This window comes from Clostridium homopropionicum DSM 5847 (genome assembly GCF_001263795.1).
GTDB lineage: Bacteria > Bacillota > Clostridia > Clostridiales > Clostridiaceae > Clostridium_H > Clostridium_H homopropionicum.
In genome coordinates, this window is sequence record NZ_LHUR01000022.1 from 1 (window position 1) to 115,343 (window position 115,343).

Genomic DNA, 115,343 nt, shown 5'->3' on the forward strand with positions numbered 1-115,343 from the left:
CTTTCTTGACGTGCTGTGTTCCCTTATATTTGGTTTCCCTCAAAGGTCAGTCAAGTAACCATATAGACAACTCTCCAGTCTATAACCCCTGTGGGGCGATATTTTTATGTCCTTACGGACGCACACAGTCCAAAGTGTTCCTTGCAAATCGGCTGATGGACTTTGTAATGATCATATCTATATTTCCTGCCATACACTCTTCAATCATACGATTAAATTCTTCACGTTTTTTTGTATTGGTTCCTGTGATACCGTCATCTGCAAAGATACCTGCAAATTCCCACTCCGAATTCTTTTTTATAAAATCTGTGTAATGAGCAATCTGCACCTCATAACTTGAAGCCTGCTCATCACTATCCGTTGAAACACGGCAGTAAGCAGCTACTCGTGTTTTGGGTTTGCTTTCACTATTATTAATGTATCCGACTCGCCTAATTGCCGGAATTACCGTAACATTTTTACTTACCGCCACATGTTACACCTCACTTTCTATCAGACTGTAAGCATATTCTGCTTGCTTGTATGGGTTATCGTATTTCTGCTCCATGGGTTTTACTTTGAACTTTACTTTATAATCCACCACTGGCTTATCCCTTGTCTCCCATACCCTTCCGAGCTTTTTAGCTCGTTTTTGTTTTTCAATCATGGCCTTTTCGAAGGTTTCCTCATCAATAATCGGAGGGTAGAATTCATCGCCAAGGTAGTGCTTGTCTTGTAGCATTCTTCCTGCAGTGGCGTGATAACAGTTTATCTCAGCTTCTTTAGCAGCCTCCTTCAAAGAAAGACCCTCCAAGTATCCTGCATATAACTTTCTTACTTGCTCTGCTGTCATTTCATCCACTATAGCCTTTCCGTTTTCAATTCTATATCCGTAGGGTGTATGCCCCATCTAATTCACCAACCTTTCCCTCAGTGTAATTCCACACTTTAATTCAAATCCAATCTCCTCTCGTGAATAAACAATAATCTTCTCCACATAATTTTCAAACAACTCATCCTTATAAGCTGTGAGCATTTTTGATTTAGCAACAAACTTAAGCAGACGGTTGACTTCCTCTACTTTTGCAAGATTGTCGTTTGTCGAATGAGTGAGCTGCTCCTTTTCGGCTAGAAGCCTTGCACCTTCTGCCGCTAGTGAATTCTTTTCTTTATTGAATAGAGCAGGTTCTAAGTATCCTTTGGTCATTAACCCCGTCAACATCTGACTCTGCTCCGAGTTACTTTCAATCTTAGCTTCCAATTCTTCAATCCTCCGAAAGCTCTCTGGACTGTTTTGTTTACGCAATCCATCCAACAGCGGTCTTATTATGAACTTTTGACCGAAAACCAGTTTATTCATCATCGTAACAAAAGCTGTTTTTATATCATCATCTCGAATAAACTGCATGGAACATTCCGTTATCTGCCTTATGTGCTTACTGCAACACCAAGCGATATATTTTCTTGCTCCGGATGAATGAATCCGCCTTTTAAAGGTACTACCACATTCGGAGCAGATGATTTTGCCTGAAAAAGGATATCGATTTAAATATTTACTTGTACGCTTTACGATACCTTTTTCTTTTGCTCTCTGATTGATAACTGCATCTACTGCTTCAAAATCTTCATGGGTGATAATTGCCTCATGGTGGTTTTCTACCAAATACATGTTTTTCTCACCATAATTGGTGCGCCTGTTAAAACGGCTATCGGTATAGGTCTTTTGCAAAATAACATCACCAGTATATTTTTCGTTGGCAAGAATGCCCCGAATTGTTGTAGCCGTCCAACGACCGCCTTTTTTTGATGGGATACCTTTATGATTAAGGTCATCTGCAATTTTCTGTGTGCCCTTGCCCGATAATGCCTCTTCAAAAATATACTTCACAATTTCTGCCTGCTTGGGGTTTACAATCATCTGTCCGTCAATGTTTTCATAACCGAATGGTGGATATGAAATCTTGAAAGTTCCGTTCTGGAATCGTCTTTGAATTGCCCACTTGTTATTTTCCGAAATGGAAATTGACTCACTTTCCGCAAGTCCACTCAGAATGGAGAGCATCAACTCACTTTCCATTGATTGGGTATTTATGTTTTCCTTCTCGAAGTAAATGAAAACACCAATGTCTACCAGTTTGCGAACCATCTCCAGACAGTCTGTTGTATTTCTCGCAAATCTACTGATGGACTTTGTAATGATTAAGTCTATTTTCTTATTTTCACAATCCGATATCATCCTAAGCAGTTCAGAGCGTTTTTCCTTTTTAGTGCCGCTGATGCCTTCATCATAATACAACCCTACATATTCCCATTCCGGGTTTGCCTTTATGTAGGTCTCATAATGGGTCTTTTGTGCTTGCAAGCTGACAAGCTGTTCATCGCTGTCTGTAGAAACACGGCAGTAAGCAGCTACTCGTAACTTTGGCTTAATAAAGGAATTGGTCTTGTTGCTCTCTATTTTCGTTATCTTTTTCATCCTCTCACCTCCTTCTTGGTAGGTCACATATTACCTCTAAAGTCCTTATATATCAACGTTTTTAGGGCATTAACTCTGCCAAGAGTGGTGAGAAAGTTTGCCGATTTAATGCGGTTATTTTGTTGAATTCAGCCTCCGAAATCAAGCCTTTTTCAAGCATCTTATTCAGTAATTTTTCTGCCTGGATATAATCAAACTCACGCTGTAGCTGCTCAAGTGACACACTTTTAGATTCGATTCTTTTTTCTGTGATTTCTTCCGTAATCTTTGTAACTTTTCTATACTCGTTCTGATTCATAAAGCCACCTCCTACCTAATAGCCGCGGGAACAGGTCGAAGTTGAGGATTTGTAAAAATTAATTTGAATCAGAGCATAAAAAAAGAGCCTGCAGGAGCAAACCCCCACAGGCAATTTATATTTATTATTCATATTTAATAAAAGCATCCTTAAATCCAGAAGCTTTTGCCTTTGCAAGCTGTGCTTCAGCATTGGCTTTTACAGAGAAAGCACCGATTTGCACACGATATAGCTTAGTTTGTGGTGTTACAGGATTTTGGCTCTTTTCTGCCTCCAATTGTTTCTTTACATCAGTTCTAAAGGTATCCATCGACTTACCGTGCTTGGGAAACCAGTGCATAACATCCGCATGGTTACTTGCGATGCCTAGTTTGTGACCTTCGCTATGGCAGATGATGTCTTGCTGACTAAAGCCATAGAGTTTACAAAGATATACACAAAGCTCTATAGCTTCCTTATAAACAGCAGAAAAATACGAGGCATCGGTCAAACCGTCCTCGCAGATTTCAAATCCTATATGCGTATTGTTTGCATCTCCTCCGGCATGCCAACCTCGGTGATTCCAGGGTAATGTTTGATAGGTGGCAATGGAGCCATCTGCTAGTTTACCAATAAAGGCATGAACACAAACTTGTCGACCTCCGGGTCTTTCCTGATTCCAATGGTTGTTGTATTGGTTCATCCCCAGTAAACCATCGTCTGGACCAACATACCTTTTGAGATTAGGGTTATTGGCGCCAGTAGAATGCACCATGATGCCCTTCGGTGTTATAGTTTTACCTGCTTTGAAGCAGGCATTGTTTATTAATATAAGTTTTTGCAGGTTCATATCGATCACCTCATAGATTATAAGATTTGGTTTGTAGCTAGAGTGGCTGGATATAGATGATAGGTAAACTTCAGGTCACAGTATGCATTCGTCGATGTGCCGTCACTTCCCATACAGATATACAGTCCATAACCAGCGGGTACTCTGCCCTGACGCATTTGAATATGAATATGTTGAGCTGCGTTAGTACTATCCGCCCCAACAGGTGTACTCCGTGCTATCCTGGTGAAAGTCTCTTCGTCATTGGATATATATAAGTCAAGTTCTTTCTCACTTGTATCTGATTGACGACAAAGGGTTAACAAATGACAGTCATAAGTCGCGGGATAAAGCAATCCACCCTGTCCTCCAATAACCACACTATTTATGGGTAAAACCGTGTGAAAATGACCACGTACACTATTGACACCGGTTGGACCTGAAACGTTGCCCGACATGATATATCTCAGGTAGCTTATCCTTGTGAATGGATTGATAGTTGCAGTTGCAGTAGAAGTAAAAGGTATTGGAGCTGTCTCATTTTCCGCTCTTTCCAATACAAATAAGCTCTCACCTGCAGCTACAGAAACTTCTCCAATAGAAAATCTTTGACTCGTCCAGTAGGCCGTACAAGTCGGATTAGGATCTGTACCTGTGCCATAGGCAATGTTCGCATCGTCTTGAATACCTCTTATGGCTTCAGCAAATTTCTTTACTGTATTTCGGAGAGTGTCTTGAATCAATATCTGAACATTATTTGCAGTCGGACTTCCTAAAGCTGTAACGAAAGTATATGTCACTGTACCGATTACTACGTTGTTGCCATTCGCTATACCGGTAAAAGTTATGGATGCTCTTCGACTTATCATATCCGGTGCTGTAGCTGTTTCTATCGGATGCATATGATTAAGGAGAACCCCAATCCGCGTGTATAAATGGTCACGCGTTTCCTCTACCAAATTGTGTGTAGTATTTAGCAGATCATAGTTATTATTTAATAGGTTATAAGTGAGATTTAGCAGATTATTTGTTTCATGAATATCTAGTTCAGCTAAGGCAGAAAGTACTTGATTGAGCCATTCCTGAGCGGGTGGTTCAGGTGGTTCAACAATTCCGTCAACAAGTGCATCCTCAACGATGGTTAATATTTGAACGCTTTTTCCAACCACTTCTCCATAAGTAACCCTTATTTCCAGACGACCGACACCAACAACAGATGTGTCCGTTGCACTGGGTGACCAAATAAGGACTCCATCTGCGTAGTTCGTGACAACCGGATAGGCAATTCCATCAGGTCTTAGGTAAACTGCATTTAAGGAGGCACTTGGATATTTATCTTCCAGTAAGCTGGATACATCAAATTCAATATTCCTATAGTAGTGTTCACCTCTTCGGCCGATGAATACCGTTACTGTTTTCGTTAAGTCAATCATAGTCCGTCACCTGGCTTACGGGGTTCTTCATCGCGCCCATGTAGCTGCTCTAGAACCGCCTTTAATTTTTCTGGTATAGGAAGTCCAATATGCCCGGCATTCTCCAAAATGGATACACCCTCATTACTTAGGTAGAAGAAAATTACTGCTGTGCGCAAGGCACCACCACTATCTCCGCTACTGCCCAGAATTTGTGTATCAAGAATATGAGCAATACCTACCATCACAAAGATAAGTACCTTTTTGAAGATACCTTTTGCCCCGATTTCGCTACACAGCTTTTTATCTGCAATTGCACAGAGCACTCCTGTCAGATAATCTATAGCAACAAAAGCTACCAGTGCATATAGAAACCCGTCATAGCCACCAAGGAACCAGCCAAGAAATCCGCCTATAGCCACAAAGGTCAACTGTATCCAATTCCATATCTCTTTCATTAAAAACACCTCCGTTACATTAAATTTGTATATAGAAAAGCGCCCCTGCAAGTCACAAGAGCGCTGAATTGTAGTATCAAACTTATAACACCAGAATGAGGTCTTGAATCTGTTCCATCACATCCGCCTTTGGCCTTCCTGATCCGATGGGTAGCCATGTAAAAGCTGGTATGTCAAATGTGGCAGAAGAATCAAAACCATTAACTACCCCTATAATAGTGTCAATAGCTTTACGGATTTCAGTGATGTGGAACGGCCAATTCTTAATAGTGGTTTTTCCTGCAATGATCTCCTCTCTCCAAGTCACAGGAGATAGGTTGTAGTATTTACGAGCCATGTTTACAGCGTTTCGAATCGTCTGAATATGTGTTGCTTTTACATGCGTCACATTTGCAGTAATTGTTTCAAAAGGTAGTTGTAGTATCGTAAAGGAACGGACAACCTCCGTGCTTGCCGACTCAATATCGCTGTCAAGGCACCGAAAGGTAATAGTATGATTTCCTACAGTAAGTGATTCTGCTTGATAAACTGTCTTAACACCATTACCAAGATGTCCGCTTGTAGAAAACCTCTCAGGATTGTCTACACTATTATGCCATACCCCTGAATCAATCTTCACCTCCACTATCTGTGTCTGACCGTCTGGCTCTACACCTGTTGTGATCATGAAACGTGGTGTGGTGTTATAAGCAGAGTTACCAGTCATTGGGTAGGCAATTATTGGAGCAGCAGGCGGACTGTTTTTCTTTACCGTATTACTAACTACATAGCTTGAAACTGCATCAAGTGCATCTGTTACACTGATTCGATAACGGGTATACATTCCGGGTATCTGTGAGGCATACACTTCATGGGTGCCTGAAGTAGCACTTGAAATAATAGTAGTCAGTGCTTCATATGCCGACCAGTTTATACCGTCAATCGAGGTAGCCTGTTGGATGACATACTGCTTAATGGCACTGGTTCCGGGTGTCGTTCCGCTCCACGTAAGGGTTATTGTGTTGACTTCATATATTGGAGGAGCCGCTGTAAAGGAAGTCGGTGGTATCGGCAGTGTATTTTTACGGACTGTGTTACTAGATATGGTCCAGTCTGAGTAATAGCTCTCTCCAGCCGTACCTCGCGTTCTCACTCTGAACCGACGATAATAACCGCGCGTACTCGGTGGACTCACAGTTACGCTTCCACTTGTCGCAGAAGTAAATGCTACAGTCAGTGCTGTCCACGCTCCCCATGCACTGTTATCTGCCGAGTCACTATATTGTATCTCATAGGATGTGATGGCATTACCCGCACCACCAGAAGCACCACTCCATGAAAGAGTGACGTTTCCTTCAGCTAAAGCTGCACTTACTGAGCAAGCAGTTGGAGGTCCGCAAGCCGTAATGTCACAATAGATACTATTACTGATTTTCTCGGAAGAGTAGACATCCAGAGTGTCTATCGTCCAGATACCAAACTGAGTATAAGTTCCTGGAACTCTTGATACATTTGGATTGTAGCTACCACTACTGGCCGACAAATTCAATGTTGTCAGTACATTCCACGGACTCCATGTATTATTATCTGTAGATGTCCGACTGGCAATCTGATATCCCTTAATTGCACTCGTGCCTCCAGAGGCTCCACTCCAATTCAACGTGATTGTTTCATCGCTATAATTTACAGGAGTAGCCATTGCAGTGGTTGGCGGACTTGGGACCGTGTTTCGTCTAACAGAGTTTGAGGATATCTTCCAGCCTGAGTAATAGCTTGCTCCTGCTGTTCCTCTTGTCCTTACCTGAAATCTGCGATAATTACCCCGCGTTGAGGATGGTGCTACTGACAAACTGCCACTGGTAGCCGTGGTAGTCACTGTGGTCAGTGCTATCCATGCGCCCCATGTAACGTTATCTGCTGATTCGCTATACTGAATTTCATAAGATGAAATAGTGTTATTTATACCACCTGATGCACCGCTCCATGACAATGTGACGTTGCCTTCCGAGAGTGTTGCACTCACCGAACAGGATGTCGGTGGACTGCAGGCAGTTGTTCGGCTTGCCCAATTGATAGTTAGAACAATCTGGCTTAGATCATCCCTAGCACCAAAGCCCATGTAGTTCAAAGTGCTTGAACCCGCATCCATGAATAGACAATTGCTCGCACCGCTCCCGATGGAATCTATAAGTACAGTGGAAATGGCTATATCCTTTGCACCTTGCCCAGCGGAAACAGTGTAGCTATATCCAGAGGTAACCTTCGTCGGTCTGCTCCCAGATACACTCGTGCTTGAACTTGGCGCTGGCATACCATATGCATTTCCAGCGTATAACGTCATGGTTCTTGCAGAACCCCAGTCACCCGCTGCTATTCTTACAAGATGAATACTGGCAGAGGTTGGGTAATAGTTCGCATAGGTATTCCGAATGCTAGTGAGGTCAAACAACATAGCCCCCACATTCTCATAATTGTTGGCTGCAGTATAAACCCCTTGTCTTACATAATCGGTAACACCTGCAATCCAGCTCCCATTACGCCATGTACATGCATTTATAGCCTGATATGTTGCCATAGAAACTCACCTCACTCATAAACCGCTGAAACCAACGAATTTACCAACCCACATAGACTGGTATTCAATCGGGTATCCGTAATGTTATTTGTTGATATCGATGTTGCTGCCGCCGGTACTAGAACATCAGCAATGCCCAGTTCATAGATATCACTTGTTCTTGTCAATTCTGGCGCTACCGGTGTTGCTGTGGGAGTCCCGGTAACAACTGCAAGCTGAATGCTCCTGGTGATCTGGCTTAAACGAATGACAACTCGGTCAATCCGAGGATTGCTTCCATTTGCCGTAGTAAGAGGTATGTTTAATTCATCTGTATTTTCATACCTATATCCATTAATCCATGCACTGCCCGCGGCAATGCTCACCGCCAATCCAATCCCAGGTGACACTTGAAGATTAGTTGATGTAGCGTAAAATACACCATTCGAGACAAGGCTTCCGAAATATGCTGCAAAGTCCGTTGCTCCATAGACTCTATCTCCATCGGATGAGTTAAAAAATCCGCTTTTCTCCATAGACCAATTCCTCCTTTTAGACGGTTTTCGTGTATTCCATAATTACGTAGCCAGTAAATGCTGTCCTGTCATTACCTGGTTCAACAACGATATTGGTTTTATCTGCGTAGAGACCTATTTGTGATGCAAAGTTGTTGTACCTTGCAAGTGGTAATGGCAGAAAAACAGTCCCATTCGTTGCAAAGCCAGTTAAGCTGACAACAGTATTGAGGTTTGCTATACCGTGGGCTACGCTTCCCGGGGTCGCGTTCGGGAGGGAACCAAGATTTATTTGTTTCCGATAAATGGTCTTCCCATCTACCCATAGCCGCCCTGTGTTTTGCTCTGTTGTTGAGTAATCGGTAAATGAGGACGCCATTTTGACAGCTGTAATCGTACGGTCTGCAATCTTCGTACCAGTGACTGCTCCATTTGCAAGTCTTGCTGTAGTTATAGGTTCATTATTGATATTCAGCCAGTTCGCTTGACCAGATGGATTGTTGAATACGAAAACAGAAATCACATAAAACGTCATGGTGTTGCGTGAAATAAAAAATCCCATCGCTCGCTGATATCCACTTCCCGTGTTGTCCCCACTGTGCTTTATCAGAAACACATGACCATCGTCACTTGGTTGATCACTAAACTTGTTCCCACTCCATGAGGTAAAGTAAAAAGCCTCTCCCGGCATCATATTGTGTAAGGCATATTGACCGATAGATATAGTACCCGCTCCAACATTTATTTCAAGCGCGGGAAGTTTTCCAAACAGATTATTTATGGTATCGGTTACGCTATCTCCTTGAATTTTAGGGTCTACCTCATTTAAGTCACCAAGAGCTTCTGTCACATTTCCTAGCGCCTCCGTCACCTCAGAAATACCGGTCGGAGCATAAATTGCCGTTTTAACCTCACTCATATCGGAGCGAATTTTCTGTGCTATTGTTAACTCAGCTTTTCCAAACACTACACTGATACTCTGACCGTCTGCATCATAGGTTTCTTCGACTTCAGTGATGCGTGTTGTCATGGATATACCCCATTCCTTGGAAATGACTTTAACGGTCTGACCAAGGTCGAAGTCTGTCTTGTATGTTAAATTGCCGTGGGGATTAACTGATGTATCGAAGGAATAACGTATTGCCTGCTCGCTTAGCTTACTTTGACCCCGAAAAATCAGTGTGTCGATGTAGTCTGCTCCGAAATCGTCCTCACGCAGGTCTTTGGCATCCACAAAGATTTCGTGCCGTGTCTCTCCAGAACCACTTGTAATGGCAACAAATGTCCGATCTGCACCTTCGCCTTCGCCGCCGACGAGCGCGGTATTGGCATAGTCAGCAGCGCTTATTGTATAAATTTGTTCAATTAAATTCTCATACCCCTTGGAGAATACCGCTTGTGACTCAGTGCCCATATACAACGTTACCGTAAAAACCCCTGACGCAGGAGTAAACATGGTCTTGATACCAACATCTGAAACCCCGCATAGGTCCGTCACCACATCCATCAAGTTCCGGTATGATACCTGTGTACTGATGGGCACACTCAGGTTTGGAGATGAAAAGGATATATCAGTGATCTTTCTTGCTGTATCAGAGGGATTGATGAGATTATTATTTATGAGCTGCTCTACACAGGCAGACAGGTCGCCTGACAGTATCTCCGTTTGCCATACAATACGCCTTGCAAGAAGGGACGTGACAAAGCGGCCACTTGCAGTGATAAATTCCTGCTCGGTTTGGGATAGTTCCAGGTGCTCAATGATACCGGCTTCCTCATCGTCGTTCTTCCAAATGATATTACCCTCTTTAAGGAGATCCGCATTCTCTTGTGTGGCTATGGCTTTTATCTCAAAGGAGCCGCACTGTGAGTATCGCCTCGTCCATCGCAGATACTCAAAAGATTCCACGATGCCCTCAAGCTCTCTATTTGAATTGTAGATATACAGTTCCATGGTTACACCCCCAGAAATTGTGGACGAAAGTAAATGCTAACCTCCAGCAGATCCATATTGACTGAAGCATCGTAGCGAAGTGTGTTAATACCTGCTGCAAGCTGAAAGAACACAGAATTGGTGTCTAACAGTGAAAAAGCGTTAGTTTGGGTCATTCCATCAACTCTGACTACACGTTTGCCAGCGAAATGGGTATATACTCGAAGCTCATCCCCTGCATTCATCGTCGTGAGAAGCCGGATGAATTCACCGGTGTCTATGTTTAAGAGTTCCGGGTTCGTTACTGTACCTAGCGCTCGAAATACAATTTCACATCCACAGGATACATCACCGATATTTTCCACGGTAATGATCTGGCTTGGCTGACGCATTCCAAATTCCATACCACTCGTTGGTATCTCCAGTTCAAACTCTAACAGTGGTATCCATGACGCCAGTTCCTCTCTCACCTCCTCCAAGGTCTCAAAGAAAGGTGATGGGCAGAGTAGGCTGACAAAGAAATTGGGTACCCGTTGCCGATTGGAAACGGCAAACCCTGCCTCCTCAACCACACAGGAAATCTGTCGCCCTCGATACTGAAGCGTCCCAAGTAGCTTTGGACTAAATATCTGAAGGAAGCGCTGTCTCCGCACATAGGCCTCGTCAGGAGTACCAGCAACAACCGTACCTTCTAGCGTGATGTTTCGCATATCTAGTGTAGATGAGATATAAAAAGCGCCGTCTTGGTCAGGCGCCTTAAAAGTGTTAACGGTTTGTCGTATGTTCCCAGTCCCGTCTATCTTAGTAAGAAAGTACGGACGGCTTTGTCTGAGAGTAATACTCTCTCCATCTGCATTAATATAGGTTAGTTCCATGGCCGTACCTCCTTTATAATTCAAGTGCTAGTTTACGGGACAGATTTTTAAACTCCCGTGCTATTTCTTTTTCTGATAAAGCCTTAGGTGACACCACCGAGATATTCTGAGTAATACTTGTACCGGTGGCTCCGCCTTGCCCGGATAAACCTCTGTAATTCCAATCAAAACTTGTTGGTACTGCATTTTGCATATCCCTAGTAACTGTTGACATTGCGTCCTCAAAACCAACACCGATGCCTTCGCCCATATTCTGGCCAATTCCTGCAAATAGAGTTGAAGGGGAACGGATACCGAAGAAGTCCTTAATCTTCGATACAACATTTCCGAAAAATCCAGAGATTTTACTCCATAGCCATGCGCCTGCGTCCGAAATACCCTTCCACAATCCTCTAATCAGATTACCGCCCACTTGAGACATTTGGCTTATATACCCGGTAAAAGCTCTAACCAGTCCTGAGATGATTTGTGGAACTGCCTTAACAATCTCCACGATTATCCTTGGAAGGTTTGCAATCAATGCCACAAACAGCTGAACACCTGCCAAAATAATCTTATCGATATTTCCTACAATAGCGTTTACCACTGAGGTAATAATCTTTGGAATCGCACCTACAACAGTAGTAATAATCTGTGGAAGTGCTTGTATCAGCGATATCAAAAGCCGGATTCCTGCATCAATAATCATGGGAATCGACCCAATGACTGCACTAATGATACTGTCGATAATTTGCGGAATTGCCTCAACAACTGCTGTAATAATAGTTGGCAACGCTGTAACCAATGAAGTCAATAATTGAATGCCCGCATCAATGATCTGTGGAATAGATTCTATTAAAAAATCCACCACTGCTTCGATGATGGCAGGCAATGCAGAAACAAGCTGAGGTATTGCTTCCACTAATCCTTCCGCCAATCCAATAATCAACTGTAAAGCTGCATCCAGAATCAAAGGTAGGTTATCAATCAACCCTTTGACAATCTGAGTGACTGCAGAAACTGCTGCAGGTATGAGCTGGGGTAAAGCTATTCCAATACCCTCCACAAGTGCGGTTACCAGTTCTATTGCCGCATTTATGAGCAACGGAAGATTATCAATCAATGCTCCAACAATCGTCATTACAGCATCCACTGCCGCTGGAATTAGTTCAGGTAATAGGTTTAGGAGTGTCTCCAACACCTGGGTGAACAGGCCCGTGACAGTTTCCAGCAACAGGGGAAGCAGGTCGCCCACTGCAGTTAATATAGCATCGAACGCAGGTGGGAGTGCGGTTACGATGTTTTCCAAAACAGGAACAATGTTTTCAACGACTGAACGAAAAGCATCCACAAGATTTTCCGTCAGATTGGTCATGTCAGCATTGGCATTGCCGAGTCCAGCTGTAAAAGAACCAAGTGCAGCCTGTAACAATCCAATAGAACCGGAAATTGTCTGAGTTGACTCTCTTGCAAAATTTCCCGCGTACTGCTCCGTGTTCTCAAAAAACATCTGCATTGCAACTTCGGCTTTTTCCGCTTGTGTTGCAGTATTCCAAGTGAAATCCAGCCCCTTTGCGAGAGCGTAAGCTTCGATGTTTGTGGCGTTCATCGCAACACCCAAGTTATCCATCATCGTGAAATTACCTTTTGCCGCACCTGTGACAGCCTCCAATGCAGAGGACATATCTATTCCCATAACGGAGGCCATGTCTGCAGCACGTTGCATCGCTTTTTCGGTCAATTCAAGACTTTTACGCTGTTCGATACCCGAGCCTTGGAACAATGCACCCATTTTGTTGGCGGTCGCAAGATACTCACTTTGGGATACCCCCAGATTTTTATAGGCTTCCTCACCGGTTTTCTGAATGGATGCAGCATATGCACCGAAAACCGCTTCAGAGCCACCCAGATTTTGTTCCAACTCTCCGAACTGCGTAACTACCTCTTTACCTAGCTTTATAGCAGCGGCTCCAGCTGCAACTACAACCGCCCCCATTGCTACACCGATGCCCTTAAGTACACCGCCAAGCTTTTCAAACTTACCGCCAGTATCTTCTGCACTTTTGCCGGAATCATCTAATTCTTCACCGAGATTATCCGCTTCAATTGTGGACTCCTCAAGCTCTTGTTCCATACCATTGAGTTCTGCCTGAGCTCTATTTAGCTGAATCTGCCAATTCTGAGTACGTCGGTCATTTTCACCGAAAGAGGAGGCGGCATTATCAAGAGCAGCCCTAAGGGTGGCAATCTTGTCTTTTTGTGCGTCAATTTCTTTATTCAGAACCGCATTACGGGCAGTAACCGACTGGATGGATTTATCGTTTCTATCAAACTGACTGGTCACAAGGGCCATTTCACTACCAAGTACCTTAAATGTTTGATTGATTTCGGAAAGAGCCTTCTTAAACTCACGCTCGCCCTCAACGCCAATTTTTAACCCAAAATTATCTGCCATACCTTCACCTCCTCCTAAATACCCGGTGGGATAATATCATCAATCGTTCGAATCTTCTTTGGCTTTTCAATGCCATGCCACTGCTTGTGGCAGGCCCATAAATCAAAAAACAGTCCGATTGGCATAAGCCAGAATTCCTCTGCATTCATGCCCATCTGAACTGTTCCATAGTAAAGAAGCCGGGTAAAGACTTCAGCGTCCGTTACCCGACTTCCACGTTTTTTGGATTTTCTTCCTCACTTTCCACGTTGCGATTCGTACCTTTGAACATTGCATCAGTAATTGCACTTTTATACGCCGCCAAGTCAAGCGGTGAGGTAAGAAGCTCCACTTCTTCCTCGGTAAGCAGCTCCTCAGGTGTGTTCTTATTTTTCAGGTTACGAATCAAGATGGACTGGTTTGCAAGCAGTGTTATCAACCATACAATTTCGTCCAGTGCCATCTCGAAGTTTTCTGATTTCATCAATTTTTCTCCGAGATTTTCAAGTCCCCCGTACCGATTTGCAATCGCTTTAGTGGCTCTTGTAGTGAGTATCAGTTCAAAATCTTTACCGCCGATGTTAATAGTGGCACTTCTCTCATTATCCATCTTTTCCCCTCCTATGGTTCCGGTGTATAGACCGGTTCGTAAACTTGGGTAAACCAACCGGTGATGGTGGTCGATGAAACACCTGGATCACCTTCTGTGACCTCCGCTTTCCACGGGTGCTTGCCCAAGCCATCCAGCTTATTCCTGCGCATAACCGTTCCCTCAATAGTAGGTGTGGAAAAGGTAATAGAATCCGCCTTAGTCTGCAGGTTGGTTTCAGGCAGACCGAACTTTACGCGGTATAGCCAGAAATATCTGTATGTTCCGTTTGCCTTCTGTGCACGAAATCCCACTGCAACAGGTGTACTCACATTCTCACTTGCGGAAATCAATACCCCGTTATCATCAGTAGAGGCACCAGTTAAATCCGCTGCCACTGTAGGGCCAATGTCGTCCATACCGAGGGTAAGTGTACCGCTATTAAAGTCTTTCACTACCTCGGCGGCACCATCATCAGCATACAGAATCGCTTCTACTAGCTCTACCGAGAGTTCGGCAGTGATGGCTTTTGCAAGTACCGCAGGTACAGCGTAGGTTTCCTCGCCGTTAGCGTCCTCGGTTATTTTTGAATAGTACAGTCTATCAAGACCGATAGTTGCCATATGTTATTCCTCCAATCCATAATTTTTCGCCACATCAATGGCATAATGGTGATATCCAGTATCATCCTCGTGTCCGATATATCGACGTTCAGTCACTGTGAAATCAGCATTTAATAAAGCTGTTGTGATCTGTCTTTTCCTTTCTAAGTAGTTATTCTTTGAAAACAGCGATAGCCGTGCTTCTTGTACATCAAAGCCGGGACGGTTATCCGCATGGACTTCAAAGATGTCTGAAAGCGGGATTATCACAACATACTCATCCGGCGCTAAACCAGAAAAAACCCCGGTTTCCACGGGGATCGGTATAGCAGTTATGAGAGTATTTAGTTCCTCCAAAATATTCATATCTTGTCGATCTCCTCCTCCAACTTGGCGACCATCGCGTTGATGCAAGGCTTTCTGGAGGCAGTTCTCGCAGGTTTCAGAAAAGGTTTTGCAGGCTGACCATGCTTGCCATATTCAATGATAGTAGCAATTTTAGCATTGCTCTCACCATCAGAACGTGGTTCTGAGAAACCTACTTTCACATTAAAGTTACCGTCTCTATCCTGTTTTGCATCCGAAAGACCCAGTGAAGATAATAGCTCGCCTGTACTTCTGGAGGGATATTTCGTATTCTTACCGACCACATCACTCAGATTCCCTTTGACTTTATCCAACACCACTGACCCACCAACTTCCAATACCTTAGGGAGAATAACATCAGTCTGATCAGCTAACCGGGATACCTTCAATAGGAATTCCTCTGGCATCTTCATATTGGCTTTTGCCATATCCATCACCTCACAGTTGGCTCCAGCTTTTCCGTTAAAACCTCAACATACATTCCACGACCTCTTACATCCTCTACACTTAAAATCTGATACCTGCCATCTTCGCAAACTATGATCATTTCCGTTGTGACATTAAGTCCAGAGATTTTCCTAAACCTAAACAGTGAAGATGCAGAAGAAAATGACGCCATATTGGTCCATCGCTCACTGCCATGCCGGTCTTCTTTATAGGCACGTACACTAGCAAGTATGTTATCTCCCTTTGTCGCGAAACCTTCCTCATCCTTGATTGGAATTGTGCTGATGATATCAATAAAGGTATTCATCTTACCGAAGCTCATATCAAACACCCCACTCTCGGTCAAGACGAAGTAGTAAGTTCACAGTATTCCAAACTTGCTGACCTGCCTGTACGCTATCAGCGAAGAAACCTGCTGTCGAGCCATCCCTACTTTCATAGAAATGACTCGACAACATGATCACTGCTTGTTCTGTTGTAGGAGGCATGGCATGGGTTTCATAATGATCTTCAGGAACATGCTGATAACTCTGTGCATATGAAACTGCAGCGTTGATGAATCCGATAAGGAGAACATCGTCCTGGTCATGCGTTAAGATTAAGTTCGCCTTGACTTTCGGCAAGAGATTATCTGCTACTGCCATACTGTGAGCCTCCTTTTATATTCCACCTTAATCAGCCTCCATAAGTCCCGCCGCTTTTAATTTGGAAAGCAGGGCATTAAAGTCTGCGACCAGACCGGCGATATCTGTAGCAGTACTGTCCGCCTGGTTTTCAGCAACCGGGAGCCCTGTTACTGAAGCTCCCGATAAGATTTCCATCGTTCCACCTATTACCAACTTCTCGCCGCCCTGTTCCATGTAGTTCTTCGTGTTATAACTCATATCGCACCTCCATTAAGCTTTTTGCTGGAGCACTTTAACAGCCTCTGGCAGAATAAGCTTTCCGTCCACACGTTGGGTAGCAATGAAACCTACCTGTCCAGTAGCGGCAAAGAGTTCATTTAAACGCTTGAATACTCTTCCCTGACGGTCAGCCACCCAGTAATAGCTAAAGTCACCGAACACCATGGTCTTTGCCCCTGCTGCAATGGTGGGTACATATGACGAGGTGTACAGCGGGCGGTTGAGTATAGTATCAGGTGTGCCTGCCTGGATGGATGGCTGCCAGAGATACTGCCCATTGCCGTCTTTCAACTTACGGATAGCCTTAATAGTGGCATCGTTCATTACAAATGCCGCCTTATTACGATAAGGTGCTTTCAGACTGTAAAACAAATCTAAAACCTCATCCAGTGTTATGGCAGTGGCGCTTGCTGTAGTAATGCCGACTTGACCACCGCCAGTAGCATTTAGGATTCCTGTAGGCTTACCTGTACCATCACCCACAAAGAATGCTTCCTCCTCCTTGTTGCCGATACGACGTGAGAATTCCCTTGTAATATAGCTTTCAAGATTAAACACAGAATCGTTTAGCAGTTCCTCGGAGACTTTAATCATCGTTGCTAGTTTATAGGCACCAATAGATACTTGCCCGAAGCTATCGTCACTCTCAGGAATGACTCCTTCTTCATCTACCCAGCTTGCAGTTCCTTTGCTTGCAACAACGGGGATTTTACGATCACCGGAAGAGGTTGTGATAACATTAGCAAGTCTACGAAAGATGTTCTCTTCCTCTAATGCTTCCACCAGGGTACGCTCAAATTCATCCGGTACAAGATATCCGCCCTCAGAGTCGGTACCGATTTGCAGAGCATTTCTGACTTCATAGCCACCCTTGTCACGCATAGCATTCCAGAAGGCTTTTCTATATTCAGCACTTGCACGACCGGTCTTTTCCTCTCCCTTTCTTGTAGGTTCATTAGTAATTGGGTTACTGGTTGCTTTCGACAGTTCCAGGTCAATAGATGCTTGACGTTCCAGACGCTCAATTTCCTTACCAAGAGCCACAACATCGGCTTCCATCTTTTCATAGGTTGTAGTGTCCTCAGCGGATAACAGTCCATCACCGCCACGTTTAGAATCAAGAAATGCCTTTGCCGCATCCCATGCCTTAGCGCGTTTCTCGCGCAACTCAAGAATTTTACTCATTGTTATTTCCTCCTTTAAATTTAGTGAGAAATTAAAGAAAGCCGCTTATCAAGCGACTCTATTGGTGTACCAGTTTTCAGTTGTTGTTTTGGCAGTTTGCTTATAAGTGAGTTGGTAACTGCCATCCTGCTAAAAATAAGACTATCTGACAAATCAGGCGGCTCGCTCTCCATGAACATGATCTTATCTGCAAAACCAAGTTCAATGGCTTTATTCGCATTCATCCATGTCTCTGCATCCATCAGATGTGAGAGCTTAGTTCGAGAAAGACCCGACTTCAACTCATAGGCATTAATGATACTTTCCTTGACCTCATCTAGCAGAGCCTTTGCTCGCAGCATTTCCTCACTGTCGCCTATAGCAATCGTTGACGGGTTATGAATCATCAGCATGGAAACCGGGGACATATATACATCTCCACCTGCCATTGCAATAACGGATGCTGCACTTGCCGCAAGTCCATCGATTTTTACAGTGACTTTTCCGGTATACTCCATTAGCATGTTGTAAATCTGAGCTGCTGCAAACACATCACCACCAGGAGAATTAATCCACACTGTGATATTGCCGGTGCCTGCCACCAGTTCATCTTTGAACATCTTAGGTGTAACCTCATCTCCCCACCATGTTTCGTCTGATATTACTCCGTTAAGATAAAGGGTGCGCTCTTCATTAGAATCTCGCACCCAGTTCCAGAATTTCTTCATTTACTGACCTCCTTCGGTTTTGGCAAACGCACCTGCGTCAGCCAGTTTTGTCATATTTCCGTTAACCAAATATAAATCACCGCCATCCTCAGCTGGAATACGGTTCATGTCCTCCAGTTCACGGATATCGTTGGCTGACATCCAGCCATTCTGCCGACCTGTAGCGTAGCCATTCATACGGCTTTGGTAATCGCCACGTAGCAGACCGTCTAAATTGAACTTGATAAACAGTGCTGTTTTCTCGGAAGGTAAAATAAGTGATTGCTGAAGACTTTGTTCCCAGCGCACCACCCAAGGGTCGAGGGTGTATTTTACAAACTCCAAAGACTGCTGCTCAATATTTGAGAAACTGGATTTCTCAAGATCACCCACCATATGTGGCGGCACTCGGAAAATCCTTGCAATCTCATTGATTTGAAACTTCCGTGTTTCCAGAAACTGCGCCTGTTCCGGCGGGATACCGATGGCTTGAAACTTCATGCCCTCTTCTAGCACGGCAATTTTGTGAGCATTGCCAGTACCTTGGTAAGCACTATTCCAACTATCCTTCACCCTCTGAATATCTTTGATTACTCCCGGGTGTTCTAGCACTCCTCCGGGATTAGCACCATTGGCAAAGAATGCCGCTCCATATTCCTCAGTAGCAAGCGACATACCGATAGCGTTTTTTGCCATAGCGATAGGACTATAGCCGATGAGTCCATCAAAACCTAATCCAGGTATGTGCAGAACTTCATCCTTACGGAGTGTGACATAGCCACCTTTGGGGTTTAGACCACTTTCATCAGTATCACGATAGTAGGTATAAACCAGCTCGCCATTTGATGCTCGACTAACTTCCATCTTGTTGGGGAGCAGAGGATAAAGGGCAACTGCCTGCCCTCGTCCGTTTCGAACCACTTGTGCATAGGCATTACCCCAAAGCAAAAGATGACTCATCAGTGTTTCTCTGAACACGAATGAAGTCATCTCTGGATTTGGTTCATCATGAAGAAGGTAATACAACGGGTGGAAAGGTACCCTTTCTTTTCCTCCATCAGAACGATATCTATATACATGAAGTGGCAGCCCTGCTATTGCTTCAGCCAGTATCCTTACACAGGCATACACTGCCGTTGCCTGCATGGCAGTACGCTCATTTACCGCTTTACCTGATGACGTTCCGCCAAATAAGAATGAAAATGCACTACCCACACGGTTTTGCGGTTTGTCTCTTGAGCGAAACATTCCTTTTAATAAATTCATAGGCGTCACCTCCGAACATAAAAAATAACAACATTTTTATTACAATCATTGAGGTTAAAGGATAAGCAAACCTCTCTCGTCATACACCGAATCTCCGCCATTACCAGAGCCACACCGGATTGCACGATCAAGTGCCATAATAGTTGCCACCGCACCATCTATTTTTTCTGTACTTTTTTCCTTATCCGGCTTCACGTTGCCCGCCGGGTCAGTTTTTATATAAATGTTATCCATCATCCACCGAAGCACTGGATGACCCCCATGCGCAATTCTCTCTTCTAACGTCAGTTTCATCAGTTCCTTGGTAGGTGGTGACATATCTTTAAAGCCTTGACCGAAGGGAACTACAGTAAAGCCTAATCCTTCAAGGTTCTGCACCATTTGAACAGCACCCCAGCGGTCAAAAGCGATCTCTCGAATGTTATACTTTTCTCCCAGTTCTTCAATAAACCGCTCAATATAGCCGTAATGTACTACGTTTCCTTCTGTGGTTAGAAGATGCCCTTGCTTCTCCCAAAGATCATATTGTACATGGTCTCGTCTGACTCGCAGGTCGATGTTGTCCTCCGGCATCCAAAAATATGGGAGGACGATGTATTTATCCGTTTCATCCTCTGGTGGGAACACCAACACAAAGGCCGTAATGTCTGTAGTGGAGGATAAATCAAGTCCACCGTAACATACACGACCTTCAAGACTTTCTGGTATAACAGGAAATGCGCAGGCATCCCACCTTGCCATCGGCATCCAACGGACAGACTGCTTTACCCACTGATTCAGACGCAATTGACGAAAGCTGTTCTCTTCAGCTGGGTTCTGTTTTGCACTTTCGCAAGCGGCTTTTACCTTGTCGATGCCCACTGTGATTCCCAAGCTTGGATTTGCCTTCTTCCACACCTTCGGGTCTGTCCAGTCATCCTCTTCCTTTGCACCGTAGATTACAGGATAAAAGGTAGGATCATACTTTCTACCCTCAATGATATCAAGCGCTTTTTGGTGTGTTTCGTAGCAGATGCTCTGGGTATCTGTCCCTGCCGTGGTGATAAGAAAATATAATGGCTGCATCCTCGCGTCACCAGATCCCTTCGTCATGACATCAAATAGTTTCCGGTTTGGCTGAGTATGGAGTTCGTCGAAAACAACACCATGTATGTTGAAGCCGTGCTTAGAGTAGGCTTCCGCCGACAATACCTGATAGAAGCTGTTGGTTGGTAGGTACACTAGTCGCTTAGTTGACGCCAGTAGCTTGACACGTTTATTGAGCGCCGGGCACATTCGCACCATATCGGCTGCTACTTCAAATACAATGGATGCCTGCTGACGATCGGCAGCACAACCATATACCTCTGCTCGCTCTTCACCATCACCGCAAGTGAGGAGAAGTGCGATAGCCGCCGCAAGCTCACTTTTTCCCATCTTTTTAGGTATTTCTACGTATGCCGTGTTGAACTGTCGGTATCCATTAGGTTTTAAAGTACCAAACAAGTCACGGACTATTTGCTCCTGCCAGTCGATGAGTTCAAAAGGCTTTCCTGCCCATGAACCTTTCGTATGGGAGAGTGCTTCAATAAAAGACACGGCATAATCAGCAGCATCCTTATCGTAATATGATCCATCAGCTATAAAGGCGGTCGGCTTATATTTCTTCAGTTTTCGCATAAACACCGCCCCTTTTATGAAAATAGATAAGGAAAAGAGCCTAAACATTTGAAGAGACTCTTTTCCTTTATCCTGCTTATATTTAATTATTTCGTTTCATCTACTTCTCCGGTCAGTATGAAGTGAGTGTGTTTTGCTTTATGGTCAATTAAATAGACTACCAATTCATAGAACCCTCGTTCATTTGCTTCATACTGTACTCTGTTCACATCAAACATGTTTGTGACTCCGCTTTCTCGAATGGATAGGATTTGTTCCTTAATTACTTCATTCATAGGCTACCTCCTCCGATTCGGTGGAATCAGTTGTAGCTTTGCGCAGGATATCCACATCGAAGCCCGCACTTTTATAGCCTTCTAAAATTGTACTGTAATAATAACAGCTTGGCTGACCAATAGGTCTCCCATCGTTCATAATGTAGACCATCGCCTTTACGGTTTTGCCGCTTAATTTCACTTTTACAGTTTCCTTGCGATAAAGGAACGGCCATCCTTCGTAGCGGTCAAGAGCCGCCTCATCAGCCGGTGTGATTTCCCACACCAATACTGGTACACTTTGACCCTTTAATGGCTCAATGGTCGCAACAGCGCCCGCGTGTGCCCCTCTAAATAACAAGCGATAATCATTTATTTTACTTGTGCCTACCACCTTGGCTGTGGGGCACCTGTTGGCCATTTGCTCCAGATTAAGATTGGAGCCATAGGCAAGATATAATTTACTATTCATTATAATCCTCCTTCTAAGCTTTAGGGGTTAGGGGCAGCTCAGGCCGCCCGAAACCGCCATGCAGCTGAACCCGAAAGTGCTGCGGTCAAATGTTCTCTGCAGTTTGTAAACTCATCACCTATGAAACCAATCCGGTTTAAATAAGTTCTCATGGCAAATTTCTCGTTCTCCACCTGTGGTTTCTTTGCCGATGCACACTTTTGTGTTAAGGCTTGGTGGTTGATGGCGAGTGCTAGAACAATATAACTTCTTATTTTTCCAGCATGAAGCTCGCTGTTAAATCCTCTAAGCTCAACTGTATGGTTTCCAGTAAAAAAGCTGTGAAGATTGAGGAAATGGTAGCGGCTGTTGTGATAATGAGTACCTCTGCTCTCGCTGTAACCCTCGTACCAAATGTCCTCGATTTGTCTCATTGTCTTAGGCTTTTTGCGGTTCATCTTCTCAACTAAAATGCTGTCCATATTCTTACAATACCGCATTCGCTCTGGTGCAATCTGAAGTGCTTTATAAAAAAGGTCATTCTTGCTTGCGATGATATTTACGAAGTTTCGAATACTTCTCGGTGTATGATCCGCACCGTCTAGGTGAATGTGAATGCCGCAAGATGTATTTGCAAAGGCACCGGCCTTGCGAAGCTTTCTCACTAGCTCCTGTAATGTTTCAATGTCCTCTCGGTAGGTAAGGATGGGACTGACAAGCTCGACGCTGTACTCTCTGCCTGCGGCTACTTTTCTTCCGCCTTCTTTTCTTTGGCAGTTGATACTCCCGTCACTCATAAACTTCCAAACCCTCCCATCTGGTGCTGTTACCTTTTTAGTATCGTAGTAGGTTCCACCTTCAGCATAAGTGCCTTGCAAAAATTCTGTTGCAACCTTTGCTGCTTTTTCTCTTGTGATCCCTGTGAACTCAATTTCAATCCCAAATTTTGTGCTTAGCATATTTCTTGCTCCTTCTAAAGTGTATTTGTCCTTACGACATGTACATATATCACTCTAAAAGGCTTATATAGCAAGTGAATTATCCGATATAAACACACAATTCTATTGCCATCTTTGGCTTAGAATGTGTGTGATTTATTCATCGATTTTCTTACATAAATCTTCGCCAAAAGCCACTCCAAGAGAACTACCGGAATCCCAACTTACGTGGATGGTTCCCATGTCATCAACACCAGTAACCGTACCTTTAGCTCCAGGCTGAAGCTTGGTATAAGGGTCATTCATCTTCAAGAGCATAACCCTTGTTCCTGGAGTATAATAGCTTTTTAGCTGCTTTAGCATTTCTGGGTGAATTATATTCATTATTCACTCACCTCCTCATGCTTGGCTGTTCCACTTTTGAAAGCAGAACTGCCCGACAGTTTTGAGAGGAGAATCTTTCGCTCCATCTTATATTCCGAGCCAATAAATCCAAGCCTTAGAAGGAAACAACGGAAAGCGTACTTTTCATTCTCCACAGGTTTTTCGGTGGAGTTGACGCGGGTCTGTTTTTTTGCCATTTCGCAAAGTGCCGTGACGAAATGGGTGTAAGTCTTAACTTCTTCTGCAGAGCATTCACCTTGAAACCAAGGGAAGGTAATTAATTCGTCGCTTACATTGATTGGAATGGAATCCGCCCCTAGCGCCTTCTTTATAAGGACTGCTTTACTTTCTACCAATCCTTTTAAGTTCTCAAGTGCCGTATCGGTAAAATCTGTCCTTGGCATTTGAATAATCAGTCCGATAGTATCCTCTAATTCTGCTTGGGGAAGTGGTGTATCGTATTCTTCCTCAATTGCCTTTAAGTCGTGCAACCCCAATAGGTCCTCAACCAGTTCATAATTATCTGGTCCATTGAGCACCCCATTTTTATCAATACAGTAGTCTGCCACCTCATATGCGAATGTAGGGGCTCCGAGGTACTTTGCCGAAGCATTCAGTGCCTGGCTTATTGCACTGACCAGTTCTTTTCTTTTTGAACCAGTAACATTATAGTTAATCTGCATTTTCCATACCGCCTTTCTATTTTCGGTACATACATATATCACTCTAAAAGCTGTTAATATCAAGTCATTTAGAGCGTCTTTCTGTATAAAATACTGTTCTATTAATCAGCGGTATCTTGTGTAGATAACACAATGCCGGTCAGCACAAAACAAACGCATGGCAGTGCAACACCGTTCCCCCACATTTTGTATTCGGCAGCATCGGAATGCGGATTCTTAAGCCACTTTAAAATCTGCTTTCTTGTTTTCGGTTTACTACTTTTGCCTATGATTTTTCGATGTGTTTCCCAAACCTCCGTCCAGAATGTAATTTCATTTTCTGTTGGATTTTCTGTGCTAAGTTCAGCACACCAATAGTCTGGGAAGCCTTGAAGCCTTGCACATTCCGTTGGCGTTAGTCTACGGACGATATAATCCGGCTCATCGCTTTTCTTGACTGGAATAAGCATATCGTTTAATGCATCCTGTCCATTAAATCCACTTGGATGGGCGCCTGCTGAAATCGTACCACTGATATCTTGATAGGGTTGTGCCACAGCTGACGGACCTTGAGCATTTAATGTTGATGCAACACTGTCTTCCGCTATCCCTAAATTTCTAGCGAAATTCTGTCCACAGTTGAAGGTTTCACGATCAATTGCATACACAACACCATGCCGATCCACTGTATTAAGGGTAAAACTGATATCATCATTTATGCCGTCACCTTGGGGATCGTTTTTATCCTCTCTTCCAATCATCGAGCCTTGTAAAGCAACTACTGCAATACCCCCTTGATTGCATCCTGGATTTCCACCATTAGCATCAATGGTACGGGAAGTATCCGCTTCATATATACCGCTGTGTGGATTACTTGACTGCATGGAGTTGCTCTTATCCGAACAGATACCAAATGCCGTAGGTACAAAAACGGTTTGATCATTATTGCAACCAAGGGTGGCTGACTTATCATCCTGTATCAATGCACCCTTACCGCCACCTTCACAACCTGAGCGGATTTTCAGTGTTTTAGGAGTTGGCTCAAATACACACTGCGTTCCTTTATAATCTGTTCCTGTTAATGTATTTGCTACATCTTCACCTACTGTGAGAGCATACTGTCTCTCGTTCATGACAAGCGGCACATTTCCACCGCCCGTTCCCATACGAGAGGTCAATGTCTGTACTTTATTATCTTCGGATAGTTTCACACGGCTGTCAGTTGGATGATTTTCTATTACAACGGCCGTTTGATTGTCTCCCATGTTTGCACGAAGTGATCCACTTAAGTCTTCATCTGTATGACCGCCAATGCGTGAAACGGCACCCGGTTCAAAGGACATGACTGTACCGCTTGACTGCATTACACAAGGTTGATGTCCGTGTTCTTCCGCTCGGAGTGTTGCGGAAACATCCTCCGAAACAGATATCACTTTTCCGCCTTGGTCATTTAAGCAAGTTATGCCACTGCCTGTTTTTCCAATGCCGTTTTTAGCATTTTCGGCAGTTCTTTGCCACGTGCTGCCGCTCGGCGTAAAATTCCTTGACACGCCTTCGGACTCAAATAATATTTCTCCAGCACATCCGCCTGCAAAATCTGCGACAAGGTAGATTCTACGACGGCGTTGGGGGACTCCGAAATATTGCGCATCGATAGTTCGGTACGCCACACTCCATCCATCTCCCATATAGATGTCTGCATAGGGCCATCGTCCTTTTTGAGGTAAAGGCACTGAGGTGTTCGGTTCTTTGACACCGATGACCGTTTCGAGCACTGCCTTGAAGTCTTCTCCTTTATTTGATGAGAATGCACCGGGGACATTTTCCCAGACTGCATACCTTGGATATCGTCCATCAGTTTTACACCTCATTTCCTTGATGATTCGTATTGCCTCATAAAAAAGGACGGATTGTTCTCCGTCTAGTCCAGCTCTTTTACCTGCCACACTCATATCTGTGCAGGGAGAGCCAAATGTTATTATATTTACTGGCGGAAGCTCCGCACCATTTAGTTTGTTTATATCCCCATAATGCTTCATCTGCGGGATGCGTTTTGTCGTAACCCTTATTGGAAAAGGCTCAATTTCAGAAGCCCATAACGGTTCGATGCCACAGAGCAGACCTCCCAGCGGGAAACCACCGCTACCATCAAAGATGGAGCCTAGTGTCAGTTTACTCATCTGCACTCACCTCCGACAAGTCACGGTACCTATACTCGCCACCATCTCTCAAAAGAAATACACCATCCGTGTTTCCAACTTGCTCAATATACCTTTTCACGATGACATCACAGTACTTTTCATCCAGCTCAATGGTGTAGCAGATTCTATCTGTCTGTTCACAGGCAATAAGTGTACTTCCTGAACCACCAAAGGGATCGAGAACAATACAATTGGTAAGGCTTGAATTCATAATAGGGTATGCAACTAAAGCCACTGGTTTCATGGTTGGGTGGTCGCCATTTTTCTTCGGTTTCTCAAACTCCCAGATGGTGGTCTGCTTTCGGTCTGAATACCAAAGATGCTTCCCATTCTTTTTCCAACCAAAGAGTACCGGTTCATGCTGCCACTGATAAGGAGAGCGGCCGAGAACAAGGGACTGCTTCTTCCAAATACAAGTGCCTGAAAGATAAAATCCCGCATCCGAGAATGCTCTTCTAAAATTGAGGCCTTCTGTATCGGCGTGAAACACATAAATAGAAGCATCCTTCGCCATCGCCGTTTCGGAGTTTTGAAATGCCGCAAGCAGAAATTCGTAGAACGCTTCGTTTTCCATATTATCATTTTTAATTTTTCCGGCTGTACCTTCATAGTTAACGTTATATGGAGGGTCCGTAACTACCAAATTAGCAGCTTTCCCATCCATCAAGACATCAAAGGTGTCTTTCTTCGTACTGTCTCCGCAAACTAATCGATGCTGTCCAAGTATCCAAACATCCCCTAAATGAGAAACAGCGGGCTTTTTCAGCTCGCTGTCCACATCAAAATCATCTTCTTTTATTTTGTCTTTAAGGGAATCCTTGAAAAGATCATCCAACTCTCCCGGATCAAAACCAGTCAAAGACACATCAAAGTCCGAAGCGTTTAGGTCTGTGATGAGAAGGGCCAGTTTATCTCTATCCCAGTCACCGCTTATTTTATTAAGTGCTATGTTCAGAGCCTTTTCCTTTTGCTCATCCATTTCAACAACCACGCATTCTATCTCATCCATACCCATACTCAGCAGGACTTTCAAACGCTGATGACCTCCGATGACTTTGCCTGTAGTCTTATTCCATATAACGGGTTCAACATATCCAAACTCCTCAAGAGATCGTTTTAACTTTTCATATTCTACATCACCCGGCTTCAAATCCTTCCTCGGATTATATTCGGCGGGGATGAGTTGTTTCGTTTTAATCTTCTCTATCAACATACTTTTCCACCGCCTTTCTAAACTCACTGTATTTATTTACATCCTCCCAAGGAAAGAGACAACTGTTAAAGTGTCCATAAGTCGCTGTGTCAGAGTAAATCACATTTCTAAGACGCAGTTTTTCAATGATTGCTGCAGGTCTTAAGTTGAATACCTCTTGTGCAGCAAGAGTTAGTACTTCGTCAGAAACAGTGCCAGTGCCAAGGGTATTTATTGTGAAGGATACCGGATTTGCCTTACCAATAGCATAAGAAATACTAACTTCACATTTCTTGGCATAACCACACCAAACGATATGCTTAGCGATATACCGAGCCATATATGCACCGCTTCGGTCAACTTTGGTTGGGTCTTTGCCACAAAGAGCACCACCACCGTGGGATGCAAGTCCTCCATAGGTATCAACCATAATTTTTCTGCCAGTCAATCCTGTATCTGCAGCAGGACCACCTTCAACAAATCTACCAGAGGGATTGATGAGAAGTTCTGTTTCTTCATCAAAAGGGAAGTCCTCAAAACACTGCCATAAAACATTGTTAAGGATATCTGCCTTAAGTTCTTCCTGGGATTTATTCTTCTCATGCTGTACCGATACCACGATGGTCTTTACTCGCTTTGGAATATCATCTTCATATTCTACTGTAACCTGTGCTTTACCATCCGGTAGGATATCTTTTATAAGTTTCCCTTTTCGGCAATCATCAAGCCTCTTTACTATTCTGTGGGATAGCACAAGGGGTAGTGGAAGCATTTCTCTAGTTTCTTTTGTAGCATAGCCATACACAGTCCCCTGATCACCTGCACCTACTGAACCGTACTGTTCATTGACACCATTTCGTGCTTCCAACGCAGTATTAACACCAGCCGCAATATCTACACTTTGATTATGTACATATACATAAATCAAAAATTTCAGAGGGTTGTATCCGACTTCTTTCAGCACATTTCTAACAATGTAACGAATGTCAACTTTCTCGCTGCAGGAGATCTCGCCCGCCACGATAATTCTTCTCTTGGTCGCCATAACCTCACAAGCCACACGTGATGCCTTATCTTTTCGCAGGCATGCTTGTAAAATACTATCTGCAATAATGTCGCATAATTTATCTGGATGCCCGGCACATACACTTTCTGCTGTTAAATATCTTTTACTCATTTCACATCTCCTCATCTTTATTTTCCTCTACGGGCAGATAGCAATCTCTCCATCACATCGTCCTGTGGGTTTAACCCAGAATACTCTGTAGCACAATTTTCACGAACGATCTGATATATTTCCATCCATAGTCTATTTGTCTGACTCATAAAGTTTTGACTCATAGCCACATAAGGGCTTTGAATTGCATTTCCAGTGGTTGGGTGCTTGGCAAGAAAGCCAAACTCAGTCACTGCTTCCTCACACTGTATCCATCTTGCAGCGCTCATAGCATAGCGTTCTAAAAGCTGTGGAAGCACCAGATGGGCACATCCTCGTTCCTCTAGCCATTTCCATGTAATCTCATAGATCTCACTGGCCAACAAGGTTTTCCCGTCCTTTTGCACCGCTGAGAGCATACCCCTTGGTTGCGGCATTTCCTGCCCCTTAAGGTCAGCAGTATTTTTAAAGTCAACGACTTCAAGCTTTCTTTTACCGGGATTTCCCTCTGCTATTTTGTCAGCAAGTGGCTTCTTCTTTTGACCAGAACCGATACGGGCACCTCCACGATTTGTTCCGTCTTTGGCCATTTACTCACCTCTTTTCGTTGTCGGGTCCTATTACCCTGTTTGAAACCGCGTTTTTTCGTGCGTTACCCCACGCCCGTTGCACAATCAAAAAGCTGTAGAGATTTAATCCCCCCCCTTACCGGGTTTGCCATCTGTCTCCATCTCTTGCTGTGATTTCAGAGTGGCATGGAGTACAAAGCGCCATCAGATTACTTTTATCGTGTGTTCCTCCTCGTGCCAATGGAAGAATGTGATGGACTTCAGTTGCTGGAGTCAGCTTTCCATTCTTCTTACACTCTTCACAAAGAGGATGAGCGGCTATATAACGGTCACGAATTCTTTTCCATGCACGACCATAACGCTTACGGGTTGCTGGGTCACGGTCATATTTCTCATACCGTGAAGCTTCTTTCTTAGCATGCTCTTCACAGAAGCGACCGTCAGTCAGCTCAGGGCAACCAGGGTAAGAACATGGTCGCTTGGGTTTCTTTGGCATATTGCACCTCCTTTTTGCCCATAGAAAAAGCCCTCGCAGGAGTGGTGCTCCCGTGAAGGCTGTTTGCGAATATTCCATACTACCATTATATAGCTTTCACTACGGACAAACAGTGTCATCGTATGCCAAACTGTGCCAAAGTGTGCCAACTTTTTATTTTGGAACCTTTAAGTGTTGCAAAGCTAAGGAATGAAGTCTGTGAACAGTACGCATTGACACATTAAGGTTAACGCAGATTTCTTCCCAGTTAAGGAAGTTGATGTATCGGTAGCGGAGCAACAGCTTTTCATCTACATTCTCCATCTTGTTAATAGCCTCTCGGATATCAGTCTTTAGCTTTACCAAGTGTTCAACCTCTTGTTGTATCTGTTTCTCCAAATCTACTATCTTTATCACATACTTTTCAAAAGGTGGGTCTGTACTCTTTGTTCTACTAACTTTCTCCTCAAGCACAGGGGATGAAACACTTCTTGATAAATCCCTTAAGTTCTGTAGTTCCTCAAGATCGGAGTTTATCAATTCATTTAGACGGTAAGCCTGCTTTAAGAATTCCTTTGCCGTCATCGCCTAACCACCTCCTCATGTAGCTTTTGAATTAACATTTCTGGTTCAAGGGAGGTTATGTTAGAGAAAAGTCTGGAACGGAAGAATCGCTCAACCTCACGTTTCGTATATAAAGCAGAATCATTACGAGGATATTTCACCAATCTTTGTAGTGCAAAGCGGTAATCCTTAACTGCTTGTAGAATAATGGCATTCGCCAATTTTTCAAATGCGTCCATCATACCGCCTCCCTCGCTTTCCCAAGATTTGCTTTGACCGCATTGATTAGGTCGTTCTGTGTCTTTTCCTTTCGTTTCAAGGCGTTCATAACATCTTCATCAATAGTGCCTTTGGTAATGATGTGATGGATTACAACCGTTTCATTTTGGCCTTGCCTCCAAAGTCTCGCATTGGTTTGCTGATACAGTTCCAGACTCCATGTAAGTCCAAACCATATCAGAGTTGAACCACCACTTTGTAAGTTCAGACCATGTCCTGCTGATGCAGGATGAATAACTGCTACAGAAATATCGCCATTATTCCAATCCTTAATATCCTTGGAAGTCTTAATTTCACGGACTTTGAATTTCGCCTTGATACGCTCTAAATCGTGATTATACCAATAGGCAATAAGCACAGGTTTGCCATTTGCACCTTCAATTAAATCTTCAAGGGCATCCAGCTTTCGATCATGAATGAAATGGGCACTTTTATCTTCATCATAGATAGCACCGTTTGCCATCTGTAGGAGTTTGCCTGAAAGGACTGCTGCATTCATGGCATCAATCTCTTCACTAGCAAGTGCAAGAACCATCTCTTCACGAAAGTTGTTATACACCGACTGCTCTTTTTCACTCAAATATACAGGCACTTCATTGATCACGCATTCTGGCATTTTCAGAAAATCCACTGACTTCATGGAAATGGTGATATCCGAAATGAGCCGATATATTGCGTCCTCTGCCCCGTGTAACGGTTTATATGAAAACACAATCTGCTGATTACGTTTATCCGGAGTAAAGAAGGAATTGCGGTAGTGAGTTATGTACCTGCCGAGTCTTTTACCCATGTCGAGAATACGAAACTCTGCCCACAAATCCATTAAACCGTTACTTGATGGTGTACCCGTAAGACCCACAATACGTTTTGCCCTTGGTCTGACTTTTAGTAAGCTTTTGAACCTTTTTGCACCGTAGGACTTAAAGGATGACAGCTCATCAATGACCACCATATCGAAAGTAAAGGGAACATCGCTTTTGTTTACCAACCAATCTACATTTTCTCTATTTATAAGATAGACACTTGCAGGTTTCCTAAGTGCTGAAAGACGCTCTTGCTCTGTACCGATTACCACTGAAAACTTCAGTCCTTTTAGATGCTCCCACTTATTTATCTCAGCTGGCCAAGTATCCCTTGCTACCCGGAGTGGGGCAATGACCAGAACCTTTCCGACTTCAAAACTATCAAGGCACAAGTCAAATACAGCAGTAAGTGTAATCACGCTTTTCCCAAGACCCATCTCCAAGAATATTGCAGCTATGGGATGCTCTAAAATGAAGTTGGTCGCGTAGGTCTGATATTTATGAGGATTGTATTTCATCGAGTATCCCTCCAATCTGATCATCATTGTCAATTACATAGCAGGCAAATCCTAACTGTTGTAATTGCTTTATTCTTCTAAGCTGTAGCGGACGGGGTTTCTTACCGGGAGCCTTTAATTCCACAAATGCCATCTTCCCATTTGGCAAAAGTACCAGGCGGTCTGGCATTCCATCTAAACCAGGACTAACAAACTTCGCCGCAATACCTCCCATCTTTTTTATCGCCGCCACCAGTTTCTTTTCGATAACTTTTTCAAGCATAAATTCCTCCTATATAAAGGCTCGGAACAAGAAAACAACTTTGACCGATTTTTCCTATACGCGCGTGTATATACGTATGCAAAGGCTTACACTCTTCTTTTTATCATCTTTTATATATAAAGGTAATTTCTTGTTCCACTTGTTCCAAACCGTCATTCTTTATTGCTTTATCTATATTTGCGAGTGAACAAGTCTGGGAACAAAGTATGGTACAACTTTAGCTTTGTTCCTCATTTCGGGAATAAGCTCGCTGCTTTCCGTAGACAGGAAACGTCACTACACCATTCTTGTTCCCGGTGTACTTGTTCCACTCACTGATTTTTCTCATAATGGCACCGATGGCATAGGAGTCTGAAGGCTTTAGCATTGATGCCTCTTTACCGAAACACTCACACCAAATCTCCATATTACAAACAAGGGTTCTTTTTACTGTTCCAACACGGGTGCCGCCACCAAACTCGCTACCGCCAAGGAAATTTCTACGCTCGTACAAAGACATGGCATCCCAATCATCTGGCAAAAGGGTATCCAGATAGGTACGAACCAGTCCTTCTCGTTCGTCGGTTTCCATTGCATCAGCCTGTTCACTGGTTGCTAAATGTAGATCATCACCTTCAAGGTAGAGTTTTTCACCATTCTCATAAAGCACCAGTGTCTCTGCCCAGATCTGCTGAACTTCCTCTTTTGTCATCTGCCAAGCTTTCTTTTTACTGTTACCACTAATGCGGACTGGCCAGAATCTGCGGTTGCCCGTAATATCCCGAAGAAATCCGCTTTCTGCATTTGTAGAACCCACAATCACACATTGACGGGGATGGCTTTCTACATTGACTCCATAACTTGCACGGTACTTATCATCAGTCCTAGAGATAAAAGACTTAACAACCTCCACATCGGTCTTACGCATTCCGGCAAGCTCACCCAGTTCCAACATCCAATATCCCTGCAATTTTTCAGGACCTGCTTTATCCTTCATATCCGTAATGGTCAAACTGTCCGAAAACCAATCTCCAGCAAGTTTGGCAAAAAAGGTAGACTTACCGATGCCCTGGGGTCCGTTTAAGATAAGCACACTGTCAAATTTTGTACCTGGTCTATAAATACGGGCTACCGCTGCAACCATAGTTTTACGAATGACTGCTTTTGTATAGGAATTATCCGTTGCACCGAAATAATCAATAAGCAGGTTTTCCACCCGATTAATACCATCCCATTTTGGCAGGGAGTTCAGATACTCCTTAATAGGATGGTAGGCTCTCTCCGTAGCTACAGCTACCACTGCATCCTTGGTCTTAGTAGGAGAATAAACTCCATACATACTGCTTAAGTACACTTTAAGTAATGCGTTATCTGAATCATTCCAGCCAGCCTTAATCTGTTCCCAAGGCAAACCACCTTTGGCATCAATACCATCACGGTGGCAGTTAAAAGCTATATGTTGTAAATTCCCATCATGCCGAATAATTAGGACAATGTTGTCTAGTGTGTCTTTTATTCGCCCTTGCTTATCCAGTTCCAATCCCGTCTGCCAATCTTCATCGCTAAACTCCTCTTCAGCTTTAGCCTGTCTTTCCTTGGCAAACTCTGCTTTCACTGCATCGTCTTTTATGGCAAACTCACACATTGCTACAAAAGACGGCATCCTGCCGGGAGCCGTAGTAGTGGAGACCTTATCATCTAAAGAACCGAATTTATGAATGCGAACAAGGTCAAAAGCATTTAAGAGTAGACCGCTTGCCGGATCGGTGGCATGGTGACTGTATGCGAACTTATCATCATAGATAATCACACCTGCACTACTGTCAGCCGGGATATAGTCATAGCGGCCTTCCATAGCAGATGGGGTATATACTGCACCTAAGAATTTCTCAATTGCTTCACAAACGGAATAGGTACGACAGAATGTTCCTACCACACCCTCCTTTAAAAGCGGGTCTGCCTGCTCCTTAAGACTGCGATTAATAACTTCAGACTGTCTGCTTGATACCGGCCAAGTTGATGTATCATGCCAGTTTTCATATTTTGAAAGATAAATAATATCAGGATCAAGTAATGCTCCATCCTGTTCTTCATAGACAAATTCACCATTTGAGGATGTGGATGGCCAATACATAAGGCGATGCGCTTCATATGTCGTGTCATCGAAAAGGTCAATACCGATTTCTTTTGCCACCATACGTCCAACGGCTGCATATTCTTCTTCGCTGATTTCACGAGCAAGTGGAATAATAAGCCTAAGTCTTGGATTTTCTGGTGTGTGTTTATGGGTGGAGTAGACGCAGCATTTAAAATCGAAAAGCATTGATATTTGCTCCCAGATATCCGGCTTACCGTAGTCCATATCAAGGGTAAGCAAAGAGCGGCATAGAACATTACCCTTCTTTCGCCTTCCTTCTTTTAGATGCCCTCCGACAAAGCCGCCTACATCCTTGATGTCATCCTGTTGGCCTTTTTTAAGTTTCCGATATTCCTCTACCGTTTCTGTGGTACGTTGTGTCGTTTTTACACGGGAGCAAAAATCCTCCCATGAAACATCACTGTTTTTCCACTTTTTATCCATCCGGCTGTTGCCCACTGCGATTTTCATAGCCTTTCGACCTCCTTATACTCCGGATTAAAATATCTGACCGTCTGTCTGCGTTTTTTAGCTACTTCAATCTCCCTTGTCATACCGCTTGAGATGATGTTCCCAAGCACCCATACCTCAGAGCACTTTCCCATGAGCACGATATCCATGAAAATTGCAAGTTCCCGTTCATTTAGGTTTTCATCATCCATAAACTGCGGAAACATAAGGTGCGGAGCAATTGGTATACAATTTTGCTCCAAGGCAAATCTACAAAAGCTACGAGCCTTTTCAACGTTCCCTTCTATATCACCGGAATAGGGAGAACAAATATATACAAGCGGCTTAAAGGCAGATTTTTTATCTGCCTTTTCCTTTCTCATTATGTTGGTCAGTGCTTCATGAGGAGTTGGATCATGGTAACCCTCAGGATTGAATTTGTTGATTCCCATTACGCACCCTCCATTTCTATCTGTGGTAAGATACCGTCTGCCTTCATAAGTTCATAAATGAAGAGTCTGCCTTTTTGTGTCCAGTAAGTATGAACCTTTGTATGTTGTTCTCCTTTACTGCCAAGGTAGCTATGTGTTTTGGTACTGGTGTAGCCTTTCTCCGCATACTTCTGATATAAAAGCCAGATGTCACCCTGCTTGAACTGGATGCCTTTATCATGAAGATAACGGTTCATCCATATAGCAGACTTGCCATAATCCTTAGCAATTGCCGATGTGGAAATAAGGTCTTTACAATTTAGAACCACATCATAATAGGACACCTTCGGTTTCATTTCTGTAATCTGTTGATTCTGAACAGCAATCGTACCTTCAAGCAGTTTATTTTGATGTCTTATTTGAGTTAGCTGTTGATTGGCTAACTGTAGTGCCCTTGCCATGATTGCCTCTGGTGAATTCCACTTCCTCTCAATATCAAGGAAGTATTGGCGGCACTGCTTTCCTTTTGGAGTACGCTGTATCATGCATAGCTCTTTTGCCATGTCGATGGTAAGCTGATGATCTACGCTTGGTCTGCCTCCAGTACTTTCGCTCAAAAATGAGCTAAAGTCTGACCCTTCCTCAAATCCATACTCACACATTCTTGGAAACCAGTCCTTATACGCTGTCTTGACTTCCAAGGCTTCATGTAAATCACGACCGAGTACGGTTGGTCGATGATTTTCATAGTTGATTCTTACTAATTCGTCCATACGAATTACCTCCTGTAATTTAGTCAGAGGAAAGTTCCTCTACCTAATAGCCACAGGAGGTAATGAATGTTGAGGATTTTGAAAAATTAATTTAATCTTTTTGATAAAACTGACACTCATAGCCATCAGCACTAAGTAACAGACCTTTTGCCCAGCTTGGTGTTCGTCCCATCTGTTCACAAACGGTAGGAAGTGACATTCTCATATCTGCTTCGATAATAATTTCATCATGTACATGAGCCACAATAGAACAATTCTTTAATGTCTGCATGGCGTAGCACAAAATGTCACGGCTGATTGCCTGAACAATATTCTCTACAAATTTGGGTCCGTAGCTTTCGATTCTTTCCCATTTTTTCGTTCCGCCGACACCTTCATAAGTAACCGACTCACCGCCAAAAACATTCTCTCCCATACGAGGTTTTACATAGGCAAGCCGTCTACCGGAAGGAAGAACAATAAAGAGCATTCCACTTTGATATATAAATTGAATGCCGTGTGTCTCTGTGGGAGTTTTCTGCTTAACACAGGTTTTTACCGCACGGTCAACATCCCACCAAAGTTTTGTGATATTGGGGTTGGACTGTCTCCAAGCATTTACAAGAGGCTGAAGTTCTTCTTCTTCAATTCCCATCTCTAAAGCACCCATCGATTTTAATGCTCCAACAGACCCACCATAGCCGAGTGCAAGTTCGGCTATTTTGCCTTTTTGACGAAGATGTCCGTTCACACCGTGTTTTTCAACAGGTACATTAAACATCTGAGAGGCACTGGCACAGTAGATGTCACCACCCTTTTGGAATACCTCTGTTCTCCATTTCTCACCTGCAAGCCAGGCAATGACACGAGCCTCAATCGCTGAGAAGTCTGCAACGATAAACTTCATTCCATCACGGGGTATAAAAGCAGTACGGATAAGTTCCGATAAGACCTCAGGTACGGAATCATAGAGCAGAGTGAGGGCATCAAAGTTTCCACTACGAACTAAAGCACGGGCCTGTTCCAAATCAGGCATATGGTTTTGAGGGAGGTTCTGCAATTGAATCAGCCGCCCAGAAAACCTGCCCGTTCTGTTGGCTCCGTAAAATTGAAACATCCCTCTAGCACGACCGTCATGGCATACCGCATTTTCCATTGCTGTGTATTTCTTCACAGATGATTTAGCAAGCTGCTGACGAAGCTCCAAAACAGTGCCTAGTGGTTCAGGTGCTGTCTTTAACATCTCTGAAACTGCTTTTTTACCAAGGGTATCTGTTTCTAACCCATTCTCTGAAAGCCAACCTTTCATTTGTTGCACCGAGTTTGGATTCTCTAGATTAGTCATGTCCTGCATAAGAGCAGTTAGCTTTTCACGGGTATGTTCATCTATTGCGACAGCCTGTTTGACAAAGGTCATATCAATGGCAATGCCACGATCATTGATTTCCTGGTCAAGATGATATTCCGCCCATATATTCTCTGGCATCTGAATCTTGGATAATCTCTGCTTTATAGACATCTCGGCTTCCACGTCACGAAGGTTATAGGCTTTAAAACGCTCCCATTTATCCAAATCATGTTCCGGCAGATTTCGTACTCGACCTCCATTTGATTTTGTAGGAGTGCAAGGTGTACAAAAGTATCTGATTAAGTCTTTACCCTCAGTTAGCTTTTGTTTTTCCAATCCTAAAACAGCACCGACACCTTCTAGAGAAAGAGGAAGTCCCATATATGCCGACCATATCATGGAGCACTTCCATGATACAGGGTCAAGATATTCTGAAAGATTAAGCCATTTCGATATACAAACACGCTCGAACATTGCATTAAAAGCCCACTTGGTTACGGAATTATCCATGAGGGCATTGATAATCTCCTCCGGGATTTCCTCTCCACAGGCAAGATCAATAACCTGTACTTCGCCATTGTCAATGGAATAGCCAAACAGCAGAATTTCAAAATCATCACTCTCGACATAACGGTAAACTCCGCATTTTTGAAGATTGACACTCGAAAACGTCTCTATGTCAACAGAAATAGAATTCATATATTACCGTCCTTTCGAATACAAACAAAGTGGCAGAAGAACTTCCTCCGCCACCTCGTCTGTCTAATTATTTATCTGTTATGCCAGGAAATCATCATCTTCAACAGTGGTGAAATCATCCGCAGCATTAGTTCTGCCACCTAAAGGCTCTCCGTCCCTTACCTTCTGGATATTGCCAAGTCCACAGGCTACGCCCTTATTTCCATTTGAGTTGAAAGCATAGAAATTAAGGGATACTCTCGCATAGCAACCGCTGTACACCTCATTACGATCTAGAATAGGTCTGACCGCTTTGTCTACAATCTGAGGTGGAGTATTGCTGTTGGCATTTACGAAATAATGACCTTTGTAAGCCTCGTCGTCACGCTCCACGTCCCCATCCCTAAGCGGCAACTTGATGGCAGCCTTATTCGGTTTCTTACCTCCAAACTTTGCAATGCCCTCTTCAATAGCTGCATCTACTGCTGCATTAATTGCATTGATGGTTTCCTTATCTGTCTTGGGAATCAGTACTGAAACGCTGTACTTTTCCGCTCCGCCATTGATGGATACCGGTTCCCAGCCATGAAAATAGCTTAGCCTTGTATTTACACTTGTAACAACCTTAGTTCTGTTTTGATTATTCATATTCCAATACCTCCGTTATTTCGTTAAATTCATTTTTTACGTTTGATACATTCATAACCGGACGCTTATCTGAAAGTGGGACTAGCGTCGGTTTGCCCGGTGGTTTATGTATGAGGCCACCGAGAATTTCCTCAAATTTTGCCTTACCCATTAACTTCTGCATTTCTGTTAATGTAATGAGACTCTGACGGTAGATATCCTTATAGCCATTTGCCTTGACTGCTTCAGCCACAGCATCTTCATCTTTATATTTACGGACAGACCTACCCTCAACTATCTTAAACCCATGCCACTCTTTACCGTGATTGACTGCAGCATCCGTGGCATAAGAAATGATTTCGTTTGCCCACTTCGTAAGGTCTGTCAATTTAGCAAGGACTTCCTCAATTTCAGCGTCCGTAAGTAGAGGTGGTAATTTAAACTCCGACTGTGCCAGTTTCAGCTTTTCTTCTGCTCTTGCACGGCATTTAACAGCAGCTCGGCAGAAAGTACACCACTCACCTGGAAGATATTCACCTTCACCGTCATAGGCCATCAATGCCTTTGGTTTTAGTTCATTTTCTGCCCAGTCTTTTAATTCCTTTACGGATATAGTCCATGTGCTGACATTCTCCCTACGTGGTTGGAAGATGGTCATGGAAACCTCCTCAATGTCATATAGTCTATCGTAGATTTCCAAAGCTCCAAGTGCATACAGTTTCATCTGCGGGTTATCCACCACATCTACGAGCACCCCCATGCCATATTTAAAATCGATAATATGAAGCCCTTTATCGGCAATGATGATGCAGTCACCCGTTCCGAATCCCTCCGGCACATAGCAAGAAAAATCAAGACGTTGTTCAATAAGTACCAGCGGGTCCGTACAGCTTTGCTTCGCTATTTCAAGCTGCTCCATTACAAATTCCACATAAGCATCACTGTGTTCTTCCATCTCATCGGTGTTATAATCCGAGATAGGACGCTTACTTCTCATATGAAGTGCTTTTTTAAGTTTATGTTCACAAAGAGCATGGGCGGCGGTACCTTCGGCTGCTGCATTGGATTCGTTATTTACAAACTCCAGTTCCAATCTTGCAGACGGAAGACAGTGAAGCCACCTATGCGACCCAGATGCGGAAAGTACTGCGTGATCACTCATTGCCAAGTACCTCCACGTCCTTCAGCATATTTGCATAATGTTTTGAATCAACTTCACTTAATTTAGAGCCGCCATATTTTTTTATAATCTCCCTCACTTCAGCAGTAAGACCGGCTTGACTCTTTTCAGCGAGTTTCGCTCTGACTTCCTCCAATGTGATTTCTTTTTTCTTTGGTTTAGGCTCTTTTACAGTTGTAGTCGGTTCTTTTGTTTCGACAGGTTCATTGCCCGCCATTACTTCTGCAACCGCCTGTATGCTGTCTGCCAAAGAACGCATATCAGAAACCACATCAAGGATTAACTTGATTTTGCTCATGACTTATTCCTCCCTCCTTAATCTCACAGATAGCGAGTTCCTGTACGGTATCACCTGGAACAAGGATAGTCAGTTTCTGCTTATCACCAAGTAAGAAACGAAGGAAACGCTCCCTAATGGTGACATTACGACAGGAAACAATCCCGCCAGACTGTGGATGTTTTGAAACACTGATTTTCAAATTGTGTTTCATGTTCTTCACCTCTTTCCGAGAGCGTTTATGTACTGCCCTCTACCTTTTAGCCTTGAGAAGAGGGGAAAGTTGAGGATTTAGGAAAAACTTTTTTGAAATTTTTCATTGCAGTTTCCATGCGATGTGAAATGGCACCTACTGTAACCCCTTCACGCCTTGCATATTCTGTTACAGAAATGCCATCCATGACGATAGCTATGAGAAGTTCTGCCTGTTTTTCTTTGAGATTCTTGCGAATAATTTCACAGATATATTCATACTCTGCCTGCTTCTCCCGAGCCTCTTCATCTGAGTTATCAGGAAAATAGTCCATATGATCGATTTCATCTTCAGCCTCGTCATCCTTGCGAAATGGCTTCTTGGGCATGCCCCTGTGTCTATCAAATTTATGCCAGTTGTTATATTCCGGCTTATTGAACCGCTCATCTATAATTTCTTGGACAGATCGTCGAGTTACAGTTTCTTTATCTTCAGCAGAAGATAGCCTGTCTTCATAATCCGCATCAATCATTACAGTGCAGTCCTCGTCTGGCACCTCCAGATAGGTAGGTTTGTTGTCATACAGAATTCTAATTTTCATTTTGCATCCTTTCCGCCGGATTGCACTGGCGGCAAAGGATACAAAAATAGGCCTGTACTAGAAGTACACAGACCCTTATATCCTGAAAATGATCGCAACAAGGTAAGGTACTTCTATTGCAACGCATAACAATCCTAAACGGACTGAAACGTTGCAATATGTATCCTTTGCCCTTATTGCAAATCAGGCATTTGATATATTTTTTTGTAGCTGGTAAGCGGTCAAGTTTTTCTATTTGCTAAAGTAAGCTTGTCTTACCATCTATTTAAATTCTAATAATTTGGGCGTCTTAAATCCTCAGCTGGCACTCTGCTGACACTCCGCTGATACTCCGCAAATTCTTTTTTTACATCACGACAAAAAAACTAAGCATTTGTAAAGAAATACTTAGTATTTTTAGATTATTGATTGAAATTCGCTTAGTAAATTGCTATAATTAGTAAATACGCATCAATAAAAACCATCCAATAGTGCTTGGAGGGCGTTAAAAATGGCATTTAGTTATAATAAACTATGGAAGCTTTTAATTGATAAAAAGATGTTGAAAAAGGATTTAATGGAAAGAACAAATTTAACTTCAACAACGTTAGCAAAAATGGGTAAAGATTTACCGGTAAGCATGGATGTGTTAGGAAGAATCTGTAAAGCTCTTGAAGTTAACATAGGCGATATCGTTGACTACATCGATGATGATACTCCGAAGAAATAAAATTATTGAAGGGGGCGCAATGTATGAAAAAGTTATGCTTTGGTACTTTTGCAACAATTTTAAAGAAATGCATGGCTAAAAGAGTTACACAAAAACGATTGTGTGGTACCATGCTTCTTTCTATTGCGCCCACTTATGATATTAGTGGTGAAGATGGTACCGTTTCAGATTTAATACTAGGCAAAAAAAATTTATCCCCAATAGTAACTGAAACAGCTCCTGATGTAGATCCTCACGATATTTCAGATTACTTTAAGCAAAACATTCTCCAGATGTTGAATAGTAATAAGAGAAGCCTAATCGTTTTAGCCCTAAAAGACATTATTGCATCTGATAACTCTATCGAGCCTGATACAATTGTTGAAATAGTAAACCGCATGACAAAGGAAGATATCATAAAGCGTAATTCCTTTGTATTGGAGGACTTCCTTGCAGGAATCCTACTTTATACAGTGCTTTACGTCGAAAATCGAAATTGCGAAGGCAGTGTTAGTGAGATAACAGATGAGTACATACATTCCTTTGAAGATAAAAAATTAGACATAAGCTTCATTACGGCATATAGTAATTTGATTCCAGAGACTGCTTACGAAATTGCGATTGACGCCCACTCTCTCGTGTTGCTTGCAGAAACAGGGGGCAAATGCCAAAAGTGCGGAAGAGTTTTAGGTATTAAAAAAGAAGGCAATGACATTAACTACGCTAAAGTCGTTCGCCTTTCAGAAACGGATGAAGTGCTTCTGTGTGTTGAGTGTGAACGCGAAATCCAGAGTGCCTCCGAAGAAGAGAAATTGGCTTTGCTTTCGGACAAGCGTGACCTGGAAAATCTTATGATAGCAAGGGATGCTACTTCGCGATATACACTAGAAAAACAAATTGAACAAGTACTTCGGGAAGTAGATTTAATGGATGTTACCGATGATACACAGCTAAAAATCAAGCCTGTTAAGGTTGAGAATAAAATTACCGAAAAGCGGTTGAAGGATCGGGTGCTGTTTGATGTCAGGCAGTTATATGAGGGGGTAAACGATTCATTATATCGGCTAGCTGGTGAAAACAGATTAAACGTTGATAGGTTTGCTAAAAGCATTAGACGGATGTATGAAGATGCAAGTGAATCACATATATCACAAAGCGAAATTTACTATCTGCTTGTTGAAACATTGTTTGAAAAGACAGGCCGCAAATATAGAGGAGCGTGTGAGATTATAATCTCCTACTTCGTACAAAGGTGTGAGGTGTTCGATGAGGTTACCAAATAAAGTAATTCCCTATACTAATAGCGTTATTGCTCTTTTTCCGGATATCTTAGAGGCATTAACGCAACAGGACATGTCCCCTAAAGAGTTGTTTGAAATAACAGCTTCTCGTAAAAAGGACTTAGCTGATTTTCTAAGTGCTTTAAACTGTTTGTTTGCATTAGGTAAAATTGAATTAATTGAGGAAGGGAGGGTGCTTCGCTATGTTAAAGGAAATTCAGTGTGATAAATTTGCACCGGATCATCGAGTTATCCGGTTTAACTCTGGTCTAAATACAGTTTTAGGTAGTGCAGGTGGTAGTAATGCAATCGGAAAATCAACATTTCTATGGATTATAGATTATGTATTCGGCGGTGAAAGCTACTACTCCCTAACTGATGATATAAAAAAGGAAATAGGTTCGCATATCATCTATTTCACTTTCGAGTTTGATGAACAACCATACTATTTCTATAGAAGTACGGATGATCCTAAAAATGTATATCGGAGTGATGAAGAGGGCCATTTCATTACAAAATTATCGCTAGAAGATTTTCGGAAATTTCTGTTTCAGGAATATAAAATTGGGATTCCTTCCCTTGCATTTTCAGAAATAACCGAGCGTTTTTTCCGTATCTATGGCCGTGAAAATACACTTGAAAAGTATCCGTTGCTTGTAAAACCTCGTGAACAGGATGAAAAGGCTGTAGATTTTCTATTAAAGCTATTCGGGCACTATAGAATTCTTGCTTCTATAAGAAGTATGGAGGAAGAACTCGGAATTAAGTCTTCACAACTTAAATCTCGCCAGCGCCAAAAGGTTGACATAGAGAAAATTGAGAGTAACCAAAAAACAATAGAGTCGTTGAGGAATAGACTTCAAAAGCTAATGAAAAATAGTGAAGAAGCTCAATTAGCCTTGTTTGGATTTGACACTCAGGCGTTTGAGAGAATAACAGCAATTCAAAAAGAATTAAATAGCTTTGTTCGCAAGCGTAATCGCCTCCAATCACAACTTAGTGCTATAAAGAGCAATATTGCTGATAACAAAGTAGACACCGCAAGTGAATTTGATTCCTTGGTACATTTTTTCCCAAACACTAATATAAAAACTTTTGAAGAGATTGAATATTTTCATAAGAAAATTAGGGAAATCCTTGGCGAAGAAATGAATCAGGAAATCGAACGATTACAACCGTTAATCAATCAGTATGATCAAGAGATTATGCGACTTAATCGAAAAATTGAAGAGTCTGGTCTTGCAAAAGAGATGTCTGAGAGAGTACTATCTCAGTGTGTTAATGTGTCTAAAAGTATTGATAAGCTTGAGGAAGAAACAGCGGAATTGATTCATCAAAAAGAGCTTCAGGATGCACGAGCTGATGCAGAACAAATACTTGAAAAACTGTTGCAGCAACAAACTGAAAAATTGGATGAAATACAAGATGACATAAATCTGCGCATGAATAAAATTAACGGTGTAGTAACTGAGGAACAGGAAACTGCCCCTCTTTTGTATATCACTCCTCAAAAGGAGATCGTCTTTGAAACACCTAGCAATACAAGTGAGGGAACAGCATACAAGAGCCTTGTTGTGTACGATTTAAGCATACTTGAATTACGTCCAATCCCTGCACTTATCCATGATTCAAATATTTTAAAGCGTATCGAGGATGTTCATCTGGAACTCATATTGGAACGTTATCAGACCAGTAGACGTCAGGTTTTTATTGCATTTGATAAAGCTGACTCTACAACTACAAAGGCTCATAAAATCTTAGAAGAGACAGCAATCTTACGCTTATCGGACGGAAATGAATTATTTGGTCGTTCGTGGAGTAAATACGAATCGAATGATTATTAACATAGGAGGATCAAAAGAAATGGCTGCAATTGATGATTTATTGCGCCAAATTCCGGACACTTCCTTGCGTAGCCGCTTGGAACAGGAATTTGCCCGCATTTCAAAAAATAAAAAATTTGGACTCGTATTTGAGGAGCATATCCCAGAATGTACTCCTCTTTACAACGTTCCTATCAAACGCGGTTCGACAGTTGCGTTAAAAACTGGCCACATTAATGATGTATATACAGTAATAAAAATAGATGGTGATTCTGCTATTTGCCGTAATAAAACAACAGGGGATATAATGAACTCCCCACTTATGAAGTTAGTTTCAGTTGCTCAGTTTGGGGAACCGATATTTCCTACTCTTCAGCCAATTGATTCTGTAGAAAATGCGCCTGATAGTAATTTATGGCATTCAATCATTGAAGCAGATAATTACCATGCACTTCAGTTACTAGAATATCTCTACCCCAAGAAGGTTGATTGTATTTATATTGATCCACCATACAACACAGGTGCGCGGGATTGGAAATACAATAATGATTACGTAGATTCTAGTGATAACTGGCGCCATAGCAAATGGCTTTCAATGATGCAAAAAAGATTAAAAATTGCTAGAAGGATATTGAACCCTGATACGGGTATATTGATTGTTACAATCGATGAGCACGAAGTTCATCATCTTCGCACTTTACTTGCGGAGCTTTTCCCTGAGGCTCATATTCAGATGGTAACTGACGTAATTAATTATAAAGGCGTATCACAGGGACATTTTGCTCGAGTTGAGGAGTATATTATTTATGTTTTTATGCCGATGGCGAATATTTCAAGTTGGTACGATAGAATGCTTGGCGAAAACGATACTTTTTCTAAAAAGGTAACATGGGCATCTTTACTTAGACGAGGCAGTGATTCATATAGGCAAGATTCACCTAATTTATACTATCCAATATTAATTGATGAAGAAAATAGCCGGGTTGTCAAGGCTGGGGATGTTTTACCATTAGGAGAACACCCTGATTACGATGCTACTATAGATGGATATAAAGCAGCATGGCCCGTTCGAACTGATTTATCAGAAGGCCGATGGTCAATGAGCAATGAAACTTTAAATAAGATGATAGAGCTTGGATATGTTTCTGTTGGAAAATTCGATCCTAAGCGAAAGACATGGCCTATTAAATATTTGTTTAAGAAACAACGCGAACAGATTGAACGTGGAGAGATAATCATAACTGGGCGTAACAATGTTACTGGAGCCGTTGAGGTGGAATATGCTGGAGAGACAAATCAGCTCGTCCGAACTGTTTGGTACCGAAACTCTCACAATGCAGGAACATATGGAACTGACATGATTACAAGTATACTCAATAAACCCAATACATTTTCTTTCCCTAAATCACTTTATGCGGTACATGATGCGCTTGGTGTGGTAATTAAAGATAACCCAAATGCTCTCATTGTTGATTTCTTCGCTGGGAGTGGTACGACTCTCCACGCCGTGAATCTATTGAACGCTGAGGACAGCGGTCACAGGCGATGCATACTAGTTACCAACAATGAAGTTTCTGTTGACGAGGCACGGAATTTACAAAGGAGCGGCTATCAGCCGGGTGACCCTGAATGGGAAAAACAGGGAATTTGCCGAGCAGTAACTTGGCCGAGGACAAAATATAGCACCCTTGGCAATCGTGACGACGGTACGGTCTTGACAGGCGATTACTTTACAACCCTGACTGAAACAAAAGAAGTTGAACGCTCATTCTATCAACTTGGCTTTGCTGAAGACTTCGAAGTTCTAAAGAGCAGTGCCAAGAAGCAGCTTGTCTCTTTGCTTCGTAGCAAGGAAGGAAAAACGCAACTTCCACAAACGTTGGTAAAAGCGGATAGTAAATTCATCGTTTCGGATAAACATACGGCATCGATTCTTTTTGATGTAAATGCTGTTGATGAATGGTTGGATGAGCTGGAAGGTCAAGACCACATCATAGACTTTTACATTGTTGTTAAGGAAGCAGCGGTATTCAAGAGAATTAAAGCGAAGGTTTCCGACTTGCTCGGCCTTATAAATGTAACATCACAAGTTAAGCGTCCAATGAGCGAAGGCTTTCCAACCAACGTAGAATACTACAAGCTGGATTTCTTGGATAAAACCAGCGTGTCACTGGGGCAACAGTTCCGTGAAATATTACCCTTACTTTGGCTTAAATCTGGTGCAATCGGTAAGCGGCCTGAAGTAAGTAGCAATGAGGAACCGGAAATGTTAATTCTACCGCAGAACGGCTTCGCTATTCTAATTGATGAAACAAAGTATGCTGAGTTTGCTGAAAAACTTTCGGAGGAAGATAATATTAGAGTTATCTATTTCGTCACCAACTCCGAGGAAGCCTTCCGCGAAATGACTTCGGGAGTTAAAGCAAATAACACATACCAACTATATCGTGATTACATCGATAACTTTGTATTAGGGAGCAGGAGGGATTCATAAATGAGAGATATACTATTTCCTTTTCAGGAAACAGCCCTTGGTGAACTGCATTCTGCAATTAAAGATGCTCATGCAGTGTGGCGTGAAAATAAGCCTCAGATAATCTCGTTTTCCGCACCTACTGGTTCGGGAAAAACTATTATTATGACGACTCTTTTTGAGGAAATACTCTATGGTAACGAGGACAACATCGGAGATCCAGATTCAGTTTTTGTTTGGCTTTCCGATTCACCAGAGCTCAATGAGCAAACACGGCTAAAAATTGAAAGCAAGTCGGATAAAATCCGTGTTAGAGACTTAGTGACTATAGATTCAAATTTTAGTGCTGAGTATCTCGAAGGTGGTTGCGTTTATTTTCTAAATACACAAAAACTAGGTTCTGATAAGCTACTGACTTCAACATCTGATAAGCGTCAGTATTCTATATGGGAAACCCTTACTAATACTGCAAAACAGATTCCTAAAAAGTTTTATGTGGTGATAGATGAAGCACATAGAGGAACTTATACCTCTGTGCAAGCAGAAAATAAGGCTCAATCTATCATGCAAAAATTCATTAAGGGTAGTGAAGATGACGGTCTTTGCGTCATGCCTTTAGTTATAGGTGTAACTGCAACCCCTCAGAGATTTGATAACTTAATTGCCGGAACGACTTCAACGGTTCAAAAAGTCATCGTTCCACCTGAGCTTGTTCGTGAGTCAGGTCTTTTGAAAGATAGAATTATTATTCACTATCCAGATATTCAATTCAATGCTGATATGACCATGTTTAAAGGGGCAGTTGATAATTGGCGCAAAAAATGCACTCATTGGAAGACTTACTGTGAGCGCGAAGATGAAAAAGTGATAAACCCTATTCTTGTTATTCAAGTTGAAGATGGAAATGATCGTATAGCAACCCAAACCGATTTGGGGGCTTGCATCGATTTACTAGAAGAAACGCTGGGACGCAAATTACAGCCTGGAGAAGCGGTACATACTTTCAATGACCATGGAACTCTTAAAATACGTGACGTTGAAATTCAGCAAATTGAAGCCTCTCGAATTCAGGAGGATGAAAGTGTATTAATCGTATTCTTCAAAATGAATCTTTCCACAGGTTGGGATTGCCCACGAGCTGAAACGATGATGTCATTCCGCAGTGCACAAGATTATACTTATATCGCTCAGTTGCTGGGACGTATGATACGTACGCCTTTGGCAAGACGGATTTCTTCCGACGCAGAGCTTAATAGTGTCAGCCTATTTCTTCCATACTTTGATGAAGAAACAGTGAAAAATGTAGTCAATGCTTTGCGTGACAGCGAGGCTGCTATGCCCACTGAAACAGGTACCAGTAAAGAGCTTGTTACACTTGGACGAAACCTTGCCTATTCCGATGTATTTGAGGCAATGGATAACCTCATAACTTATCGGATAGATTCATCTCGAAAGCAGGCACCACTTAAATTATTAATACAGCTTTCCCGTGCGCTGACAATGGATGGTATCGACTTAGGGGCGCAGAAAGCTGTTAAAAATGCAGTTTTATCAAAAATGGATGATGAGATATCACGGATAAAAGAAAGCGGAGACTTTGACACTCGAGGGGCTTCAATTACTGGTTTTGCTCTCGGTACACTGATATTTGAATACGGAGACAATGCCTATTCCTTTGATGAAGAAACACAGACAATGACCATGTCCGATTTTGATATTTCCCGACATTTTGAGCAAGCCGGAAAGTTGTTGGGAGAGGGTTTACACAAGGAATATTGGATTCGTCATAGTACCCGAGACCATATTGATGTAAAAAAAGAAATCATCATTCTTACACATGATACTGATGCAATGGAAAGGATTAATGACTATGCTGAGGAAGAATTCATAACACTGTACGAAAACAACAAGCGATCCATTGCTAGACTTAGCGAGGCACGAAAGAATGTCTATGAAAGATTAACTAATGCTTCTGTACAACCGATATCTGTACCATGGATACTACCAGATTCAATCGATTTTTCTATACCAGATAATAGCATAAAATTTGAGCAGCATCTTTATTGTTCTGAGGATGGCACATTTGAAACATCACTGAATCCATGGGAAAGCGGAGTTGTTACAGAAGAGCTTAACAATGGTGCTGTATGCTGGTTACGTAATCTTGACCGCAAAAAGTGGTCACTAGAAATCCCTTACGAAGTCAGCGGTGTCACCACTCCTATGTTCCCGGATTTAGTTATTGTTAGATCTGATGCACAAGGTTATGTTTTTGATATTTTAGAACCACACGATCCTAGCCGAAAAGACAATTATCCTAAGGCAGTGGGTTTAGCAAAATTCGCAGAGAAGCATTGGGATATATTTGGCAGGATTCAGCTCATTCGACTTAAAAAAGGTGTAGATGGTCGTGAACATTTCTATCGACTAGATATGGGAAAAACAACGATTAGGAATAAAGTTCGTGGCATAACATCAAACGAGGAACTGGATAGGATTTTCGATACAGATGCTGTACGAGAAGATTAAATAATGCATCTATCCTGTCTCCTCAACCTCAATAAAAAATCTAATCTGTCAACTCGACCCTATCGCTTTCAGGGCAGTTGATATGTTTTCTCAAAGAATAAAAATAAGGGTCTCCCGACATTAACATCTACGGCAAAGTAGCCGTGAGAAAAGTTCAATGTCAGGAAGCCCTTTATTTATCCGTGTTTTGAATAACCCTATTTCTCCACCCTTGACATCAAGACAACACACTCAACATGCCCCGTCATAGGAAACATATCTACTGGCTGCACTTCTCTAACCTTATATCCTCTTTCCTCTAAAATTCCTAAATCTCTAGCAAGAGTACCTGTGTCGCAGGAAACATATACTATCTTGGAAGGTTTCATTTCTCCAATGGCATCAAGTAGGCTTTTCTCACAGCCCTTTCTCGGTGGGTCTACTACAACTACATCTGCCTTTATGCCTTTATTTATAAGCTCTGGAATAACCTCTTCTGATTTTCCAACAATGAATTCTACATTGTCAATCTTATTCTCTTTTGCATTTAACTTAGCATTATCAATTGCTTGTTCTATAATTTCTACTCCATATACCTTTTTAGCCTTTTGAGATAGGAATAGTGATATGGTTCCTGTTCCACAATAAGCATCAAATACTATTTCATTTCCTGTTAGTCCGGCATACTCTAAGGCTTTATTGTAAAGCACTTCTGTTTGAATAGGGTTCACTTGGAAGAATGATAATGGAGAAATATTAAACTTAAACTCACCTATGTAATCACTAATATTATCTTTTCCATATAAAGTTATATTTTTTTCTCCTAAGATTACATTAGTCTTTTTAACATTAATATTCTGAACAATACTAGTTATTCCTTCAATATTATCTCTGATTAAATTTACAAATTCTTCTTTATTGGACAATTCCTTTTGCTTTGTAACTAGAACTACCATAACTTCTCCAGTTCTAAAGCCTTTTCTCACCATTATATGTCTTATGCTTCCAGTGTCCTTAATTTCATCATAAGCTTTTATATTGAACTTTTTCATCCATGTCTTTGTTAGCGCTGCTACCTTGTCAGCTACTTCGTCTTGAATATTACAAGTATCCATTCCTATAATCTCATGACTTCTTGCAGCATAAAACCCTACCTTTAGTTCTCCATTACTTTCTCCTACAGGCAGCTGTACTTTATTTCTATACCTATACGGCTCCTTCATGCCAATAGTGTCATGCAAAATAATCCCTTCTTCTTTATTAGGAACTGGCAGCTGGTCACTGGTTACTGGCAACTGGTTACTAACCTTAAGTTTACCTATCCTCTCAAGAGAATTCTTAACTCTATTTTTTTTAAATTCTAATTGACCTTCATAGCTCAAATGCTGGAGGCTGCATCCACCACATCTTTTGTAAATACTGCAAACAGGTTCTCTTCTTTCCTTAGAGGCTTCTATTACCTCTAAAAGTTTTCCAAAGGCAAAATTTTTCTTTACCTTAACTATTTTTATTTTTACTTTTTCTCCTATTAAGGCACCTTCTATAAATACTGCATAATCATTTATTCTAGCTACCCCTTCACCCTCATGTCCAAGACCAGTAATTTCTACAAGGTACTCTCCATTTTTCTCTATGGGTATAATCTTATCCATTCATTTCTACCTTTCATTAAGAAATTTTTACTAATTTATAATTGTTATAATAAATTGATATATTATAGGAAGAAAAATTGCTGGTAATAAATTTGCTACTTTAATTTTTGTTGCATTTAACATATTTAAAGCTAGAGCAATAATTAAAAATCCTCCTATGGCAGTCATGTTATTAATTACGTCTGCAATTAATACTCCTTTTAAAGAGCTTGCGCATAATGTTATTAAGCCCTGATACACAAAAACTGATGCAGCTGAAAGTAATACTCCTATCCCTAGTGAAGAAGCAAATATTATAGAAGTAATTCCATCTAAGACTGATTTTGCAAAAAGAGTCTTATGATTTCCTACTAATCCACTTTCAAGAGATCCTATAATTGCCATGGCTCCTATGCAAAACAAAAGACTAGCTGTAACAAATCCTTTAGATACTTGTCCGCCCTTATTGTTTAATTTTTTTTCTATATTATTGCCCAAGTTTTCTATTTTTTTATCAATATCTATCTTCTCACCTACAACAGCTCCAATTACAGTTGAAATTATTATTACTAAAAAACTAGTAGAATCTAGCTTATCTGTTACTCCAATTATATTTGAAGCTCCAATGAAAAGCACACATAGTGCAAGACCATCCATTACATTTTTAGCAACCTTTTCACTTAAACCACCTTTTAAGAAAATTCCTAATGTTCCTCCAGCTAATATGGCTAGAGCGTTTACAATTGTGCCAAGCATTATCTTGCTCCCCCCTATTTGAATCTTGTTATTCCTTTGTAAGTATAAAATTTCTAATATTAAGTAACATATCTATTATAAACTCATATGTGATAAATATAAACTTTAATTTAAGATATAAGAATTTTATGAAGTAAAATTCTTAGTGACCAGTAACCAATTCCCAGTAACCAGTTTTATTAATTCTACTGGCAACTGGTCACCGGTTACTGGTTACTAAAGAAAAATGCGCCGTATTTTTCTTATATTTTCCAACAAAAAAAGGCATCCCAAATAAGGATGCAAAGAATGGAATCAGTTGCTTACAATATATTAAATTATTATAACCATTTCTATACAGTTTATACTAAAATTCTAAAAATAGCTATAATATTTTTATATTATACCATATCTAATTAAATTTTATAATACTTCTATTAGGTTTACATATCATTGTAACATATATTTAACATATTATCTATAGTTTATTAATTATTTATGTATTTTCTAAACTATGTTTGCTCTTCCGCTGTAAACCACGCCTCTTACAACATCCATTGTAATAAAGGTACCTGTTTTGATGCTTTCAGTTGCTCCCCCAGCATTACAGATTATTGGAATTCCTCTTGAAAGGCATTCTATTGCCATATGAGATGTTAGTCCACCGCCTTCTGATACAATACCAGCCACTCTATCTAAAACTTCCATGTAGCCTTTATCTAAATTCTTTATTATTAATATGTCATCATTTTGAACTAAATCTGAAGCTTCTTCTGGACTTCTAAGTACTTTCGCTGTTCCAAAGCCTGGATAAGAACCAGCTCCCTTTCCTTGTACAAGAACGTCACCAACAATGTGAACCTTCATCATATTAGTAGTACCAGAATAATGTACAGGGATTCCAGCTGCCACTACAACTAAATCTCCATTTTTAACGTATCCTTCTTCCTTTGATCTATTAACGGATTCAAGAATCATCTCATCAGTTGATTCAAATTTTCTTGCATCAATAGGGAATACTCCCCAATTAAGTGCTAATTTTCTTGCAACCTTTTCATTTGGTGTTACTGCAATAACAGGGCATTCTGGTCTGTATTTAGAAACCATTTTAGCTGTATTTCCTGTTTGAGTTGCAGTAATTATTGCAGATGCATTAAGCTCCATAGCAGTTGTACAAGTAGCAAGGCTTATAGCATTAGCAACATTTGAAAGAGCATTTTCCATTCTCTTGTTTAGTGCAGCTACATAATCAATTTTTTCTTCTGCTGTCTTTGCTATTTTTGACATAGTTTTAGCAGCTTCAATTGGATATTTTCCATTTGCAGACTCACCGCTTAACATTACTGCATCAGTGCCATCAAATATAGCATTTGCAACGTCTGATGCTTCTGCTCTTGTAGGTCTTGGATTTCTCATCATAGAATCAAGCATTTGAGTTGCTGTAATTACTGGTTTTCCCGCTTTATTACATTTTTCTATTATCATCTTTTGAGCTATAGGCACTTGTTCTATAGGAATCTCAACTCCCATATCTCCTCTAGCTACCATAATACCATCAGAGAATTTAATGATTTCATCTATATTGTCTACGCCCTCTTGATTTTCAATCTTAGAGAAAATCAGAATGTCTCCACCACCGTTTTGCTCTAGAATCTTTCTTATAGCTAATACATCTGTTGCCTTTCTTATAAAAGATGCTGCAACTAAATCTACCTCTTGCTGACATCCAAATACTAAATCTGACTCATCCTTTTCAGTTAATGCTGGTAAATTAATTTTAACATTAGGAACATTAATTCCTTTTTTGCTTGATACTACTCCGCTATTTGCTACTCTGCAATGAATCTTGTTTCCTTCTATTTCTTCAACAGTAAGACCAACTAAACCATCGTCTATTAAGATAGCATTTCCTATTTTAACGTCCTCATATAACTTATCATAAGTTATTGAACACTTAGTTTCATCTCCAATTACATCTTCACCGCAGATAATAGTAAATCTATTGCCTTCTTTTAATTCTACCTTATCAGCAAAATCTTTAGTTCTTATCTCTGGCCCTTTTGTATCCAACATTATAGCAATTGGCTTATTTAGCTCTGCTCTTAGCTTTTTAACCAATTTAATTCGCTCACCATGTTCTTCGTGACTTCCATGAGAAAAATTTAATCTTGCAGCATTCATTCCTGCTTTAATAAGTTCTGATAACACTTTTTCGTTATCACTTGTAGGTCCAATCGTAAATACCATTTTTGTTTTTTGCATAAATTTGTCTCCTTTTATATTTAAAGATTAATAAGAAAGTATATTAGCTATGTTATATAATTCTTCATTGAATTTACTTTCCATAGCCAATGCTTCTTCTATTTCAAAATCAACTACTTCATTTCCTCTTACTCCTACTACTCTAGAGGATTTCCCTTGTTCTAATAGTTCTACTGCTCTCGCACCAAGCCTTGAAGCTAGTATTCTGTCTGCAGCAGTAGGACTTCCTCCTCTTTGAATATGTCCAAGAACAGTAGCCCTGGTTTCAATACCAGTTACCTCTTGGATTTTTTTCTTCAAAGCCTGGGCTCCACCTACTCCTTCTGATAAAATTATGAGATTATGGAGCTTACCTCTGTTTTTCCCTTCTAAGACCTTTCTGCATAATAGGTTCACATCGAACTCCTTCTCAGGAATTATAACACTTTCAGCTCCACCTGCTATTCCTGCAAAAAGAGCTATATCTCCACAATTTCTTCCCATAACTTCAACTATACTAACTCTTTCATGAGAAGATGAAGTATCTCTTAATTTATTTATGGCATCTAATACTGTATTTAGTGCAGTATCAAAGCCTATTGTGTAGTCGGTATAGGCTAAATCATTATCTATGGTTCCCGGTAGACCGATGGTATTTATTCCCATTTTCGAAAGCTCTCGAGCTCCTTTAAAGGAACCATCTCCTCCAATAACTACGAGTCCGTCTATTCCAAAAGCTTTCAAGATGTTTACGGCTTTTATTCTTCCAGCCTCAGTTTTGAATTCTTCACTTCTAGCGGTTCTTAATATAGTTCCACCTCTTTGAATAATATCTGCAACACTATAGCGTCCCATTTCAAAAATCTCTCCATTTATGAGACCACTATATCCTCTTTGAACTCCCATTACCTTAAAACCTTTTTCTAAGCCGGTTCTAACTACCGCTCTAATAGCAGCATTCATTCCTGGAGCATCTCCACCACTTGTTAAAACTGCAATAGTTTTCATAATCTATTACCTCCTACAATTAAGGGACTTTTTTTATCCCATCAAAACCTCATAGTTACTAGTTTTACATCGTAGTCTACTTTACGGATAGTATATCATTTTATATATAATTTTTCATATATTTTTTGAATTAAATATAAAAAATTTGATAATTATCACTATCTTCTTTATAGATATTTTGTTTACCTGCAAGATAAATATACTATAAATATTTTACTGTGCTCTATTACAATAATAAAAAAAGCCATGCCCATAAGAGAATTCTTAAAAATCCCCTATAGACATAAGCTTTACAATAACTTTATGTTACTTTCTCCATATTTTTCTTTTAAATAAGCTAATAATTTTTCCTCATCACTTATCCAATAATCTCTTGATAAGAGAAATTTCTCTCTTTCTTGTTTAGTACATATATATACAGGTATATTTCCAGAATTCGAAAGAAAAATAGATTTTAATTTTCTTATATTTGGTTTTACATCTTTATTACTTTCTACTAAAATATACAGCTTTTTACTTTTAAAATTTACAAGCTTCTCCATTCCATCACAGATAATTTTTGCCTGCTCATCTTCCCTCTTTGTTACTCTTCCTCTTATTAATACAATTTCATCTTCAACTATAAGCTCTCTAAAAGAATCTAGTATTTTAGGAAATATAATAACCTCTATAGTGCTGTACAAATCTTCTAACTTTATAAAAGCCATCATGCTATTATTTTTAGTTATTTTTCTAGTTGCCTCAGTTATTATTCCTCCTAAGATAACTCTATCTCCATCCTTTATTTTAGAATTTTCCTCTTCTATATGCCTAGTTACTTCGTCAATAATGTCTTCTTCTAGAGATCCGTCACCAATAATATCAATGGTTTTTGCTGAGGTTTGTCTTTTTAAAGCTTCTTCATATTCCTCAAGAGGGTGTCCAGTTAAGTACAAGCCAGTCATTTCTTTTTCCATAGCTAGCTTATACTTTTTATCAAATTCCTTTATATCTGGGAATTTAATTTCTATTTCTTTAAATTCCTCTGTTAAAGTAGAAAATAAGCTTACTTGCCCATCTATATTTTTCTTTCTTTGATTTGTTACCGAGTCTAATACTTTTTCATAAACTGCAAGCAACTTTGACCTATATACTCCAAAACAATCAAAGGCTCCAGCTTTTATAAGACTCTCCACCATTCTCTTGTTTATACTAACCGTATCAATCTTATTACAGAAGTCTACAAAAGAATTGAACTCACCTTTTTCTTCTCTAGCCTTAACTATACCATTTATGATGTTTTCTCCAACATTTTTTATAGCTGAAAGTCCAAAGCGAATTTTTCCCTTTTGCACTGTAAACTTGCCATAACTTTTATTTATGTCTGGAGGCAGAGTATCTATTTCCATATCTTTAGCTGCTCTTACATATACAGCTACTTTGTCACTGTTTCCTCTTACGCTGTTTAGCATAGCTGCCATGAATTCAGTTGGATAATAGTATACTAGGTATGCTGTGTAGTAAGCTACAACAGCATAGGCAGCCGCATGGGATTTGTTAAAAGCATATGAAGCAAAGTCCATCATCTGATCATAGATTTTATTTGCACTTTTTTCATCAATCCCATTTCTTAGGCATCCTGGTACTATTACATCTCCATTTTCATCTTCAATACCATAAATAAAGTTTGCTCTTTCTTTCTCCATTTCCTTATGTTTCTTTTTGGACATGGCACGTCTTACTAAATCACTTCTACCCATAGAATATCCTGCTAATGCCCTAACAATTTCCATAACCTGTTCTTGGTAAACCATTACTCCATAGGTAACATTTAGTATTTCTTCCAATTGAGGAGCATCATATTCTACTTCATCAGGATTATTCTTGTTTCTAATGTACTTAGGAATTTCCGCCATAGGACCTGGTCTGTATAAACTTATGCCAGCTATTATATCTTCAAGACTCTCTGGCTTTAGTTCCTTCATAAAGCTAGTCATTCCCGGAGATTCTAGCTGAAACACTCCTACTGTCTTGCCTTTTCCAAGCATCCTATAAACTTCTTTATCCTCGAAATTAATTTTATCCAGATTAATTTCTGTACCAGTATCTTCTTTAATAAGCTCTATGGCATCTCTTATTACAGTTAAGGTTCTAAGTCCAAGAAAATCCATTTTTAGCAAACCAAGTTCTTCCAGTGTCGTCATAGTAAACTGAGTTACCACAGCCTCTTCATTTTTTGCAAGTGGAACATAATTCACTAAAGGTTGTGATGCTATAACTACACCAGCCGCATGGGTGGAGGTGTGTCTTGGAAGTCCCTCCAATGCTCTAGCTACATCAATTAAATCTCTAATTCTTTCATCTGTTTCATAAACCTCGTTTAGCTCTGGATTCATTTCCAATGCCTTGTCAAGGGTTATGCCAAGTACTGTTGGAACCATTTTAGCTATTCTGTCTACTTCAGCATAGGAGTAGTTCATAGCTCTACCTACGTCTCTTATACAAGCCCTTGGTGCCATGGTTCCAAAGGTAATTATTTGAGATACATTATCCTTGCCGTATTTTTCTACTACATAGTCAATAACTTCTTGACGCCTTTCGTAGCAAAAGTCAGAATCAATCTATTATACCCTCTCTTTCAAGATACTTTAACACTAATTTATATAGTGGGTATAGACTATATCTTCACCTACCGTCCTTATCGGTTTAGGCTGCCCCGCTTCGAAGTAATTAAAAATATTACCCCTACGTGCCTTTGCACTAGTCGTTGAACCTTCCTCTCTTCAAGGCTTGGCTGCATGGTTTCCCAGTAGAGTCTGACTCACCTCAAATCCCTATGATTTTTACGGTCATGCCACCTTCACGCCTAGATTTCTCAATCTTACGTTGTGGTTCATAGGGCTCTCAGGGTATTCCAGCAATTCAGGGCTCTTTAAATACAGTATTTCTACTGTATACGACTAAGTTCTATTGTTATATAGTTGTATCATATAATTCAATAATATTATCCTTGTATTCATCTAGTTGGTATCTTTTCATCTTATTATCCTTTTCGTTAAAGTTTAATAAAATAAGTCACTATATAACAAAACATCTTAATCTGGCATAGAAATTCTTTCAGGATTTAAGAACATTTGTTATTATCCACAGGCTTTTTATCCTATGCTCTGGAGGTTTCCCTCATTTTCATCAGTTAGTCAATTCTAACTCAGATTGGACTATATCATTTTAATAAGAATTATATTTATATTATGCGATAAAAAGCAAATAATATACGAACATATATTCTTATTAAATTGGGCACTCGTGGAGTGGATTATTACGTAGCTACTCACCACTCTAGTCTCTGAACCTTCCTGGTACTTTTATGCTATTCCCAGACTTGGCTGCTGATTGGCATGCTGCGTATGCAGTTTAGCTTTCCAGCAATTCACCCAATTTAAAGAGCGCATCTTTTCACGCTCAAATATCAAGCTATACTTAATAGGGTCTACCTTAGTAATACCCAAAGTGTACGCTACAAGAGAACCTGCAGCAGAACCCCTGCCTGGACCTGTCATTATTCCTTTTTCCATGGAAAACCTGAAAAAGTCCCAAACTATAAGGAAATAATCTACATAGCCCATTTGATCAATAATCTCTAATTCATATTCAAGTCTTTCTTTTAATTCTTCTGTTATGTCTTCATATCTTACAGAAAGCCCCTTGTAACATAGGTCTCTTAAATACTCAAAATGATCAATCCCCTCTTCAAGTGGGAACATTGGCAGCTTAGATTCATGAAATACATAATCAAAATTACATTGTTCAGCAATTTTAACTGTGTTCTCTAGTGCTTCTGGTACGTAAGAAAAAATCTCATTCATTTCTTCTGGAGATCTTAAGTAAAATTGCTCTGGTTCATATCTCATTCTGTTTTCTTCATCAACAGTTTTCCCTGTTTGAATACAAAGAAGTATATCATGAGATCTAGAATCTTCTTTATTAATATAGTGAACATCGTTAGTTGCAACTAGTGGTATGTCTAGTTCCTTTGAAAGCTCTAAAAGCATTTCATTTACCTGAAGCTGCTCTTCTATTCCATGATACTGAAGCTCCAGATAAAAACCATCTTTAAAGGTTTCTTTATAAAACAAGGCAGCTTCTTTAGCTTTCTTATGGTTTCCAGCTCTTAAATTGTAAGAGACCTCTCCAGCAAGACATGCACTTAAAGCTATTAATCCTTCGCTGTGTTCTATTAAATACTCATGGTCAACCCTTGGCTTATAGTAAAATCCATCTATTGCAGCTTTTGAAACTATCTTCATGAGATTTTCATAACCCTTTTGGTTTTTTACTAATAGCACTAAATGATGATTTCTGTTTTCCATGTCATTTTTTTTAATATCCATGGACTTTGATGCAACATATATTTCTGACCCAATGATAGGCTTAATGCCCAATTCCTTTGCCTTTTTATAAAAATCTACACATCCATACATAGCTCCATGATCAGTTATGGCAAGGCTTTGCATCCCTAATTCCTTTGCTCTTGAAATTAACTTGCCTATTTTACCAGAACCATCTAATAGACTGAACTCAGTATGCACATGGAGATGGACAAAGTTTATATTCTCCAACTAATCTCCTCCTTTCCTCAATATTTATAGTTAAAAAGCATATTAACTTTAAATTCTTCAATATTTCTATAATACCACAATATAATGATTAGTAGAATTCTAATCTAATTTTAATCTTTCACTAATAAAGCTCTAATCTAGCTGCTTTATTATAAAAACATAAAGTAAATTAAAAATAAATGGAGGAATTAAAATGTCAATAAATTTGGAAGATGTTGATTTAATCAGAAAAAGAACTGGTGTAAGCTATAATGATGCAAAGGAAGCATTAGAACAATGTAATAATGATTTGGTGGAAGCTCTTGCTTATATTGAAAAGAAAAATAATTTAAAGACACATAAAGTTTGCTGCGGTGAAAATTTAATATCTAAATCAAAGGACTTAATAAAAAAAGGAAATAAAACTCGCTTTATTCTTAAGAAAAAGGATGATGTAGTATTGAATTTACCTGTTACCATAGCAGGAATAGTTACTGTCGTTGCTTTCCCTCTAGCAGCTACTGGATTAGTGCTAGCTCTTGCCACTAATCACAAAGTAAAGATTGAAAAGCAAAATGGAGAAGAGGTTAAAACCACAGAGGTTTTCGATAAGATGTCTTCCGTGGTAAATAACGTTACTAATCAATTTTCTAAATAAATCAAATGTACATTTAAATAACCTACATAAAATAATGTAGGTTATTTAATTCACTTTTAAGTTAAAAGTAAGATATAATTATTATAAAATGTTTATACATATCACAGGGGGAAATAAAAGTGAATGGTAAAAAAATTCTTCTTATTGAAGATGAAGTGAATATATCTAGATTTGTGGAATTGGAGCTTAAATATGAAGGATATATTGTGGATAAAGCTTTCGATGGAAGATCCGGTTTAGAAAAGGCCTTAAAGGAAAACTTTGATTTAATTATTTTAGATGTTATGCTGCCTTCTCTTAATGGAATGGAGGTTTTAAGAAGACTTAGACAATCTTCTGAAACCCCTGTTATAATGCTGACTGCTAAAGATCAAATTACTGATAAAGTAATGGGACTTGATATAGGTGCTGATGATTATATGACAAAACCCTTTGCCATTGAAGAGCTTTTAGCTAGAATAAGAGTAGCTTTAAAGCGAAATATTAATAATTCAAAAAAGTTAAACATACTTCAAGTTGGTGATTTAAAATTAGATTTAGAAAAATACACAGTTTCCTATAAGGATGAAGGTATTGAGCTTACAAAACGTGAATTTGACCTGCTTAAATACCTTATTGAAAATAAAGATATAGTTTTAACAAGAGATAAGATACTGGATCAAGTCTGGGGTTATGACTATGTTGGAGATACTAATGTAGTAGATGTGTATATAAGATACCTAAGAACCAAAATAGATGAAAGATTTAATGAAAAATTCATTCATACCATACGAGGGGTGGGATACCTTTTAAAATATGAATAGTATAAAATTTATTTTCAAAATGCTATTAAAGCTTCTGCTGTTGTATCTACTTAGCATAAGATATTTACTTAAGGCAGCACTAAGCATAATAAAAAATATTTATAATAATCTAGGTAAAAGACTTCGATTTTCTATAGCTTTTAAAATGACAGTAATATATACATTCATATTTTCTATGATTCTTTTTTTATTCACCAATGGAATTTTATTTGGTTTTAGGCACTTTTTAATTTCTCAAGCTATTAGTGAAGAAAAAATAATTATTTATTTAAGAACCCTGTTTATTATTTTAGCCTTTGCTGATCTTATTTTTCTATTCGCATTAATTATTTTAAGCTCAAAAACTAGTACAAAAATGCTAGCTCCTGTTGAAGAGATGACTAGAACGGTAAAAAAAATTTCTGTTGATAATTTTGATACTAGATTAAATGTCAGTGGTTCAAAGGATGAGTTAAAAGATTTAGCTGAAACCTTTAATGATATGATAGACAGAATACAAAAATCCTATGAGTTACAAAATCAATTTGTCTCAGATGCTTCACATGAGCTTAGAACCCCTATAGCAGTAATCCAAGGGTACGCAAATCTATTAGATCGTTGGGGTAAAGATGACAAAAGTGTTTTAGATGAATCAATTACAGCAATCAAGAATGAATCTGAGAATATGAAAAACTTAGTAGAAAATCTTTTATTTCTTGCAAGAGGAGATAAAAATACTCAAAAAGTTGAAATAGAAGAGTTTTTACTTAATGAGTTAATAGATGAAATAATAAAGGAAACTAAACTAATAGATAATACCCATATTATAATATGTAAATATAATCTTGAAGTAGGAATAAATGCTGATAGAAAGCTTTTAAAAGAAGCAATTAGAATTTTTATTCATAACAGTGTTAAATTTACTCCTGCTGATGGAACTATAGAGCTCAAAACAGAGATTAAAAAGAAAAATATTCATATAGTAGTTGAAGATACTGGAGTTGGTATATCAAAAGAAGATCTTCCTCATATTTTTAACAGATTCTATACAGCAGATAAGTCAAGAACAAAAAATGCTGGTGGAAATGGATTAGGACTTTCAATTGCAAAATGGATTATAGAAAAACATAAAGGAATAATAGACGTTGAAAGTACCCTAGGAAAAGGCACTAAAATAACCGTGTCTCTTCCTTTAAAAGCATAAAAATCAGCCCTATATACGTTTTAGGATATAAGGCTGATTTTCTATAAACAAAATTCTCAGTTTTTAGAGAGGGTCCCTTAAATTTATATCTGACTTAAAGCATTTTCAAGATCATTTATTAAATCTAATTCCCCTTCTATGCCCACTGAAATTCTTATTAATTCAGGAGTTACTCCAGCTTTTAATTGACTCTCAGCATCCAATTGTTGATGTGTTGTAGAAGCAGGGTGAATTACTAAAGACTTAGCATCACCAATATTAGCTAGTTGAGAAAATAGTTTTAGAGAATCAATAAATTTCACTGCACTTTCATAGCCACCCTTTACTCCAAAAGTGAATACTGCCCCTGGTCCCTTTGGAAGATATTTTGTAGCTAGTTCATTATACTTATTGTCCTTAAGGTTTGGATAATTAACCCATTCAACCTTAGGATGATTTTTTAAAAACTCAGTGATTTTCTTTGTATTTTCTATATGTCTTTCAATTCTAAGAGATAGAGTTTCAAGACCTATTAAAAGTAAGAATGTGTTAAATGGAGATATACATGCTCCTAAATCTCTCAATAAAGCTGTTCTTGCTCTAATAATGTATGCTGCTTCCTTGAAAGTTTCATAGTAAGAAAGTCCATGATAGCTCTTATCTGGTTCAACTAGCTTTTTAAACTTGCCATTGTTCCAGTCAAACTTTCCTGAATCCACAATTACTCCTCCTATAGAAGTTCCGTGTCCTCCTATATATTTTGTTGCAGAGTGTACAACAATATCTGCTCCAAAATCAAAAGGTCTGCAAAGGTAAGGTGTAGCAATTGTGTTATCTACAATTAGTGGAATTCCATTTTCGTGAGCTATATCTGCAACTGCCTGTATATCAATAATATTTATTCCAGGATTTCCAATAGTCTCTATATATATTGCCTTTGTTTTTTCATTAATAGCTTTTCTGAAATTTTCAGGTTCATCTGGATCAACAAATACAGTCTTTATTCCAAAATTATTTAGAGTGCTATCAAAAAGAGTATAAGTACCTCCATAAAGAGTAGAAGCTGAAACTATTTCATCTCCGCTGCCTGCAATATTTAGTATTGCATAAGTTATTGCTGCCATTCCTGAAGAAGTAGCAACAGCTCCAACCCCTCCTTCAAGTAAAGCTATTCTTTTTTCAAAAATGTCTGTTGTAGGATTAGTTAATCTTGTATAAATATTCCCAAATTTCTTTAATCCAAATAAATCCGCAGCATCTTGAGTATCATCGAACACATAAGATGTAGTTTGATAAATAGGTACTGCTCTAGACTTTGTAGCACTATCTGGCTCTTGACCTCCATGTAATTGAATTGTTTCAAATGATAATTGGTTTGACATAATAAATTCCTCCCTCGTAAATTAAAAGTTTTGGGAACTTCTTCTCAATCTCCTGTTACAAAACTAAAAAAATCTTCCTGTAGATAAGCTACAGGAAGATTTTTCTTCTTGTTTCTTATCTTTCAGATATATATAATACCTGCTGGAATTAGCACCATCGAACATTTCTGTTCAGGTTGCCGGACGTCATAGGGCCAGTCCCTCAGTCACTCTTGATAAGAAGTTCCGTATTAAATTATATTTATAATATCAAACATAACCCACATTGTCAATAGGTTTTATAATAAATTTATTCCGTTATTTTCGCATTCTTTAATTATCTCTTCTGACCATATGGAAGATTGCACTTCTCCAATATGAGCTTTTCTTAGGAAAAACATGCATATTCTAGATTGTCCTATTCCTCCACCGATTGTAAATGGAAGTTTTTCTTCAATTAGCATTCTATGAAATTCTAAATTTGCCCTCTCCATGCACCCTTCTTTTTCTAACTGATATAAAAGAGCATCTTTATCTACTCTAATTCCCATAGAAGATAATTCTAAAGCACAATTTAAAACTGGATACCAGAATATAATGTCACCATTTAAACTCCAATCGTCATAGTCAGGAGCTCTTCCATCATGCTTTTCTCCAGAAGCTAAAGTATCTCCTATTTTCATTAGAAATACTGCACCCTTTTCTTTAGTGATAGCGTTCTCTCTTTCCTTTTGAGTTAATTCAGGATACATATCTTCAAGTTCCTGTGTAGTTATAAAAGTAATTTTTTTCGGAAGAATTTTATCTATTTCTGGATATTTAGAATTTACAAATTCCTCTGTTCCTTTAAAAACCTCATATATATCTTCTACAACTGACTTTATTGTTTCAATATTTCTATCTTCTTTTCTTATTACTTTTTCCCAATCCCATTGGTCAACATACATAGAATGTAAATTATCAAGAGTTTCATCTCTTCTAATGGCATTCATATCTGTGTATAGACCTTCACCGGGATTAAATCCGTATCTATACAAGGCCATTCTCTTCCATTTAGCTAAAGAGTGTACAACCTGAATTTCATCTCCTCTAACATCTAAAGCATCAAAGGCTACTGGTCTTTCTACCCCATTTAAATTATCATTTAGCCCAGTTGATCTCTTTACAAATAAAGGTGCAGAGACTCTTGTTAAATTTAATTTATAAGCTAGCTCCCTTTCAAAATAATCCTTAAGTTTTTTTATTGCTATTTCTGTCCTTCTTAAATCCAAACTAGAACAATATCCAGCAGGAATTAGAACCTTTTTTGTACTTTCCACAATTATGCCCCCTCATTCTTTTATTAAACAACCCAATTAATTCAATAAGAATTATAATACTACTATTTTTAAAAATCAATGAATTTAATTTTAAGAAAACTTACCTTAAAATTTTTGCTGAAAGCATAGTCTTTGCTATTAAATCTTTTTTCTTATACATATTTACTTCAACCTTACAGAAGCTTCTGCCAATATCTATAATCTCAGCATGAATCTCAATTATACTATCCATTTGTACTGGTTTCATAAAATAGGTAATTATACTATCTACAGAAATATTAATATTATTTCTATACCTTAGACCCAATATTCCTGCGGTTGACAATAACATATTCATGGAACTCCAAGAGGCAGTACCTAATTGATCAAGCATTTCAGGTATTATTTTCCCTGAAAACTTCATAATATTTTCATGAACTTCATATTGGAAATTCTTTAAAATTAAGTCCTCTACAGTCTCACCTACTTGAGGTTGCCTAGTTATATATTGAAGAGCTTTTATTACTTCTTCTCTTCCTACTATTCCTATAAGCTTCTTCCCATCTACTACTGGGCAAATTTCTATTCCCTCCCAGCCCATTACATGAGCTGCGTAGGCGACTGTAGTTTTTTTAGTTACTGTTATTGGTTCCTTACTCATTATTTTATTTATTGTTACGTTCTCTTTATTATCTTGAGGAATATCCTTAATGGTTACTATACCTACTACATTATCTTCCTCATCTAAAACTGGATACCTTTCATGTCCAGTCTTCTCTATTTTCTTTCTTAAATCCAAAACGTTATCTACAGCTCTTAAATATTCTGGATTTTGATTCATAATATCTTCCACTAATATTATATCTTTTTTTATTAAGCTTTCTGATATTGCTTTACTTATCATTGTAGCAACAGTAAAAGTATCGTAGGTTGAAGAAATTATAGGAAGCTTTTTAGCATCTGCAAGCTTTTTTATTTTATCACCACAGGATAGCCCACCGGTAATAAGTACAGCACATTGATTTTCTAAGGAAAGTTCCTGAATATCTTCCCTATTACCTACAATAGTTAAACATCCTGGTGACATGTATTTTTGAGCTTCTTTTTCCTGCATTGCTCCAATAATAAATTTATTAAGTCTTTTATGAATTCCAGCTTTTCCAGCAAGCAAAGTTCCTTCAACAATATTTACTACTTCAGCGTAGCTTAGTGATTCTATACTTTTCTTTGCTACCTTTTCAATTCTCACAGTTCCAACTCTAGGTATAGTAGATACTATGTTTAAAACTTCAGCGTCCTTTATCGCTCTATAAGCAGTACCCTCACTAACGCCTAAATCACTAGCTATACCCCTGACAGAAATTTTAGTTCCAACCTGTAGGGAAGATATATATTTAATTATATCTTGATGCTTTGACATTATTATACCTACTTTCCTTCTTTCCTAAGCTCTTCTGCTATTTTTTCAATTTTTCTTAATCTGTGATTAACTCCTGATTTACCAACAGGTGGATCTATCATTTCACCAAGCTCTTTTAAGGATTCATTTGGATAAATTAACCTGAGTTCTGCTACATCCCTTAGATTTTTAGGAAGACGCTTTAACCCTATTTCTTTTTCAATTAACTTAATACTTTCAATTTGCCTAACTGCTGCATTTACTGTTTTGCTTAAATTTGCTGTTTCGCAATTTACTAGTCTATTTACATTGTTTCTCATTTCCTTCATTATTCGAACATTTTCAAGTTCAAGGAGAGATTCATGAGCTCCTATTACATTTAATAAATCAACTATTTGTTCTCCTTCTTTCAAGTAAATTACATAGCTGCCCTTTCTTTGAATTACCTTAGAATTCAGCCCATAGCTGTTTATTACATGACACAGCTCCTCAGCATATTGTTCATGATGTGTCACAAATTCAAGATGATAAGTTTTTTCTGGATTACTTATACTTCCCCCCCCTAGAAAAACTCCTCTAATAAATACTCTTTTACATTCGTCATCTTTAATTATCTTTTCTGGAATGCTGTAGTCTAATGCTATCATTCCTTCTTCCTCAGTGAGCACGCCAACTTCCTTAAGTAATTCTCTAACACCCATTTCATTATCAATAATTACCGAGTAAATATTATTCTTTTTAAGAGAATTGCTTTTCTTAACAAATATTTTTGTATGAATATTAAAATGTTCTTTTAAAAGCCTAAAGGTAAGCCTAGCTATTGCAGGATTTTCTGTAGAAATTCTAAAATTCATCTTCATATCTCCACTAAATCCTAAGGTACCACTTACCTTCATTATTCCAGATAACATAGCAAGAGCTTGCTCTCGAGATAAATTTACTTGCCTGCATACTTCATTTTTCACCTTTGAAGAAAATGACATTACTCCCTACTCCTTACCTTCTTATTTTCCTTAAGTCTTCTAGATAAATAAAAATATTCTATTATTTTTTTTCTATCGAATAATAGTTTTTTATCCATAATAATTTCCATCAAGAATCTAGCCAATTTATCTGGATCATGTCTCACTAGTCCATTTTTTACAGTAACAAAATCTCCTTCTACTACCTTTACATCCAAATCAATAATATTTTTTTCATTTATTAAAACTGGCTTTGCGTTTTTTTCTAAATATCTATCTTTAATAGCTTTATTTATTTCTTGCGTATTGGTAGCTACATAATCAACTACTCCACTGCCAGCATGTTTAAAAATTGCCTTAATATGATCTGCAACTTCAAAATCCTCTGTTTCCCCCTCTTGGGTCATTATATTACATACGTAAATTTTTATGGCTTTACTCTCCTTAAGAGTTTTACTAATTTCCTTAACTAATAAGTTGGGAATAACGCTAGTATATAGGCTTCCTGGTCCTAGTATTACTGCATCAGCTTCTTTTATAGCTTCAACAGCTTCCTTTAAAGCAGCTGCCTCTTCAGGTTCAATAAAAATACTTTTTATTTTACTCTTTTGCTTTATTGCTTCTATAGGAATATTGGATTCTCCTTCAATAATATTTCCATTTTCCAGTTCTGCTTTTAGGATCATGTCATCAGTGGTAACAGGGAGTACTCTGCCTACAACTGCTAATACTGAACTCATCTTCTTCACTGCCTCTTCAAAATTTTCAGATACTCCATTCATGGCAGCTAAAAATAAATTCCCAAAGCTTTGATTTTTTAGATTTCCTTCTTTAAATCTGTATTGTAAAAGTTCCTCCATTAGTGGTTCTGTATCTGCTAAAGCTAATATGCAGTTTCTAATATCCCCTGGCGGAAGCATCCCCAGCTCCTCTCTTAAGGTTCCTGAACCACCGCCATCATCTCCAACCGTAACAATTGCTGTTATATTTGAAGTATAATATTTAATTCCTCGGAGCATAGTAGAAAGTCCCGTCCCTCCACCAATTGCTACTACTTTAGGTCCCTTTACAAGTAATCTTTTTTCATATATAAGATTTTCTAGCTTAGATGAATCAATAGACATATTTAAGTATCCTTTATTCATTAAAGCTATTGTTGATTTTAATCCTTGTGTTATGGAAATGTATAAGGTGAAAATTCCTGCAACAATTAAAAATAAATAAAAAAACATATAAAATTTATTTATATTATTTTTATTAAAAAATTCTACTGCTGCAAACACTATAAATAAAATTCCCATGGAACCCAATGCAACCCATCTCTTTAGCTTAATTCCTGGTTTCAGCCACTGGAGGATTTTCATAGCTTAACGCCGCCTTTTTTTATATCTTCACTTACATCTCTATGCTCTATATTTACTTTGTGACCATTTCCATTAAGTCTCTCATATATATCATTGGCAATAGTAACTGAACGGTGTCTTCCTCCAGTACATCCAATTGCAACAATAAGCTGCCTTTTCCCTTCCTTAACATAGTTAGGAATTAAAAATTCAAGCATATCTAATAGCTTATTTAAAAATTCCTTTGTCTCTTTAAAGCTCAACACATAGTCCTTTATTGCCTTGTCGTTACCTGAAAACTCTTTAAGCTCAGGTATATAAAAAGGATTTGGCAAAAATCTAACGTCAAATACTAAGTCTGCATCTACAGGAATTCCATACTTAAATCCAAAGGACAAGATATTTATAATGAGCTTATTTTCTAAATGACTATCCTCCCCGTAGATTTGGCTTATTTTCTCTCGAAGCTGCATTGGTGTTAGTTCAGAAGTATCAATAATGTTTGTCGCACTATATTTTACTTCATCTAGTATTTTTCTTTCCAATTCTATCCCCTGCAAGATTCTTCCTTCAGGAGCAAGTGGGTGCTTCCTTCTAGACTCTTTATATCTTTTAACTAATACATTATCGTTAGCATCTAAAAACAATATTTCATATTTATAATTATGATCACTTAAATATTTCAAATTTTCAAATAAAGCATCAAAAAACTCCCCGCCTCTTATATCTATAACTAAAGCTATTTTATCTATCTTACCATCAGTTTGGTAGCAAGCTTCAGCAAATTTCCCCATTAAGGTTGGTGGTAAATTATCTACGCAAAAATATCCTAAATCCTCTAAACTTCTAATTGCCTGACTTTTACCAGCTCCAGATAACCCTGTAACAATAACAAATCTCATAATTATCCCTCCTATCATTGGTACAGTCTTATTTTTTTATTATAACACGTTTTCTATATAAAATCTCTTGAAACTTAACTCTATATTTTCTTAATCTAATATATTAAATAAAAGGACTAATTTAGTTTTACCTAATATTAGTCCCTTTTACTCATATACAAAAACTATTTTATTAATTTGCTTTATTATAATCATCTTCTCCAACAATTCTTACTTCAGTGCTTAATTCTACTTGGTATTTTTCTTTTACGACCTGCTGAACAAAAGCAATTAAATCCAGTATTTCCTTTGCTGTAGCATTTTTTTTGTTAATAATAAAGCCTGAATGTTTTTCAGATACCTCTGCTCCTCCAATTTTTGTTCCCTTGAGTCCACTATCTTCAATTAATTTAGCAGCAAATAAACCTTCTGGTCTTTTAAAGGTGCTTCCTGCTGAAGGATATTCCAAAGGCTGTTTTTCCCTTCTTCTCCTCATTAGATCATCCATTCTATTTTTTATGGTATCATAGTCTCCCTTTTCAAGCTTAAAGGTTGCTTCTAAAACTACATACCCATATTTTAAAATGGCACTCATCCTGTAGCTTAGCTCTAAAGCTTCTTTATCTATTCTAACAATCTTACCCTTGTCATCTATGACTAATGCACTTTCTATTACTTGAGATATTTCACCATTATAAGCACCTGCATTCATTGTAATGGCTCCACCTACACTTCCAGGTATACCATGAGCAAACTCCATTCCCTTTAAGCTTCCTTCAAGAGCTGCTACTGCTGCTGCTGACAATAGTGCCCCACTTTGAGCAATTACTCTATCCTCTTCCACAGACACTTTATTTAACTTATTCATGTTTATTACTACGCCTCTAATTCCACCATCTTTAACAATGAGATTAGAACCATTGCCAAAAATAAAGTAAGGAACATTATTTTCTTTTGAAATTCTTATAATTTCTCTAACTTCTTCATAACTTCTTGGCGTAACAAAAATATCTGCAGGACCACCTACCTTAAAGGAAGTATGCTCCTTCATAGACACATTTACCTCTAAATTTTGTTCCCCTAAAACTTCTTTAAATTTGTTATTTAATTCAACATACTGAGCCATTTGCTTCTCCTTGATAATTATTAAATATGTACTTATAAAGACCTTAATATGCTCTAAATAGACTCTAAATCCTTTAATTTGCCCTTACCCTTTAAATATTCTATTATCTTATTTTCATTCGTATTCATTATTAATTCTTCTGGCATTCCTATATTCTCTACTATTGAGGCTGCTTTATCAAAATTGCCGATAGTAAAACATACATGTGAATCAGTTCCTAATATTACTTTAGTTCCATACTTCATGCACAAACCTGCTATTCTTATACAATTAGGTTCGCTTCCTTTTCTTGAAGTCTTAAAAGAACTATTGTTAATTTCAATCAATACATTCTTTTCTTTAGCTTTTCTTACTACTACTTCTTCATGTATTGGATATAGAGGATTACCTATATGTCCTAAAATATGCACATTGGAATTATCCATTACTTTTAATAAAGCCTGTGTATTTTCATCTATTGTTCCTGGTTCAATACATGGTTCATGAAGACTAGCTATCATTATATCAAGCTTTTCTGCAATCATATTAGGTATATCAATATTTCCATTATAATCTACTATGTTTGCTTCGCACCCATGAAGCATTGTAACACCATATATTTTTCTTGGCAATACTGAATAATTTCCAAAATGCCATACGTGAGGTGCATCAGGCATTTTAGGCCCATGTTCAGTAGTACCTAGAACCTTTATTCCTATCTCTGATGCATATTTTGCATTTTCTAATAAGGTTGTATATGCATGGCCGCTTACAATAGTGTGAGTATGAACATCAATAACATATTTCACATAAACCACCCTTTCTATTTCTCTTTATGAAAGAAGTCAATAATACTCTTTGCTGCCTTTTCATTTATAGATTCAGTTGCTATAAGTTCTTCATAAGATGCTTTTCTTATATTTTCTATGCTTCCAAACTTTTTTAGAAGCTCTTTTCTTCTCTTAATACCTACGTCAGGTATATCCTCTAATACTGAATGAAGAATTCTCTTATCCCTTAGACTTCTATGATAAGTTATAGCAAATCTGTGAACTTCATCCTGAATTCTAGTAATTAAGTTCATTATTCTACTATTAGTTTTTATTTCTATCTCTTTATTATTATACACTAAAGCCCTTGTTTTGTGTTTATCATCTTTCACCATTCCACAAACAGGTATGTTTATATTCAAGTTTTGTAGTACCTCTAACGCTACATTTACCTGTCCCTTTCCTCCGTCCATTAAGATTAAGTCAGGAAATACACTAAACTTTGCTCCTGTCAATAAAAGTTCTCTACTCTGTATTTCTTTTATCTCTTGTAATCCATGTTCAAATCTTCTAGTTAGAATTTCTCTCATGCTATCATAATCATTTGCACCCTTAACAGACTTAATTTTGAATCTCCTGTAATCACTATTTTTAGGTTTGCCTTTTTCAAAAACTATCATTGTACCTACAGAGTCTACCCCCTGTATATTTGAAATATCGTACGCTTCTATTCTATAAGGCTGTTCCTGAAGTTGTAATAAATTGGCTAATTCATTTAAAATATTTTCTTGCAGTTCTTTATCGGTTTTTATCTTAAGCTTGAACTGTTCAAGTGTATTCTTTGCATTACTTTCTACCAGCTCTAATAGCCTTTTCTTTTCACCCTTTTGTGGAACTTTAATAGAAACTCTTGCTCCCTTTTTTGAAGTAAGCCATTCCTCTAGAAGTTCAATGTCAGAGGCTTCAGCTACATATATGTTCTTTGGAATAAATGCAGTTCCCCCGTAAAAGTCTTTAATAAAGTTAGAAATTACTTCTGCTTTGTCTGTGAAAATGTTGTTGTCTAAAATAAAGTGCTCTCTCCCTATAACCTTACCACTTCGTACAAAGAATATTTGCGCGCACCAATCCTCTTCATCACTATACACATTTATAAAATCCTCATTTTCAAAGTTACTGGAAATTATCTTTTGCCTTTCTCTAATCTTATCAATAGCAATTAATTTATCTCTGAAAGTTGCAGCCTTCTCAAATTCTAAGTTTTCAGCTGCGTCATTCATTTTTTCCTTTAGCTCACTAATTATTTCACTTTCTTTCCCTGAAAGCAAATCAATTACCTGTTTAATGGTTTCTCCATATTTTTCTTTACTTATATATCCTGCACAAGGAGCAGCACATAAATTTATATGATAATTTAAACACGCCTTTAAAGGTTCCCCATTTTCCTTAATAGATAATCTGCAAGTTCTAATTGGGAAAACCTTCTTTATAAGCTCAATAGTTTCATAAACCGGTGATACCTCTGGATAAGGTCCAAAATACTTTGATCCATCCTTAGCCCTTATTCTAGTTACAAAAACTCTCGGGAAGTCTTCATTAATTGTAATCTTAATAAATGGGTAATGTTTATCATCCTTTAATAAAATATTATACCTAGGTCTATATTTTTTAATCAAATTACATTCTAAAATAAGAGCTTCCATTTCTGAATCTGTAATTATATATTCAAATTCTTCTATATTCTTAACCATGGCTTTAACCTTACTTCCATGATTTTTTGAATTCTGAAAATATTGTTTAACTCTATTCTTAAGAATTTTTGCTTTTCCCACATAAATAATCTCCCCAAGGGAGTTTTTCATCAAATAAACCCCTGGCTTTTCAGGGAGCATTTTTAGCTGATACTCTAAATCAAACATGCTACACTAGCACCTCTTTAATAGTATTTTAAAATATAAGAAAAATGCGATGCATTTTTCTTAAGTAACCAGTGACCAGTGGCTAGTTTCCAGTAGAGTTAATAAAAACTGGTTACTGGGAATTGGCTACTGGTTACTAAGAATTTTACGTCGTAAAATTCTTAAAAGATTCCCGGAAATCTATATATTATATAAATAATTCCTAATATAATAAGCAAATCTTCAAAAGCACTTCCCCATTTAGAGTTAGCATTATATGTCCATGGAAGTCTGTATTTCTTATTTATTAACGGATAAAATAGTGGAACTCCCCTTCTTGTTATCATATCACATAACAAATGTGTCCCATAGCCAATCATAAAATAATACTCAATACCAGGGATATTATATTTTTTATCTAAGTAACCGCAAACAAGAGTAAATAATCCAAGTCCAGCTAAACTGTGAGTTAATCCATTTCTATGTGAAGAAATAGCAATACATATTAGACATAAACCTAAAGCCTTCAGGGCCGGCTCGTTTGTATAAAAGTAATCAAAGTATAAAACAACAACAGCAATACATATATATACAGCAACTTTAGCAAATTTATTTTTAAATGGTAGTATGTATCTATTAATAATACTTTTGGGGTGATCTATATCAGGTAGCAATGAACCAATAATGACTACAATTAATCCGATATAACTAAAACCACCTGGAATTTTATCGTATATAGACATAAACGTTACTGTCCCGATACCAACGTGAGTTTTTCCTTTCATAATTTCTCCTTTAATAATAATAATATAAAAAAGCCAAGATTCAAGCATTTCTTGACTTTATTATAGCATTATTACATTAAAAGAAACATATGTTCTAGTAATATTATGCGGATTTTTGTCTATATTTATTTCTTCAAAGCTTCTCTTATTACTTCTCTTGATATTTCTGCTGCTGTTCCTCCTCCTACCCCTCCGTTTTCAACAATAACTGCAATGGCTATTTGAGGATTTTCCTTTGGGGCAAAACCAACAAACCAAGAATGAGGAGCTTCACTAGCCCTTCCTGTATCCGCAGTTCCAGTCTTTCCACAAACAGAAACAGAATCTAAAGCTGCATTTCCACCTGTACCTTCGCTTACTGTTAAAGCCATGTATTCTTTTATTAATTTTGCATTTTCGGAGGATGTAACTTGGCTAAGTTCTTGTGTTTTAATCTTTTTTATACTATCTCCCTTTTCATTTAACACATCTTTTACTAAATAAGGCTTCATCATATGACCATCATTTGCAATAGCTGCAGCTACCATAGCCATTTCTAAAGGTGAAGCTAAAACCTCTCCTTGACCTATACCGCACTGAGCCATATTACCTTTTTCATTTTTATTCAAAGTAGGAAATCTGCTAACTTTTGAAGTAAAATCAGTACTTTCTAACTCTTTGTTAAAGTAAAATTTTTCAGCTGTTCCCTTTAAAGCTTCATTTCCAAGTTCCATTCCTAAGGTCCCAAAAACCACATTACTAGATTTATAAAAAGCCTTTTTAAGATCAATATTTCCATAAACTGTGCCATTGAAATTTTTAAGAGCTTCCTTTTGATTAAATACAAGCACTCCTTCATCATCAAAGATTCGTGTAGTAACCCCTTTAATATTTTCTAAGGCACTTACAGCAGTTACTATTTTAAAAGTAGAACCTGGTGGATACAGCCCTAGAATTGCTCTATTATATAGAGGAATATCTTTGTCATTGTTAATGTTCTTCCAATTTTTCTCTAAATTATTAGGATCAAAGGAAGGCTTTGAGACCATTGCCAATATCTCACCACTTTGTGGATTTAGTACAACTACTGATCCTTTATTATTGCCTAATATTTCAAAAGCTTTCATTTGAATATTATAATCCAATGAAGTTCTTAAGTTATAACCAACCTTCTCTTCTTTTTCTGTTATAGAATTCAGGAACTTACCTATATCCATTGTATCTGATCCTATCAATATAGAATCATACTGCTTCTCTATTCCTGTCATACCGTACTTTGGATTTATGTATCCTAAGGCATGGGCAAATACTTCTCCAGCTACGTAACTTCTTTCTTGATTGAGGGTGCTTATTTTTTTACTTTTAGTCAATGCTTTCATATTTCTGTCATAAATTGTTCCTCTAAGTATTGCATTTCTTTTTGCTTGAAGTCTTTTATTATATGGACTTTCAACTATTTTATCTGCCTTCAAAACTTGAAAATAAGCTATATAGGACATAACACCCATAAAGCAAATCAAAAAAACCACTAATACTTTTTTAATATTCTGAGATATATCATTCACGTCTAATTACCTCCTCAGAAATTTTTTGTAATACTCCTAAGGCAAAGAAGGTAGTAACCATAGAACTTCCCCCATAGCTAATTAGAGGTAGTGTAATTCCTGTTAATGGTATTAAATTTATAACTCCTCCAACAATAACTAGCACTTGAGTTGCAATCATTGAACTATAACCAACTGCAATAAGAGCTGAAAATCTATCTTCTGCATAAACTGCCGCTCTCATACACCTGTAAAATAATAAAAAGTACATTATAATTATTGCAAATCCCATAAGTCCACCCATTTCTTCACTTATGGAAGCAAAGATAAAATCTGTAGAATTAACTGGTACTAATTCCGGATGTCCTTGCCCAAGACCAGTGCCAAAAAGCCCTCCTGAAGCAATGGCTATCATAGATTGAACAACTTGATAACCTTCATTATTGGCATAAGCCCAAACATCCTTCCATATAGCAACTCTCACTCTCAAGTGGTTGAATAATTGAAAACTGACAAAAGAACCTGCTGCAAACAATCCAAAGCAGGTTATTACATATTTTAGTTTTGAAGTTGCTATATAAAGCATAGTTACTGAAATTCCAAAAAAAATAAGAGCTGAGCCTAAGTCCTTTTGAAGTACCATAAACCCTAGAGATACCATTACAACTATGGCTGGCTCAATTAAATCCTTATAATGCTCATACTTTTTTAAAGCGGAAGCTAAATATGCAACTAAAAACAGCTTTCCAAATTCAGAAGGCTGAAATCCAAAGCCCCCAATGTAAATCCAATTTTTAGATCCATGTTTTTCCTGACCTAATAAAGTACCTAAAGCCATTAGAATAATAGTACATATTAAGTAAAAATACTTATATCTAGAAAACCTTTTAAGATCAGGCAATATCACTACTATTAATATAAAGCTTACAATTCCTATAGTAAACCAAATTACTTGCTTAAGTGCACTTGTAGAATTTATCCTGTACAGCATTACTATACCTATTACAGTTAGAATACATGCAAATATTTGAATGTATTTATCTCCGTCTGGAAAGAATTTTCTAATAATGAAATGCCCATAAGCTATCAAGCCGCATACTATTAATCCCATTATTGCCGCAGTAGTATCTATTGATCCCTTTGGCCAAGCCAAAAGGCTCAAATTACCAAAGCACACAATACAAAATATATAGGTATAAATCAATAGTTTTTTTTCGTAATCTTTACTATTCATAATTTTATTTCCCCACTTTTTTACCCTATTATCTTGAAAACATATTCCCCGATGGCAATCTCGTCATCAATATTTAAATAACTCTGCTTTTCTAGCTTAGCATTGTTTAGCAAAGTACCATTTGTACTCTTTAAATCCTCTATTACATAATCATTATTTTTAAGAAAAATCACAGCATGATGTCCAGAAACATAAGGATCCTTAAGAACCAATTGGTTATCATCGTTTCTACCTATAGTAAGCTTTGAATGAATAGGTATAACCGAACCTAGCTTCAATATAGAATTATCTTCTCCAAGCTTCATTATTTCTAATCCTAATCTCTTTCCATGCTTCTTCTTTTTATTTCCACCCTTTATATCTCTATACATTATCTTTAGTGACCAAAAAATAATAAAATATATTATTACTATTATTAAAATTTTAAAGGCCAACCTTACTAGAGGCATATTCCTCACCTACTTAACAAATAATTTAAGATATTAAAGACTAGCAATATTATATATGCTAGTCTTATATTTTGTTTTTATTATAACATGTTTTTTAAATAATATCCTGTATATGAATTTTTATTTTTGCATATTTTCTCAGGTGTCCCTGTATCTATAATTGTTCCTCCTTTATCTCCCCCCTCTGGACCTAGATCAATTATGTAATCAGAACATTTTATTACATCTAAATTATGCTCAATTACTACAACTGTATTTCCGTTATCCACTAATCGTTGAAGAATTTCTATTAACCTTTTAACATCATCTGTATGAAGCCCTGTTGTAGGTTCATCTAAAATATATAAGGTCTTTCCTGTACTTCTTTTAGAAAGCTCAAATGCCAACTTAATTCTTTGTGCTTCTCCACCTGATAATTGAGTTGATGGTTGACCCAACCTTACATATCCAAGTCCTACATCCATTAGAGTTTCTAGCTTACTTTTTGCCCTTGGAACATTTTCAAAGAAACTCAATGCCTCTTCTACTGTCATTGCTAAGACTTCGTCAATATTTTTTCCCTTATATTTTACCTCTAAGGTTTCTCTATTGTATCTCTTGCCTTTACATACTTCACAAGGAACATATACATCAGATAAAAACTGCATTTCTATCTTTATTATTCCATCTCCATGACAAGCTTCACATCTTCCACCTTTTACATTAAAGCTAAATCTTCCTGGCTTGTATCCTCTCATTTTAGCCTCAGGAGTATTTGAAAATATATCTCTTATTATATCAAATAAACCTGAGTAGGTAGCAGGATTGGATCTTGGAGTTCTTCCTATAGGGCTTTGATCAATATTTATTAACTTGTCTAAGTTTTCATGGCCTAATATATCCTTATGCAAGCCTCCATTAATTTTAGACCTATTAATTTTTTTATTTAACCCTTTATAAAGTATTTCATTTACTAAGGTACTTTTACCAGAACCTGAAACTCCAGTAACAGAAGTCAAAACTCCTAAAAGGAATTCCACATCTATATTTTTCAAGTTATTTTCTTTTGCTCCAAGAATTTTTATTTTATTCCCATTTCCTTTTCTTCTTTCTTTAGGTACAGATATTAACTTTTCGCCCCTTAGATATTGACCTGTTATGGATTCTTTGCAGTTTCTTATTTTTTCAATATCTCCTGCAACAATAATCTCTCCACCATGTTCCCCTGCTCCCGGTCCAATATCCACAATATAGTCTGCTGCTTTAACAGTATCCTCATCATGCTCAACTACCACAAGGGTGTTTCCTAAGTCTCTTAAATGCTTAAGAGTTCCTATTAGTCTATCATTATCCCTTTGGTGAAGTCCTATACTTGGTTCATCAAGTATATATAAAACTCCAACTAAACCTGAACCTATTTGACTGGCAAGTCTTATTCTTTGTGATTCTCCCCCTGAAAGGGTTCCAGCTTTTCTGTTTAAATTTAAATAATCTAACCCTACATCCACTAAGAAGTTTAATCTGCTATTTATCTCCTTTAGTATTTGAGAAGCAATTATTGAATTTTTCTCTGATAACTCTAATTCTTTTAAAAAAGTCAGCTCATCTTTTATTGACATTTGGGAGAACTCATAAATATTCTTGCCCCCAACGGTTACCGCTAAAACTTCTGGCTTTAATCTTGCTCCATTACATTTTGGACAAGGAGTATCACTCATATATTGTTCTATTTGTCTTTTAATATAATCAGAATTTGTCTCAACATATCTTCTTTTAAGATTATTTATTACTCCCTCGTATTTATGATTATATATCCCCTGCTTGTCTTCCTTTATATACTCTACAGTTATTTTATTCCCATTTAAGCCATATAAAATATAGTCTAAGATTTCTCTAGGTAATTCCTCTATTGGAGTATTTAAATCAAAATTTAACTCTTTAGCCAAAGCCTTAAATATACTAAATGTCCATGAATCTTCCTTTAAGGAACCATCTCCTTGAGAAATGATTGCTCCTTCCATTATGCTTTTGCTCTTATCAGGTATTATTAAATCCTCATCAATCTCCATAAGACTGCCTATTCCATCACATTTATCGCATCTTCCAAAAGGTGCATTAAAAGAGAAAAGTCTTGGAGTCAATTCATCAATGCTAATTCCACAGTCAGGACATGCAAAATTTTCACTAAATAAAATTTCTTCTCCATCAATTATGTCAATAATAACCATACCTTCTGCAAGCTTTAAGGCTGTTTCAATAGAGTCTGTAAGTCTGCTGCTTATTCCATCCTTAACTACCAATCTGTCCACTACAGCTTCAATATTATGCTTCTTATTTTTTTCAAGATTTATTTCCTCTTCCTGAAGATCAAAAATTTCTCCGTCTATCCTAGCTCTTACAAAACCATTTTTCTTTATATTATCTAAAATCTTTGTATGTTGTCCTTTTCTTCCTTTAATAATTGGAGCTAAAATTTGAATTTTAGTCTTCTCAGGAAGCTCTAAAACCTTATCTACCATCATATCTATAGTCTGTTGAGATATTTCTTTTCCACATTGAGGACAATGTGGAGTACCAATTCTCGCATATAATAATCTTAAATAATCATATATTTCAGTAACAGTCCCTACAGTTGAACGAGGGTTTCTGCTTGTAGTCTTTTGGTCTATTGAAATAGCTGGCGACAACCCCTCTATGTATTCTACATCCGGCTTATCCATTTGTCCTAAAAATTGTCTTGCATAAGATGATAGTGATTCTACATATCTTCTTTGTCCTTCTGCATATAGTGTATCGAAAGCCAAAGAAGACTTACCTGAACCTGAAAGTCCAGTAAAAACTACTAACTTATCTCTAGGAATTTCTAGATCTACATTTTTTAAATTGTGAACCTTAGCTCCTTTTATAAATATTTTATCCTTCAAAATTTCTACTCCTTCTCTTTTAATTTACTTATTTCATCTCTTAGTTCTGCAGCTCTTTCAAATTGAAGTGCCTTTGCTGCCTCTTTCATTTCTTTTTCATATTTTGCTATAAGTTTTTCTATATCATTTTTAGAAAGTTCTTGAATACTATCCTTTGAGTTATATTCTTCTATCTCTTCAGCTACCTTTGTTTGAAGTACATCCCTTATTCCTTTATACACAGTCTTTGGTACTAATCCATGCACTTTGTTGTATTCATCTTGTATTTTTCTTCTCCTATTGGTTTCATCAATAGCAACCTTCATTGCCTTAGTTATTTTGTCTCCATACATTATAACTTTACTTTCAGAATTTCTAGCAGCTCTTCCTATAGTCTGTATCAGTGAAGTCTCTGACCTTAAGAATCCTTCCTTATCTGCATCCAATATAGCTACTAGTGCAACCTCAGGTATATCTAAACCTTCTCTAAGGAGATTAATTCCAACAAGTACATCAAATTCTCCTTTTCTAAGATCCCTTATGAGCTCCATTCTTTTCATAGTATCAATACTAGAATGGAGGTACTCAGTTTTTATTCCCATTTCTTTAAAATATTCTGTTAAATCCTCAGACATTTTTTTAGTTAAGGTTGTTACTAATACTCTAAAGCCCTTATTAATTGTATCCATTATATTAGCATATAAATCATCTATCTGCCCCTTCACAGGCTTTACAATAATTTCAGGATCAAGTAGTCCTGTAGGTCTTATAATTTGTTCAGCTACATTAGTTGAATGGTCTAACTCATAATTAGCTGGGGTTGCGCTTACAAAAACTGTTTGGTTTAACTTACCTTCAAATTCTTCAAACTTCAGTGGTCTATTGTCATAAGCACAGGGAAGTCTAAACCCATATTCCACTAAATTGTCTTTTCTTGATTTATCTCCTCCATACATAGCCCTTACTTGTGGTAAAGTTACATGACTTTCGTCGATAAACAGCAAAAAATCTCCCGGGAAATAATCTATAAGAGTTTGCGGCGGACTTCCTGCGGCTCTTCCATCTAAAACTCTAGAATAGTTTTCTATTCCGCTGCAATAGCCGACTTCACGCATCATTTCTATATCAAAATTTGTCCTTTGTTTTAGCCGCTGAGCTTCAAGAAGTTTATCATTTTCTACAAGAAATCCAACTCTCTCTTCTAACTCTTCTTCGATTTTCTTTATAGCTATTTCTAATTTATCCTTAGAAGTAGCAAAGTGAGAGGCTGGAAATATAGATACATGATTTCTTGTGAATAATATATTTCCTGTAAGTGAATCGAATTCTCTTATTTTATCTATTTCATCTCCAAAAAACTCAACTCTTATAGCAACACTGCTGGAGGATGCTGGGAATATATCTAAAGTATCCCCTTTTGCTCTAAAAGTGCCTCTGACAAAGTTAATTTCATTTCTTTCGTACTGAATATCTACTAACTGCCTCATTACTTCATCTCTATCTTTTTCCATGCCTTCTCTTAAAGAGACAGTAAGTTTTTTATATTCATCAGGATTTCCAAGACCATATATGCAGGAAACTGATGCCACTACAACCACATCTCTTCTTTCCAATAAAGCTGAAGTTGCAGAATGCCTTAATTTATCTATTTCATCATTTATAGAAGCGTCCTTTTCAATAAAGGTATCTGTCTGTGGAACATATGCTTCTGGTTGATAATAATCATAGTAAGATACAAAATACTCAACAGCATTTTCTGGAAAAAACTCTTTAAATTCTGATGTTAATTGAGCGGCAAGAGTCTTATTGTGTGCTAAAATAAGTGTTGGTTTTCGAACTCTTTCAATTATATTAGCCATAGTAAAGGTCTTACCAGAACCTGTTACTCCTAAAAGTGTCTGAAACTTTTCATTTCGATTAATTCCATTTACTATACTATCTATTGCTTGCGGCTGATCTCCAGTTGGTTTAAACTTGGAATGTATTTTAAACTCACCCATTTACTCATCTCCTATGAACATTAGTTCGTCATTATAAATTTTATCCTTTTAGATATTTAATGTCAATATATTTTGTAAATTGCATTTATATATAGAAAAAAACGCCTTTTATCAGCGTTTTAATCCTTTTTATTTTTTAATTTTTCTAATATATCACTAAATTTACTTTGATCTACATTAATTACCATATTATCCTCAGGTACATTAGTTGGAACAAATACTATACCTAATCTTTTAGAATTACTCTTATTGCTATATCTAATTTCTTCTAGATTACCTGCCGCCCTTTTTATTTTGAACCAAGCTATATTAGAGGCTTCTCTAATAGTTTTTAATATATCATCCTCTTTAAAAATCTTCCTATGGTTTACTTCTAAAATCATATCCCCGCTTTTTATTCCCATTTGAGAAGCAGGTGAATTAGGAGCTACTTCTAAAATCATAATTCCGTCTTCATTGCTCACATACTTTGGTTCCTTATTTACTTCCATATATCTTTGTATATATAAGAAGCCTTCATGAGCGAGTGGCGCAAATAACACTACAAATAACTTAAAGAAAATATTTAATACAGCTAGTCTTGCAAAAACAAATAATAGAATACTATAACCTATTATCATAGCTCCAGAAGAAAAGGATTTTTCCTTTTTAGTCTTTGTAAAAGTAACTGCACTATATCCAATAACTCCATAAAAGGGCATTAATAATATTGCAGCATTTTTTATAGAACTATAAGAGGTAGTTGGATTTAAAAAAGTATTCCAGTTAACTATAGATATCACACTATCAATATTGTAAAAGTTAGAATTTACTATTAAAGCTACAGCTACAGGAATTGCCCAATATCTTTTAAGTGCAAATCCTCCTATAATTTTATTATTCTTCTTAGTAAATACAGGTATAGAACCTTTGCTTCCATCTAGTATTACTAAAATCCCCTCAATAAAATGCAGTACAGCTACAAGAGTCATAAGCGCAACTATGTCAATTCGAAGAAACTCTAATTGAGTAATCTCTACATTATACATACCTTTCATTATTTCCAACAAGATACTGATGAAGCCCAAAATAGCACCTGAATAAGAAAAACATATAAATCTTGGGCTTATTAGCATTAGAAATATAGACAGTATAAAAATTAATTCAATAGAAGTATTTTCGCTAAAGGATACACCTAAATATCCTAAGATAATACTTCCTATTAATCCCGCAATTAGTCCAAATATAATTTCAGATATGGTTAATTCAAAAGGAGAGTTTAATCTTTCTCCTATTATCATCTTTTGAACCATAACTACTTTTTTATTCTGCCTATAGAAGCTTATAGCAAAAATTATCAGTATAAATACATATGGTGATGTTACTATAGCATATGCAGTGCTTCTCAGTGCATTAAATGCAATATTCATCTAAGATTATTTCCCCTCTCGCTTCTCTTATTTTAATTGATTCTTTAACACTTCTATGGCCTTGTTTAATTGAGGATCATTCTTTTTATCATATGGCTTTTCTTGCAATTCCTTAGGATATTTTACCTCTATATTGGGGGCAATGCCTTTATGATGAATGTTTTCTCCATTAGGAGTATAGTATTTTGAAGTAGTTACTTTTAAGGCAGTGCCGTCTCCAAAACCATATTTTTTTTCAGTAAGAACGCTTTGTACTATACCTTTACCAAAGCTCTTTTCCCCAATTAAAGTACCAACCTTATAATCTCTTATGGCACCTGCAAATATCTCTGAAGCGCTAGCAGATCCTCCATCTATTAAGACTGCTAGTGGAAGTCCAATTAGATCTCCACCCTTTGATTTATATTCTTCTTTGTTATTATATTTATCTACAGTTGAAACTATAACTTTATCCTTTGGCACAAATTGTGAAGTTATGTTGATAGCCTTTGTCAACCATCCACCCGGATTTTGTCTTAAATCTAGCACAAGAGCCTTCATACCTTTAGCCTTTAAATCACTTGCGATCTTTTTAAATTGCTCATCAGTGTTCTCATCAAAGACCGTTAATGTAATTAATCCTATCTTATCATCTAACATTTCACCAGTAACTGTAGTTAAAGTAATTACAGCTCTTTTAAGTTTAACATCAAAGGTGCCTTTTCCTTCTCTAGTAATTGTTAAGGTTACACCAGCACCTTTTTCGCCTCTCATCATAGAAACAGCCTTTTCATATTCTTTAGAGGTTATTTTAGTTCCATCTACCTTCTCAATAATATCTCCGCTTATTATACCAGCTTTTTTAGCTGGTGAATCCTCAAAAGCAGAAATAACTACCACCTTATCATCTTTAGTTCCTACCTGCAATCCTACTCCTACATAATTACCTTCTGTTTGTGTACTGAACTCTTTATATTCTTTCTCGTTCATATATACAGTATATGGATCATTTAAAGTTTCTGTCATACCTTTTACAGCACCATCAATCAGAGCATTCTCATCAATTTTTCCATCATAGAGGTTTTCTAGATTGTCTTTAACTATAAATAACTTCTTAAATTGAGTCAAATTATTATAGTTTTCTTCACTTATTCTTACAGTGCCCTTTAAAGGCAGCCTTGACCCTAGTATGTAACTAGTAAAATTCGTTAAAATTAAAAATAATACAATAATTAGTCCCCAAATTACTTTATTATCTTTAAAACGCTTTTTATCTTTTGTTTGATTATCTTCATTATAATCCAATTAATATCACCTCTTGTATTATGTTACTTATATTTTTACGTTAATGCCTATATAATTATACCTTAATATTGGAGTAAATATTAAGGCTGGCTAAAATGCCAACCTTAATAATGTAGACTAAACTTTTAAGAACTTTCTGATAGACAGTATACTTCCAAGACCCCCAATTAATATTCCTGAAAGAACGAACATCCATAATACATTCATTAAGAAATAACCTGGGGTAATTAAATTAAGCATAATTATATTAGAAGTGAGTTTACTATATACAACTCCATAAGCATAATATAGAAGTAATCCAGATACTAATGAACCTAATAGACCTATTATTACTCCTTCAATTATAAATGGCCATCTTATAAACCAATCTGTAGCTCCTACGAACTTCATTATGTTGACTTCTCTTCTTCTAGAATAAACCGCTAGCTTTATAGTATTTCCTATAAGCAGTAAACAAACTGGAATAAGAATTACCAGTGAAGCTATACCTGTCCATTTTACTCCTCTAGTTATAGAAGATATTCTATTAACTAGGTCCTCATTTGCAACAACTCTCTCAATACCTGGCAAATTCTGAGTTTTACTTACAACAGTAGCTATTATATCTGAATTCTTTACTTTAACTGCATAGGATTCTGGAAGTGGATTTTTTTCATCAAAGCCTCTAACTAAGTCCTGATTATCTTTACCCAATTGTTCCTTCCATTTTTCTAAAGCTTCTGCTTTAGTTATGTATTTTATTTCAACAATTCCGTCAATTCCTTGTAATTCTTGCTGAATCTTAGCCTTCTCTTCTGTTTTTATGTCATCCTTTAAGAAAACTGAAACTTCTAATTTTGACTCTACACTTTTAATTACTTCATTAGCATTTAACATTGTAAGTAGAAAAATACCAAACATTAAGAGAGTCAAAGAAACAGTAATAATAGATGCCAAACTTAAGGTTTTATTTCTTCTTATACTTTTTAAAGCATCAATTAATGAATATTTTATTGAACTAATCTTCATAGCCATATCTACCTCTCTGCTCGTCTCTAACTATAACACCCTTCTCAATTGCTATAACTCTCTTTTTCATATGATCAACTATGCTCTTATCATGAGTAGCCATAATTATAGTAGTTCCAGCATGATTAATATCATTTAATATTTTCATTATTTCAAGCGATGTTTCTGGATCAAGATTACCTGTTGGCTCGTCTGCTATAATTAGTGAAGGGTTATTTACAATTGCTCTTGCTATTGCAATTCTTTGTTGTTGACCGCCAGATAATTCACTTGGAAAACACTTGAATTTATTAGATAGTCCTACCATTGCAAGCACCATTGGAACTCTCTTCTTAATTTCTCTTTCTGAGGCCTCTACTACTCTCATTGCAAAGGCTACATTTTCATAAACATTTAAAGTTGGTATAAGTCTAAAATCTTGAAATACCATTCCAATTTTTCTTCTATATAAAGGTATTCTATCTCTTTTAACCTTTGTAACATCTTCTCCTAAAACAATAATTCTACCTGTTGTTAAATCTATCTCTTTAAAAATTAACTTTATGAAGGTAGATTTACCAGCTCCGCTAGGTCCTACAAGAAATATAAAATCTCCTCTGTCTATATCTAAATTAATATTAGAAAGTGCAAAAACATTATTATCATATATCTTCGTTGCATTTCTAAATTCTATCATAAAATAATTTTCTCCCATCCTAGTTTCTATTGTAGTCATAGACCACACGTATAATTATAACATAAGAAATCTAAATTTAAATTAATATATTGTGAATATTTATTCTTCTATTATATCTTTAAAACCTTCTCCTAAAACCTCATGAGCTTCATTTACACTAATAAATGCTCTATTATCAATTTCTTTGATATAATTTTTAAGTTTAATAAACTGTTTTCTGTCTAACACTGTATATAATACACTTATACTATTGCCGCTATATGCTCCTCTTCCTTCAAAAATTGTGCATCCTCTATCTAATTCTTCAATAATATATCTATTAATAGATTCATTCTTTGAGCTCATTACTACTACTGCTTTACAAGAATTCAAACCTTCAATTACCATATCTATCATAAAGCCATTCAATATTACTGCAAGAAGGCCATACATTCCAAGCTCTGGAGTAAATGAAATTCCTGCGGCAATAGTTACAATTAAATCGACAATAAGTAGAGACTTTCCTATATCAAAATGAAAAAACTTACTGATTATTTTTGCTATTATATCTGTACCACCGGTTGAGGAATTTTGATTAAATACCAACCCCATTCCAATTCCACTAATTAAAGTTCCAAAAATTGTAGCTAATAATAAATCATTCGTTACAGCTACATTGCTCGGAATAAACTTATCTAATAATGTTATTAAACCAGATAATCCAAGAGCTGCATAGAGAGTTTTGGCACCAAATTTGCCACCTATTACAATAAAGCCTATTATAAACAATATTACATTCATAAAAAACATAAGAATACCAACACTTAGCTTTGGTATGAAGTTATTTATTATTATTGCTATTCCTGTAATTCCTCCAGCAGCTATTTTATTTGGTGCGAGGAAAAATTTTATAGCTATAGCAAGTATTATAAATCCTATTGTAATAGAAAAGTATTCTTTAAGCTTAATTTTCATAAAAGCACCCCCACAGATTGTAGTTGATAAACCTAAAAAGGAAGGAGAATCTATGTCCCCCTTCCCTAAATGAAATTATTTTAATGAAATACCCTTTTTAACTGCTTTAACTATATCTTCAGCAGTTAACCCATAAGCTTTTAATAGTTCATCTGGTTTTCCACTTTCACCAAACACATCTTTAACTCCGACTCTTATAACTGGAACAGGGCATTTTTCGCTTAAAACCTCACATATTGCAGATCCTAAGCCACCAATTATGTTATGTTCTTCAGCAGTTACTATTATGCCAGTTTCTCTTCCTGCCTTAATAATAATTTCTTCATCTATAGGCTTAATAGTATGTATGTTAATTACTCTAACCTTTATTCCTTCTTCGGCAAGAATATTATATGCTTCGAGAGCTGAATCAACCATTATTCCTGTTGCTATAATTGTAGCTTCCTTACCCTCTCTTAGAGTTATACCTTTTCCTATTTCAAATTTATATTCTGGATTATCATTAATAACAGATACCCCAGCTCTTCCTAATCTAACATAACATGGACCTTCATACTCAACAATAGCTCTGATTGCAGCTTCTGTTTCTACTGCATCACTAGGACATATAACAGTCATATTTGGAATACTTCTCATAATAGAAACATCCTCAATTGCCTGATGAGAAGCACCATCTTCTCCAACTGTAAGTCCAGCATGAGTTGCACATATTTTAACATTTAACTTAGGATAACATATTGTATTTCTTATTTGTTCAAAAGCTCTTCCTGCAGCAAACATTGCAAAGGTACTAGCAAAAGGAATTTTACCACAGGTTGAAAGACCTGCAGCAACCGTCATCATGTTTGCTTCAGCAATTCCCATATTTATATGTCTTTCAGGAAAAACTTTTTTAAAATCACTAGTCTTTGTTGATTTAGATAAGTCTGCATCTAATACAACTATATTAGGATATTCTGCTCCTAATTTAGCTAAAGCTTTTCCATAAGCCTCTCTTGTCGCTATCTTATTTGCCATTATACTTCGCCTCCAATTTCTATCAATGCTTGCTCACATTGCTCCTTACTTGGAGCTGACCCATGCCAAGATGCTTCATCTTCCATGAAAGATACACCCTTACCCTTTATTGTTTTTGCAACAATCATAGTAGGCTGTCCTTTTGTGTTTTTTGCTTCCTCTATTGCATTAATTATAGCTTCGAAATCATGTCCATCAATACTGATTACATGCCATCCAAAAGCCTTAAACTTTTTATCAATTGGTTCTGGAGACATAACATCTTGTGTTCTTCCATCTATTTGAAGACCATTAAAGTCAACAAAGGCTGTAAGATTATCTAGTTTAAATTGAGCTGCTGCCATTGCAGCTTCCCACACTTGACCTTCTTGTAATTCTCCATCTCCTAATAGACTAAATACTCTGTAGTCTTTTTTATCTAACTTACCTGCAATTGCCATACCTACTGCTGTAGAAATTCCCTGTCCTAAAGAACCAGTAGACATATCAACTCCAGGAACATAATTCATATTTGGATGTCCTTGTAGAATTGAACCAAACTTTCTAAGTCCATTTAGCTCTTCCTTATTAAAAAATCCCTTTTCAGCTAATACACTATATAAAACTGGTGCTGCATGTCCTTTTGAAAGTACAAATCTATCTCTTTCAGGATCTTTTGGGTCCTCAATATTTACTTTCATTTCTTTGAAGTATAGAGTAGTTAAAATTTCAACTGCTGACAAAGAGCCACCTGGATGACCTGAGCCTGATGCTGTTAGCATTTTTATTATGTCTTTTCTAACTTCCCTCGCTATCTCTTTTAGCTCTATAAAATCTCTTGCCATTTTGAACGCCTCCTATTTTCTATCTTTTATTATTATAACAAGATATTGAAAAAAATACACTATACAAAAACTTAAAAAGGGCATCTCTGCCCTTTATTTATAATCCTATACTTATTAATAATGCCTCATCGACTTTTCTCATATCTTTTTCTGACATATGCCCAATTTTTTCTTTCAATCTCTTTTTATCCAAGGTCCTAATTTGTTCTAATAGTACAACTGAATCTTTATTTAATCCATACTCTTCAGAAGAAATTTCCACGTGAGTTGGTAGTTTTGCCTTGTTTATTTGAGATGTTATAGCAGCTATGATAACCGTAGGACTATACTTGTTTCCTACGTTATTTTGAACAACAAGCACAGGTCTTATGCCACCTTGTTCAGAGCCTACTACTGGGCTTAAATCAGCATAAAATATATCTCCTCTTTTCACTACTATTGTCATCTGGAAAATCACTCTCCGCTAGCTTGGCTTCATATTCTTTTAAATTTAACATATCATCAGCAAAGCCCATTTCACAAAGCTCTAAATTGATTTGTGCCATTTCTATATATCCTTTTTTTAATTCATCTATTTTGCTTGAATTTTTTTTGTCTCTTATATATAGTATTAAGGATTCCTTAATAAATTCACTCTTTTTTCTATATTTTTTAAAATATTCTTTATTAGTGTCTTCCTTTAGTACTTCATGTGGTATTGCAACTAATTTCTTTGAACTTGACATAGAGTTATTAATACCTCCTAAACTAACATAAAGAAAATATGTATATTCCAATTATACTTTAATGTTTGTCAAAATGTCAAAGAAAACTGAGTTATTTTGTTTCTATGTCCGTATGTATTTTCTTGCTCATATGCTTAAAGCTACACATAATTCCTAACCTTTACGACTTTTCCATCCTTTATGTACACCCTAGGAACCCTTTTAGTTATCATGCAGACTACTTCATAATTTATAGTACCTATCATATCTGCAATATCTTCTACAGTAATTACTGCATTATCTTTTTCTCCGATTAATATCACTTCATCTCCTATCATAATTTCACCTTTAATGTCAGTAACGTCCACCATGCACTGATCCATACATATACTTCCCACCACTGATGCAAACTGTCCATTTATAATTACTCTTGCTTTATTGAATAAAAGTCTTGTGTATCCATCAGCATATCCTACAGGAAGTGTTACTATAGTACTTTCCCTATCAGCTCTAAATCTTCTTCCATAGCTTATATAATACCCAGAAGGTACTCTTTTTATGTGAGCTACATTAGTTTTTAGTTCCATAACAGGTTTTAATTTTATCTTATTTTTGTCTACCTCATTTGAAGGATAATATCCATATAATATTATTCCTGGTCTAACAGCTTCAAAGTGTGCTTCTGCCATTTCCATAACCGCTGCACTATTTCCTATGTGTCTCATTCCTATTTCAAGTCCAGCCTTATACAATGCTTCATAGAATTTATTAAATTCTTCTAATTGGTGCTTAGAAAATTCTTTATTTTCCTCATCAGCAGTAGAAAAATGAGAAAATATTCCTGTGACTTCTATATTTGTTAACTTACTTATCTCTAATATGTCTTTTAAGCTTTCATCATTAGGCATAAAACCTATTCTTCCCATACCAGTATCTACAGCAATGTGTATCTTTGCCTTCTTATGCTTCTTTTTTGCTAATTCTGATAGTTCTTTAGCATAATTGTAGGAGTATACAGTCTGTTGAATATCGTATTTTAATAGATAATCCATTAAACTTGGAGGAGTAAATCCAAGTACCATTATAGGGCAATCTATTCCCCCTCTCCTCAATTCAACCCCCTCACTTACCACTGCAACTGCTAGACTTGTAGCCCCATTTTCTAGTAAAACCGGTACAGTGTCTAAAGCTCCATGACCATAGGCATCAGCTTTTACTACAGCTATAATTTCCTTACTATTAGATATTTTTCTTATTTGTTTCATATTATAGGCAACATTATCTAAATTTATTTCTGCCCATACTGGTCTTAAGTGTTTAAACATTTTATTCCCTCCAAAATAGTAATCCTTAATCTTCTGTTTATTCTATATAAAACATTTCCTTTGGTATTTTTATATTAGGTTTAAAATCATTGTAATTAAAACTCAATACTTCATTATCTTTGTAGTCATATATCACTAACTTTTCTGGAAAGTAATTTTCTAAATTTACATATAATACAGACTTGCTTATGTTTTGATTGTTTCCCGGTATTGTAAGTCTGATAAGCTGATATTCCCTATTTTCAATAGTTTTAAAGGAACTAGAAATATCTTCATCTGCATATAATAAAGCTATATATTCATGAATAAATCCCAAATTGTACACGCTGTCAAAATCTTTATCTACAGAGTATACAAGATTATTATTTAAATCCTTAATTTTAATAGTATTGTTATTATAGATTAATATTCTATCTTTATTTAGTTCTAATCTATGTCCTAATTTACTATCATAAAACTGATTTCCATCTGTATCAATTTCTTGCTTTTGATTTTTTATATGTATACTAACTTGACAAGTATAGCTTTTTAAATTTTTCAAAAAATCAATAGCCTTGTTAGGATCTTTTGCTTTTCTTGTGCACCCAGATAACATTAATAAGCCTAGTATGAATGCTAAAAATAGTATTATTACTTTTCTGTTCATTCAAAACCTCCGAAACATACTTCATTACAATACTATTCTCTGTTAACCTATAATATTCTTAAATAGACTAATGTGTTAATTCTTTAATTACAAAAGGTAATTTTTTAATGACTTCTCTTGCAGTAACACAATAATTTTTTTCACTTAGGCTATCTCCACAATACCCGTGAATATACGCAGCTACATAAGCTGCCTTTAATGGTTCAAGTCCCTGTCCAATAAAGGAAGTAATAATTCCAGTTAAGCAATCCCCCATACCTCCAGAGGCCATGGCACTATTTCCGGTAGAATTTATCACTAAAGTATCTCCATCTGTAATAACTGTTTTGAAGCCTTTTAATAATACTATAACATTATATTCTTTAGCAAAAGACTTAGCAATGTCCACTCTATTCCTTTTTATAGTATCTGCTGGTATACCTGTTATTCTTGACATTTCCCCTAAATGAGGTGTCAAAACTACTTTATTCTTCTTTTCCTTAAGAATATTTAAATTATTCTTTAATACATTAATTCCATCTGCATCAATAACAATAGGACAATTAGTATATTGAATTACATCTTTCAATATCTTAAAGGTTTCTACAGAATCTCCCATTCCCGGTCCAATTGCTATAGCATCACTTTTCATTAATACGTCATTTAATCTTTCTCTATCCTTAAAGCTCACTGTCATGGCTTCTATAAGCTTATTACACATGATTTCCTTTATACTATCATGACAGCATAAAGTAACAAGTCCTGAACCACTTCTTACAGCAGCTTCTGTAGCAATATAGGCAGCTCCAGTAAAATCTCTTGAACCTGCAATAATGGAAACTCTCCCAAAGTCACCCTTATGAGAATGATTTCCCCTCACAGGAATAGACTCAGTTATAAAACTTTTTTCAGAAATAAACTCCTTTAAATTAAATTCGTCCTTAACTAGATCAGGTATTCCTATATTTTCAATTACCACTTTACCTGTATAATCTTCTGACCCATATCTTAAAAAGCCTCTTTTATAATACTGAAAAGAAACTGTTCTATGAGCTTTTACGGCACAACCTAAAACTTCGCCGGTATCGGAATTTAATCCTGATGGAATGTCTATTGATAATACAAAAGCAGAACAATTATTTATTAAAAGAATAGCCTCTCTAAAAACACCCTTTACTTCTCTAGAGAGACCTGTCCCAAATATAGCATCCACTAATAAGGTACTTTTATCTAAAGCGCTCTTTAATGAATTTATACCCTCATAACTATTAATGAATTCTACAATTATATTCATATTACAAAGTATACTATAATTTACTCCGCAATCCACAGTAAGCTTACTTTTTTCTCCTATTATAAATACCTTGACATTTTTCTTCATTACAAGAAGATGTCTTGCAAGAGCAAGTCCATCTCCACCATTATTTCCACTACCACATATAATTGTTATATTCTCATACTTATTTAAATCAATATTATTCAGCACCCTTAAGGCTGCATTTTCCATTAAGACAATACTTGGTATTAATAAGTTTTCAATACAAAAGCTATCTATCTTCCTCATTTGTTCTGCAAGAACTATTTCCATCTTCAATTCCCTCCAAAATAGCATAAGCAATTGCATTTTCCTTGCTATGGGATATGCTCAAATGTATTTTATAATTACCCCATTTTTTGTCCATTTTTTTTGCTTTTCCTCTTAATATAACTATTGGTTTACCTAAAACATTTTTATCTATCTCTATCTCATTAAAATCAAATCCTCTAAAACCCGTTCCCATTGCCTTCGCCACTGCTTCCTTTGCAGCAAACTTTCCTGCAACAAATTCCGGTCTCATATTTTTGCTTTTTAAATATTCAATTTCATTTTTGCAAAATAATTTATATATAAAATTAGGGTTTCTATTCAATGCCTTTTCAATTCTTTTTATTTCAACTATGTCCGTACCTATTCCAATTATCAAAAATACACCCCCTTGTATATTTAATTTTACACCTAAAATCCTCTTTTTTAAAGAAGCTTTAATTTGGCAATATAAGAAAAATGCGGCGCATTTTTCTTATGTAACCAGTAACCAGTGACCAGTTGTCAGTAGGATTAATAAAACTGGTTACTGGGAATTGGTTACTGGTTACTAAGAATTTTACGTCGTAAAATTCTTCTATTATTCTACTAAATAAAAAAGGAGGCTATTCACCCTCCCTTTAGCATATGTATATATCTTTTAAAATTTCATCATAATCTGTTATGTATTCATCTATATATTCCCCAACTACATCTACCACATGTATTGGTGAAACTAAGTTATCATAAAGCATTTTAACAAGGTTGTGAACCTTATGTCTATGAGGGCTAATACATTTTATTAATTCTCTCTCTACCTTGAAAAGTTTTCCGTCAATTAAATCCTGTCTCTCTACTTCTATGCCATAAGATTGAATATCGAGCTTATCAAATTCTGAAAAACTTATCTTATCTTTTATTATACGGTAAGAATAATTATACTGGATGTTTTCGTTAATTTCACTTCTAATTAAATTTTCTACAACCAACATCTGATTTCCCCCTATGCAATAGTATATAAATATATTATCACCGTAACACTAAAAAAACTGTCATTTTATATTGTTTGTGACTAATTTTTTTTACCTATCTTATGACAATATTGTACTTTTTAGTCTTGATTTATCGTGGTTTCACTTTAAGTTATATCTCTTACTCCAAATTCTATGCATAATCATGTCGAAAAAGTTATAATCTTTTCGAAGATATTATTTTGTCAAGGCTTTTAATAAGTTCTGATTTATCTATCTTTAAGTATCCACATATGTCTTCAAGGATGAGTAAGCTGCATATTACTATCGGTAAATCCCTATTTCTATATTCCTCTAATTTATATTCTTTTACATATTCCTCTAAGACTTTTTTATTATACTTAATATCCTTATATAATTCTTCCATTACCTTGTGAATGGTATTATATGATACAACAATAAAATCTTCTTTATTCTTTTCATTCCCAATAGTGACCTTTTTAATTATGTTGTTAATAGCAATTCCTTTATATTTACTTTCGATTATTGTAATGAAACTATTAGAAACATATCTTCCAATTATTGCAGCATCAATAATTGCAACTTCTTCCTCAGTATTAAATATTATACTAAAGTTAATGCTCCCTTTTCCTTTGTTTTCTGCCTCTTCCATAAGCTTTTTCATTCTATAATTAAAGGCACTAGTAAACTTAGAATCATATATAAAATATTCTAATTCTCTTGAACAAGCTGCTGATAAAAATTCACTAAAGCTTTTATAGCTTTTCTTCATAAAGTCCTTTTCCATAATATTACTTTCTACCTTTCTTACTAAAGATTAATATATAGCTTTATTTTAGCTTTGAATTTAAAAATTATTCAAATTAATAATATAACAAAAAATTAAACACAAACTTAGTTTCCTAAGCTTGTGTTTATATAGTCAGGTTAATATTTAATTTATGCTGTTGCTCTTATTTTTTCTCTTACTTTTTTAGCAGCAACTATGAAAATTATTAATGCTAGAGCTGCAGCTGCAATTCCTGCAGGTAAAGCTATGCTCATTGCTAATTTAAATCCTTCTGGAGCAACTAATATATAAGTAGTACATACAGCTGTCATAAAGGTAGCTGGAATTGTTGCAAACCAGTGATTTCTTCCCATATTAACTAAATACATAGATGCTGTCCAAAGTACTATTGTTGCAAGAGTTTGGTTTGACCAACCAAAGTATCTCCATACTATACCGAAATCTATTTTAGTTAGTATAAAACCTACTACAAATAAAGGTATACTGATTAAAAACCTATTCTTAATTGGTCCTTGATTGAACTTTAATGAATCAGCTATTGTAAGTCTAGCACTTCTAAAAGCTGTATCTCCTGAAGTTATAGGACATGCTACAACTCCAAGTATTGCTAGTGTTCCACCTATAGTTCCAAGTAAGCTCTTGCTTACAGTGTTAACTACTAATCCAGCGTTGTTCTTATTTGCAGCCATGAAATTTGATAAACCATCTACTCCACCGAAGAAGCTCATTGCAGCAGCTGCCCATATTAAAGCAACTATACCTTCAGCTATCATTGAACCAAAGAATATTTTTCTGCCTTGGCTTTCTTTTGTTATACATCTAGCCATTAATGGTGATTGAGTTGAGTGGAAACCTGAAATAGCACCACAAGCGATTGTTATAAATAACATTGGGAATAGTGGATAGCTTTCTGGCTTTACATGCATATTTGTAAGATGTGTTGGAACTTCAGGAATTGGGTAACCTCCAATTATTAAAGCACCGCCAACACCAACAGCCATTATTAATAAGCTAATACCAAATATAGGATATATTTTACCTATTAATTTGTCTACAGGAACCATAGTAGCTAATAGATAGTATGCAAAAATTATATACAAGAAAGTGACTTTGCTTACCCCTGGGATTAATCCATTTAGTATTCCAGCAGGTCCAGTAACGAATACAACACCTACTAGTACAAGAAGAATTACTGAGAACACTCTCATAAATTGTTTGAAACCGTTTCCAAGATACCTGCCAACAACTTCTGGAATACTAGCTCCGTCATGTCTTACAGATAGCATTCCTGAAAAATAATCGTGTACTGCTCCTGCAAAAATACAACCAAATACAATCCACATAAATGCTGCTGGTCCCCACATAGCACCTGCAATAGCACCGAATATTGGACCAAGTCCTGCAATATTCAAAAATTGGATTAAGAAAATTTTCCAAACTGGCATTGGAACGAAGTCTACTCCATCTTCAAGTCTGACTGCTGGAGTTTGTATATTGTCATTAGCACCAAATAACTTTTCAGTTATTTTACCATAAATAAAGTAACCAACTACTAAAGCAACAATTGATAATATAAATGATACCATACTGTGACTCCTCCTTATTTATTAACTTGTTGCCTTAATTATACTAAAATTATTTCAATATATATCAATTCACGCACTAAAAAGCAAAAAAAGCACATAAAGTGCATTTATATGCCCATTAAGTGCTTAAAGCTATTAATATTATTTCGGCTCACCGGAACCTCCTGTGAAAGACCTTTAATTTTAATCATGTAAGTATTATTAAACCAAGGAATTATTTCATTTATTTTATCCAAATTTACAATATATGATCTATGAGTTTTGAAAAACATATTGCTGGGAAGCTTCTTTTGAAATTCAGATATACTACAATTTTCAATATACTTATCATTTGAGGTATATATTACTGTTTCTCTTTCTTGAGCTTCACAAAAACATATTTCAGCTACGTCTATTACCTTTAGTTTGTTTTCTTTCCTTAAAGTAATTTTCTTACTTACAGGTACTTTTATTCTATCTCTTTCTATTCTTTCAAGCTTTTTTAAAGTACCAACTATTCTATCTTCTGAGTATGGCTTAAGAATATAATCAAAAGCCTCAATTTCAAACGCATCCACTGCATGCTCTCTATAGGCAGTAATAAACACAACTATTATTTTTTTTTCAAAATTATTTACTATTCTACCTAATGCCATTCCGTCTAATCTAGGCATATTAATATCCAGAAATACAATATCAGGTTTGTTTTTTTCTATAAATTCTAGGGCCTTTATAGAGTCATCAAACTCCCCCTCAATTTTTATGCTGCTAAATTCAGATATAAAATGCTTAAGTTCTTCCCTAGCTGGATATTCGTCATCAACAACTATACAATTCATAAAATCACCCTTTCAAAGGTTTTACAATAAATGTTGTCTTAGTCCCTTTAGGCAATCTCTCAATGTGAAGTCCTTTTCCATATAGATACTTTAACCTATTATTAACATTAGCAATTCCTATTTTATTTTCTTTTATGGTTCCTTCGTAAACCTGTTGTATTATCTCATCAGGAATTCCTACTCCATCGTCCTCAATAGTTATTTTAATTTCATCGTTTGAAGCCTTTGAAATTTCAATTTTAACTGTTCCGTTTTTACTTCCCTGTAAAATGCCGTGCTTTATAGAATTTTCAACAATAGGCTGAATTATTAAACTTGGTATTTTTATATCTATATCCTCATCTATATTATACAATACATTTAGCTTTGAGCCAAACCTTGCCTTCTCAACTTCTATATAAGCCTTAACCTGCTCCAATTCCTTGTGTATATCTACAAGATTATCTCCTACCTCTAGATTATATCTTAAATAGGTAGATAGATTAATTATCAGCTCCCTAGCTCTATTAGGGTCTATTCTTACGAAAGAAACTATTGTATTTAATGCATTGAAAAGAAAGTGAGGATTTATTTGTGCTTGCAGAGCTTTTATTTCTGCTTTGTTTGCCATTTCCTTAAGCTTACTTAATTTACTTATTTCTAATTGAGTAGAAATAATTTGTGAAAGCCCTATGGCCAAATTTTTATTTCTAAAAGAAATAGCCTCTTCTTTAGCATAATAAATCTTTAAAGCTCCAATTATATCTTCTCCCTGTCTTAAAGGAGCTACTATTCCAGATTTTAATGGACATCCTTCATGTGGGCAATCTACCTCATTTCCCTCATTTACCTGTACTATCTCTCCATTATTAATTACCCTTTCTGTTGCACCAGTTAATATTTTCATACCAGCATAGTGATGATCGGCTCCTAATCCTACATGGGCTAAAATGTGCTCCTTATCAGTAATTGCTACTGCATCAGCTTTAATGGAATCCTTTATTATTTCACATACCTTTTCCATACTATCATTTTCAAAGTCTCTAAAATATGGCAAAGTTTTATTTGCTATTTCAAGTGCAAGCTGAGCTTGTCTTGCAGCTATTTCTTCTTTTTCTTCAAATATATTTTGTACTAATAAGATAAGTATAGATATACCTATAGCATTTGTAAAACCCATAGGTATATAAATATTCTTTACTATATCAAGGGCTACAGGGAAAGGCTTAGACATAATTAAAATTAAAAGCATTTCCATGCTTTGCATTATTACCCCACCTATTAATCCATATATCCACTTGTTATCCTTATTAGAAAACCTATAAAGTCCTGCTGAAACTACCCCTGCAATAATTGTAGCAATAGAGCAGGGTATAGCAGTAAATTCCCCTATACTTATCAATCCTCTATGCAGTCCAGCAATAAGTCCTGATACAATTCCAACAAAAGGACCACAAAGCACTCCTCCTGCAATTACACCTATTATTCTTGTGTTTGCAATTGCGCCATTAACTTCTGTGCCAATATAGGTACCTAAAATTCCAAAGGTTCCAAATATAATCGATAAGATAATTAAATCAGATATTTTATATTTATCTTTTTGAATAATTTTCTTAAAACTATTTGATTGTGAAATAATAAAGGCTATTAGTATAACATAACCCATATTATTCGAAAGATTTTTTATTAGCTCTATCATATAATTTTCACTCCATTCTCATGAACCAAAAACAGCTGAAAATACTCCTTTAAAAACAGTTAAACCTAAAGTAAGTATAAAAGCTGAAATTGCCGCACCTGCAGCAGCACAAAACATAGACTTTTTTAAATTTAGTTTCAAAAATGAAGCAACTACCGTTCCAGTCCAAACTCCTGTAGTTGGAAGTGGTATAGCTATAAATGTTATTAGTCCGATTTCTTCATATTTTTCTATCTTAGCTGAATTTTTATTTATTTTATTTTGAATATAATTATTTATTTTAGCGAAAAACTTATATTTTTTCATCCAATCAAATATTTTATTAAATAATAATAGTATAAAAGGTACTGGAAGAATGCTTCCCAAAAAGCTAATAAAGAATACTAGTATAGGGTTTATATTATAATATAAACCTAAAGGAATTGCTCCTCTTTGTTCTATTAAAGGCACTGCTGATAGTATAAAAACTTCAATTAAATGAGTCATCCGTATTCTCCTATTTAGAATATTAATTAAATTATTAACTTACCTTATATATTACCATAAATAATAATTTGTAGAATAGTAAAAGATAATTAATATTGATAATAAGAGAGGAAAGCATATGACAAACTTTAGCATATTTGACATTGTGGGACCTATCATGGTTGGACCCTCCAGCTCACATACTGCCGGTGCAGTAAGACTTGGAAAATTAGCTAGTCTTATATCTGGTAAGGAAATAAAAAAAGTTCAATTTTTACTACACGGCTCATTTGCTAAAACCTATAAAGGACATGGTACTGACAAGGCTTTAGTTGCTGGGATTCTGAAAATGAATCCTTGGGATGAAAACTTAAGAAATTCACTTGATATAGCAAAAGAAAAAGGCATTAAAATAGAGTTTAGCGAAGTAGATTTGGGAGACGTTCATCCAAATACAGTGAAGTTTATTATTACAAATAGAGATAATACCACATCAGAAATAACTGGCTCTTCCATTGGTGGAGGTAATATCTTAATTTTTGATGTAGAAGGTCTTTCTGTTGAATTTAGAGGAGACTATCCGACTTTAATAACAAAGCATAAGGATACCCCTGGTGTAATTTCTAAGATTACATCTATGCTGTATATGGAAAATATAAATATTGGTTCTATGAAGGTTTATAGAAATTCAAAAGGCTCACAGGCCACAATGGTATTAGAAACTGACAATATATTATCTTTTGATTTAGTGAATAAAATTAAAGAAATACCTGAAATACAAAGTTTAAAAGTAATTAATCCTATATCAAATATATAAAGGAGACAATAAAATGTTTGTAGACAGTGGTGAAGCACTAATTGAAATTTGTAATAAACAAAATATATCTATATGGGAATATACCTTAAATTATGAGATTGAAAATAGTGGATTAAGTAAAAACGAAGTATTAGAAAAGATGAAAAATACTCTTTCTGTTATGCAAAACTCTTCAAGTTACGCCCTAGACCGTGAAGTTAAATCCGTAAGTGGTTTAATTGGAGGCGACGGAGTTAAGCTCTATAAATACGCAAAAGAAGGAAATCCCTTAACAGGAGAGTTTATGATGATGGCTATGGCAAGAGCAATATCCTGCTCAGAGGTTAATGCTGCTATGGGTAAAATCGTAGCATGCCCAACAGCAGGTTCTTGTGGAATTGTACCAGCGGCAATTATTTCTGCTGGAGAAAGACTAAATAAATCTGAAGATGAATTAATTAAAGCCTTACTTACAGTTTCAGGTGTAGGCATGCTAATAGCTAAAAATGCCACTGTATCAGGTGCAGAAGGTGGGTGCCAAGCTGAATGTGGCTCTGCTTCTGCCATGGCAGCAGCGGCCGTGGTAGAAATGATGGGAGGAACACCAAGTCAGGCATTGCATGCTAGCGCCATAGTAATAAAAAATGTATTAGGTTTAGTTTGTGATCCTGTAGCAGGTTTAGTTGAAGTACCTTGTGCAAAAAGAAATGTCTCTGGGGTAGTTTCTGCATTAACTACAGCAGATATGGTTATGAGTGGAGTAGAAAGTAAAATTCCTTTTGATGAAACAGTTACAGCTATGTATAAGGTTGGAAAACAGCTTCCATGCCAGCTCCGTGAAACTGGAGAAGGAGGGGTAGCTAATACCCCTACTGGAATTAGACTTAAGAAAGAGGTTTTTGGATAAATCTAACTATATTCTAATGATATTTTGCTTCCACCTTCTCCTTGCTTTGAAGGATAAACTATAAGCTTTACTGGGACTCTATTTTTTAGCTCTTCTACATGGCTTATTATTCCAATCGATAGTCTGGAACTATGAAGGCTTTCTAAAGAGTTCATTACAATATCCAACAGTTCAGAGTCAAGAGTCCCAAAGCCTTCATCTAAGAAGAAGAATTCTAATGGCGCACTTCCCTTTAACTGCACCTGATAGGATAAAGCTAAGGCAAGTGCTAAAGATGCTAGGAAGGTTTCTCCTCCTGATAAGGTGCTTATATCTCTTATCTCTCCTCCATTAAAATCATCCCTTATGGTAAAGTTTCCTTCTCCATCTATTTCTAAAGCATATCTATCCTTAGTTATGCTTTTAAGCTTTCTTGAAGCTTCTCTAGCAATATATTTAAGCTGACTCATAGCCACAAACTCAACAAATTTGTTTCCTTCTACTAATCTGCTTAGGTCATTTAAAAGGGATAATTTCTTTTCAAGAGCTTCCTTTTTCTTCATTAGCTGAGAAAGCTCTTCAATACTCAGCTTCATGCTAGTAATTATGTTTTGAAGGGTTGCAATTTCCTTTATTTTTTCATTTAGTAATTTTTCTTTTTCAACTCTCTCTATTTTTATTAATTCAAAAGCTTCCTCTTCTATGAATTCTCCATTAAGCTTTTCTTCTATCCTTGAAATATTATTTATTACATTTTTATAATCATCCTTATAAGTATTTATAGTTATTTCCATTTCCTCTAGAAGCTTTTTATCAATATATGATTGTAATACCTCATCTAAATTAATAAATCCATTTTCTTTCAATAGCTCCTCTAATTTAGAATTTAGCTCTATTACTCTTGAAATAAGCATTTTTTCTGCTTCCTCTAAGCTTACTTTATTATCCCATATATTTTGTTTATTTTTCTTCTGCTCTTCAAGTTTGCTTTTTATCCTTTGATTCTCTTTATTTATATTGCTTATCTCATTTCTAGTCCACCCTAAATATTCTTTTGAATCTTTTCCTTCTGATAAGTCATTTATCTCTTTTTCAGTATTCTGTATAATGGTACCTTTTTCTTTTCCGCTCTGAGCTATTTCCCCTAGCCTTCCGTGAAGCTCCTTGTCCTTCTCTATTAACTCTTCTCTCTCTTTATTATCCTTATCAATCAGGTCTCTTGCTTCCTTTAAAAGCTTTTGAAGGGAAATAGTTTCTCTTTCAGCTTCTCGCATTTCTTTTATCTTTAAGGAAATATCCTCTAATTTCAAGCTGCTTTTAATAGAAATGTACTCTTCCTTTAATTTATTAAAATTGAACTCTCCTTCTTTATATTCCTTTTCTAATTCCTCAATAATTGCTTTTTCATTCTTTATCTTTTCTCCTGTTTTTACTTCCTCCATTTGAAGCTTTAATTGCTTTTCTTTTTCTAGTGTTAATTGCCTTTCTAAGGCTTCTTTTTCCTTAGTATATAAATTCAGCTTTTCTTTAAATCCTATAAGCTCCAGTTCTAAGCTATTATTTTCAGCTTTTAAAACATTAATATCTATTCCCTCAATAGCTTTTAATGATGCTTCTAGCTCACCATTTATATATTCCTCTTCCTTTAAAAATCCTACTAACTTTAGATTTAATTCATTTAAAGAGCTATTTAATTTTTCAATAGAACTTTCTAAAGCTTTTTTTTCTTTTTCCTTAGTTTCTAAAATACTAAAATCAAATTCTCTATCTGCAAATATATGGTGAGTTGATCCGCATACAGGACATGGCTCCCCTTCTTCTAATTCTTCTCTCAGCATATTAGCCAAATTTTCTTTACTAATATGGTCTATTTCTATTGATAATTTTTCTAAGGTTTCTCTGTTATTGCTTATTGCTTCTGTTATTTGTTTTTTCTCTTCCTCAACTGGAGTTATTACTTCTTTTAAATTAATTAGCTTTGCTTTTAGTTCTTTACTTTTTTCTTCATCCTTTAAAGCCTTATCTAACTTTTCTTTTAAATTATTAAAGCACTGAGATTTCTCTAGTAAAGCAGCATTATCTCCAGGATTTATTTTTTCTAATTCCACACTTTTATTATTTAATTGCTTAATTACTAAGTCCTGCTTTTCTTTGTTTCTAAGCAGTGTATTATATTCTTTTAATAAATCTTCTAAATTACTTTTCCTAGTCCCCAGCTTTAATAACATGTCATTTTTCATTTTATTGCTTTTTAAATATTCATTTTCCTTTTCTAGCGCAGCTTGAAGCTTATCTCTATATTCAGGGTCAATTTTCAATTGATTTATTCTTTCTTCCATTTCAGATATTTGCTTGGATTTTTCTTCTCTATTTAAAACTATATCTCTTATCCTATTTTCCACCTTAGTTTTTTCATTCTTTATTTCTGAGTAGCTTTTTCTAAGAGCTTCTATCTCTTCTTTTAAAAGTGATATTTTTTCCCCTAATTCTATAGCTTGAAGCAGGCTTGCTTCCTTCTTAATAAGTTTTGGAATTTCTTCTTCCTTAGTTTTATTTATTTCTTCATATTCTTTTTCAGTAATGCTAATATCCTTTTCTATCTGACTTAATTTTAATTTTAAATCCTCTAATTGATTTTTGTTTTTTTCTAGAGCTATCTCAGTGTTTATTAAGTCATCTATTAATGGTCTTATTTTTACTGCTCTTTTACCTTTTTCAAGCCTTAGCTCTTTTGATTTAATTTCTTCTTTTATTTCAATAAGATTTTTTCCCTTACTCTTAAATTCTTTTAGTTCCTTTTGTAGTTCTAAAATGCCAGTGTATTTCTCATAATCTTTATCTAATCTACTTTTTTCTTTAATAATATTCTTTTCTTCTAAAAGAGCATCCTTCAACTGATTTTCTTTCTCCATAAGCAGCTCTTCAGATAGACCTTCGAATTTTTTTAGCTCTCCAGTTAAAATATTTTCTTCTTTTAAATGTTTATTTTTTTCTCTTTTAATTTTTTCTCCTAATTCTCTTCCGTACTTTTCTAGAGAAAAGATTCTCTCTAACATATCTCTTTTATCTTTTCCTGTAAGTCTTAAAAATTCACTGAACTTTCCTTGAGGCAGAACTACTGAACGAGTAAAATCCTCAACAGTAAGCCCTATGATGCTTTCTATTTGGCTTTGAACCTCACTAGGGCCATCGCATACTATCCTTGTTTCATCTTCTAGCTTTTCTAAAAGTCTTGCATACTTTGTATTATAGCCGCCAGCTTTATTTATCTTTAAATTTCTCTCTGCAATATAAGCTTTTCTATCATTGCCAAGTCCAACTTGAAATTCATAGCTTACAGTAAGATTTTTTCTTGTAGTATTGATATAGCCCTTATTACTTCTTGTTATTTTCCCATATAAAGCTAAAGTTATAGCATCTAAAATAGTTGATTTACCGCTGCCTGTAGGTCCGAAAATTCCGAATAATCCTTTTTCAGTAAGCTTATCAAAATTAATTATTTTTTCTTCTTCAAAGCTGTTTAAACCAGCAATCTTCAAGACTCTAGGCCTCATCTTCTTCACCTTCCTCTTGCTCTACTATACTTAAGAATAATTCCATTACCTCTTCACTAGGTTCAACCATTCTCTGTTTGGTGTAAAATTCCTTGAAAATCTCTCCGATACTTTTACCTTTTAGATTGTAAAAATCATTTTCCAGGTCTTCTTCTCCAATGATAACTGGTCTAATTTCTAGAATATCCTTTTTCAAGCTTTTCATAGTTTTTATATCTTCTTGAGATATAAATTTATCAGTTTTAATTTCTAAATAAACCCAAGCTTCTCTATCACTATTATTTCCGCACTTTTCAATAGCTTCTTCAACGCTTTCACACTTCCAAACCTCTATAGGCTTGTAGTTATTGCAGAATACTTCCTGTATCTTTGCTTCTTCTCCTGCTCTAACATCTATTATGTAAAGGGATTTACTATAACCAATTTCACTTTTGCTATATTGAAGAGGAGACCCAGCATACTTGCATATAGTTTTAGCTTTTACTGATTGAGGCTTATGTAAATGCCCTAGTGCTATATATTGAGCTTTTTCTGGCAAAGCACTGGCGCTTACAGCAAGGCTTCCCCCAAGCTGTATTGGTCTTTCTGACTCTGATTCTTCACTGCCAAGTATAAATAAGTGGGAAACGGCTAGATTTATTGTGTCTTCTCTGTACTTTTCTTGAAGCTTATAAAAAATTTCTTTTACTCTGTTAGAATAACTTTCCTGTCTATCTTCCTCTTCTATGCTAGTAGACAAAATCTCATTTAGTCTTTTTTCACTAGGGTAAGGTATAGTTATTATTACAGCTTTTTCTCCATTCATCTCAATTTCAAGATAACCTTCACCAGCATCTATAATTTTGTGCTGTCCACAATTACCTACTTCAGCAATACTTTTAGGTTTGCCTAATAGTATTACTCCTTGTTCATAAGCAATAGGACTTGCAGCAGATAATCTATCAGGATTATCATGATTACCTCCAATTGCTAGAACTATTCTTTTACCATTATCACAAATCCTTCTTAGGGCACTGTAAAAAAGCCTTTCTGCCATTGCTGGAGGATTGCTGTTATCATATATATCTCCTGAAATTATCACCATATCTATATTATTATTTTCCACAGTGTGGATAAAATCTTCTATAAATCTTTCCTGTTCCTCAAGTCTGCTGACACCTTCAAGATTTTTCCCTAGATGCCAATCTCCAGTGTGTATTATCCTCATAAATGAAACACCTCACTATTTTATACCTTTCCTAAAATTTTACCATTTTTGCAGTTATAATTACATAGTATTTAATTGTAATTTACAGCTAACTTTAAAAAGATGCTTTCTATTAAGGTTGCGTCTTTCTAGGATAATTAAGAGTGTTTTGTTGATTATTGCAATAGTTGGTACTAAAATGGTAATAAAGTTATTTGTTTGTAAATGGGTTTTTGTTATAGAAATAGGAAGTTCGACTAGAGTTAGTATTTACGAAATATTCAGATATAACTTACTAATTGAGATATTTACGAACATTTCGTAAATCCAATAGTTTAGTTGAAATACACTTAATGTAGTTCAAAACCTGAGGTTTAAAGTAAACGGAGGGGTTAAATTGTATGAAAGGGGAAGCTATGATGAGGAATAAGCCTAAGATAATAGAAGCTTTTATATGGTGTATTTTTTTATTATATTTAGTGTTGTTATTTAAAGTAGTATTGTTTAAGTATCATGGATTTGGAATTATACTAGATGTTTTAAGACATGTTAATTTATCAAATTTAAGTTTCAGAATTACTAATAGTAATTTCATTCCTATGGAAACTATTTTTTACTATCTAGGTGGTAATCAAAGTGTTGAAGTTGCTAAGAATAATTTACTTGGTAATATTATTGCTTTTGGGCCACTAGGGTTTCTGCTACCAACAGCTATTAGCAAGATGAATAAACTTAAACAGATATTTGTTTTTTCAGCAGCATTTAGTCTCATATTAGAAGTGATTCAATTAATTACTGGCCTTGGGCAATTTGATGTAGATGATATTATACTAAATGTGCTGGGTTCAATTTTAGGGTTCATTATTTACAAAATCTTAAAGAGCATATTTTATAAAAACATTTCTGTGAATTAATAAATAAAGTGAAATATTAATTACAAGGAGAAAAACCATGTTAAATAAGGGGTTTAAAGAAAAGGCTGCTATTGTTACAATAGCACTATTTGCAACACCTATTCATGAATTAGGACATTGGATAGGTTTTAAAATAAATGGAATTTCTGCTGTACTCCATTATAATTACACGTATTCCTTAACAAATAATGATAATATATGAGGTATAACAGGGGGACCTATAATGTCATTATCAGTGGCATTGTTATGTTTAGTAATGATGTATTATAATAAAAGAAATGAAGAAATTTGGGCTTATTTCTCATTAATAATGTGTATGACTCGGATACTTCCATATATAATATGTATCTTTAATCCAAATACATTTCTCTATAATGATGAGGGTTTAATTGGAAAAGCACTCGGTATAGAAATATGGTTAATTTATAGTGTTTTTTCAATATTATTTTTAGGTATTACAATTTTTATAATCAGAAGATTAAGAGGAGGTATTGATGAATATCTAAAGAAATATAAATTCGGATATGTCCTATACTTAATATTAACTGTAACTATTGGAATTAAAATAAACTAAATACAAAAGCTTTACTCAAATAGAACTTTAGATTTTCAATAATCAGAGTTTCATACAGCATCATAATATTTTTGAATTATTTGAGTATAATTAAGATTATTAAATAATGATAGACGTTATACGTAACTTTGAAAAAAGGGGCACACTGTTATTAATATTCTTTTTTATTAATAATTAATGCTAGTATTGCTAGTTTAGGACGCATTCTTCAAAATATCACAGCAGTAAGACTAGATGTAATTGCACATTCTTAATAAGTTATATAAGAGGAGAGTTTGATAATGGAAAAGGTAATATGGGTTAGAAGTAATGGAAAAATGCTAGGTGCAAAAGAAGATGACGGCTTGGATATCGTAAATAGGTATTTAAAAGAAGGCTGGAAAGTTAAGCATATATCTGCATGTGCTTTAGGTGAAAGCATAAACGCAGGACAGGCATATATTGTTATTGAAAAAGATGTTGATTAGTACAATTTTTAAATATTTATGTCACATCATTCTTATTTAATGAACATAAGTAAGATAAGATTAACTAAATTTGGTAGCTGGATAGGAGTTATTGAATGTTTATAAGAAAATCAGCCAGAGCACTATTAATTAATAGTGAAAATAAAATATTGTTGTTTAAATTTAAATTTCCTGAAATTCAAGGCGAGAAGGTTTTATGGGTAACTCCTGGTGGTGGTGTTGAAGAACACGAAACTTTTGAACAAGCATTAAAAAGAGAATTATTCGAAGAAACTGGACTAGTATTTAATTCAATAGGATCTTGGGTGTGGACAAAAGAGGTAATCTTTAATGGGACAAAAGGAGATTTCATTAGTTACGAAAGGTATTATCTTGTTAAATCAAACAATGTGGATATCTCCTTTGAAAACATGACACTTAATGAGGTAAGAACTTTAAATGGCTTTAAATGGTGGAGTATAGATGAATTATTATCATCAAGTGAAGAATTCTTCACCCAACAAGTTGGGAAGCTACTTTTAGAAATTATTCTTGGTAGTCTACCTAATAGTCCAATAAATATTTGTTAAGTAACACACATACGCAATACTCTTTTAGTGTGAGATATATTTGGTGGATTGCTAAATGCTTAGTTCAAAGTATAGTGGCGAAAGCTACGTATAACAATGCACTCAAGTCCGCCTTGGCTGGGCGGATTTTTTAATGTATTTTAGTGTAAATATATTACTCATAATGTAATTAAAGGTATGAAAATAATCAACGCCAAGGCATACCTAAGAGCCTAAGACAAGAGCTGTCTAAGACTCTTAAGCATCAGGAATGCAAAACGTTATCTGACAGCAATGTAATTTTGGTAAGTAATTTTAATCTCTTTTTAGATAAATAAAAGGAATATCAATATCGATTACTGCATGAAGTAATTTCAATAAGTCTAGACCTATAAGTCCATTTATTTCACCAGAAGGGTCAATGTTTCCAAAATCCATTTTTACGTTTTTTAATATTGTATCACCTATTTCTAACTCATCAATTGTTTTGTAAAAAAATCTCATTTTACCTCCACCAGCACCTCGAGTTACAGCTGTTTTGTCAGAAGCAGTTATTTTAATGCCTATATCTTTAACAGCAATGGATGATAATATTGATTCTACAGCACCAGTATCAATAACAACATTATTAATAATTTTTGTATTTCCATTTGATGTAATTCTTATAGAAGTACAAATAAGTTTATCATAATAATAAATGTTCATAATTAGTTTTTGCCCTTTCTATATGAAAAAAAGATATTTCGAATTTCGCTATAAATTTCATTTTTCGCAGTATGATACACTATTTCTTTATCGCTGCAGTTTACAAGTTCATCGGTAGCATCATCTTCATTATTTAAAACAGTTAATACGTCCATATCATCAATATATTCTTTATTTTCACTTTCATGAGAGTTGAGAATTAGAAGTTTAAGCCATTTGTTGGGATATTTTTCTCTAACTTCATTCCATTTCATATTTTTCACCTCTTTTTTATGATAAATATATTTTATCATAGGAAAGGTATAAAAATAAAGGATTTACGAATGAGTGGTAGAAATATACAAGAAGTGGGAAGCCATCATATAACAATGTATTTCTGCAAAACTATGACTTTACTAGGATCAAGCCTCACGGGAGAGAAAGCCATAGCACATTCACCAGCCAACCGAGTCGTCACAATTGAAGCTAAGATAAGAGCTATCTAATCTTTAATTGTGACTATAAGTCCAGTAAATATTGGAAATACGGAACATTATACGTAACTTTTAAAATGAAGAGCAATAAGATAAAGTTTTTGATATTTAGATTCAGTAATATGTGATTGTATAATATGGTGAATTAAAAGGGTAAAAATATAGTGGTTTGTGCAAATATTATTTCTAGACTAAAAGAGGAGATAATTTTATGAGCATTTTTTTACTAAGACATGGAGAAACGGATTGGAATACTATTGATAGGTGTCAAGGACACACAGATATTCCGCTAAATGAAACAGGAAAAAAGAAGATTGAACAAGTTGCTTTTATGTTCAAAAGAAACATTGGTGATATTAACTATGTTATATCTAGCCCTCTATCTCGTGCTTATGAGAGTGCGTTGATTTTTTCAAATAGTATTGATTACAAAGGAGAAATAATAATTGATGAGTTATTCATCGAGAGATCTTTTGGTCTAGCAGAAGGGTTGTTAGGAGAAGAAATTAAATTAAAGTTTCCCAATCTTGCCATCCCTGAAATGGAGAGCATCAGATTAAAGAAATTAAGGTTCTATAAGGTAAAACTATGGAAACATTAACAACTGAAAGGTTAATATTAAGAGATTGAAAAGAAACTGATAGCAAGGATTATTACAACACAATATTCATATAATACGGCACAAATTTAAAGGTTTTTAATTGATGTGAATAATAAACCGTCTCTGTATTCAAGTTTCAATTTGGAATCCTCCTGAATAAGCCTAGACTTTTTATTAATTTGGTTTTGATGATATCATGGCTTGTGTGGAAAACTAGGTTATCACCAGTGCTTCTAGTTAATTCAAAAGTAGCTTCTTTATCACTATTAATTGGTTTAATTATTTCCATCTAATCAATATATAAGTAATTCTCATCTTTGTGAGAATCTATGACTTTTAACTTTACCCACTGGTCTGGGTATAATTTTCTAACTTCACTCCATTTCATTCTAATCACTCCTCGGAGAATTATTTTATCATAAATAAGTTAATTTTAATATGATATAGAAACAATAAGAATTAGTTGTATTAAGCATAAATAATTCTAAAAGCTATCAGATAAGAAAATGTTGCCGTACACCTTGGCTAATGGAGATTTTTATATAGTGCTATGTAATAATATGGTATAATATAAGTAGGAAAAGTAAAGAAAGTAAGGATATGATATTATGGATTTAGCAAGAGTGTCTTCAAAAGGTCAAATTACTATACCTATTGAAATAAGAAAAAAGTTAAACTTAAAAGAAGGGGATAAGGTTTTATTCCTTGAAGAAGACGGGAAAATAGTTCTAGCAAATTCTTCTTATATAGCTTTAAGAGAGATGCAAGATGAAATGAAAGGCAAAGCTGAAGAGGCAGGATTAGTTTCTGAAGAGAGTGTTAATGAACTTATAAAAAATATAAGAAAAGGACAGATGGAGAATTTAAATGAGAGTAATGATTGATACTAATATACTAATTTCAGCTAACAAAGAATTCCTGTCCGCCTTGGCGGCTAGAGTATGTAAAGTATCGGAAATCTACCCATGGTAGTATTAAATTTATAAAAGAAATTGATATTTGCGTTTTCCATGAAATATACGTCTGATTTCAACATAATCATCCTTAGCCACATAGAAAACCAGATAACTATTTACTACAAGAATTCTATAGTTTAATCGTTGAAGCCTTGTATCTCTTGGATTTATACCAATAAAAGGGAAATCCTCGTGTTTAGATATTGACTCATCAATCTCTTGTAGAAGCTTTAAAGCTGATTGTGGGCTATCAAGAGTAATATATTCAATTATGTCTGTAAGGTCTTGCTCTGCTATTGGCAGATATTCTACTCTATACTTTTTACTCATTTATTTTAGTCCTCATTTTGGCCATTAAGTCTTTATGAGAAATTCTTGTTTTAATAGCTTGGCTTTCGACCTCAGCCTCTGCTAGCTTTTGATATAATTCAATAAGAGCCTGTTGCTGCTCATAAAGTGCTTGACTCATAACAACCATATCACCATGACCGTTTTTAGTGATAAAGATTGGTTCTGCATTAGTGTGGCATAAATCGGATATTACATTAAAGTTATTTCTTAAATCGGAAATTGGTCTAATTATAGGCACATTAATCACTCCTTTTGAAATTATCATTTATTTATCACCATTATATCATTATTATGATATGTATTCTATTAATTTATTCAGTTATCTAAAAAAGTTATATTAAAATATTAAAAATGTTTATTTGTAAGGAGAAAAATCATGAATAGAGATATAGAGAAAAATGAATTTGATTCAGAATTTAGTAACGTAAGATATATGCCACAAGACAATATAGTATTTCTTACGTGGAAAAAATTCTGTTGCTTTGATGATTATAGAAATCCAACAACATTTGCTTTAGAATTACTTATTAATTATAAGCTTGTTGCACAAGTACCTTTTTTTATAAAATCATGAATAGCCTCTATTGAGCATTTAACCATGTTTTCTACTGCAGTATTGGTATAAAAAGCCATATGCTGCGTCATTATAACATTTGGAAACTGGCGAAGGTAAGCGATTTTTTGGTTGCTGATAATTTCACTTCGCTTATCTTCATGATAAATACCATCTTCTCCTTCAATAACGTCCAATGCCAGGGCACCTATTTTTTGTGATTCAATTCCCTGGATCAATGCATCAATATCCATAAGTTCCCCTCTTGCACAATTTATTAAAACTACTCCATCTTTCATATGGGCAATTTTTTCTTCATTGATTAAATGGTATGTACTTTCTAATAAAGGTGTATGAAGGGAAATAATATCACAGCAATTTATAATTATATCTAAGTCAGTATATTGTGCATATTTTTTTACTGTATCATTTTCATTCATATCATATGCAAGTATTTTACAACCGAAATTAGAAAGATTTTTTATAACACATTGCCCAATTTTGCCTGTTCCTATAATTCCTACAGTTAATTCATTAAGTTCACGACCTTGTAAGCCGCTAAGTGAATAATCATTTACTTGTCCACGCCACATTGCCTGTTTATAATGTCTTAAAGACATTAATATTAGCATTACTGTATATTCAGCTACACCTGTAGGTGGGTAATTTGAATTAGCAATTTTTAAACCAATTTCATGAGCATGGGCTACATCAATATGATTAAAACCAATTGTTCTTGTGGCACAGCAAGTAACTCCAAGCTCTTTTAAACCCTCCTCTAAATCTGCTGTCATATAGCTTTTACTTAATATAGAAATCCCATCATATCCTCGTACCATTGATAAATTATCAAAATTTAAAGTATTGTGAACGCAGGTAATTTCACATTGATACTGTTTTGCATATTTTTCAAAATATGGCTTTTCATCATCACGTACTTCAAAAGCTAAAATTCTCATAACAATCTCTCCTCAATAAATAATTAATTAAAGAAAATTAAATTTTTACTTATATCTGGTACAACCAAACCATAATTGGCATTGTTACAATGCAAATAATAGTCGTAACTACATTTATAACACTTGCATATTCTGCATTTTTACCATATATTTGAGCCATTTGTGTAATTGTTGAGGCCGAAGGAGTGATTGTTGCCAGCAGACTGATCAGCAAAATCATCTTTCCATCGGGTAATAAGGCTGTCATTCCACCAAATTTAAGTAGAAGTACAACCATAGCTGGGCATACTATCATCTTTAGAAAAGTAATCATGTAAATTCTCTTATATGCAAATACTTGTTTTAAACTCATATTTCCAATGAGCATTCCAACTACCACCATGCTAATTGGACCAATAGTAACACTTACTGATTTCATAGTTTCCATGATTATATCGGGCAATTGTATTTTTGTAGCAAAAATTAAAATCCCAAAGAAAATGGAGATCATATTAATATTTAAAAGAATTTTTTTTATTTCTATTTTTTTCTCTTCACAAAGTACCATCCTTCCATGAGTCCACATTAAAACTAGCTGAACTGATAGGAAAGCACTAGAATAAATAACCCACTGAGCTCCCAATACAGAAGTTATTATTGGAATAATCAAATTTGCTGAATTAGAATATATTATAGATGCTTTTTCAACAGCATCTAAATGGAATATCTTTTCAAGCACCTTTACTAAAATCAAAAGTGAAATATGAATTAATACTGCTGCCACAAAGGCAAGAATCAAACCATTTCGTATGCTTTCTGTATATTTTACGCTAAAAGCGTTGATAATTACGCAAGGCAATATCAGATAAAGAACAACAATCGAAAGGCTTTTGCTATCTTCTGGCTTAAGTAAATGTGTTCTAACTAAAATAAACCCCATAAGAATAATTAAAAAAAGTTCAGCAATCTGCTTTACTAATAATAAACTAATCACAATTCAACCCCCATACTTTAACAGGAACAGCTATACTTTACTTATAATTATTCCTTGATATTTCCCTATTGTTGTGCATTTTACTTTAAGTCCTTCAGTTAACCCTTACATTATAACTAATTATAAGTGAATTGTGAAGTACTTGCCTTTAGGTGATATATATACCTATATTTTTTGATACTCTTTTACATAGCATTGTGTAAAATTATGGTTTATAATCAATATATATGCTTGTATTAATATCGCCTCATTATTCAGTGACTTATTTATTTAATAAAAATTTTAAGGAGTGATAATTATTAATCGTCATATTCTTACAATACTAATGCTATTAGTAATATTATTTACTGGATGTTCTCAACAAATAAGCCCTGTGGATAAAGATGTACAAAAGCATGTTGAAATTGATTGGATTAATTTTATTCAAGTAAATGATATTCATTATTCCGATGTCCATAACTACTGCGGAAGAGATTTAACCAGTGCTGATATTGGGCAAAAGGTATCGGAGGTAAAGTTCAAAGTAAGTGACAATGTATTTGACACAAGTTATAAAACTAAGGATGGAGATGCAGCATTTCTAGAAAAAGGAACTCCCATATACTCTATAAAAGGATATAGAACAGAATTTCGTCTTGCTGCGTACTTTAATGGAAAATTAACCTTGTATGAAGCACACTATAATCCTAAAGCTAAGATAGGCGGAGACTTAATAGACATTAGAGATAAAGTAAAATATATAGGAATAAATAGCGAACAAGATGGTAGAACAGAATTAGCTGCAATAAAAGATGATAATATAGTTAAAACAATGGTAGATAATGTTTTATCAGCGGATATTGTGGATATGAAAAATTATGATTTAGGTGGCACAAGATATTTTAT

111 protein-coding genes, 3 pseudogenes and 1 riboswitch (1 of these 115 running past the window's edge) are annotated in these 115,343 nt (G+C 36.3%); of the genes and pseudogenes, 21 read left to right on the forward strand and 93 right to left on the reverse strand.

Annotated features, from left to right (window positions below; translation table 11 throughout):
• Nucleotides 1-118: 118 nt before the first annotated feature.
• The 45 genes and pseudogenes from CLHOM_RS08035 to CLHOM_RS08260 all read right to left on the reverse strand — a co-directional run.
• A pseudogene (locus CLHOM_RS08035) lies at nt 119-472 on the reverse strand (recombinase family protein); the annotation flags it as partial.
• A gap of 3 nt (nt 473-475) precedes the next feature.
• Nucleotides 476-889 carry a recombinase family protein gene (locus tag CLHOM_RS08040; RefSeq protein ID WP_052221187.1) on the reverse strand — a complete coding sequence of 138 codons (414 nt, stop codon included), beginning with the start codon at nt 887-889 and terminating at the stop codon, nt 476-478.
• The gene (locus tag CLHOM_RS08045) at nt 890-2,455 is read right to left on the reverse strand and encodes a recombinase family protein (RefSeq protein ID WP_052221188.1); all 1,566 of its coding nucleotides are present in this window, start codon (nt 2,453-2,455) and stop codon (nt 890-892) included.
• A 61-nt stretch (nt 2,456-2,516) separates the two neighbouring features.
• Entirely contained in the window at nt 2,517-2,753 is a 237-nt protein-coding gene (locus CLHOM_RS08050) for an SHOCT domain-containing protein (RefSeq protein ID WP_052221189.1), read from the reverse strand.
• Nucleotides 2,754-2,877: 124 nt separating this feature from the next.
• Entirely contained in the window at nt 2,878-3,582 is a 705-nt protein-coding gene (locus CLHOM_RS08055) for an N-acetylmuramoyl-L-alanine amidase (protein ID WP_052221190.1), read from the reverse strand.
• 17 nt (nt 3,583-3,599) lie between these two features.
• Entirely contained in the window at nt 3,600-4,994 is a 1,395-nt protein-coding gene (locus CLHOM_RS08060; RefSeq protein ID WP_052221191.1) for a hypothetical protein, read from the reverse strand.
• Nucleotides 4,991-5,431, reverse strand: coding sequence for a phage holin family protein (locus CLHOM_RS08065; protein ID WP_052221192.1), 441 nt, complete (start codon nt 5,429-5,431; stop codon nt 4,991-4,993). Before CLHOM_RS08065 ends, CLHOM_RS08060 begins: the two co-directional genes overlap by 4 nt.
• A gap of 82 nt (nt 5,432-5,513) precedes the next feature.
• Nucleotides 5,514-7,985, reverse strand: a complete 2,472-nt coding sequence (locus CLHOM_RS08070) for a phage tail protein (protein WP_052221193.1) — start codon at nt 7,983-7,985, stop codon at nt 5,514-5,516.
• A gap of 11 nt (nt 7,986-7,996) precedes the next feature.
• On the reverse strand, nt 7,997-8,500 hold the full coding sequence (locus CLHOM_RS08075; RefSeq protein ID WP_052221194.1) for a hypothetical protein: 504 nt from the start codon (nt 8,498-8,500) through the stop codon (nt 7,997-7,999).
• Nucleotides 8,501-8,516: 16 nt separating this feature from the next.
• On the reverse strand, nt 8,517-10,433 hold the full coding sequence (locus tag CLHOM_RS08080; protein WP_052221195.1) for a siphovirus ReqiPepy6 Gp37-like family protein: 1,917 nt from the start codon (nt 10,431-10,433) through the stop codon (nt 8,517-8,519).
• 2 nt (nt 10,434-10,435) lie between these two features.
• On the reverse strand, nt 10,436-11,287 hold the full coding sequence (locus tag CLHOM_RS08085) for a phage tail family protein (protein ID WP_052221196.1): 852 nt from the start codon (nt 11,285-11,287) through the stop codon (nt 10,436-10,438).
• Between the two features lie 13 nt (nt 11,288-11,300).
• Entirely contained in the window at nt 11,301-13,721 is a 2,421-nt protein-coding gene (locus tag CLHOM_RS08090) for a phage tail protein (RefSeq protein ID WP_052221197.1), read from the reverse strand.
• A 202-nt stretch (nt 13,722-13,923) separates the two neighbouring features.
• On the reverse strand, nt 13,924-14,310 hold the full coding sequence (locus CLHOM_RS08095; protein WP_052221198.1) for a hypothetical protein: 387 nt from the start codon (nt 14,308-14,310) through the stop codon (nt 13,924-13,926).
• An 11-nt stretch (nt 14,311-14,321) separates the two neighbouring features.
• The gene (locus CLHOM_RS08100) at nt 14,322-14,912 is read right to left on the reverse strand and encodes a major tail protein (protein ID WP_052221199.1); all 591 of its coding nucleotides are present in this window, start codon (nt 14,910-14,912) and stop codon (nt 14,322-14,324) included.
• Nucleotides 14,913-14,915: 3 nt separating this feature from the next.
• Complete coding sequence (locus CLHOM_RS08105; RefSeq protein WP_052221200.1) at nt 14,916-15,257, reverse strand: hypothetical protein; 342 nt, start codon at nt 15,255-15,257, stop codon at nt 14,916-14,918.
• The gene (locus CLHOM_RS08110; protein WP_052221583.1) at nt 15,254-15,685 is read right to left on the reverse strand and encodes an HK97 gp10 family phage protein; all 432 of its coding nucleotides are present in this window, start codon (nt 15,683-15,685) and stop codon (nt 15,254-15,256) included. The genes CLHOM_RS08105 and CLHOM_RS08110 overlap by 4 nt, the downstream gene beginning before the upstream one ends.
• A gap of 5 nt (nt 15,686-15,690) precedes the next feature.
• Nucleotides 15,691-16,026, reverse strand: a complete 336-nt coding sequence (locus tag CLHOM_RS08115) for a head-tail adaptor protein (protein ID WP_052221201.1) — start codon at nt 16,024-16,026, stop codon at nt 15,691-15,693.
• A gap of 1 nt (nt 16,027) precedes the next feature.
• A complete protein-coding gene (locus CLHOM_RS08120; RefSeq protein WP_052221202.1) occupies nt 16,028-16,348 on the reverse strand; it encodes a head-tail connector protein in 321 nt (106 codons plus the stop codon).
• Nucleotides 16,349-16,375: 27 nt separating this feature from the next.
• Nucleotides 16,376-16,588, reverse strand: coding sequence for a head fiber protein (locus CLHOM_RS08125; protein ID WP_052221203.1), 213 nt, complete (start codon nt 16,586-16,588; stop codon nt 16,376-16,378).
• A 12-nt stretch (nt 16,589-16,600) separates the two neighbouring features.
• A complete protein-coding gene (locus CLHOM_RS08130) occupies nt 16,601-17,794 on the reverse strand; it encodes a phage major capsid protein (protein ID WP_052221204.1) in 1,194 nt (397 codons plus the stop codon).
• Between the two features lie 20 nt (nt 17,795-17,814).
• Complete coding sequence (locus CLHOM_RS08135) at nt 17,815-18,501, reverse strand: head maturation protease, ClpP-related (protein ID WP_052221205.1); 687 nt, start codon at nt 18,499-18,501, stop codon at nt 17,815-17,817.
• Complete coding sequence (locus tag CLHOM_RS08140; protein ID WP_052221206.1) at nt 18,502-19,746, reverse strand: phage portal protein; 1,245 nt, start codon at nt 19,744-19,746, stop codon at nt 18,502-18,504.
• A 54-nt stretch (nt 19,747-19,800) separates the two neighbouring features.
• On the reverse strand, nt 19,801-21,405 hold the full coding sequence (locus CLHOM_RS08145) for a terminase large subunit (RefSeq protein WP_052221207.1): 1,605 nt from the start codon (nt 21,403-21,405) through the stop codon (nt 19,801-19,803).
• An 86-nt stretch (nt 21,406-21,491) separates the two neighbouring features.
• Nucleotides 21,492-21,680: a DUF5049 domain-containing protein gene (locus CLHOM_RS08150; RefSeq protein WP_052221208.1), complete on the reverse strand. Its 189-nt coding sequence runs from the start codon at nt 21,678-21,680 to the stop codon at nt 21,492-21,494.
• Nucleotides 21,673-22,131, reverse strand: coding sequence for a gamma-glutamylcyclotransferase family protein (locus tag CLHOM_RS08155; protein ID WP_052221209.1), 459 nt, complete (start codon nt 22,129-22,131; stop codon nt 21,673-21,675). Before CLHOM_RS08155 ends, CLHOM_RS08150 begins: the two co-directional genes overlap by 8 nt.
• A 38-nt stretch (nt 22,132-22,169) precedes the next feature.
• Nucleotides 22,170-23,069, reverse strand: coding sequence for an amidoligase family protein (locus CLHOM_RS08160; RefSeq protein WP_052221210.1), 900 nt, complete (start codon nt 23,067-23,069; stop codon nt 22,170-22,172).
• 135 nt (nt 23,070-23,204) lie between these two features.
• On the reverse strand, nt 23,205-23,432 hold the full coding sequence (locus CLHOM_RS08165) for a DUF4314 domain-containing protein (RefSeq protein ID WP_052221211.1): 228 nt from the start codon (nt 23,430-23,432) through the stop codon (nt 23,205-23,207).
• A complete protein-coding gene (locus CLHOM_RS08170) occupies nt 23,432-24,115 on the reverse strand; it encodes a hypothetical protein (RefSeq protein WP_052221212.1) in 684 nt (227 codons plus the stop codon). The genes CLHOM_RS08165 and CLHOM_RS08170 overlap by 1 nt, the downstream gene beginning before the upstream one ends.
• Nucleotides 24,116-24,216: 101 nt before the next feature.
• Nucleotides 24,217-26,274 carry a DNA cytosine methyltransferase gene (locus CLHOM_RS08175; protein ID WP_052221213.1) on the reverse strand — a complete coding sequence of 686 codons (2,058 nt, stop codon included), beginning with the start codon at nt 26,272-26,274 and terminating at the stop codon, nt 24,217-24,219.
• The gene (locus CLHOM_RS08180) at nt 26,267-27,508 is read right to left on the reverse strand and encodes a site-specific DNA-methyltransferase (RefSeq protein WP_052221214.1); all 1,242 of its coding nucleotides are present in this window, start codon (nt 27,506-27,508) and stop codon (nt 26,267-26,269) included. Before CLHOM_RS08180 ends, CLHOM_RS08175 begins: the two co-directional genes overlap by 8 nt.
• On the reverse strand, nt 27,489-28,664 hold the full coding sequence (metK, locus tag CLHOM_RS08185; protein WP_139205611.1) for a methionine adenosyltransferase: 1,176 nt from the start codon (nt 28,662-28,664) through the stop codon (nt 27,489-27,491). The genes CLHOM_RS08180 and metK overlap by 20 nt, the downstream gene beginning before the upstream one ends.
• Before the next feature lie 17 nt (nt 28,665-28,681).
• Nucleotides 28,682-29,233 carry a P27 family phage terminase small subunit gene (locus tag CLHOM_RS08190; RefSeq protein WP_052221216.1) on the reverse strand — a complete coding sequence of 184 codons (552 nt, stop codon included), beginning with the start codon at nt 29,231-29,233 and terminating at the stop codon, nt 28,682-28,684.
• 115 nt (nt 29,234-29,348) lie between these two features.
• Complete coding sequence (locus tag CLHOM_RS08195) at nt 29,349-29,708, reverse strand: HNH endonuclease (RefSeq protein WP_052221217.1); 360 nt, start codon at nt 29,706-29,708, stop codon at nt 29,349-29,351.
• A 153-nt stretch (nt 29,709-29,861) separates the two neighbouring features.
• Nucleotides 29,862-30,272 carry a DUF1492 domain-containing protein gene (locus tag CLHOM_RS08200; protein WP_052221218.1) on the reverse strand — a complete coding sequence of 137 codons (411 nt, stop codon included), beginning with the start codon at nt 30,270-30,272 and terminating at the stop codon, nt 29,862-29,864.
• Nucleotides 30,269-30,490, reverse strand: a complete 222-nt coding sequence (locus tag CLHOM_RS08205; RefSeq protein ID WP_052221219.1) for a hypothetical protein — start codon at nt 30,488-30,490, stop codon at nt 30,269-30,271. The genes CLHOM_RS08200 and CLHOM_RS08205 overlap by 4 nt, the downstream gene beginning before the upstream one ends.
• Nucleotides 30,490-31,851: a DEAD/DEAH box helicase gene (locus CLHOM_RS08210; protein ID WP_052221220.1), complete on the reverse strand. Its 1,362-nt coding sequence runs from the start codon at nt 31,849-31,851 to the stop codon at nt 30,490-30,492. The genes CLHOM_RS08205 and CLHOM_RS08210 overlap by 1 nt, the downstream gene beginning before the upstream one ends.
• Nucleotides 31,832-32,113, reverse strand: coding sequence for a VRR-NUC domain-containing protein (locus CLHOM_RS08215; RefSeq protein WP_052221221.1), 282 nt, complete (start codon nt 32,111-32,113; stop codon nt 31,832-31,834). The genes CLHOM_RS08210 and CLHOM_RS08215 overlap by 20 nt, the downstream gene beginning before the upstream one ends.
• Before the next feature lie 217 nt (nt 32,114-32,330).
• A complete protein-coding gene (locus CLHOM_RS08220; protein WP_052221222.1) occupies nt 32,331-34,700 on the reverse strand; it encodes a virulence-associated E family protein in 2,370 nt (789 codons plus the stop codon).
• Nucleotides 34,697-35,131 (reverse strand): DUF7768 domain-containing protein, encoded by a 435-nt coding sequence (locus CLHOM_RS08225; protein WP_052221223.1) that lies wholly within the window; start codon nt 35,129-35,131, stop codon nt 34,697-34,699. Before CLHOM_RS08225 ends, CLHOM_RS08220 begins: the two co-directional genes overlap by 4 nt.
• On the reverse strand, nt 35,131-35,883 hold the full coding sequence (locus CLHOM_RS08230) for a phage antirepressor KilAC domain-containing protein (RefSeq protein ID WP_052221224.1): 753 nt from the start codon (nt 35,881-35,883) through the stop codon (nt 35,131-35,133). The genes CLHOM_RS08225 and CLHOM_RS08230 overlap by 1 nt, the downstream gene beginning before the upstream one ends.
• A gap of 91 nt (nt 35,884-35,974) precedes the next feature.
• A complete protein-coding gene (locus tag CLHOM_RS08235; RefSeq protein ID WP_052221225.1) occupies nt 35,975-37,909 on the reverse strand; it encodes a DNA polymerase in 1,935 nt (644 codons plus the stop codon).
• Nucleotides 37,910-37,987: 78 nt separating this feature from the next.
• A complete protein-coding gene (locus CLHOM_RS08240; RefSeq protein WP_052221226.1) occupies nt 37,988-38,536 on the reverse strand; it encodes a DUF2815 family protein in 549 nt (182 codons plus the stop codon).
• A complete protein-coding gene (locus tag CLHOM_RS08245) occupies nt 38,529-39,677 on the reverse strand; it encodes a DUF2800 domain-containing protein (protein ID WP_052221227.1) in 1,149 nt (382 codons plus the stop codon). Before CLHOM_RS08245 ends, CLHOM_RS08240 begins: the two co-directional genes overlap by 8 nt.
• A complete protein-coding gene (locus CLHOM_RS08250) occupies nt 39,670-39,993 on the reverse strand; it encodes a hypothetical protein (RefSeq protein ID WP_052221228.1) in 324 nt (107 codons plus the stop codon). The genes CLHOM_RS08245 and CLHOM_RS08250 overlap by 8 nt, the downstream gene beginning before the upstream one ends.
• A gap of 239 nt (nt 39,994-40,232) precedes the next feature.
• A complete protein-coding gene (locus tag CLHOM_RS08260; protein ID WP_074782717.1) occupies nt 40,233-40,766 on the reverse strand; it encodes a sigma-70 RNA polymerase sigma factor region 4 domain-containing protein in 534 nt (177 codons plus the stop codon).
• Between the two features lie 490 nt (nt 40,767-41,256).
• On the opposite strand from CLHOM_RS08260, the gene CLHOM_RS08265 reads away from it, so the two are divergent.
• From CLHOM_RS08265 to CLHOM_RS08290, 6 genes are read left to right on the forward strand one after another with little or no spacing between them, the layout of a single operon-like run.
• Nucleotides 41,257-41,475, forward strand: a complete 219-nt coding sequence (locus CLHOM_RS08265; protein ID WP_021623131.1) for a helix-turn-helix domain-containing protein — start codon at nt 41,257-41,259, stop codon at nt 41,473-41,475.
• Between the two features lie 23 nt (nt 41,476-41,498).
• Nucleotides 41,499-42,737 carry an ABC-three component system protein gene (locus CLHOM_RS08270; RefSeq protein WP_052221230.1) on the forward strand — a complete coding sequence of 413 codons (1,239 nt, stop codon included), beginning with the start codon at nt 41,499-41,501 and terminating at the stop codon, nt 42,735-42,737.
• Complete coding sequence (locus tag CLHOM_RS08275; RefSeq protein ID WP_052221231.1) at nt 42,721-42,960, forward strand: ABC-three component system middle component 7; 240 nt, start codon at nt 42,721-42,723, stop codon at nt 42,958-42,960. Before CLHOM_RS08270 ends, CLHOM_RS08275 begins: the two co-directional genes overlap by 17 nt.
• Nucleotides 42,938-44,578: a DUF2326 domain-containing protein gene (locus tag CLHOM_RS08280; RefSeq protein WP_052221232.1), complete on the forward strand. Its 1,641-nt coding sequence runs from the start codon at nt 42,938-42,940 to the stop codon at nt 44,576-44,578. The genes CLHOM_RS08275 and CLHOM_RS08280 overlap by 23 nt, the downstream gene beginning before the upstream one ends.
• A gap of 19 nt (nt 44,579-44,597) precedes the next feature.
• Nucleotides 44,598-47,051, forward strand: a complete 2,454-nt coding sequence (locus tag CLHOM_RS08285; protein WP_052221584.1) for a site-specific DNA-methyltransferase — start codon at nt 44,598-44,600, stop codon at nt 47,049-47,051.
• Nucleotides 47,052-49,559 (forward strand): DEAD/DEAH box helicase, encoded by a 2,508-nt coding sequence (locus tag CLHOM_RS08290; RefSeq protein ID WP_052221233.1) that lies wholly within the window; start codon nt 47,052-47,054, stop codon nt 49,557-49,559.
• 197 nt (nt 49,560-49,756) lie between these two features.
• Here CLHOM_RS08290 and rlmD read toward each other — a convergent pair whose 3' ends face one another.
• From rlmD to dnaE (CLHOM_RS08320), 6 genes and pseudogenes are all read right to left on the reverse strand, one after another.
• A complete protein-coding gene (gene rlmD, locus CLHOM_RS08295; protein WP_052221234.1) occupies nt 49,757-51,190 on the reverse strand; it encodes a 23S rRNA (uracil(1939)-C(5))-methyltransferase RlmD in 1,434 nt (477 codons plus the stop codon).
• 30 nt (nt 51,191-51,220) lie between these two features.
• The gene (locus CLHOM_RS08300) at nt 51,221-51,925 is read right to left on the reverse strand and encodes a DUF554 domain-containing protein (protein ID WP_052221235.1); all 705 of its coding nucleotides are present in this window, start codon (nt 51,923-51,925) and stop codon (nt 51,221-51,223) included.
• 486 nt (nt 51,926-52,411) lie between these two features.
• Nucleotides 52,412-54,166, reverse strand: coding sequence for a pyruvate kinase (gene pyk, locus CLHOM_RS08305; RefSeq protein ID WP_052221236.1), 1,755 nt, complete (start codon nt 54,164-54,166; stop codon nt 52,412-52,414).
• A 27-nt stretch (nt 54,167-54,193) separates the two neighbouring features.
• Nucleotides 54,194-55,153 (reverse strand): 6-phosphofructokinase, encoded by a 960-nt coding sequence (gene pfkA / locus CLHOM_RS08310; protein WP_052221237.1) that lies wholly within the window; start codon nt 55,151-55,153, stop codon nt 54,194-54,196.
• Between the two features lie 290 nt (nt 55,154-55,443).
• Nucleotides 55,444-57,753: pseudogene (dnaE, locus tag CLHOM_RS08315) on the reverse strand (DNA polymerase III subunit alpha); the annotation flags it as partial.
• A gap of 837 nt (nt 57,754-58,590) precedes the next feature.
• Nucleotides 58,591-59,751, reverse strand: a pseudogene (dnaE, locus tag CLHOM_RS08320) (DNA polymerase III subunit alpha); the annotation flags it as partial.
• Between the two features lie 193 nt (nt 59,752-59,944).
• Here dnaE (CLHOM_RS08320) and CLHOM_RS08325 point away from each other — a divergent pair.
• The 3 genes from CLHOM_RS08325 to CLHOM_RS08335 all read left to right on the forward strand — a co-directional run bounded on the left by CLHOM_RS08325 (nt 59,945) and on the right by CLHOM_RS08335 (nt 62,374).
• A complete protein-coding gene (locus CLHOM_RS08325) occupies nt 59,945-60,388 on the forward strand; it encodes a DUF4342 domain-containing protein (RefSeq protein WP_052221239.1) in 444 nt (147 codons plus the stop codon).
• A gap of 119 nt (nt 60,389-60,507) precedes the next feature.
• Nucleotides 60,508-61,191, forward strand: coding sequence for a response regulator transcription factor (locus tag CLHOM_RS08330; RefSeq protein ID WP_052221240.1), 684 nt, complete (start codon nt 60,508-60,510; stop codon nt 61,189-61,191).
• Nucleotides 61,184-62,374: a sensor histidine kinase gene (locus CLHOM_RS08335; RefSeq protein ID WP_052221241.1), complete on the forward strand. Its 1,191-nt coding sequence runs from the start codon at nt 61,184-61,186 to the stop codon at nt 62,372-62,374. Before CLHOM_RS08330 ends, CLHOM_RS08335 begins: the two co-directional genes overlap by 8 nt.
• 83 nt (nt 62,375-62,457) lie before the next feature.
• Here the strand turns inward: CLHOM_RS08335 and CLHOM_RS08340 are convergent, their stop codons facing one another.
• The 34 genes from CLHOM_RS08340 to CLHOM_RS08505 all read right to left on the reverse strand — a co-directional run bounded on the left by CLHOM_RS08340 (nt 62,458) and on the right by CLHOM_RS08505 (nt 99,983).
• A complete protein-coding gene (locus CLHOM_RS08340; RefSeq protein WP_052221242.1) occupies nt 62,458-63,735 on the reverse strand; it encodes an O-acetylhomoserine aminocarboxypropyltransferase/cysteine synthase family protein in 1,278 nt (425 codons plus the stop codon).
• 112 nt (nt 63,736-63,847) lie between these two features.
• Nucleotides 63,848-63,957, reverse strand: a riboswitch (SAM riboswitch).
• 56 nt (nt 63,958-64,013) lie between these two features.
• Nucleotides 64,014-65,036 (reverse strand): aspartate--ammonia ligase, encoded by a 1,023-nt coding sequence (gene asnA, locus CLHOM_RS08345; protein ID WP_052221243.1) that lies wholly within the window; start codon nt 65,034-65,036, stop codon nt 64,014-64,016.
• Between the two features lie 97 nt (nt 65,037-65,133).
• Nucleotides 65,134-66,432, reverse strand: a complete 1,299-nt coding sequence (locus CLHOM_RS08350; RefSeq protein WP_052221244.1) for a DRTGG domain-containing protein — start codon at nt 66,430-66,432, stop codon at nt 65,134-65,136.
• Between the two features lie 8 nt (nt 66,433-66,440).
• Nucleotides 66,441-67,394: a DNA-binding protein WhiA gene (gene whiA / locus CLHOM_RS08355; RefSeq protein WP_052221245.1), complete on the reverse strand. Its 954-nt coding sequence runs from the start codon at nt 67,392-67,394 to the stop codon at nt 66,441-66,443.
• On the reverse strand, nt 67,394-68,737 hold the full coding sequence (locus CLHOM_RS08360) for a gluconeogenesis factor YvcK family protein (RefSeq protein ID WP_052221246.1): 1,344 nt from the start codon (nt 68,735-68,737) through the stop codon (nt 67,394-67,396). Before CLHOM_RS08360 ends, whiA begins: the two co-directional genes overlap by 1 nt.
• Nucleotides 68,734-69,618 carry an RNase adapter RapZ gene (gene rapZ, locus CLHOM_RS08365; RefSeq protein ID WP_052221247.1) on the reverse strand — a complete coding sequence of 295 codons (885 nt, stop codon included), beginning with the start codon at nt 69,616-69,618 and terminating at the stop codon, nt 68,734-68,736. Before rapZ ends, CLHOM_RS08360 begins: the two co-directional genes overlap by 4 nt.
• 172 nt (nt 69,619-69,790) lie before the next feature.
• A complete protein-coding gene (gene murB, locus CLHOM_RS08370) occupies nt 69,791-70,723 on the reverse strand; it encodes a UDP-N-acetylmuramate dehydrogenase (RefSeq protein ID WP_052221248.1) in 933 nt (310 codons plus the stop codon).
• A gap of 53 nt (nt 70,724-70,776) precedes the next feature.
• A complete protein-coding gene (locus tag CLHOM_RS08375; protein WP_052221249.1) occupies nt 70,777-71,511 on the reverse strand; it encodes a phosphatase in 735 nt (244 codons plus the stop codon).
• Between the two features lie 14 nt (nt 71,512-71,525).
• On the reverse strand, nt 71,526-73,391 hold the full coding sequence (gene uvrC, locus CLHOM_RS08380) for an excinuclease ABC subunit UvrC (protein ID WP_052221250.1): 1,866 nt from the start codon (nt 73,389-73,391) through the stop codon (nt 71,526-71,528).
• A gap of 161 nt (nt 73,392-73,552) precedes the next feature.
• Nucleotides 73,553-74,155, reverse strand: a complete 603-nt coding sequence (locus CLHOM_RS08385) for a metal-dependent hydrolase (protein WP_052221251.1) — start codon at nt 74,153-74,155, stop codon at nt 73,553-73,555.
• 125 nt (nt 74,156-74,280) lie between these two features.
• Nucleotides 74,281-75,699 (reverse strand): peptidoglycan D,D-transpeptidase FtsI family protein, encoded by a 1,419-nt coding sequence (locus CLHOM_RS08390; protein ID WP_052221252.1) that lies wholly within the window; start codon nt 75,697-75,699, stop codon nt 74,281-74,283.
• Nucleotides 75,692-76,912 (reverse strand): FtsW/RodA/SpoVE family cell cycle protein, encoded by a 1,221-nt coding sequence (locus CLHOM_RS08395; protein ID WP_052221253.1) that lies wholly within the window; start codon nt 76,910-76,912, stop codon nt 75,692-75,694. Before CLHOM_RS08395 ends, CLHOM_RS08390 begins: the two co-directional genes overlap by 8 nt.
• Nucleotides 76,913-76,932: 20 nt before the next feature.
• A complete protein-coding gene (locus tag CLHOM_RS08400) occupies nt 76,933-77,361 on the reverse strand; it encodes an FHA domain-containing protein (RefSeq protein WP_052221254.1) in 429 nt (142 codons plus the stop codon).
• Nucleotides 77,362-77,441: 80 nt separating this feature from the next.
• Complete coding sequence (gene uvrA, locus CLHOM_RS08405; RefSeq protein WP_052221255.1) at nt 77,442-80,264, reverse strand: excinuclease ABC subunit UvrA; 2,823 nt, start codon at nt 80,262-80,264, stop codon at nt 77,442-77,444.
• 5 nt (nt 80,265-80,269) lie between these two features.
• Nucleotides 80,270-82,243: an excinuclease ABC subunit UvrB gene (gene uvrB, locus CLHOM_RS08410; RefSeq protein ID WP_052221256.1), complete on the reverse strand. Its 1,974-nt coding sequence runs from the start codon at nt 82,241-82,243 to the stop codon at nt 80,270-80,272.
• A gap of 119 nt (nt 82,244-82,362) precedes the next feature.
• On the reverse strand, nt 82,363-83,652 hold the full coding sequence (locus tag CLHOM_RS08415) for a PDZ domain-containing protein (protein ID WP_052221257.1): 1,290 nt from the start codon (nt 83,650-83,652) through the stop codon (nt 82,363-82,365).
• 27 nt (nt 83,653-83,679) lie between these two features.
• Nucleotides 83,680-84,936: a S41 family peptidase gene (locus CLHOM_RS08420; protein WP_052221258.1), complete on the reverse strand. Its 1,257-nt coding sequence runs from the start codon at nt 84,934-84,936 to the stop codon at nt 83,680-83,682.
• 117 nt (nt 84,937-85,053) lie between these two features.
• Nucleotides 85,054-85,944, reverse strand: coding sequence for a permease-like cell division protein FtsX (gene ftsX, locus CLHOM_RS08425; protein ID WP_052221585.1), 891 nt, complete (start codon nt 85,942-85,944; stop codon nt 85,054-85,056).
• Nucleotides 85,934-86,620 carry a cell division ATP-binding protein FtsE gene (gene ftsE / locus CLHOM_RS08430; RefSeq protein ID WP_052221259.1) on the reverse strand — a complete coding sequence of 229 codons (687 nt, stop codon included), beginning with the start codon at nt 86,618-86,620 and terminating at the stop codon, nt 85,934-85,936. Before ftsE ends, ftsX begins: the two co-directional genes overlap by 11 nt.
• 99 nt (nt 86,621-86,719) lie before the next feature.
• Complete coding sequence (locus tag CLHOM_RS08435) at nt 86,720-87,574, reverse strand: YitT family protein (protein ID WP_052221260.1); 855 nt, start codon at nt 87,572-87,574, stop codon at nt 86,720-86,722.
• 75 nt (nt 87,575-87,649) lie between these two features.
• A complete protein-coding gene (locus CLHOM_RS08440) occupies nt 87,650-88,591 on the reverse strand; it encodes a transketolase family protein (RefSeq protein ID WP_052221261.1) in 942 nt (313 codons plus the stop codon).
• On the reverse strand, nt 88,591-89,415 hold the full coding sequence (locus tag CLHOM_RS08445; protein ID WP_052221262.1) for a transketolase: 825 nt from the start codon (nt 89,413-89,415) through the stop codon (nt 88,591-88,593). The genes CLHOM_RS08440 and CLHOM_RS08445 overlap by 1 nt, the downstream gene beginning before the upstream one ends.
• A 97-nt stretch (nt 89,416-89,512) precedes the next feature.
• Nucleotides 89,513-89,860, reverse strand: coding sequence for a type II toxin-antitoxin system PemK/MazF family toxin (locus tag CLHOM_RS08450; RefSeq protein ID WP_052221263.1), 348 nt, complete (start codon nt 89,858-89,860; stop codon nt 89,513-89,515).
• On the reverse strand, nt 89,820-90,140 hold the full coding sequence (locus tag CLHOM_RS08455) for a hypothetical protein (protein WP_052221264.1): 321 nt from the start codon (nt 90,138-90,140) through the stop codon (nt 89,820-89,822). Before CLHOM_RS08455 ends, CLHOM_RS08450 begins: the two co-directional genes overlap by 41 nt.
• A 140-nt stretch (nt 90,141-90,280) precedes the next feature.
• A complete protein-coding gene (alr, locus tag CLHOM_RS08460) occupies nt 90,281-91,444 on the reverse strand; it encodes an alanine racemase (protein WP_052221265.1) in 1,164 nt (387 codons plus the stop codon).
• Nucleotides 91,445-91,481: 37 nt separating this feature from the next.
• Nucleotides 91,482-92,090, reverse strand: coding sequence for a germination lipoprotein GerS-related protein (locus CLHOM_RS08465; protein ID WP_052221266.1), 609 nt, complete (start codon nt 92,088-92,090; stop codon nt 91,482-91,484).
• Between the two features lie 67 nt (nt 92,091-92,157).
• Nucleotides 92,158-93,657 carry a bifunctional ADP-dependent NAD(P)H-hydrate dehydratase/NAD(P)H-hydrate epimerase gene (locus CLHOM_RS08470; protein ID WP_052221267.1) on the reverse strand — a complete coding sequence of 500 codons (1,500 nt, stop codon included), beginning with the start codon at nt 93,655-93,657 and terminating at the stop codon, nt 92,158-92,160.
• On the reverse strand, nt 93,617-94,033 hold the full coding sequence (gene acpS, locus CLHOM_RS08475) for a holo-ACP synthase (protein ID WP_052221268.1): 417 nt from the start codon (nt 94,031-94,033) through the stop codon (nt 93,617-93,619). Before acpS ends, CLHOM_RS08470 begins: the two co-directional genes overlap by 41 nt.
• A 241-nt stretch (nt 94,034-94,274) precedes the next feature.
• Nucleotides 94,275-94,625 (reverse strand): DUF6514 family protein, encoded by a 351-nt coding sequence (locus tag CLHOM_RS08480; protein WP_052221269.1) that lies wholly within the window; start codon nt 94,623-94,625, stop codon nt 94,275-94,277.
• A gap of 196 nt (nt 94,626-94,821) precedes the next feature.
• Nucleotides 94,822-95,412 (reverse strand): hypothetical protein, encoded by a 591-nt coding sequence (locus CLHOM_RS08485; RefSeq protein WP_052221270.1) that lies wholly within the window; start codon nt 95,410-95,412, stop codon nt 94,822-94,824.
• Between the two features lie 152 nt (nt 95,413-95,564).
• Entirely contained in the window at nt 95,565-97,001 is a 1,437-nt protein-coding gene (locus CLHOM_RS08490; RefSeq protein WP_052221271.1) for a carbon starvation CstA family protein, read from the reverse strand.
• Between the two features lie 107 nt (nt 97,002-97,108).
• Complete coding sequence (locus CLHOM_RS08495; RefSeq protein ID WP_052221272.1) at nt 97,109-97,819, reverse strand: LytR/AlgR family response regulator transcription factor; 711 nt, start codon at nt 97,817-97,819, stop codon at nt 97,109-97,111.
• A gap of 4 nt (nt 97,820-97,823) precedes the next feature.
• Nucleotides 97,824-99,497 (reverse strand): sensor histidine kinase, encoded by a 1,674-nt coding sequence (locus CLHOM_RS08500; RefSeq protein WP_052221273.1) that lies wholly within the window; start codon nt 99,495-99,497, stop codon nt 97,824-97,826.
• Between the two features lie 18 nt (nt 99,498-99,515).
• Nucleotides 99,516-99,983, reverse strand: coding sequence for a COG2426 family protein (locus CLHOM_RS08505; RefSeq protein ID WP_052221274.1), 468 nt, complete (start codon nt 99,981-99,983; stop codon nt 99,516-99,518).
• A 118-nt stretch (nt 99,984-100,101) separates the two neighbouring features.
• Here CLHOM_RS08505 and sdaAB point away from each other — a divergent pair, with 118 nt between their 5' ends.
• Nucleotides 100,102-100,779 carry an L-serine ammonia-lyase, iron-sulfur-dependent subunit beta gene (gene sdaAB / locus CLHOM_RS08510; protein ID WP_052221275.1) on the forward strand — a complete coding sequence of 226 codons (678 nt, stop codon included), beginning with the start codon at nt 100,102-100,104 and terminating at the stop codon, nt 100,777-100,779.
• Between the two features lie 13 nt (nt 100,780-100,792).
• A complete protein-coding gene (gene sdaAA, locus CLHOM_RS08515; protein ID WP_052221276.1) occupies nt 100,793-101,665 on the forward strand; it encodes an L-serine ammonia-lyase, iron-sulfur-dependent, subunit alpha in 873 nt (290 codons plus the stop codon).
• A 2-nt stretch (nt 101,666-101,667) separates the two neighbouring features.
• Here sdaAA and CLHOM_RS08520 read toward each other — a convergent pair whose 3' ends face one another.
• Together CLHOM_RS08520 and CLHOM_RS08525 are read right to left on the reverse strand one after the other, a co-directional pair.
• Nucleotides 101,668-105,198, reverse strand: a complete 3,531-nt coding sequence (locus CLHOM_RS08520; protein WP_052221277.1) for an AAA family ATPase — start codon at nt 105,196-105,198, stop codon at nt 101,668-101,670.
• A complete protein-coding gene (locus CLHOM_RS08525) occupies nt 105,188-106,405 on the reverse strand; it encodes an exonuclease SbcCD subunit D (protein WP_052221278.1) in 1,218 nt (405 codons plus the stop codon). Before CLHOM_RS08525 ends, CLHOM_RS08520 begins: the two co-directional genes overlap by 11 nt.
• Nucleotides 106,406-106,785: 380 nt before the next feature.
• Between CLHOM_RS08525 and CLHOM_RS08530 the strand changes: the two genes are divergently transcribed.
• The 5 genes from CLHOM_RS08530 (at nt 106,786) to CLHOM_RS08545 (ending at nt 108,908) form a co-directional block, all read left to right on the forward strand.
• Complete coding sequence (locus CLHOM_RS08530; protein ID WP_052221279.1) at nt 106,786-107,298, forward strand: VanZ family protein; 513 nt, start codon at nt 106,786-106,788, stop codon at nt 107,296-107,298.
• 37 nt (nt 107,299-107,335) lie between these two features.
• Entirely contained in the window at nt 107,336-107,500 is a 165-nt protein-coding gene (locus tag CLHOM_RS18320; RefSeq protein ID WP_161803211.1) for a hypothetical protein, read from the forward strand.
• 21 nt (nt 107,501-107,521) lie between these two features.
• Nucleotides 107,522-107,872 (forward strand): hypothetical protein, encoded by a 351-nt coding sequence (locus CLHOM_RS08535; protein WP_052221280.1) that lies wholly within the window; start codon nt 107,522-107,524, stop codon nt 107,870-107,872.
• Nucleotides 107,873-108,153: 281 nt separating this feature from the next.
• On the forward strand, nt 108,154-108,339 hold the full coding sequence (locus CLHOM_RS18500) for a hypothetical protein (RefSeq protein WP_052221281.1): 186 nt from the start codon (nt 108,154-108,156) through the stop codon (nt 108,337-108,339).
• Between the two features lie 95 nt (nt 108,340-108,434).
• Entirely contained in the window at nt 108,435-108,908 is a 474-nt protein-coding gene (locus CLHOM_RS08545; protein WP_052221282.1) for an NUDIX hydrolase, read from the forward strand.
• A 294-nt stretch (nt 108,909-109,202) separates the two neighbouring features.
• On the opposite strand, the gene CLHOM_RS08550 is transcribed toward CLHOM_RS08545, so the two are convergent.
• Nucleotides 109,203-109,592, reverse strand: a complete 390-nt coding sequence (locus CLHOM_RS08550) for a retropepsin-like aspartic protease (RefSeq protein ID WP_052221283.1) — start codon at nt 109,590-109,592, stop codon at nt 109,203-109,205.
• Between the two features lie 2 nt (nt 109,593-109,594).
• Nucleotides 109,595-109,846, reverse strand: coding sequence for a hypothetical protein (locus CLHOM_RS08555; protein WP_052221284.1), 252 nt, complete (start codon nt 109,844-109,846; stop codon nt 109,595-109,597).
• 69 nt (nt 109,847-109,915) lie between these two features.
• On the opposite strand from CLHOM_RS08555, the gene CLHOM_RS18325 reads away from it, so the two are divergent.
• The 3 genes from CLHOM_RS18325 to CLHOM_RS08565 all read left to right on the forward strand — a co-directional run bounded on the left by CLHOM_RS18325 (nt 109,916) and on the right by CLHOM_RS08565 (nt 111,550).
• Complete coding sequence (locus CLHOM_RS18325; RefSeq protein ID WP_161803212.1) at nt 109,916-110,077, forward strand: hypothetical protein; 162 nt, start codon at nt 109,916-109,918, stop codon at nt 110,075-110,077.
• 199 nt (nt 110,078-110,276) lie between these two features.
• Nucleotides 110,277-110,666, forward strand: coding sequence for a histidine phosphatase family protein (locus CLHOM_RS08560; protein WP_052221285.1), 390 nt, complete (start codon nt 110,277-110,279; stop codon nt 110,664-110,666).
• 608 nt (nt 110,667-111,274) lie between these two features.
• A complete protein-coding gene (locus CLHOM_RS08565) occupies nt 111,275-111,550 on the forward strand; it encodes an AbrB/MazE/SpoVT family DNA-binding domain-containing protein (protein WP_052221286.1) in 276 nt (91 codons plus the stop codon).
• A 96-nt stretch (nt 111,551-111,646) separates the two neighbouring features.
• Here the strand turns inward: CLHOM_RS08565 and CLHOM_RS08570 are convergent, their stop codons facing one another.
• Both CLHOM_RS08570 and CLHOM_RS08575 read right to left on the reverse strand, forming a co-directional pair.
• On the reverse strand, nt 111,647-111,952 hold the full coding sequence (locus tag CLHOM_RS08570) for a type II toxin-antitoxin system RelE/ParE family toxin (RefSeq protein ID WP_052221287.1): 306 nt from the start codon (nt 111,950-111,952) through the stop codon (nt 111,647-111,649).
• Nucleotides 111,945-112,211 carry a type II toxin-antitoxin system Phd/YefM family antitoxin gene (locus CLHOM_RS08575; RefSeq protein ID WP_052221586.1) on the reverse strand — a complete coding sequence of 89 codons (267 nt, stop codon included), beginning with the start codon at nt 112,209-112,211 and terminating at the stop codon, nt 111,945-111,947. Before CLHOM_RS08575 ends, CLHOM_RS08570 begins: the two co-directional genes overlap by 8 nt.
• A gap of 138 nt (nt 112,212-112,349) precedes the next feature.
• Between CLHOM_RS08575 and CLHOM_RS18505 the strand changes: the two genes are divergently transcribed.
• Nucleotides 112,350-112,547 (forward strand): hypothetical protein, encoded by a 198-nt coding sequence (locus CLHOM_RS18505; protein WP_052221288.1) that lies wholly within the window; start codon nt 112,350-112,352, stop codon nt 112,545-112,547.
• Here CLHOM_RS18505 and CLHOM_RS08585 read toward each other — a convergent pair.
• Together CLHOM_RS08585 and CLHOM_RS08590 are read right to left on the reverse strand one after the other, a co-directional pair.
• The gene (locus CLHOM_RS08585; RefSeq protein WP_052221289.1) at nt 112,505-113,485 is read right to left on the reverse strand and encodes a D-isomer specific 2-hydroxyacid dehydrogenase family protein; all 981 of its coding nucleotides are present in this window, start codon (nt 113,483-113,485) and stop codon (nt 112,505-112,507) included. The genes CLHOM_RS18505 and CLHOM_RS08585 overlap by 43 nt on opposite strands.
• Nucleotides 113,486-113,534: 49 nt before the next feature.
• Complete coding sequence (locus tag CLHOM_RS08590; RefSeq protein WP_052221290.1) at nt 113,535-114,458, reverse strand: AEC family transporter; 924 nt, start codon at nt 114,456-114,458, stop codon at nt 113,535-113,537.
• Between the two features lie 289 nt (nt 114,459-114,747).
• Here CLHOM_RS08590 and CLHOM_RS08595 point away from each other — a divergent pair, with 289 nt between their 5' ends.
• Nucleotides 114,748-115,343, forward strand: the 5' portion of a protein-coding gene (locus CLHOM_RS08595) for a hypothetical protein (protein ID WP_139205609.1). Its footprint extends 136 nt past the window's final position; 596 of the gene's 732 nt are visible here — the first part of the coding sequence; the start codon lies at nt 114,748-114,750; its stop codon lies off the right edge, out of view.

Bases quoted from the DNA above. Each gene is read 5' to 3' on its own strand.
- CLHOM_RS08240 (WP_052221226.1), bottom strand. From the start codon at position 38,536: ATGAATAATCAAAACAGAACTAAGGTTGTTACAAGTGTAAATACAAGG.
- CLHOM_RS08215 (WP_052221221.1), bottom strand. From the start codon at position 32,113: ATGCTTGAAAAAGTTATCGAAAAGAAACTGGTGGCGGCGATAAAAAAG.
- CLHOM_RS08485 (WP_052221270.1), bottom strand. From the start codon at position 95,412: ATGGAAAAGGACTTTATGAAGAAAAGCTATAAAAGCTTTAGTGAATTT.
- CLHOM_RS08415 (WP_052221257.1), bottom strand. From the start codon at position 83,652: ATGAATATTGCATTTAATGCACTGAGAAGCACTGCATATGCTATAGTA.
- CLHOM_RS08530 (WP_052221279.1), top strand. From the start codon at position 106,786: ATGAAAGGGGAAGCTATGATGAGGAATAAGCCTAAGATAATAGAAGCT.
- whiA (WP_052221245.1), bottom strand. From the start codon at position 67,394: ATGTCATTTTCTTCAAAGGTGAAAAATGAAGTATGCAGGCAAGTAAAT.
- CLHOM_RS08435 (WP_052221260.1), bottom strand. From the start codon at position 87,574: ATGAAAATTAAGCTTAAAGAATACTTTTCTATTACAATAGGATTTATA.
- CLHOM_RS08325 (WP_052221239.1), top strand. From the start codon at position 59,945: ATGTCAATAAATTTGGAAGATGTTGATTTAATCAGAAAAAGAACTGGT.
- uvrB (WP_052221256.1), bottom strand. From the start codon at position 82,243: ATGGGTGAGTTTAAAATACATTCCAAGTTTAAACCAACTGGAGATCAG.
- CLHOM_RS08080 (WP_052221195.1), bottom strand. From the start codon at position 10,433: ATGGAACTGTATATCTACAATTCAAATAGAGAGCTTGAGGGCATCGTG.
- CLHOM_RS08245 (WP_052221227.1), bottom strand. From the start codon at position 39,677: ATGAGTGATCACGCAGTACTTTCCGCATCTGGGTCGCATAGGTGGCTT.
- CLHOM_RS08200 (WP_052221218.1), bottom strand. From the start codon at position 30,272: ATGACGGCAAAGGAATTCTTAAAGCAGGCTTACCGTCTAAATGAATTG.
- CLHOM_RS08155 (WP_052221209.1), bottom strand. From the start codon at position 22,131: ATGAATAGTAAATTATATCTTGCCTATGGCTCCAATCTTAATCTGGAG.
- rlmD (WP_052221234.1), bottom strand. From the start codon at position 51,190: ATGGATAAGATTATACCCATAGAGAAAAATGGAGAGTACCTTGTAGAA.
- CLHOM_RS08490 (WP_052221271.1), bottom strand. From the start codon at position 97,001: ATGGTATCATTTATATTATCAATTGTTGCTTTAGTAGTTGGTTACTTT.
- CLHOM_RS08560 (WP_052221285.1), top strand. From the start codon at position 110,277: ATGAGCATTTTTTTACTAAGACATGGAGAAACGGATTGGAATACTATT.
- CLHOM_RS08055 (WP_052221190.1), bottom strand. From the start codon at position 3,582: ATGAACCTGCAAAAACTTATATTAATAAACAATGCCTGCTTCAAAGCA.
- CLHOM_RS08165 (WP_052221211.1), bottom strand. From the start codon at position 23,432: ATGAATATAATTCACCCAGAAATGCTAAAGCAGCTAAAAAGCTATTAT.
- CLHOM_RS08195 (WP_052221217.1), bottom strand. From the start codon at position 29,708: ATGCCAAAGAAACCCAAGCGACCATGTTCTTACCCTGGTTGCCCTGAG.
- CLHOM_RS08440 (WP_052221261.1), bottom strand. From the start codon at position 88,591: ATGGCAAATAAGATAGCGACAAGAGAGGCTTATGGAAAAGCTTTAGCT.
- pyk (WP_052221236.1), bottom strand. From the start codon at position 54,166: ATGCAAAAAACAAAAATGGTATTTACGATTGGACCTACAAGTGATAAC.
- CLHOM_RS08570 (WP_052221287.1), bottom strand. From the start codon at position 111,952: ATGAGTAAAAAGTATAGAGTAGAATATCTGCCAATAGCAGAGCAAGAC.
- sdaAA (WP_052221276.1), top strand. From the start codon at position 100,793: ATGTTTGTAGACAGTGGTGAAGCACTAATTGAAATTTGTAATAAACAA.
- CLHOM_RS08340 (WP_052221242.1), bottom strand. From the start codon at position 63,735: ATGTCAAACCAATTATCATTTGAAACAATTCAATTACATGGAGGTCAA.
- sdaAB (WP_052221275.1), top strand. From the start codon at position 100,102: ATGACAAACTTTAGCATATTTGACATTGTGGGACCTATCATGGTTGGA.
- CLHOM_RS08060 (WP_052221191.1), bottom strand. From the start codon at position 4,994: ATGATTGACTTAACGAAAACAGTAACGGTATTCATCGGCCGAAGAGGT.
- CLHOM_RS08190 (WP_052221216.1), bottom strand. From the start codon at position 29,233: ATGGCCAAAGACGGAACAAATCGTGGAGGTGCCCGTATCGGTTCTGGT.
- CLHOM_RS08290 (WP_052221233.1), top strand. From the start codon at position 47,052: ATGAGAGATATACTATTTCCTTTTCAGGAAACAGCCCTTGGTGAACTG.
- CLHOM_RS08265 (WP_021623131.1), top strand. From the start codon at position 41,257: ATGGCATTTAGTTATAATAAACTATGGAAGCTTTTAATTGATAAAAAG.
- CLHOM_RS08210 (WP_052221220.1), bottom strand. From the start codon at position 31,851: ATGAAATACAATCCTCATAAATATCAGACCTACGCGACCAACTTCATT.
- CLHOM_RS08225 (WP_052221223.1), bottom strand. From the start codon at position 35,131: ATGGGAATCAACAAATTCAATCCTGAGGGTTACCATGATCCAACTCCT.
- CLHOM_RS08220 (WP_052221222.1), bottom strand. From the start codon at position 34,700: ATGAAAATCGCAGTGGGCAACAGCCGGATGGATAAAAAGTGGAAAAAC.
- CLHOM_RS08550 (WP_052221283.1), bottom strand. From the start codon at position 109,592: ATGAACATTTATTATTATGATAAACTTATTTGTACTTCTATAAGAATT.
- CLHOM_RS08360 (WP_052221246.1), bottom strand. From the start codon at position 68,737: ATGAAAATCCTCCAGTGGCTGAAACCAGGAATTAAGCTAAAGAGATGG.
- CLHOM_RS08455 (WP_052221264.1), bottom strand. From the start codon at position 90,140: ATGTCAAGTTCAAAGAAATTAGTTGCAATACCACATGAAGTACTAAAG.
- CLHOM_RS08470 (WP_052221267.1), bottom strand. From the start codon at position 93,657: ATGGAAATAGTTCTTGCAGAACAAATGAGGAAGATAGATAGCTTTTGT.
- CLHOM_RS08555 (WP_052221284.1), bottom strand. From the start codon at position 109,846: ATGAAATGGAATGAAGTTAGAGAAAAATATCCCAACAAATGGCTTAAA.
- CLHOM_RS08275 (WP_052221231.1), top strand. From the start codon at position 42,721: ATGAGGTTACCAAATAAAGTAATTCCCTATACTAATAGCGTTATTGCT.
- CLHOM_RS08465 (WP_052221266.1), bottom strand. From the start codon at position 92,090: ATGAACAGAAAAGTAATAATACTATTTTTAGCATTCATACTAGGCTTA.
- CLHOM_RS08495 (WP_052221272.1), bottom strand. From the start codon at position 97,819: ATGAATTGTATAGTTGTTGATGACGAATATCCAGCTAGGGAAGAACTT.
- CLHOM_RS08395 (WP_052221253.1), bottom strand. From the start codon at position 76,912: ATGAATAGTAAAGATTACGAAAAAAAACTATTGATTTATACCTATATA.
- CLHOM_RS08070 (WP_052221193.1), bottom strand. From the start codon at position 7,985: ATGGCAACATATCAGGCTATAAATGCATGTACATGGCGTAATGGGAGC.
- CLHOM_RS08280 (WP_052221232.1), top strand. From the start codon at position 42,938: ATGTTAAAGGAAATTCAGTGTGATAAATTTGCACCGGATCATCGAGTT.
- CLHOM_RS08040 (WP_052221187.1), bottom strand. From the start codon at position 889: ATGGGGCATACACCCTACGGATATAGAATTGAAAACGGAAAGGCTATA.
- CLHOM_RS08095 (WP_052221198.1), bottom strand. From the start codon at position 14,310: ATGGATAATGAGAGAAGTGCCACTATTAACATCGGCGGTAAAGATTTT.
- CLHOM_RS08520 (WP_052221277.1), bottom strand. From the start codon at position 105,198: ATGAGGCCTAGAGTCTTGAAGATTGCTGGTTTAAACAGCTTTGAAGAA.
- CLHOM_RS08175 (WP_052221213.1), bottom strand. From the start codon at position 26,274: ATGAGTAAACTGACACTAGGCTCCATCTTTGATGGTAGCGGTGGTTTC.
- CLHOM_RS08045 (WP_052221188.1), bottom strand. From the start codon at position 2,455: ATGAAAAAGATAACGAAAATAGAGAGCAACAAGACCAATTCCTTTATT.
- rapZ (WP_052221247.1), bottom strand. From the start codon at position 69,618: ATGAGATTTGTTATTGTTACAGGGTTATCTGGAGCTGGTAAAAGTCAG.
- CLHOM_RS08335 (WP_052221241.1), top strand. From the start codon at position 61,184: ATGAATAGTATAAAATTTATTTTCAAAATGCTATTAAAGCTTCTGCTG.
- CLHOM_RS08180 (WP_052221214.1), bottom strand. From the start codon at position 27,508: ATGTTGATAGAGAAGATTAAAACGAAACAACTCATCCCCGCCGAATAT.
- uvrC (WP_052221250.1), bottom strand. From the start codon at position 73,391: ATGTTTGATTTAGAGTATCAGCTAAAAATGCTCCCTGAAAAGCCAGGG.
- CLHOM_RS08120 (WP_052221202.1), bottom strand. From the start codon at position 16,348: ATGGCAGTAGCAGATAATCTCTTGCCGAAAGTCAAGGCGAACTTAATC.
- CLHOM_RS08230 (WP_052221224.1), bottom strand. From the start codon at position 35,883: ATGGACGAATTAGTAAGAATCAACTATGAAAATCATCGACCAACCGTA.
- CLHOM_RS08130 (WP_052221204.1), bottom strand. From the start codon at position 17,794: ATGAGTAAAATTCTTGAGTTGCGCGAGAAACGCGCTAAGGCATGGGAT.
- CLHOM_RS08250 (WP_052221228.1), bottom strand. From the start codon at position 39,993: ATGAGCAAAATCAAGTTAATCCTTGATGTGGTTTCTGATATGCGTTCT.
- CLHOM_RS08150 (WP_052221208.1), bottom strand. From the start codon at position 21,680: ATGAATGAAGTAATTAAGGAACAAATCCTATCCATTCGAGAAAGCGGA.
- CLHOM_RS08100 (WP_052221199.1), bottom strand. From the start codon at position 14,912: ATGGCAACTATCGGTCTTGATAGACTGTACTATTCAAAAATAACCGAG.
- CLHOM_RS08050 (WP_052221189.1), bottom strand. From the start codon at position 2,753: ATGAATCAGAACGAGTATAGAAAAGTTACAAAGATTACGGAAGAAATC.
- CLHOM_RS08235 (WP_052221225.1), bottom strand. From the start codon at position 37,909: ATGAATTCTATTTCTGTTGACATAGAGACGTTTTCGAGTGTCAATCTT.
- CLHOM_RS08300 (WP_052221235.1), bottom strand. From the start codon at position 51,925: ATGCTTGGCACAATTGTAAACGCTCTAGCCATATTAGCTGGAGGAACA.
- metK (WP_139205611.1), bottom strand. From the start codon at position 28,664: ATGAGTAAAAGATATTTAACAGCAGAAAGTGTATGTGCCGGGCATCCA.
- CLHOM_RS08450 (WP_052221263.1), bottom strand. From the start codon at position 89,860: ATGACAATAGTAGTGAAAAGAGGAGATATATTTTATGCTGATTTAAGC.
- CLHOM_RS18320 (WP_161803211.1), top strand. From the start codon at position 107,336: ATGTTAAATAAGGGGTTTAAAGAAAAGGCTGCTATTGTTACAATAGCA.
- CLHOM_RS08260 (WP_074782717.1), bottom strand. From the start codon at position 40,766: ATGAAAATTAGAATTCTGTATGACAACAAACCTACCTATCTGGAGGTG.
- CLHOM_RS18500 (WP_052221281.1), top strand. From the start codon at position 108,154: ATGGAAAAGGTAATATGGGTTAGAAGTAATGGAAAAATGCTAGGTGCA.
- CLHOM_RS08145 (WP_052221207.1), bottom strand. From the start codon at position 21,405: ATGCGAAAACTGAAGAAATATAAGCCGACCGCCTTTATAGCTGATGGA.
- CLHOM_RS08445 (WP_052221262.1), bottom strand. From the start codon at position 89,415: ATGGCAAGAGATTTTATAGAGCTAAAAGAGATAGCGAGGGAAGTTAGA.
- CLHOM_RS08285 (WP_052221584.1), top strand. From the start codon at position 44,598: ATGGCTGCAATTGATGATTTATTGCGCCAAATTCCGGACACTTCCTTG.
- CLHOM_RS08125 (WP_052221203.1), bottom strand. From the start codon at position 16,588: ATGAGTTATAACACGAAGAACTACATGGAACAGGGCGGCGAGAAGTTG.
- CLHOM_RS08170 (WP_052221212.1), bottom strand. From the start codon at position 24,115: ATGCAGATTAACTATAATGTTACTGGTTCAAAAAGAAAAGAACTGGTC.
- CLHOM_RS08205 (WP_052221219.1), bottom strand. From the start codon at position 30,490: ATGGACGCATTTGAAAAATTGGCGAATGCCATTATTCTACAAGCAGTT.
- CLHOM_RS18325 (WP_161803212.1), top strand. From the start codon at position 109,916: ATGAGTGGTAGAAATATACAAGAAGTGGGAAGCCATCATATAACAATG.
- CLHOM_RS08535 (WP_052221280.1), top strand. From the start codon at position 107,522: ATGTCATTATCAGTGGCATTGTTATGTTTAGTAATGATGTATTATAAT.
- CLHOM_RS08400 (WP_052221254.1), bottom strand. From the start codon at position 77,361: ATGCCTCTAGTAAGGTTGGCCTTTAAAATTTTAATAATAGTAATAATA.
- CLHOM_RS08480 (WP_052221269.1), bottom strand. From the start codon at position 94,625: ATGTTGGTTGTAGAAAATTTAATTAGAAGTGAAATTAACGAAAACATC.
- CLHOM_RS08075 (WP_052221194.1), bottom strand. From the start codon at position 8,500: ATGGAGAAAAGCGGATTTTTTAACTCATCCGATGGAGATAGAGTCTAT.
- CLHOM_RS08565 (WP_052221286.1), top strand. From the start codon at position 111,275: ATGGATTTAGCAAGAGTGTCTTCAAAAGGTCAAATTACTATACCTATT.
- ftsX (WP_052221585.1), bottom strand. From the start codon at position 85,944: ATGAAGATTAGTTCAATAAAATATTCATTAATTGATGCTTTAAAAAGT.
- CLHOM_RS08135 (WP_052221205.1), bottom strand. From the start codon at position 18,501: ATGAAGAAATTCTGGAACTGGGTGCGAGATTCTAATGAAGAGCGCACC.
- CLHOM_RS18505 (WP_052221288.1), top strand. From the start codon at position 112,350: ATGAATAGAGATATAGAGAAAAATGAATTTGATTCAGAATTTAGTAAC.
- CLHOM_RS08160 (WP_052221210.1), bottom strand. From the start codon at position 23,069: ATGCTAAGCACAAAATTTGGGATTGAAATTGAGTTCACAGGGATCACA.
- CLHOM_RS08585 (WP_052221289.1), bottom strand. From the start codon at position 113,485: ATGAGAATTTTAGCTTTTGAAGTACGTGATGATGAAAAGCCATATTTT.
- CLHOM_RS08505 (WP_052221274.1), bottom strand. From the start codon at position 99,983: ATGACTCATTTAATTGAAGTTTTTATACTATCAGCAGTGCCTTTAATA.
- CLHOM_RS08350 (WP_052221244.1), bottom strand. From the start codon at position 66,432: ATGTCAAAGCATCAAGATATAATTAAATATATATCTTCCCTACAGGTT.
- CLHOM_RS08110 (WP_052221583.1), bottom strand. From the start codon at position 15,685: ATGGCAAAAGCCAATATGAAGATGCCAGAGGAATTCCTATTGAAGGTA.
- murB (WP_052221248.1), bottom strand. From the start codon at position 70,723: ATGGCTCAGTATGTTGAATTAAATAACAAATTTAAAGAAGTTTTAGGG.
- CLHOM_RS08115 (WP_052221201.1), bottom strand. From the start codon at position 16,026: ATGAGCTTCGGTAAGATGAATACCTTTATTGATATCATCAGCACAATT.
- CLHOM_RS08385 (WP_052221251.1), bottom strand. From the start codon at position 74,155: ATGAAAGGAAAAACTCACGTTGGTATCGGGACAGTAACGTTTATGTCT.
- alr (WP_052221265.1), bottom strand. From the start codon at position 91,444: ATGTTTAAACACTTAAGACCAGTATGGGCAGAAATAAATTTAGATAAT.
- CLHOM_RS08525 (WP_052221278.1), bottom strand. From the start codon at position 106,405: ATGAGGATAATACACACTGGAGATTGGCATCTAGGGAAAAATCTTGAA.
- CLHOM_RS08270 (WP_052221230.1), top strand. From the start codon at position 41,499: ATGAAAAAGTTATGCTTTGGTACTTTTGCAACAATTTTAAAGAAATGC.
- CLHOM_RS08545 (WP_052221282.1), top strand. From the start codon at position 108,435: ATGTTTATAAGAAAATCAGCCAGAGCACTATTAATTAATAGTGAAAAT.
- CLHOM_RS08065 (WP_052221192.1), bottom strand. From the start codon at position 5,431: ATGAAAGAGATATGGAATTGGATACAGTTGACCTTTGTGGCTATAGGC.
- CLHOM_RS08085 (WP_052221196.1), bottom strand. From the start codon at position 11,287: ATGGAACTAACCTATATTAATGCAGATGGAGAGAGTATTACTCTCAGA.
- CLHOM_RS08105 (WP_052221200.1), bottom strand. From the start codon at position 15,257: ATGAATATTTTGGAGGAACTAAATACTCTCATAACTGCTATACCGATC.
- CLHOM_RS08500 (WP_052221273.1), bottom strand. From the start codon at position 99,497: ATGATAGAGCTAATAAAAAATCTTTCGAATAATATGGGTTATGTTATA.
- ftsE (WP_052221259.1), bottom strand. From the start codon at position 86,620: ATGATAGAATTTAGAAATGCAACGAAGATATATGATAATAATGTTTTT.
- CLHOM_RS08140 (WP_052221206.1), bottom strand. From the start codon at position 19,746: ATGAATTTATTAAAAGGAATGTTTCGCTCAAGAGACAAACCGCAAAAC.
- CLHOM_RS08090 (WP_052221197.1), bottom strand. From the start codon at position 13,721: ATGGCAGATAATTTTGGGTTAAAAATTGGCGTTGAGGGCGAGCGTGAG.
- pfkA (WP_052221237.1), bottom strand. From the start codon at position 55,153: ATGAAAACTATTGCAGTTTTAACAAGTGGTGGAGATGCTCCAGGAATG.